Source organism: Streptomyces sp. NPDC054757 (assembly GCF_053612185.1).
This window is the reverse complement of sequence record NZ_JBSHBW010000031.1, coordinates 1-84,080: the sequence shown is the minus strand read 5'-3', so window position 1 is coordinate 84,080 and position 84,080 is coordinate 1. Positions and strand designations below refer to the sequence as shown.

General features: G+C 72.2%; 77 protein-coding genes and 7 tRNA genes. 31 read left to right on the top strand and 53 right to left on the bottom strand.

Going from position 1 to position 84,080, the window contains the following annotated elements; translation table 11 throughout:
- Nucleotides 1-72: 72 nt before the first annotated feature.
- The 3 genes from thrS to ACWGKJ_RS28970 form a co-directional block, all read right to left on the bottom strand.
- Complete coding sequence (gene thrS / locus ACWGKJ_RS28980) at nt 73-2,049, bottom strand: threonine--tRNA ligase (protein WP_385030077.1); 1,977 nt, start codon at nt 2,047-2,049, stop codon at nt 73-75.
- A gap of 84 nt (nt 2,050-2,133) precedes the next feature.
- Nucleotides 2,134-3,405: a hypothetical protein gene (locus tag ACWGKJ_RS28975; protein WP_385030074.1), complete on the bottom strand. Its 1,272-nt coding sequence runs from the start codon at nt 3,403-3,405 to the stop codon at nt 2,134-2,136.
- Nucleotides 3,405-3,971, bottom strand: a complete 567-nt coding sequence (locus tag ACWGKJ_RS28970) for a DUF4365 domain-containing protein (RefSeq protein WP_385030071.1) — start codon at nt 3,969-3,971, stop codon at nt 3,405-3,407. The genes ACWGKJ_RS28975 and ACWGKJ_RS28970 overlap by 1 nt, the downstream gene beginning before the upstream one ends.
- Before the next feature lie 182 nt (nt 3,972-4,153).
- On the opposite strand from ACWGKJ_RS28970, the gene ACWGKJ_RS28965 reads away from it, so the two are divergent.
- Nucleotides 4,154-4,879, top strand: coding sequence for a 3'-5' exonuclease (locus tag ACWGKJ_RS28965; RefSeq protein WP_385030068.1), 726 nt, complete (start codon nt 4,154-4,156; stop codon nt 4,877-4,879).
- 103 nt (nt 4,880-4,982) lie between these two features.
- Here ACWGKJ_RS28965 and ACWGKJ_RS28960 read toward each other — a convergent pair.
- Both ACWGKJ_RS28960 and ACWGKJ_RS28955 read right to left on the bottom strand, forming a co-directional pair.
- A tRNA-Val gene (locus ACWGKJ_RS28960) sits at nt 4,983-5,054 on the bottom strand.
- Between the two features lie 273 nt (nt 5,055-5,327).
- A tRNA-Val gene (locus ACWGKJ_RS28955) sits at nt 5,328-5,399 on the bottom strand.
- Between the two features lie 351 nt (nt 5,400-5,750).
- Between ACWGKJ_RS28955 and ACWGKJ_RS28950 the strand changes: the two genes are divergently transcribed.
- Both ACWGKJ_RS28950 and ACWGKJ_RS28945 read left to right on the top strand, forming a co-directional pair.
- On the top strand, nt 5,751-6,164 hold the full coding sequence (locus tag ACWGKJ_RS28950; RefSeq protein WP_003959770.1) for an SsgA family sporulation/cell division regulator: 414 nt from the start codon (nt 5,751-5,753) through the stop codon (nt 6,162-6,164).
- Nucleotides 6,165-6,358: 194 nt separating this feature from the next.
- On the top strand, nt 6,359-6,916 hold the full coding sequence (locus ACWGKJ_RS28945; protein WP_385030065.1) for a CGNR zinc finger domain-containing protein: 558 nt from the start codon (nt 6,359-6,361) through the stop codon (nt 6,914-6,916).
- Between the two features lie 9 nt (nt 6,917-6,925).
- Here the strand turns inward: ACWGKJ_RS28945 and ACWGKJ_RS28940 are convergent, their stop codons facing one another.
- Nucleotides 6,926-7,084, bottom strand: coding sequence for a hypothetical protein (locus ACWGKJ_RS28940; protein ID WP_385030062.1), 159 nt, complete (start codon nt 7,082-7,084; stop codon nt 6,926-6,928).
- Nucleotides 7,085-7,199: 115 nt separating this feature from the next.
- Nucleotides 7,200-8,213, bottom strand: a complete 1,014-nt coding sequence (locus tag ACWGKJ_RS28935; RefSeq protein WP_385030059.1) for a LacI family DNA-binding transcriptional regulator — start codon at nt 8,211-8,213, stop codon at nt 7,200-7,202.
- A gap of 303 nt (nt 8,214-8,516) precedes the next feature.
- Between ACWGKJ_RS28935 and rhaI the strand changes: the two genes are divergently transcribed.
- Nucleotides 8,517-9,683: an L-rhamnose isomerase gene (rhaI, locus tag ACWGKJ_RS28930; RefSeq protein ID WP_385030056.1), complete on the top strand. Its 1,167-nt coding sequence runs from the start codon at nt 8,517-8,519 to the stop codon at nt 9,681-9,683.
- Between the two features lie 109 nt (nt 9,684-9,792).
- On the opposite strand, the gene ACWGKJ_RS28925 is transcribed toward rhaI, so the two are convergent.
- Entirely contained in the window at nt 9,793-10,269 is a 477-nt protein-coding gene (locus tag ACWGKJ_RS28925) for a hypothetical protein (protein ID WP_385030053.1), read from the bottom strand.
- Nucleotides 10,270-10,424: 155 nt separating this feature from the next.
- Here ACWGKJ_RS28925 and ACWGKJ_RS28920 point away from each other — a divergent pair, with 155 nt between their 5' ends.
- Nucleotides 10,425-10,940: a DsbA family protein gene (locus tag ACWGKJ_RS28920; RefSeq protein ID WP_385030050.1), complete on the top strand. Its 516-nt coding sequence runs from the start codon at nt 10,425-10,427 to the stop codon at nt 10,938-10,940.
- 56 nt (nt 10,941-10,996) lie between these two features.
- On the opposite strand, the gene ACWGKJ_RS28915 is transcribed toward ACWGKJ_RS28920, so the two are convergent.
- From ACWGKJ_RS28915 to ACWGKJ_RS28905, 3 genes are all read right to left on the bottom strand, one after another.
- Nucleotides 10,997-11,836, bottom strand: a complete 840-nt coding sequence (locus ACWGKJ_RS28915; RefSeq protein WP_385030047.1) for a GNAT family N-acetyltransferase — start codon at nt 11,834-11,836, stop codon at nt 10,997-10,999.
- A gap of 79 nt (nt 11,837-11,915) precedes the next feature.
- Complete coding sequence (locus ACWGKJ_RS28910; protein WP_385030044.1) at nt 11,916-12,737, bottom strand: aminotransferase class IV; 822 nt, start codon at nt 12,735-12,737, stop codon at nt 11,916-11,918.
- On the bottom strand, nt 12,734-13,792 hold the full coding sequence (locus ACWGKJ_RS28905; protein ID WP_385030041.1) for a chorismate-binding protein: 1,059 nt from the start codon (nt 13,790-13,792) through the stop codon (nt 12,734-12,736). The genes ACWGKJ_RS28910 and ACWGKJ_RS28905 overlap by 4 nt, the downstream gene beginning before the upstream one ends.
- 146 nt (nt 13,793-13,938) lie before the next feature.
- On the opposite strand from ACWGKJ_RS28905, the gene ACWGKJ_RS28900 reads away from it, so the two are divergent.
- From ACWGKJ_RS28900 to ACWGKJ_RS28880, 5 genes are all read left to right on the top strand, one after another.
- Nucleotides 13,939-14,011: transfer RNA gene (locus tag ACWGKJ_RS28900), tRNA-Gly, on the top strand.
- A 38-nt stretch (nt 14,012-14,049) separates the two neighbouring features.
- A tRNA-Cys gene (locus ACWGKJ_RS28895) sits at nt 14,050-14,123 on the top strand.
- 1 nt (nt 14,124) lies between these two features.
- A tRNA-Val gene (locus ACWGKJ_RS28890) sits at nt 14,125-14,196 on the top strand.
- Between the two features lie 32 nt (nt 14,197-14,228).
- Nucleotides 14,229-14,300, top strand: a tRNA-Val gene (locus ACWGKJ_RS28885).
- Between the two features lie 39 nt (nt 14,301-14,339).
- Nucleotides 14,340-14,411 (top strand) — tRNA-Val (locus ACWGKJ_RS28880).
- Between the two features lie 71 nt (nt 14,412-14,482).
- Here ACWGKJ_RS28880 and ACWGKJ_RS28875 read toward each other — a convergent pair.
- The 3 genes from ACWGKJ_RS28875 to ACWGKJ_RS28865 form a co-directional block, all read right to left on the bottom strand.
- The gene (locus ACWGKJ_RS28875) at nt 14,483-14,773 is read right to left on the bottom strand and encodes a TFIIB-type zinc ribbon-containing protein (protein ID WP_385030038.1); all 291 of its coding nucleotides are present in this window, start codon (nt 14,771-14,773) and stop codon (nt 14,483-14,485) included.
- Nucleotides 14,774-14,811: 38 nt separating this feature from the next.
- Nucleotides 14,812-15,810: a phosphotransferase family protein gene (locus tag ACWGKJ_RS28870; protein ID WP_385030035.1), complete on the bottom strand. Its 999-nt coding sequence runs from the start codon at nt 15,808-15,810 to the stop codon at nt 14,812-14,814.
- Nucleotides 15,811-16,200: 390 nt separating this feature from the next.
- Nucleotides 16,201-16,407, bottom strand: coding sequence for a hypothetical protein (locus tag ACWGKJ_RS28865; RefSeq protein WP_385030032.1), 207 nt, complete (start codon nt 16,405-16,407; stop codon nt 16,201-16,203).
- 698 nt (nt 16,408-17,105) lie between these two features.
- Here ACWGKJ_RS28865 and ACWGKJ_RS28860 point away from each other — a divergent pair.
- The gene (locus tag ACWGKJ_RS28860; protein WP_385030086.1) at nt 17,106-18,344 is read left to right on the top strand and encodes a serine/threonine-protein kinase; all 1,239 of its coding nucleotides are present in this window, start codon (nt 17,106-17,108) and stop codon (nt 18,342-18,344) included.
- Nucleotides 18,345-18,463: 119 nt separating this feature from the next.
- On the opposite strand, the gene ACWGKJ_RS28855 is transcribed toward ACWGKJ_RS28860, so the two are convergent.
- The 8 genes from ACWGKJ_RS28855 to ACWGKJ_RS28820 all read right to left on the bottom strand — a co-directional run bounded on the left by ACWGKJ_RS28855 (nt 18,464) and on the right by ACWGKJ_RS28820 (nt 29,854).
- Nucleotides 18,464-19,282, bottom strand: a complete 819-nt coding sequence (locus tag ACWGKJ_RS28855) for a TrmH family RNA methyltransferase (protein WP_385030029.1) — start codon at nt 19,280-19,282, stop codon at nt 18,464-18,466.
- A gap of 54 nt (nt 19,283-19,336) precedes the next feature.
- A complete protein-coding gene (cobA, locus tag ACWGKJ_RS28850; protein WP_385030026.1) occupies nt 19,337-20,566 on the bottom strand; it encodes a uroporphyrinogen-III C-methyltransferase in 1,230 nt (409 codons plus the stop codon).
- A 175-nt stretch (nt 20,567-20,741) separates the two neighbouring features.
- Nucleotides 20,742-24,614 (bottom strand): nicotinate-nucleotide--dimethylbenzimidazole phosphoribosyltransferase, encoded by a 3,873-nt coding sequence (cobT, locus tag ACWGKJ_RS28845; protein WP_385030023.1) that lies wholly within the window; start codon nt 24,612-24,614, stop codon nt 20,742-20,744.
- A gap of 309 nt (nt 24,615-24,923) precedes the next feature.
- On the bottom strand, nt 24,924-26,102 hold the full coding sequence (cbiE, locus tag ACWGKJ_RS28840) for a precorrin-6y C5,15-methyltransferase (decarboxylating) subunit CbiE (RefSeq protein WP_385030020.1): 1,179 nt from the start codon (nt 26,100-26,102) through the stop codon (nt 24,924-24,926).
- 168 nt (nt 26,103-26,270) lie between these two features.
- The gene (locus ACWGKJ_RS28835) at nt 26,271-26,948 is read right to left on the bottom strand and encodes a GNAT family N-acetyltransferase (RefSeq protein WP_385030017.1); all 678 of its coding nucleotides are present in this window, start codon (nt 26,946-26,948) and stop codon (nt 26,271-26,273) included.
- Between the two features lie 141 nt (nt 26,949-27,089).
- Nucleotides 27,090-27,950 carry a MetQ/NlpA family ABC transporter substrate-binding protein gene (locus ACWGKJ_RS28830; protein WP_385030014.1) on the bottom strand — a complete coding sequence of 287 codons (861 nt, stop codon included), beginning with the start codon at nt 27,948-27,950 and terminating at the stop codon, nt 27,090-27,092.
- Nucleotides 27,951-28,043: 93 nt separating this feature from the next.
- The gene (locus tag ACWGKJ_RS28825) at nt 28,044-28,715 is read right to left on the bottom strand and encodes a methionine ABC transporter permease (protein WP_385030011.1); all 672 of its coding nucleotides are present in this window, start codon (nt 28,713-28,715) and stop codon (nt 28,044-28,046) included.
- A complete protein-coding gene (locus ACWGKJ_RS28820) occupies nt 28,712-29,854 on the bottom strand; it encodes a methionine ABC transporter ATP-binding protein (protein WP_385030008.1) in 1,143 nt (380 codons plus the stop codon). The genes ACWGKJ_RS28825 and ACWGKJ_RS28820 overlap by 4 nt, the downstream gene beginning before the upstream one ends.
- Before the next feature lie 539 nt (nt 29,855-30,393).
- On the opposite strand from ACWGKJ_RS28820, the gene ACWGKJ_RS28815 reads away from it, so the two are divergent.
- Nucleotides 30,394-30,753: a hypothetical protein gene (locus ACWGKJ_RS28815; RefSeq protein WP_164267495.1), complete on the top strand. Its 360-nt coding sequence runs from the start codon at nt 30,394-30,396 to the stop codon at nt 30,751-30,753.
- 2 nt (nt 30,754-30,755) lie between these two features.
- Nucleotides 30,756-31,169: a hypothetical protein gene (locus tag ACWGKJ_RS28810; protein WP_385030004.1), complete on the top strand. Its 414-nt coding sequence runs from the start codon at nt 30,756-30,758 to the stop codon at nt 31,167-31,169.
- A 40-nt stretch (nt 31,170-31,209) separates the two neighbouring features.
- Here the strand turns inward: ACWGKJ_RS28810 and ACWGKJ_RS28805 are convergent, their stop codons facing one another.
- From ACWGKJ_RS28805 to ACWGKJ_RS28795, 3 genes are all read right to left on the bottom strand, one after another.
- Entirely contained in the window at nt 31,210-31,713 is a 504-nt protein-coding gene (locus tag ACWGKJ_RS28805; RefSeq protein ID WP_385030083.1) for a GNAT family N-acetyltransferase, read from the bottom strand.
- Between the two features lie 36 nt (nt 31,714-31,749).
- A complete protein-coding gene (locus tag ACWGKJ_RS28800; RefSeq protein WP_453315856.1) occupies nt 31,750-32,298 on the bottom strand; it encodes a sigma-70 family RNA polymerase sigma factor in 549 nt (182 codons plus the stop codon).
- Nucleotides 32,299-32,399: 101 nt separating this feature from the next.
- Nucleotides 32,400-33,566, bottom strand: a complete 1,167-nt coding sequence (locus ACWGKJ_RS28795) for a glycerophosphodiester phosphodiesterase (RefSeq protein ID WP_385033834.1) — start codon at nt 33,564-33,566, stop codon at nt 32,400-32,402.
- Nucleotides 33,567-33,791: 225 nt separating this feature from the next.
- Here ACWGKJ_RS28795 and ACWGKJ_RS28790 point away from each other — a divergent pair, with 225 nt between their 5' ends.
- Entirely contained in the window at nt 33,792-34,463 is a 672-nt protein-coding gene (locus ACWGKJ_RS28790) for a lysophospholipid acyltransferase family protein (RefSeq protein WP_385033837.1), read from the top strand.
- A gap of 139 nt (nt 34,464-34,602) precedes the next feature.
- Here ACWGKJ_RS28790 and ACWGKJ_RS28785 read toward each other — a convergent pair whose 3' ends face one another.
- Entirely contained in the window at nt 34,603-36,132 is a 1,530-nt protein-coding gene (locus ACWGKJ_RS28785; RefSeq protein ID WP_385033840.1) for an MFS transporter, read from the bottom strand.
- The gene (locus ACWGKJ_RS28780) at nt 36,129-36,680 is read right to left on the bottom strand and encodes a TetR/AcrR family transcriptional regulator (RefSeq protein ID WP_385033843.1); all 552 of its coding nucleotides are present in this window, start codon (nt 36,678-36,680) and stop codon (nt 36,129-36,131) included. The genes ACWGKJ_RS28785 and ACWGKJ_RS28780 overlap by 4 nt, the downstream gene beginning before the upstream one ends.
- A gap of 230 nt (nt 36,681-36,910) precedes the next feature.
- Here ACWGKJ_RS28780 and ACWGKJ_RS28775 point away from each other — a divergent pair, with 230 nt between their 5' ends.
- Nucleotides 36,911-37,855: a ribose-phosphate diphosphokinase gene (locus tag ACWGKJ_RS28775; protein WP_385033846.1), complete on the top strand. Its 945-nt coding sequence runs from the start codon at nt 36,911-36,913 to the stop codon at nt 37,853-37,855.
- A gap of 29 nt (nt 37,856-37,884) precedes the next feature.
- On the opposite strand, the gene ACWGKJ_RS28770 is transcribed toward ACWGKJ_RS28775, so the two are convergent.
- Nucleotides 37,885-38,856, bottom strand: a complete 972-nt coding sequence (locus ACWGKJ_RS28770; protein WP_385033849.1) for an aldo/keto reductase — start codon at nt 38,854-38,856, stop codon at nt 37,885-37,887.
- A gap of 199 nt (nt 38,857-39,055) precedes the next feature.
- Entirely contained in the window at nt 39,056-40,483 is a 1,428-nt protein-coding gene (gene argH, locus ACWGKJ_RS28765; RefSeq protein WP_385029234.1) for an argininosuccinate lyase, read from the bottom strand.
- Between the two features lie 232 nt (nt 40,484-40,715).
- Here argH and ACWGKJ_RS28760 point away from each other — a divergent pair, with 232 nt between their 5' ends.
- From ACWGKJ_RS28760 to ACWGKJ_RS28735, 6 genes are all read left to right on the top strand, one after another.
- Nucleotides 40,716-41,345 (top strand): pyridoxamine 5'-phosphate oxidase family protein, encoded by a 630-nt coding sequence (locus ACWGKJ_RS28760; RefSeq protein ID WP_385029231.1) that lies wholly within the window; start codon nt 40,716-40,718, stop codon nt 41,343-41,345.
- 247 nt (nt 41,346-41,592) lie between these two features.
- Entirely contained in the window at nt 41,593-42,315 is a 723-nt protein-coding gene (locus ACWGKJ_RS28755) for a GntR family transcriptional regulator (RefSeq protein ID WP_385029228.1), read from the top strand.
- The gene (locus ACWGKJ_RS28750) at nt 42,312-43,310 is read left to right on the top strand and encodes an ADP-ribosylglycohydrolase family protein (RefSeq protein WP_385029225.1); all 999 of its coding nucleotides are present in this window, start codon (nt 42,312-42,314) and stop codon (nt 43,308-43,310) included. The genes ACWGKJ_RS28755 and ACWGKJ_RS28750 overlap by 4 nt, the downstream gene beginning before the upstream one ends.
- A 50-nt stretch (nt 43,311-43,360) precedes the next feature.
- Complete coding sequence (locus tag ACWGKJ_RS28745; RefSeq protein ID WP_385029222.1) at nt 43,361-44,824, top strand: purine-cytosine permease family protein; 1,464 nt, start codon at nt 43,361-43,363, stop codon at nt 44,822-44,824.
- Entirely contained in the window at nt 44,821-45,825 is a 1,005-nt protein-coding gene (locus tag ACWGKJ_RS28740) for a PfkB family carbohydrate kinase (RefSeq protein ID WP_385029219.1), read from the top strand. The genes ACWGKJ_RS28745 and ACWGKJ_RS28740 overlap by 4 nt, the downstream gene beginning before the upstream one ends.
- Before the next feature lie 247 nt (nt 45,826-46,072).
- On the top strand, nt 46,073-46,966 hold the full coding sequence (locus ACWGKJ_RS28735; protein WP_385029237.1) for a bile acid:sodium symporter family protein: 894 nt from the start codon (nt 46,073-46,075) through the stop codon (nt 46,964-46,966).
- Between the two features lie 195 nt (nt 46,967-47,161).
- On the opposite strand, the gene ACWGKJ_RS28730 is transcribed toward ACWGKJ_RS28735, so the two are convergent.
- Nucleotides 47,162-47,479 (bottom strand): ArsR/SmtB family transcription factor, encoded by a 318-nt coding sequence (locus tag ACWGKJ_RS28730; RefSeq protein ID WP_385029216.1) that lies wholly within the window; start codon nt 47,477-47,479, stop codon nt 47,162-47,164.
- 77 nt (nt 47,480-47,556) lie between these two features.
- Here ACWGKJ_RS28730 and ACWGKJ_RS28725 point away from each other — a divergent pair, with 77 nt between their 5' ends.
- Both ACWGKJ_RS28725 and ACWGKJ_RS28720 read left to right on the top strand, forming a co-directional pair.
- Nucleotides 47,557-47,838, top strand: coding sequence for a muconolactone Delta-isomerase (locus ACWGKJ_RS28725; protein ID WP_385029213.1), 282 nt, complete (start codon nt 47,557-47,559; stop codon nt 47,836-47,838).
- A gap of 297 nt (nt 47,839-48,135) precedes the next feature.
- Nucleotides 48,136-48,840 carry a L,D-transpeptidase family protein gene (locus ACWGKJ_RS28720; protein WP_385029210.1) on the top strand — a complete coding sequence of 235 codons (705 nt, stop codon included), beginning with the start codon at nt 48,136-48,138 and terminating at the stop codon, nt 48,838-48,840.
- 39 nt (nt 48,841-48,879) lie between these two features.
- Here ACWGKJ_RS28720 and ACWGKJ_RS28715 read toward each other — a convergent pair whose 3' ends face one another.
- From ACWGKJ_RS28715 to argC, 5 genes are all read right to left on the bottom strand, one after another.
- Nucleotides 48,880-49,437 (bottom strand): arginine repressor, encoded by a 558-nt coding sequence (locus ACWGKJ_RS28715; RefSeq protein WP_385029206.1) that lies wholly within the window; start codon nt 49,435-49,437, stop codon nt 48,880-48,882.
- 19 nt (nt 49,438-49,456) lie between these two features.
- Entirely contained in the window at nt 49,457-50,641 is a 1,185-nt protein-coding gene (locus tag ACWGKJ_RS28710) for an acetylornithine transaminase (protein ID WP_385029203.1), read from the bottom strand.
- Nucleotides 50,638-51,597 (bottom strand): acetylglutamate kinase, encoded by a 960-nt coding sequence (argB, locus tag ACWGKJ_RS28705; protein WP_385029200.1) that lies wholly within the window; start codon nt 51,595-51,597, stop codon nt 50,638-50,640. Before argB ends, ACWGKJ_RS28710 begins: the two co-directional genes overlap by 4 nt.
- Nucleotides 51,594-52,745: a bifunctional glutamate N-acetyltransferase/amino-acid acetyltransferase ArgJ gene (argJ, locus tag ACWGKJ_RS28700; RefSeq protein WP_385029197.1), complete on the bottom strand. Its 1,152-nt coding sequence runs from the start codon at nt 52,743-52,745 to the stop codon at nt 51,594-51,596. Before argJ ends, argB begins: the two co-directional genes overlap by 4 nt.
- A 127-nt stretch (nt 52,746-52,872) precedes the next feature.
- Entirely contained in the window at nt 52,873-53,901 is a 1,029-nt protein-coding gene (gene argC / locus ACWGKJ_RS28695; protein WP_385029194.1) for an N-acetyl-gamma-glutamyl-phosphate reductase, read from the bottom strand.
- Between the two features lie 570 nt (nt 53,902-54,471).
- Between argC and ACWGKJ_RS28690 the strand changes: the two genes are divergently transcribed.
- The 3 genes from ACWGKJ_RS28690 (at nt 54,472) to ACWGKJ_RS28680 (ending at nt 58,106) form a co-directional block, all read left to right on the top strand.
- The gene (locus tag ACWGKJ_RS28690) at nt 54,472-55,743 is read left to right on the top strand and encodes a PP2C family protein-serine/threonine phosphatase (RefSeq protein ID WP_385029191.1); all 1,272 of its coding nucleotides are present in this window, start codon (nt 54,472-54,474) and stop codon (nt 55,741-55,743) included.
- Nucleotides 55,740-56,099 carry an STAS domain-containing protein gene (locus tag ACWGKJ_RS28685; RefSeq protein WP_385029188.1) on the top strand — a complete coding sequence of 120 codons (360 nt, stop codon included), beginning with the start codon at nt 55,740-55,742 and terminating at the stop codon, nt 56,097-56,099. Before ACWGKJ_RS28690 ends, ACWGKJ_RS28685 begins: the two co-directional genes overlap by 4 nt.
- Before the next feature lie 210 nt (nt 56,100-56,309).
- Entirely contained in the window at nt 56,310-58,106 is a 1,797-nt protein-coding gene (locus ACWGKJ_RS28680) for a sel1 repeat family protein (protein ID WP_385029185.1), read from the top strand.
- A 201-nt stretch (nt 58,107-58,307) separates the two neighbouring features.
- Here the strand turns inward: ACWGKJ_RS28680 and ACWGKJ_RS28675 are convergent, their stop codons facing one another.
- Together ACWGKJ_RS28675 and ACWGKJ_RS28670 are read right to left on the bottom strand one after the other, a co-directional pair.
- Entirely contained in the window at nt 58,308-60,698 is a 2,391-nt protein-coding gene (locus ACWGKJ_RS28675; RefSeq protein WP_385029182.1) for an ATP-binding cassette domain-containing protein, read from the bottom strand.
- A gap of 78 nt (nt 60,699-60,776) precedes the next feature.
- Nucleotides 60,777-61,160 carry a VOC family protein gene (locus tag ACWGKJ_RS28670; RefSeq protein ID WP_385029179.1) on the bottom strand — a complete coding sequence of 128 codons (384 nt, stop codon included), beginning with the start codon at nt 61,158-61,160 and terminating at the stop codon, nt 60,777-60,779.
- 205 nt (nt 61,161-61,365) lie between these two features.
- Here ACWGKJ_RS28670 and ACWGKJ_RS28665 point away from each other — a divergent pair, with 205 nt between their 5' ends.
- Nucleotides 61,366-61,872: an SRPBCC family protein gene (locus ACWGKJ_RS28665; protein WP_385029176.1), complete on the top strand. Its 507-nt coding sequence runs from the start codon at nt 61,366-61,368 to the stop codon at nt 61,870-61,872.
- Between the two features lie 138 nt (nt 61,873-62,010).
- Here the strand turns inward: ACWGKJ_RS28665 and ACWGKJ_RS28660 are convergent, their stop codons facing one another.
- Both ACWGKJ_RS28660 and ACWGKJ_RS28655 read right to left on the bottom strand, forming a co-directional pair.
- Nucleotides 62,011-62,586: a histidine phosphatase family protein gene (locus ACWGKJ_RS28660; RefSeq protein WP_385029173.1), complete on the bottom strand. Its 576-nt coding sequence runs from the start codon at nt 62,584-62,586 to the stop codon at nt 62,011-62,013.
- Between the two features lie 125 nt (nt 62,587-62,711).
- Nucleotides 62,712-64,148, bottom strand: a complete 1,437-nt coding sequence (locus ACWGKJ_RS28655) for an aminotransferase-like domain-containing protein (RefSeq protein ID WP_385029170.1) — start codon at nt 64,146-64,148, stop codon at nt 62,712-62,714.
- Here ACWGKJ_RS28655 and ACWGKJ_RS28650 point away from each other — a divergent pair.
- Nucleotides 64,147-65,091 (top strand): DMT family transporter, encoded by a 945-nt coding sequence (locus ACWGKJ_RS28650; protein WP_385029167.1) that lies wholly within the window; start codon nt 64,147-64,149, stop codon nt 65,089-65,091. The genes ACWGKJ_RS28655 and ACWGKJ_RS28650 overlap by 2 nt on opposite strands.
- Before the next feature lie 142 nt (nt 65,092-65,233).
- Complete coding sequence (locus tag ACWGKJ_RS28645) at nt 65,234-66,094, top strand: 3-hydroxybutyryl-CoA dehydrogenase (protein WP_385029164.1); 861 nt, start codon at nt 65,234-65,236, stop codon at nt 66,092-66,094.
- 175 nt (nt 66,095-66,269) lie between these two features.
- On the opposite strand, the gene ACWGKJ_RS28640 is transcribed toward ACWGKJ_RS28645, so the two are convergent.
- The 8 genes from ACWGKJ_RS28640 to infC form a co-directional block, all read right to left on the bottom strand.
- Nucleotides 66,270-67,325 (bottom strand): PP2C family protein-serine/threonine phosphatase, encoded by a 1,056-nt coding sequence (locus ACWGKJ_RS28640; protein WP_385029161.1) that lies wholly within the window; start codon nt 67,323-67,325, stop codon nt 66,270-66,272.
- Between the two features lie 323 nt (nt 67,326-67,648).
- Nucleotides 67,649-70,174: a phenylalanine--tRNA ligase subunit beta gene (gene pheT / locus ACWGKJ_RS28635; protein ID WP_385029158.1), complete on the bottom strand. Its 2,526-nt coding sequence runs from the start codon at nt 70,172-70,174 to the stop codon at nt 67,649-67,651.
- Nucleotides 70,174-71,301, bottom strand: a complete 1,128-nt coding sequence (gene pheS, locus ACWGKJ_RS28630; protein WP_385029155.1) for a phenylalanine--tRNA ligase subunit alpha — start codon at nt 71,299-71,301, stop codon at nt 70,174-70,176. Before pheS ends, pheT begins: the two co-directional genes overlap by 1 nt.
- Before the next feature lie 122 nt (nt 71,302-71,423).
- Nucleotides 71,424-72,566 carry an ATP-binding protein gene (locus ACWGKJ_RS28625; protein WP_453315855.1) on the bottom strand — a complete coding sequence of 381 codons (1,143 nt, stop codon included), beginning with the start codon at nt 72,564-72,566 and terminating at the stop codon, nt 71,424-71,426.
- A 54-nt stretch (nt 72,567-72,620) separates the two neighbouring features.
- Nucleotides 72,621-73,478 (bottom strand): TrmH family RNA methyltransferase, encoded by an 858-nt coding sequence (locus tag ACWGKJ_RS28620; protein WP_385029154.1) that lies wholly within the window; start codon nt 73,476-73,478, stop codon nt 72,621-72,623.
- Nucleotides 73,479-73,749: 271 nt separating this feature from the next.
- Nucleotides 73,750-74,136, bottom strand: a complete 387-nt coding sequence (gene rplT / locus ACWGKJ_RS28615) for a 50S ribosomal protein L20 (RefSeq protein ID WP_164266673.1) — start codon at nt 74,134-74,136, stop codon at nt 73,750-73,752.
- A 105-nt stretch (nt 74,137-74,241) separates the two neighbouring features.
- Nucleotides 74,242-74,436 carry a 50S ribosomal protein L35 gene (gene rpmI, locus ACWGKJ_RS28610; RefSeq protein ID WP_164266672.1) on the bottom strand — a complete coding sequence of 65 codons (195 nt, stop codon included), beginning with the start codon at nt 74,434-74,436 and terminating at the stop codon, nt 74,242-74,244.
- Between the two features lie 123 nt (nt 74,437-74,559).
- Nucleotides 74,560-75,231: a translation initiation factor IF-3 gene (gene infC / locus ACWGKJ_RS28605; RefSeq protein WP_385029149.1), complete on the bottom strand. Its 672-nt coding sequence runs from the start codon at nt 75,229-75,231 to the stop codon at nt 74,560-74,562.
- Nucleotides 75,232-75,592: 361 nt separating this feature from the next.
- Here infC and ACWGKJ_RS28600 point away from each other — a divergent pair, with 361 nt between their 5' ends.
- Nucleotides 75,593-75,973: a DUF1844 domain-containing protein gene (locus tag ACWGKJ_RS28600; protein ID WP_385029146.1), complete on the top strand. Its 381-nt coding sequence runs from the start codon at nt 75,593-75,595 to the stop codon at nt 75,971-75,973.
- Between the two features lie 149 nt (nt 75,974-76,122).
- On the opposite strand, the gene ACWGKJ_RS28595 is transcribed toward ACWGKJ_RS28600, so the two are convergent.
- From ACWGKJ_RS28595 to ACWGKJ_RS28580, 4 genes are all read right to left on the bottom strand, one after another.
- Nucleotides 76,123-76,836 (bottom strand): MIP family channel protein, encoded by a 714-nt coding sequence (locus tag ACWGKJ_RS28595; protein ID WP_385033777.1) that lies wholly within the window; start codon nt 76,834-76,836, stop codon nt 76,123-76,125.
- Between the two features lie 88 nt (nt 76,837-76,924).
- The gene (locus tag ACWGKJ_RS28590) at nt 76,925-77,650 is read right to left on the bottom strand and encodes an SseB family protein (protein ID WP_385033774.1); all 726 of its coding nucleotides are present in this window, start codon (nt 77,648-77,650) and stop codon (nt 76,925-76,927) included.
- Between the two features lie 152 nt (nt 77,651-77,802).
- Nucleotides 77,803-79,011: a type VII secretion-associated serine protease mycosin gene (mycP, locus tag ACWGKJ_RS28585; RefSeq protein WP_385033771.1), complete on the bottom strand. Its 1,209-nt coding sequence runs from the start codon at nt 79,009-79,011 to the stop codon at nt 77,803-77,805.
- Between the two features lie 182 nt (nt 79,012-79,193).
- Complete coding sequence (locus ACWGKJ_RS28580; protein WP_385033768.1) at nt 79,194-79,976, bottom strand: hypothetical protein; 783 nt, start codon at nt 79,974-79,976, stop codon at nt 79,194-79,196.
- Between the two features lie 710 nt (nt 79,977-80,686).
- On the opposite strand from ACWGKJ_RS28580, the gene ACWGKJ_RS28575 reads away from it, so the two are divergent.
- Nucleotides 80,687-81,889 carry an amino acid deaminase/aldolase gene (locus tag ACWGKJ_RS28575; protein WP_385033765.1) on the top strand — a complete coding sequence of 401 codons (1,203 nt, stop codon included), beginning with the start codon at nt 80,687-80,689 and terminating at the stop codon, nt 81,887-81,889.
- Nucleotides 81,890-81,975: 86 nt separating this feature from the next.
- Here the strand turns inward: ACWGKJ_RS28575 and ACWGKJ_RS28570 are convergent, their stop codons facing one another.
- On the bottom strand, nt 81,976-83,037 hold the full coding sequence (locus tag ACWGKJ_RS28570; protein WP_453315854.1) for a DUF2510 domain-containing protein: 1,062 nt from the start codon (nt 83,035-83,037) through the stop codon (nt 81,976-81,978).
- Nucleotides 83,038-83,195: 158 nt separating this feature from the next.
- Entirely contained in the window at nt 83,196-83,780 is a 585-nt protein-coding gene (locus ACWGKJ_RS28565) for a cupin domain-containing protein (RefSeq protein ID WP_385033762.1), read from the bottom strand.
- Between the last annotated feature and the right edge of the window lie 300 nt (nt 83,781-84,080).

The following is an 84,080-nucleotide window of genomic DNA, read 5'->3' as shown; positions in this document are numbered from 1 at the left end:
CCGCAGCCCTGAGGGCGCGGGGGCCTCGCCTCGTCGGATGCCGGGCGGGGGCGGAACCGGTCCGCCCGGCGGTCAGACCTGTACGCGGTCCGCGACGGCCTGGGCGATCTTCGCGAGGGCGTCGTCCGCCGGGATGCCATTCTCCTGCGACCCGTCGCGGTAACGGAAGGAGACGGCGCCGTTGGCCATGTCCTCGTCACCCGCGATGATCATGAAGGGCACCTTGGCGCGCTGCTGGTTGCGGATCTTCTTCTGCATCCGGTCCGACGAGGCGTCCACCTCGACCCGCAGTCCCTGCTTGCGGGCCCTGGCGGCGAACTCCTGGAGGTACGGGATGTGCGCGTCGCCGATCGGGATGCCGACCGCCTGGACGGGGGCCAGCCAGACCGGGAACGCACCCGCGTAGTGCTCCAGGAGCACCGCGAAGAAGCGCTCGATGGAACCGAACAGGGCACGGTGGATCATGACCGGGCGCTGCTTGGTGCCGTCGGGGCCCGTGTACTCCAGGTCGAAGCGCTCCGGCAGGTTGAAGTCGAGCTGCACGGTCGACATCTGCCAGGTGCGCCCGATGGCGTCCTTGCACTGGACGGAGATCTTCGGCCCGTAGAACGCGGCGCCGCCCGGGTCCGGGACCAGCGGAAGGCCCTGCTTCTCGGCGACCTGGCGGAGCGTCTCGGTGGCCTCCTCCCATGCCTCGTCCGAGCCGACGAACTTCTCCGGGTCCTTGGTGGACAGCTCCAGATAGAAGTCGGTCAGGCCGTAGTCGCGCAGCAGGTTCAGGACGAAGGTCAGCGTCCTGTCCAGCTCCTCCGCCATCTGCTCCCTGGTGCAGTAGATGTGCGCGTCGTCCTGCGTGAAGCCGCGCGAACGGGTCAGGCCGTGCACCACACCGGACTTCTCGTACCGGTACACCGTGCCGAACTCGAAGAGCCGCAGCGGCAGTTCACGGTAGGAGCGGCCGCGGGCGTCGAAGATCAGGTTGTGCATGGGGCAGTTCATCGGCTTGAGGTAGTAGTCCACCCCGTCGTCGAGCTGCATGGGCGGGTACATGCCGTCCGCGTACCAGTCCAGGTGGCCGGACTTCTCGAAGAGCTTGCCCTTGGTGGCGTGCGGCGAGTAGACGAACTCGTAGCCCTCCTCCTCGTGCCGCTTGCGCGAGTAGTCCTCCATGGCGCGGCGGATGACGCCGCCCTTGGGGTGGAAGACCGCGAGGCCGGGACCGATCTCGTCCGGGAAGGAGAAGAGGTCCAGCTCGTTGCCGAGCTTGCGGTGGTCGCGCTTGGCGGCCTCCTCCAGGAACTCCAGGTGCGCCTTGAGCTCGTCCTTGGTGGGCCAGGCGGTGCCGTAGATGCGCTGGAGCATCGGGTTCTTCTCGCTGCCACGCCAGTACGCGGCGGCGTTCCGCATCAGCTTGAAGGCCGGGATGAACCGGGTGGTGGGCAGGTGCGGACCCCGGCAGAGGTCCTTCCAGCAGAGTTCACCGGTCTTCGCGTCGAGGTTGTCGTAGATGGTCAGCTCGCCGCCGCCCACCTCGACGTCCGCACCGTCCTCCGCGGAGGCGGAGCCCTTGATCCCGATGAGCTCCAGCTTGTACGGCTCGGACGCCAGCTCGGCGCGGGCGTCGTCGTCCGTCACCACACGCCGCGAGAAGCGCTGGCCGCGCTTCTGGATCTCCTGCATCTTCTTCTCGATGGCCTTGAGATCCTCGGGGGTGAACGGCCGCTCGACGTCGAAGTCGTAGTAGAAGCCGTCCTTGACCGGCGGCCCGATGCCGAGCTTCGCGTCGGGGAAGAGCTGCTGCACGGCCTGCGCCATCACATGCGCGGTGGAGTGGCGCAGGATGTCGAGGCCGTCGTCGGACGAGATCAGGACGGGCTCGACCTCGTCGCCGTCGGCCAGGGCGTAGGCCAGGTCCTTCAGCTCACCGGCCACCCGGGCCGCGACGACGGCGCGCTCGCCGGGGAAGAGCTCGGCTGCCGTAGTGCCCGTCGTCACCACGCGCTCTTCCCGCTCGGAATCGCGTTGGATGACCACACGGACGTCTGACACCGGTCTCTCCTGACTCAGGGGGTGCGCCGCCGTAGCGCGGCGCGCCTGAATCGTACCGAGACCGGGGTGTGGTTTGCGAAACGGTTAGGGCCGCCCGCTCCGGCCCCCCTCCGCGGCCTCTCCCCCGTCCGGTGCCCGCTCCCCCGCGCAGGCCTCCTCGAAGAAGTCGAGGTTCTCCTGGAGGGCCTTCATCAGCCGGTCCCGCTCCGCCTCGTCCACCTGCACCGGGGCCACCCCTTCGGCGCCGGTCAGCCTGCGGAAGCCGCCCCGGCTCTCCAGTCTGCCCCGCACCCTGACCGGCAGCCCGACCAGATGGGCGTGGCCCGCGATCCGGTACGCCTCCTCGTCGAGCACCATCCGTACGTACGGGACCTCCGCCCCGGCCAGCACCCGCAGCCGCACCGTGCCGGGGCCGCCGGGCGCCGAGCGGCGCATCCGTACCACCGCGCCCGTGACCCGCACCGGCAGCGAGGGCTCCGACCGCAGATAGCGTGCGCCGGCGGCCCGCAGCGCCGGCAGGTCGCCGGGTGAGAACCCGACCGGTTCCGGCCTGGCCGCGCACCCCTCGGGGACCCCGGCCGCCGGAGCCCAGGCCAGCGCGACCGACACCCCTTCGGTGCCCCGTACGAGTGCGACGACCGACTCGGTCAGCTCGCGGCTCACCCCGGCACGGACTGCCGCGTCGAAGGCGTCCATCCCGCCGGTCGCACGCTGGTAGTCCACCGCCTCCCTGGCGGCGTGCAGCGCGTGGTGCAGCCGGACCACGGCGGGCCTGCCCGGCTCCACGGGGACGAAGGCGGTGAGGCCGTGCCCGTCCGGGGCGGGTCCCGCCAGCACGCCGTCCAGCGCGGCTCCGGCCTGCCTGCGGTGGCGGGCGCCGTGGTAACCGGCGCTCCGGGCCGCGGCGAGCGCCCCCGCGGTGAGCATCTGGCGTGCGGCCGAACGCAGTTGCTCCTGGACGGTCCAGGGGGCCACCCCGGAGAGGCCGTCGGCCGTCTCCCGCGACCAGCGGATCTCGTCGCTCGGCACGGCCAGCGCCACCAGCACCTCGCGGGCCGAGGGCGCGGCGCAGCGGGTGAGGGCGGTCAGCGCCTCGGCGAGCAGATCCTCGCTGTCGGGGAAGGCACGGCTCTCGGGGACGAGGACGCTCGTGCCCCGGGCCGCCGGGCCCGGGGGCGTCCAGCGGGCGTAGCGGCCCGCTGCTCCGCCGCGACGGCACCAGCCGTGCCGGCCGAGGAGCGCGCCCAGTACGGCGGGGTCCACCCGCGCGGGGTCGGGGCCGTCGCCGCCGTCCCTGACCCCCGGGGCTTCGACGGGGTGGGGACGTACGGGTTCGTCGAGCGGTCGGTGCTGCATCAGGGTCTCCCTCCGGCCCCGACGCGGGTCATGATCTCGCAGAGTGCTCGGTCGTCGAATATCCGCGAGGTCGGGATCCGCACGGTGGTCCTGTGCCGGCCCGTCACCGGGTGGCCTGCCAGGTTGGTCCAGTAACAGCAGTGCCGCAGATCGAGCCGGTCGTGACCGGCCCGCAGCCACTCGTCCCGGGTCCGCGGTACCAGCATCACGACGAGGATCCTGTGCACCGAGACCGGCGTCCGGGCGAGTTTCACGAGATGGGCGTTGTCGAGCGTGAAGGAGAAGGCCCCGCCCGGCGGGTCAGGGGCGATCTGGTAGGTGCATTTCAGCTGCACCTTGATCGTCACTTCGTCGTCCACGGTGTGGTCCGGGGCTCCGTGGCTCACATGCCAGTCGATCCCGTTGTCCGGAAAGGGCTGGGACAGCGAACATCCCGAAGCGGCCGCGACCGCGTGCAGATATCCCACCTGAAAGGTCTCCATACAGGCGGTGGTGGCGAGCGAACCGCGCAGCGGCGCGAGCCGCTCGGGCACCAGGGGGCCCCGTTCGGGCTGCGTGAGCGCCATGGCTGTGGTGTGCCTTCCGGACCGCGCCGGTGCCGGGCCGGTCCATTTCCGGCGACGGGCCGTCAAGTTCTGCGGCCGTCACCTGTGTTGTCTCCGGTCGGCGTATGTCGCAAACAGCCGGGTATCACCGAATCGGGCGGATGTCGCACGCCATCTGCCAAGTGAGTGCGAGGAGTTGGGACATGCCGTGCTGGTTCGAAGGACCCCTGGCCGCTTTTGACACCGAGACGACGGGTGTGGACGTCGAGGAGGACCGCATCGTGTCCGCCGCGCTGGTCGTGCAGGACACCGCGGGCGGGCGGCCGCGCACCGTCCGCTGGCTGGTGAATCCGGGCATCCCGGTTCCCGCGGGCGCCACCGAGATCCATGGCCTGACCGATCTCCATCTGCAGCGCAACGGCCGCTGGCCGGCCCCCGTGGTGGCGGAGGTGGCCAAGGCACTGGCCGAGCAGTGCGCGGCGGGCCGTCCGCTGGTGGTCATGAACGCGCCCTTCGATCTGACCCTCCTCGACCGGGAGTTGAGGCGGCACCGCGCCTCGTCGCTCGGCCGGTACCTCGGGGAGTCACCGCTGCGGGTACTGGACCCGCGCGTCCTGGACAAACACCTGGACCGCTACCGCAAGGGCCACCGCACGCTGACGGATCTCTGCGAGCAGTACGAGGTACGGCTGGAGGGCGCCCATGACGCGGCCGCGGACGCGCTGGCCTCGCTGGAGCTCGTACGGGCGATAGGCCGCCGGTTCGCCGGACGGCTGGAGCGGCTGACACCCGGTGAGCTGCACACGCTCCAGACGACCTGGCACGCGGCGCAGGCGCGTGGCCTGCAGGCGTGGTTCACCCGGCAGGGCACACCGGAAGCGGTGGACCCGTCGTGGCCCCTGCGGCCCGAACTGTCCGCCGTGGCCTGACCGTACGGCAGGACGCGGCCGGCGCGGGGCACAAGGGCGCAGGACATGTGGGCACAGGGCATGAGAAAGGCCGGTCCGTGGTGACGGACCGGCCTGCACCCGGTGGGCGATACTGGGTTCGAACCAGTGACCTCTTCGGTGTGAACGAAGCGCTCTCCCACTGAGCTAATCGCCCGGGAACGGACTGAACCATACAGGGCCCGCGGGTGCTGGTCCAAACTCCCGCGGCAGGTACGGGCGCGGACCCGCGGCGGCATCTCACGGCAGCCGGACACCCACCGGCCGCAGTGGATCGCGGGCGCGTCACCGTGCGGTCATGAATCGTTTCATCGTAGGACGGACGGACAGCCGGACCACTGGGGAGCGGAAGGGCCGGCCGCGGGCGCGTCACGGCGGAACGCCGATGGCCCGGAGGCTGGGAAGCCTCCGGGCCATCGGAACCGGACGGTGGGCGATACTGGGTTCGAACCAGTGACCTCTTCGGTGTGAACGAAGCGCTCTCCCACTGAGCTAATCGCCCGGGTGCAGGGAAAACATTACCGCATGCCCCGGGCCGTTCCGGACCACCCCGGGATCGCTCATGGATCTTGCCCGGGAGCCAGGCACCCACCCCGCCGCCCCACCCGGCCCGCGCCCCGCACCGTCACCCTCCGTGAGCACGCACCCCGATCCGGCGGACCGGCGGGAGCCGGGGCCGCCACCCCCGGCGTCACCCATTTGCCGTAACGGTACAAACTCACACTCAGCCGTACAGGGGACATCAAGAGCCACAAATCGGTCAGAGGGGTTTACAACGGCACCGTAGGTGGCATGTCGATTTCGCCGACGTGCGAATCCCCGAGCGCACACTGAGCGAAAGGCCCTGGCGCTTATGAACACCACGGTCAGCTGCGAGCTGCACCTGCGCCTCGTTGTGTCGAGCGAGTCATCCCTGCCTGTTCCCGCGGGCCTGCGGTATGACACGGCCGATCCGTATGCCGTGCATGCCACCTTCCACACCGGAGCCGAGGAGACCGTGGAGTGGGTCTTCGCCCGCGATCTCCTCGCAGAGGGTCTGCACAGGCCCACCGGCACCGGCGACGTCCGAGTCTGGCCGTCGCGCAGTCACGGTCAGGGCGTGGTCTGCATCGCCCTGAGCTCCCCGGAGGGAGAAGCCCTGCTCGAAGCCCCTGCGAGGGCCCTGGAGTCGTTCCTCAAGCGAACCGACGCTGCCGTGCCACCCGGCACGGAGCACCGCCACTTCGACCTCGACACCGAGCTCTCGCACATCCTGGCCGAGAGCTGAGCCAGGACACGAGAGGCCCGGCGCCGTCCGACTCGGGGCGACGGCGCCGCGCAGACAACGACATAGGCCGGAAGCCGGGCGCCGTGCCCGCGGAATCCACCGCGGGGGCGGCGCCCCGGTGTGCAGGGGGCGGGAGCGACTAGAGTCGGCCAGCATCGGCGGGCGCCGGCCCGCCGCAGGCCAGGGAGCGCATCGTGCTGATCCCCCACGACACCCGGATCGCCCTCAACGTGGTGGTCGGTCTGGTGAACACCGCTCCCGAGGGCGCGGCCACCGACCCCCTCGCCGACATCGACGGGCTGTACGCCTTCGTGCGCGACTACGACCTGAGCGGCGTGGGGCGGCTCGACGAGGGCGACCGGCAGGCCGTCATCAGGGTGCGCCGGCAGTTCGCCGATGTCTTCGCGGCCCCCGGCCCCCGTGCTGCGGCCGCGCTGGTCAACCAGCTCGTCGCAGCCGCGGGCACCACTCCGCAGCTCACCGACCACGACGGCTACGACTGGCATGTGCACTACTTCGCACCGGGCGCCTCGGTCGCCGACCACCTGGCGGCCGACTGCGGCATGGCGCTCGCCTTCATCGTCGTCGCGGGCGAACAGGAGCGGCTCCGCCGCTGCGAGGCACCGGACTGCGGACACGCCTTCGTCGATCTCTCACGGAACCGCTCCCGCCGGTACTGCGACAGCCGCACCTGCGGCAACCGCCTCCATGTCGCCGCCTACCGCGCCAGGCGGAAAGCGGCAGCGGACTGACCTCCGCCCTCACAGCAGGAACAGATCGTGCACGGCCGCCATGAACAGCAGACAGCAGATCACCCCGAGGAAGATCATCAGGGGCGGCTGGGAGAGCGCGAAGAGGCAGCCACGCGGCTCGGGGGCAGGGGTGGGGACGGCGGCATCGTCCCGGGAGGTATCCGGCATCTCGGGCCGATGATGACGTAGCGCAGCCGTTTTCGCTGACCAACACGCATATTTCGGCAGCGAGTTCGCTGGATCCCGTGACAGCCCGTCCGGTCGTGTGTGCCCCGGCCGGACGTCAGTGCGGCAGAATGCTCGACGCCCGGACGACCAGCTCGGGCTGGAGCATGACACCGCGGTGCAGATGTTCGCCCTCGCCCGCGTATCCGGCCTCCTCCAGCAGGAGTTCGGCAGCCATCCGCCCCATCAGCACCGCGGGCTGGCGTACCGATGTCAGCGGTACGGCGGCGGCCGCGGCGAACTCGATGTCGTCGTAGCCGACGATGGCCATGTCCTGCGGCACCCTGACGCCCGCCGCGTACAGCGACTGGAGCACGCCGAGCGCCAGCAGGTCGTTCACACAGAAGACGGCCGTCGGCCGCGGCGCCAGACCGACCAGCCGCGCACCCGCGTCCCGGCCCGCCGCCACGTCGAGCCGGCCCGTGGAGATCTCCACCAGGGCCTCCGGCGGGAGCCCCGCCTCGTCGAGCGCGGCCAGCGCACCCTTCCTGCGGTCCTGGATCTGGCGCAGCTCCGGCGGCCCGGTGACGAAGGCGATCGACCGGTGTCCGGCGGCGACGAGGTGGCGTACGGCCAGCGTTCCGCCGTGGACGTCGTCGACCGAGACCGCGCAGGAGGCGCCGCCGGACGCCACCCGGTCGACCAGGACGGAGGGGATGCCGTGCCGGCCGAACTCCTCCAGGCTCCTGCCCGTCGGGTCGGCCGGGGTGACCAGCACGCCCAGCACCCGCTGCTCGGCGAAGAGCGAGAGATAGGCGGCCTCCTCCGCCGCGCTCTGGTCGCTGTTGCAGACCATGACGCCGAGCCCGGCCGCGCGGGCGGCCCGTTCGGCGCCGCGTGCGATGTCCACGAAGAAGGGGTTGCCCATGTCGAGCACGAGGAGCGCCACGATCCTGCTGCTGCCCGCCCTCAGCTGTCTGGCCGACTCACTCCGTACGTAACCGAGTTCGGCGATGGCCGCCTGCACCCGGGCCCGGGTCTCCGGTGAGACGGATGCGGGCCTGTTGATGACGTTGGACACGGTGCCGACCGAGACGCCCGCACGTCTGGCCACGTCCTTGATGCCTGCCACGTCTGTCCCACCTGCTGTACCTGGCTGTGTCCGGGCCCGGCCCGGGTGGTGTCCGGCTGCCCGCACGGAGTGCGCTCATCGTACGGTCGCGCCCCCGCCGCGGCGAGACGGGTGGAGCGCCGGGCTCGGCGGACATGTCCGGCGCCCGCTCCTGGCTGCCGAGAGCCCGTTCCCGGCAGCCGGGCCGACCTTACGGTGAATTGATTCAAACCACCGTAGCCCCGCGATGTGTCAAGGGTTGACGCGGTTGTGCGCCCCCACTAGCTTACCGCTCAATGAATCGATTCATTGAAGGGGTTGGGCATGTCCGGACTCTCGGCCGTGAGGGCCGCGCTGGTTTCGCAGACGATCGAGACCCCGTCCTGGGGGTACGGGAACTCCGGTACCCGGTTCAAGGTCTTCGCCCAGCCCGGCGTGCCCCGTGACCCCTTCGAGAAGCTGGACGACGCCGCGCAGGTCCACGCCTTCACCGGGGTGGCCCCCCGGGTCTCCCTGCACATCCCCTGGGACCGGGTGGACGACTACGCCGCACTCGCCGCGTACGCGAAGGAGCGCGGGCTGACGCTCGGCGCGGTCAACTCCAACGTCTTCCAGGACGACGCCTTCAGGCTGGGATCGGTGACCCACCCCGACGCGGCGGTCCGGCGCAAGGCGGTCGCGCACCTGCTGGAGTGCGTCGGCATCATGGAGGAGACCGGCTCGTCCGATCTGAAGCTGTGGTTCTCGGACGGCACCAACTACCCCGGGCAGGACGATGTGTCCGCCCGCCAGGACCGGCTCGCCGAGGCGCTGGCCACCGTGTACGAGCGGCTGGGTGACGGCCGCCGGATGCTGCTGGAGTACAAGCTCTTCGAGCCCGCCTTCTACGCCACGGATGTCCCCGACTGGGGCACGGCGTACGCCCACTGCCTGAAGCTCGGGCCGAAGGCGAAGGTCGTCGTGGACACCGGGCACCACGCACCGGGCACCAATATCGAGTTCATCGTCGCCGTGCTGCTGCGGGAGGGCAAGCTCGGGGCCTTCGACTTCAACTCACGCTTCTACGCCGACGACGATCTGATGGCGGGGGCCGCCGACCCCTTCCAGCTGTTCCGGATCATGCACGAGGTGGTCAGGAACGGCGGTCTGGAACCGGCCGCCCGGGTCAACTTCATGCTCGACCAGTGCCACAACATCGAGGCCAAGGTCCCGGCCGTCATCCGGTCGGTGATGAACGTCCAGGAGGCCACGGCCAAGGCGCTCACCGTCGACGCCGACGCACTCGGCGCAGCGCAGCGCTCGGGGGACGTGCTCGGCGCGAACGCGGTGCTGATGGATGCGTACAACACCGACGTCAGGCCGCTGCTCGCCGGGATCCGCGAGGAGAACGGGCTGCACCCCGATCCGGTCGCGGCCTATCTGGCATCCGGCCGGCAGGAGCGGATCGCCGCCGAGCGGGTGGGCGGCACCCAGGCCGGGTGGGGGGCCTGAGCGGCCGGACGGGGGCCTGAGCCCGGGGCCCGGGTCCACCGCGCACCGCCCGGGACTCCGTGCGCCGCGCGATCGGCTGCCGTCGCGACTTCGCGGCCACGGCCAGCGGTCAGATGCCGTGCTTCTTGAGGATCGCCTCGATGTCGGAGAAGTCCTCGGTGGGCGCGGGAGCCTTCGGTGCGTCGGCCTTGCCCTGCGGCGCGGGCCGCGCGCCGGTGGTCTGCGGCTGCGCTCCGGTACGGCCCGGCAGCGGGGCAGCGGGAGCCGCGGGGGCCACCGCTTCGGGCTCGGCGGCCCTGGCAGCCGTCTTCCGTTCCTTGCGGGTGCCGCCGGAGCGGCGCTCGACCGTCCTGGTGATCATGAACAGCAGCCAGGCGACCGCGAGCATCCCGAAGCCGAGCCAGACCGACGGATTGAACACGATGTCGGCCACCCAGCCGACGACGCCGGTCAGCACAAGGCCCACCGGGACCAGCGCATACGCGAAAATACGGGTCGCCGACAGGAAGCGTTTGCGGTACGCCGTGATCGCGGCGATGCCCAGCCCCGCCGCGGACACCGCGGAACAGACGGTCTCGGCAATCATCCGGTCTCCTCCAGCCAAAGGTTCGCTTCCCCTCCATCCTGCACCGGAGTGGGGTGCGGGGGCCACGTCCTGGGCGGACCTCAGGGAGAACTCGGGGGAGGATCCTCCTCAGGTCCCGGTTGGGCGGTACCGCGTACGGCTGGGAGACTGGCGCCATGAGTGACTCCTCCGCCTCCCGCCGTGTCGTCCTGGACGTCTGGTGCGAGCTCCAGTGCCCCGACTGCCGCAGCGCCCTGGACGACGTACGCGCGCTGCGCGCCCGCTACGGCGACCGTCTCGACCTGCGGCTGCGCCACTTCCCGCTGGAGAAGCACCGGCACGCCTACGCGGCGGCCCAGGCGGCCGAGGAGGCGTTCGAGCAGGGGCAGGGCTGGCCGTACACCGAGGCCGTACTCGCCCGCACCGAGGAGCTGGCCGCCCGGGGCGAGCCCGTGCTGCTGGAGGCCGCCGGTGAACTCGGCCTGGACGCGGACGAGTTCGACACGGTACTGATCGACGGCCGGCACACACTGACCGTCGACGCCGACCAGGCCGAGGGCAAGGCGATCGGCGTCACCGGCACCCCGACCTATGTCATCGGCGGCGAACGGCTGGACGGCGGCAAGAGCCAGGAAGGTCTGCGCGAGCGGATCGAGGAGATCGCCGACCGGCTGCTCGCCGCCGGGGAGTGAGGCACCTCGGGCCCGGGGACACCGCAGGCCCCGGGTCGCCTCGGCTACGGGAGATCTCAGAGCAGCCGCTTGCCGTAGAAGTGCTCCACCGGCCGGTAGCCGAGTGAGGCGTAGAGCCGTACCGCCGGGGTGTTGGCCGTCAGCACGTTCAGCTTGATCAGCCGCGCCCCGGCCGCCAGCGCCTCGCGCTCGGCGAGCAGCATAAGGGAGCGTCCGTGCCCCCGCCCGCGGTGTTCCTCGGCGACTTCGACGTCGAAGACGAAGGCCCCGCGTCCGCCGGGGCCGAGCTCTGTCCCGGCGATCCAGACGTGCCCGACCACGCGGCCGTCCTCGACCAGGACATCGATGACCGCACCGGGGGTCGCCAGGCCGTCGGGAAGGTTGTCGCGGTGGTCGGCCTCGGACTTGGCGCGTGCACGGGCCTCCGTCAGGCCCCGCTCGACCCAGGTCCGTGCGTAGCCGGCGACCGCGTCGGCCAGCCACACCCGGAACTCGTCCTCGCTCATCCGGCGGCCCTCGACACCCGCGGGCAGTTCCGGCGGCCGCGCGGGGAGTTCCTTCATCAGGTGGCTGTTGTGGAGCGTGTAGCCGAGGGCATCGGCCATCCGCAGGGCGGCCGCGGCGTCGGCGAGCACGGCGATGCGTACCTGTGCGCAGCCCCAGCCGCGCAGCACTTCCTCGGCGGCGAGCGCGGCGACGGTTCCCCGGCCGCGCCCCCGGTCCTGCTCCTCGATCCGCAGCCCGCCGATCACACCGCAGACCGGCCCGTACGTCTGGTCCGTACGGAGGTCGACCGCGCCCACCGGCCGGCTGTTCACGCGGACCTCGTAGGAGCGTGCCTTGGCGCCGTCCGCGCCCTGCTGAAGCGGCCCGGTCGGCCGCAGAGTCGTGGTCACCAGGCGAGTTGTACCCGCCCGGCGGCCGCACGTCATCCGCGCTGCCGTGAAAACGGCTCAGGGTCGCCGCGCGTACGCCTCAGGGGTCCAGCCGCTGCGCCGCGCGCTCGTCCCAGATCCGCATGGCCTTCGCGGTCACCGGGCCGGGTGCGTCGGCCAGTTGGCGCCCGTCGATCCGGTGGACGGCCTGTACGTCGCGGAGCGTCGAGGTCAGGAAGATCTCATCGGCCCGCTCCAGGACGTCCAGCGGCAGTTCGGTCTCCCGCGCTCCGGTCCACTCCACAGCCAGTGCCCGGGTGATACCGGCCAGACAGCCCGATGCGAGCGGCGGGGTGTGCAGTTCGCCCTCGATCACGACGAAGACGTTGGAGCCCGTGCCCTCGCAGAGCGCGCCCGTGGTGTTGGCGAACAGCGCCTCCGTCGCACCCTGTTCGTGCGCCCGCGCGAGCGCGACGACGTTCTCCGCGTACGAGGTGGTCTTCAGCCCGGCCAGCGCGCCGCGCTCGTTGCGCGTCCAGGGGACGGTGACCGCGGCGGTGGTGTCGGGGCGGCGCGTGGTCCCGCCCAGGGCGACGACCAAGGTCGGGCCCGCGTCGCCGCGGTCGGAGCCGAGCGGCGAGAGCCCGCCGGTGTACGTGATCCGCAGCCGGCCGAGCGCCACCGGGTCGGCTTCGAGCACGGCCGTGCAGGCGCGGCGCACCTCGTCCAGGTCGGGGGCGGGCAGGCCGAGACCCCGGGCCGAGCGGGCCAGCCGGTCCAGGTGCCGGGTGAGCGCGAAGGGGCGCCCCCCGGTCGCCTTGACGGTCTCGAAGATGCCGTCGCCCACGGTCAGCCCGTGGTCGAGGACCGAGACCAGCGCGGTGTCCGCGTCCCGCAGCCCGCCGTTGACCCAGATCTTCATGGAGTGGTCCTTCCGGTCGTCTCTTTCGCCCCGGACGCTATCGCGAGGAGGCGGCCGGCCTTGAGTTCCGTCTCGTCCCATTCGCGTGCCGGGTCGGAGCCCCAGGTGATCCCGGCGCCGGTGCCGAAGCGCAGGACCGGCCCGCGGCCGTCGGTGCGGTCGATCCAGAACGTCCGGATACCGACCGCCAGCTCGGCCGTGCCGCGGTCGGCGTCGACCCAGCCGACGGCCCCGCAGTACGGCCCGCGCTCCGCGGTCTCCAGCGCCCCGATGATGCGCAGCGCACTCGACTTGGGCGCCCCGGTCACCGAGCCCGGCGGGAAGGTGTCCGCGAGGAGGCGGCTCCACCCCACTCCATCGGCCAGCTCCCCGCGGACCGTGGAGACGAGGTGGACGAGACCGGGGTGCTGCTCGACCGCGCAGAGCTGCGGCACATCCACCGAGCCGGTGGCACAGACCCGGCCGAGATCGTTGCGGACGAGGTCCACGATCATCACGTTCTCCGCGTGGTCCTTCTCCAGCAGGTCGGCGGCGGTGCGCCCGGTCCCCTTGATCGGGCCGGACTCCACGGTCCGCCCCGAGCGGCGCAGATACAGCTCGGGCGACGCGGTGGCGATCTCGACACCGTGGGCGGGCAGCCGGATCGTCCCGGCGTAGGGTGCCGGGTTGCCACGGGCGAGCAGAGCGGTCAGGGCGTCGATGTCGGCAGCTGCGGAATCGGGCAGCGGGGCTGTGAGGACCCGGCAGAGGTTGGCCTGGTAGACCTCGCCATCGGCGATCCGCGCGCGGATGCGGCGGACCCCGGCCGTGTACGCGTCGCGGTCGAGCGAGGACGTCCAGTCACCGGCGGCCGGCCCCTGCCACCGCCCGGGGAGCGCCGCCGGCACCGGTTCCTCGCGTACGTCTCCGAAGCGGGCGCAGACGATCCCGCCCTCGAAATCCGCGGCCACCGCCCAGAAGCCCGCGGAGTCCAGGGCGGCCGGGTCGCTGGTGACATCGCGCAGGTCACGGGCGACGCGGCCGCCGAAGCGGGCAAGTGGAGTGAGGCGGTGCACACCGGCGAGTCTAGGACGGGCCGCCGGAAAGCCGCTCCGGTGCGAACGCACCGCAGCACGCTGCGCAAACGCGTTTTTGTGCTGGCCCGGGAATCCGCTAGAGTTCAACATGTCGCCGGGGCGCGCAAACGCCCCGGGAATGACAAGCGGACGTAGCTCAGTTGGTAGAGCGCAACCTTGCCAAGGTTGAGGTCGCCAGTTCGAACCTGGTCGTCCGCTCGCAGAACCGGGGGATCTTCCCGAACCCCCGTGCTCCTGGTGGAGTGGCCGAGAGGCGAGGCAACGGCCTGCAAAGCCGTCTACACGGGTTCAAATCCCGTCTCCACCTCCAAGGACGATTAGCTCAGCGGGAGAGCGCTTCCCTGACACGGAAGAGGTCACTGGTTCAATCCCAGTATCGTCCACTGGATCCCTGCTTCGGCCGGGTTTCCGTCCCGCGCGATTAGCTCAGCGGGAGAGCGCTTCCCTGACACGGAAGAGGTCACTGGTTCAATCCCAGTATCGCGCACGCAGTAACGCTGTTCGGAAATGCTGTACGAACGATCCCGCGCGATTAGCTCAGCGGGAGAGCGCTTCCCTGACACGGAAGAGGTCACTGGTTCAATCCCAGTATCGCGCACCGGATGAGAAACCCCCGGCCGTCTCCACGGCCGGGGGTTTTCTGTTGTTCCCGGCTCCTGTCCCCCTTGGTCAGGAGGAGAAGAGCATGTGGCCGAAGCCCCTGTTGTGGTGGCCGTGATGGCCCCCGTGGTGACCGCCGTAGTGGCCGCCGTGCTGCTGCGGGGCGCCCCATACCGGCGCCTGCGGCGGGGCCGGGTACGCCTGTGGCGGCGGCTGCTGGCCCCACTGGGCCTCAAGACTGGTCAGCGACTCCAGCTCCCCGTAGTCGAGGAATATCCCCCGGCAGCCGCTGCACTGCTCGATCTGGACGCCACTGCGGTTGTATGTGTGCATCGGGGCATGGCACTTGGGACACTGCATCGGTACGACTCCTCGCCGTCGGATCAGGACGGCTCACCCTACGACGCCGCTCCGGGCGCCAACTCGGCCGGGACACCGGCGATTCGGGCACACGAGTCGAGCATCATCCGCTCGGCACCGTCCAGCGGTCTGCCTGCGGCCGCCGACTTGGCCAGGGCGAGAGCGGCGGCCTGGACGGTCAGCGTCCTTGCGGGTACGTCCAGTTCGGGCCAGGGGTCGCCGTCGGAGCACACGGCCGGACCGCCGGCCGCCCGGTACGCGGCGAGGAACCGCGCCCAGGTGCCGGGCGCCAGCAGCCCGGCCGCGTACCAGGCGGCGGGACGGGCCAGATCCCAGGCGGGTTCGCCCAGGCCGAGATCGTCCACGTCGATCAGCTGCCAGGGTCCCCCGTCGACCGGATGCCGGACGAGCTGGCCGAGGTGCAGATCGCCGTGGCAGAGGAAGGAGCCCCGGGGTGCGGGCGCCTCGTCGCGGGCCCAGCCCGGCAGACCGTGCCAGGCTCTCAGTACGGGCTCCGCCGCCGGCCCGGGGTCCGCCGCCCGCATCCGGGCCAGCGCACGGGCCGCCTTGGCCGGGCCCCGCATCGGGGGCAGCGGACCGGGCAGCGCGGCGGGCTCCACCGAGTGCAGCCGGGCGAGCAGCGCTGCGGCCTCCTCCCAGGGCGCGGCGTCCGGGGCCTCGGGGTCGACGGGCGCGCCGCGGGGCCACACCGTGAGGACCTCCGGTCCGGCCGTGCCACCTACGGGTCCGCCGAGCGGCGGCAGCAGGACGCCCGCCAGGAGCGGATGGGCGGCGACCCCCACCCGTACCGCGAGCGCCGCCCGGTCCGTGTCGGCCGCGTGCGCCTTGGCCACTGCGGAGCCGTGCCGCACGACGGCGCCGTCCGGGCGGTCGGTGAGGACGGTCGCCGCGCGGCCGCAGTCGGGGCACGGTGCGTGCGTGGGGTGCCCGTCGCGGCTGGGGGGCCGGTCGCCGTTGGGGTGGGCGGCGCGATCGGCGGCGGCGGCGAGCACGCGTATCCGGGCGGTTGCGGTCATGGTCTCCCCGTCGGTGGGCCGGTCGCGGGCCGGTGGTGGGCCCGTGCGGGCGCTTACGACAGGCCAGTAGTGAGGGAAGCAGGCCGGTGGTGGGGCCTGCCGCAGCGGGTGGTGAGGGAAGCAGGCGGGTGGTGGGGCCTGCCGCAGCGGGTGGTGAGGGAAGCAGGCGGGTGGTGGGGCGGCATTCGGCCGGTCTGTGGCGGGAGTGTCTGGGCGGGAGTCCGCGTGATGCCCGGTCCCGGGGTGAACGGCGCGGCCCCGGACAGCGCGATGTCCGGCCAGCTCCCCAGCTGACCGGACAAACGCTGCCGTCCGCCGCACCCCCGTCCCCACGGGGTTGTTGGCCGGATGTCCCTGGCCCGGACCGCTCTCCCGGACCCGGGGCGCCGCTCAGCGCCCCAGCATCACGCCCACGGACGACGCCTGTGTGACCACTGCCTGCCAGCCTCCGAAGACGAACATCAGCAGTGCGGCGAGGGGAAGGACCATGGCGGTCGCCACCAGCGGGTGACGGGTACCGGAGCTGCGGGCGCCGAGCGCGGTGTACGCCCTTCGCCCCTGCGTGCGGAGCACCGTCCGCGCTGCGGTGTCGGCCATGGTCCCGGGTCCCTCTCCTGTCGGTTCGGCAAGCGGCGAGTGCTGACCTCGGGGGACGAGTGCTGCACCCGCCGCTTGACCTCAAATCTAGGGGCGGGAAGGGAGGCGGTCGTCATGCCCGCGTACCGAATACCGGGCCTCCAGGAGGATGAGCCTCCGCGTGTCGGACTACTCCCCTGGGTGGAGAACCCGGCAGTACGCCTGCGGGACTTCCCCGAGGGAGCGCCGCCCGGGGACGACCGGGGAACGGCGCCCCCGCACGCCGGCCGTCCGCGCCCGCGTCCGCCGCCCGGCGAACCGGAGGGCAGCGCTCCGCGATGCCGGGCGGGCCGTGGCCAAGGGGCCCGGGAGGTGCCCGAGCGGGTGACTTCACTCACTTCCGGTGGCCCTCCGCAGGGCCTTGTGACCGCCTGCCGTCCTGGCCCGGCGGCCTCCGCGGACGGGGTGCGGACGGTGTCCGGTGTACCCGTGCCCCGTACCGGCCGACCGCCGGAGAGGGGCCCAATATGCCTTCTGCGGAGGGCCTTTGGGATCCGCTCCGGCCCAAGGTGGCCGGAGGGGCCGGGAGGTGACCGCGCCTCACCACGAGCCGCCGGGGAGGGTAACCGATCCGGGCGAGAGGGCGCGGCCTATGAGCACACCTGCCCGCGGGTACGTAAGCTGTGCCTCGTCAGACGGACCGGGCAGCGGGGATGGACATGACGATGATGCGGCTCCGGCGCGAGGATCCGCGTGTCGTCGGCTCGTTCAGGCTTCACCGGCGGCTGGGCGCGGGCGGCATGGGTGTCGTCTACCTCGGCTCCGACCGGCGGGGGCAGCGGGTGGCGCTCAAGGTGATCCGGCCGGATCTGGCCGAGGACCAGGAGTTCCGGTCGCGGTTCGCCCGTGAGGTGTCGGCGGCCCGGCGGATCAGGGGCGGGTGCACGGCCCGGCTGGTCGCGGCCGATCTGGAGGCCGACCGCCCGTGGTTCGCGACCCAGTACGTACCCGGTCCTTCCTTGCACGACAAGGTGGCCGACGAAGGGCCGCTGTCCGCCGCCGATGTGGCCTCCATCGGGGCCGCGCTCTCCGAGGGGCTCGTGGCGGTCCATGAGGCCGGGGTCGTCCACCGCGACCTGAAGCCGTCGAACATCCTGCTCTCGCCGAAGGGCCCCCGGATCATCGACTTCGGTATCGCCTGGGCGACCGGGGCGAGCACCCTCACCCACGTCGGTACGGCGGTCGGCTCACCGGGGTTCCTGGCGCCCGAGCAGGTACGCGGTGCCACGGTCACCCCGGCGACGGATGTCTTCGCGCTGGGCGCCACTCTCGCCTACGCGGCGACGGCCGACTCGCCGTTCGGACACGGCAGTTCCGAGGTGATGCTCTACCGCGTGGTGCATGAGGAGCCGCATCTGTACGACGTGCACGACGCCCTGGCGCCCCTGGTGCGGGCCTGCCTCGCCAAGGATCCCGAGGACCGCCCCTCCACCCTCCAACTGTCCATGCGGCTCAAGGAGATCGCCGCCCGGGAGGCGCAGGGGCTCTCCGAGGGCCGGACGCCGGCGCAGCGCCGCGAGCAGGAGGCGGACCGGCCCACGGGGCGGATCGCCGCGCCGCCGACCGAGCAGCACGCTCCGCCGCGCCGCGCGGATGGCGCACAGACCCCCAGGCCGCACGGCTCCAGGCCGCAGACGCCGAGACCGCCCGCGCCACGCCCCGGGGCGCCCCGCCCGGCGGGGTCGCACGGTGGCTCCCGGCCGGGGCCGCCGCGTGGCGCCACCCGGTCGGCGGGCCGTACGGGCAGCCGCACCGGGCCGAGGTCGGGCACCGGGCGGCCGACGTCGGCCGGCCGCAGGACCGGGCCCAGCCCGCGGATGATGCGGCAGCGGCTGATCGTCTTCGTCGTGGTGACGCTGATCGTCCTGCTCGGAATCGCGGCAGCGCAGCAGTTCTGAGGGCGGTCCGGTCGGCCGTACTTCACACCGGCCCGGTCGGCCGTACTCCACCGGCCCGGTCCCCCGCGCCCCTGTCCGGCATCACGGCCGGGCGGACCGGGATACGGATACGGGTCGCGTCAGCTCTGCGGGCGGCCCGTCGCCACCGCGTAGAAGGCGACGGCAGCGGCGGCGCCCACGTTCAGCGAGTCCACGCCGTGCGCCATCGGGATCCGTACCCATTCGTCAGCCGCGACGAGCGCCTGGGTCGACAGCCCTTCGCCCTCCGCGCCGAGCATCAGCGCGACCCGGTCGACCCGGTGCGGTGCGGCCTCGTCGATATCCGACGCCTTCGCGTCGGGGGTGAGGGCGAGCAGCTTGAAGCCCGCTTCCCGCACGGTCTCCAGGCCCCTGGGCCAGGATTCGAGACGGGCGTAGGGCACCGAGAAGACCGCGCCCATGGAGACCTTGACGGAGCGCCGGTAGAGCGGGTCGGCGCAGTCCGGCGAGAGCAGTACCGCGTCCATGCCGAGCGCCGCGGCGCTGCGGAAGATCGCGCCGATGTTGGTGTGGTCGTTGACCGACTCCATGACGACGATCTTGCGGGTCCTGGCGAGGAGTTCGTCGGAGCTCGGGAGCGGCTTGCGCTGCATGGAGGCGAGGGCGCCGCGGTGCACGTGGTAGCCGGTGACCTGTTCGGCGAGGTCGGGGCTGACGGCGTACACCGGGGCCGGGACCTCGTCGATGACGTCCCGCATCACGTCGACCCACTTGGCCGACAGCAGCATCGACCGCATCTCGTAACCGGCGAGCCTGGCCCGGCGGATGACCTTCTCACCCTCGGCGATGAAGAGGCCCTCGACGGGTTCGCGCCTGCGCCGGAGTTCGACGTCGGTGAGGCCCGTGTAGTCACGCAGGCGCGGGTCATCGGGGTCATCGACAGTGATGAGATCAGCCACAGGGTGATACTGCCTTGTCCTGGTCGGGGTGCCAACGGCTGGGCACGGAACGGTTCATGGGCGGTCGTACGGCGGCCCGACCCGGACGACCGGGCCGATGACGATGACGGCGGGCGGGCGCACCCCTTCGGACCTGGCCGTCTCCCCCACGCTCGCGAGTGTCGCGTCGACCCGGCGCTGGGCGGTCGTGGTGCCCTCCTGGACGAGCGCCACGGGGGTGTCCGGGCTCTTGCCGTGGGCGATCAGGGCATCGGCGATGGCGCCGATCTTGTCGACCCCCATCAGTACGACGAGGGTGCCGCGCAGCGTGGCGAGGGCGGCCCAGTCGACCAGCGACCTCTCGTCGTCGGGGGCCACATGGCCGCTGACGACCGTGAACTCATGGGCGACACCGCGGTGGGTCACCGGGATCCCGGCGGCTCCCGGGACGCTGATGGAGCTGGAGATTCCCGGTACCACGGTGCACGCGATGCCCGCGGCGGCGAGCGCCTCGGCCTCCTCCATCCCCCGGCCGAAGACGAACGGGTCGCCGCCCTTGAGCCGTACGACGGCCTTTCCGGCCCTGGCGTGCTCGACGAGCGCGTTGTTGATGGCTTCCTGGGCCATGAACCGGCCGTACGGGATCTTCGCGGCGTCGATGACCTCGACGTGCGGGGGCAGTTCGTCGAGCAGGTCGCGCGGGCCGAGCCGGTCGGCGATGACGACGTCCGCCTCGGCGAGGAGACGCCGTCCGCGCACGGTGATCAGGTCGGGGTCGCCGGGACCGCCGCCGACCAGGGCGACGCCGGCGCCGCGGCCGCGCTGGCGCGGCGCGAGCGTTCCGTCCCGCAGGCCCTCCACGACGGCGTCCCGCACGGCTGCCGAACGACGCGGGTCATGGCCGGTGAGAACGGCGACGGTCACGCCTTCGCTGCGCCCGGTGGCGGGTGTCCAGGCGGTGGCAGCGGCGGCGTCGTCGCTCCGTACGCACCAGACGCGGTGCTGCTCTGCCTCGGCCGACGCCGTTTCGTTGGCCGCGGTGTCGCCGGTCGCGATCAGTACGTACCAGGCCCCGGCCAGGTCGCCTTCCGCGTAACGCCGCCGCTCCCAGGTGATCTCGCCCGCCGAGACCATGGCCTCGACCGAGGGGGTGGCGGACGGCGAGACGAGCCGGACGTCGGCGCCGGCCGCGATGAGCGCGGGCAGCCGGCGCTGGGCGACCTGGCCGCCGCCGATGACGACGACGCGCCGGCCGGAGAGACGGAGTCCTACGGGGTAGGCGGGGTGATCGGCGTGCTCGGCCATGGCGTGGCGGGCTCCTCGCGCGGGGAGTGGGGCTGCGTCTTCGTACCGCTGCGACGGCGAAGCGGCTGGTGGGAGTGGGGTCGGCTCCCCGGGACACTGTACGGTCCTGGGCGGCCAGGACGGATCCGAGGGGCCGGGATCAGTGATCCCGGCCCCTCTCCCGCGTACGCCGCGGCTACTTCTCGGTGACACCCGCGGAGTCGAAGGTGGCCACCTCGTGCATGGCACGGGCCGCGCTCTGGACGACGGGCAGCGCGAGCAGCGCGCCCGTGCCCTCGCCGAGGCGGAGGTCCAGGTCGACCAGCGGGCGCAGGCCCAGCTTGTTGAGGGCGGCGACATGGCCGGGCTCCGCGCTGCGGTGGCCCGCGATACAGGCGGCCAGGGCCTCGGGTGCGATGGCGCGGGCGACCAGAGCGGCTGCTCCGGCGCTCACTCCGTCCAGGATCACCGGCGTGCGCAGCGAGGCCCCGCCGAGCAGGAAGCCGGCCAGCGCGGCGTGTTCGAGGCCGCCGACCGCCGCGAGGACGCCGACCGGGTCGGCCGGGTCGGGCTGGTGGAGTTCCAGTCCGCGCCGGACGACGTCGACCTTGCGGGCGTGCATCTCGTCGTTGATGCCGGTGCCGCGGCCGGTGACCTCGCTGGGGTCCTGGCCGGTGTAGACACAGATCAGTGCGGCGGAGACCGTGGTGTTGGCGATGCCCATCTCGCCGGTGAGCAGCACCTTGTTGCCCGCTGCCACCAGATCGCGGGCCGTCTCGATGCCGACCTCGATGGCGGAGAGCACTTCCTCGCGGGTGAGCGCGGCGCCCGTGGTGAAGTCGCCGGTCCCGGCGCGTACCTTGCGCGGCAGCAGGCCCGGGGTGGCCGGGAGTTCACCGGCGACGCCGACGTCCACGACGCAGACCTCGGCGCCCACCTGGTTGGCGAAGGCGTTGCAGACCGCGCCGCCGCCGAGGAAGTTGGCCACCATCTGGCAGGTCACTTCCTGCGGCCACGCGGTGACGCCCTGCGCGTACACCCCGTGGTCCCCGGCGAAGATCGCGACGGCCGCGGGCTCGGGGACCGGCGGCGGGCACATCCGGGAGAGCCCGCTGAGCTGTGCGGAGATGATCTCCAGCATGCCCAGGGCTCCGGCGGGCTTGGTCATCCGCTTCTGGCGGTCCCACGCCTCACCGAGCGCCTTGGCGTCCAGCGGCCGGATGTTGGTGATGGTGTCCTGGAGAAGATCGTGCGGTTCCTCGCCGGGCAGCGCGCGGCGGCCGTACGTCTCCTCGTGCACGACCCAGGAGAGCGGGCGGCGCTTGGACCAGCCCGCCTGCATCAGCTCGGGCTCCTCGGGGAACTCGTCGACGTATCCCACGCAGAGGTAGGCGACGACTTCGAGGTGTTCGGGCAGGCCGAGGGCGCGGACCATCTCGCGCTCGTCGAAGAAGCTGACCCAGCCGACGCCGAGCCCCTCGGCGCGGGCGGCGAGCCAGAGGTTCTCGACGGCGAGGGCCGAGGAATACGGCGCCATCTGCGGCTGGGTGTGCCGGCCGAGGGTGTGGCGGCCACCGCGGGTCGGGTCGGCGGTGACGACGATGTTGACCGGGGTGTCGAGGATCGCCTCGATCTTCAGTTCCTTGAACTGCTTGGCGCGGCCCTTGGGGAGCGACTTGGCGTACGCCTCACGCTGGCGCTGTGCCAGTTCGTGCATGGAGCGCCGGGTCTCGGCCGAGCGGATGACGACGAAGTCCCAGGGCTGGGAGTGGCCGACGCTCGGCGCGGTGTGCGCGGCTTCGAGTACGCGCAGCAGCACCTCGTGCGGGATGGGGTCGCTGCGGAAGCCGTTGCGGATGTCGCGGCGTTCGCGCATGACCCGCAGGACGGCTTCGCGCTCGGCGTCCTCGTAGCCGGGGGCTGCGGCCGTCGCGGGCTCGGCTTCGGCGGGCCGCGGTCCGGGGGCGCCGGTGGACTCGTCGCCCTCTGCGGGCTCGTCGCCCTCTGCGGGCTGCTGTCCAGGGGCGGGCTCGGATCCGGGGTGCTCCTGGAGGGGCTGTCCGGTGACGGTCCGTGCTGCGCCGGTCCGGTCGGTGCTGTTGGTGCCGGTCGGGTCGGTGTCCCCGGTCTGCTGGGGAGCGGTGTCCTCGGTGCGGCGGGTGTGCTCGGGGCCCGTGTGCTCGGTACCCGTCTGCTCTGCTCCGGTCTGTTCTGCTCCGGAGTGCGGGTCGGCGGCGTGCTCTGCGGGCTGCTCGGTGCCGGGCGCCGCCTCGGGCTGTGCGTCCGCGACGGCGTCCGGCGCGGGCGCCGGGTCGGCCACGGGCTGTGCGTCGGCCGGGAGTTCCGGGACGGGCTCGGCGCCGGGCTGCGCGTCGGCGGGGAACGGCTGGGCTTCGGCGGCCGGTACGTGCTCGGCGGCCTGGGCCACCGAAGCCTGTGCGGTCGGGGCCTGAACGGTCGGGGCCTGAGCGGTCGGCTCGGCCGCTTCGGGGGTCGTGCCGGCCACGGCGGCGGACGCGGTCTCGGCGTCAGCTGCCGCCGCGGACTGCGCTGCGGTTACGTCGGCCTCCTCCGGCGCCGCCGCTTCGGCGGGCTCCGCCGCCGGGGCAGGGGCAACCGCGGTGTCGGGCTGCACGACCGGCTCTCCGGCAGCGGCTGCGGGGAGCGCGCCGGCCGCCGGTACGCCGGGCTCAGCGGCCTCGCCCGATGCCTCCGGGGCAGGGTGCGGCTGCGGTCCGGCGGCCGGGGCTGCGGGGTCCGGCTGCGGCTGTGGCTGTGCAGCGTGCTCATCGGCTCCGCCGTGACGCGGGGCGGGCACCGTGGCCACGGCCGGAGCACCGGGGAGCTGCTCCCCGCCCTCTATGGGCACGGCTTCGGCGGCGGGCAGGGGCGCCGGTGCGCTCTCCGGCTCCGGCTCCGGCAGCACACCATCCGTACCGGTCTGCTCCGTTTCCGTACCGGCTGCCTCCGCTTCCGCGGCGGCGGCGACCGGCTCCGGCCGGGCCTGCGGTACGGGCTCAGGGGCGGGTGCTGTCGCGGCCTCGGGCGCCGATTCCACCGCCGGTCCCGGTGCGGGCTGCTCGGCCTCCGGGCCGGGTACGGGCTCCGCCACCGGGGCGGGCGTCCGGCCTGCGGCCGGGTCGGCCACCGGTTCCGCCACCGCCGGAGCCCCGGCGGCCGGTGCCGGTGCGGCGGACTCGGCCGGGAGCGCATCGGCCGGTGCGGCCGGCTCTCCGGCGGCCGGCGCCGCATCGGCCACCGGCTGCTCGGTGTCGGCGGTCCCGGGCGCCGTGGTGCCGGCGGCGGGTGTCGGCGCGAGATGCGGCGCGGAGGGACGCGAGCCCTCGACGGGGACGAACCGCCCCATCGAGTCCGCGGCGGCGACCGGCTCGGGCGGGGCCTCCTGGGCCGTGTCGGCAGCGGACACCGGGAACTCCTGCGGCCGGGGCGTCTGCACGGCGGGCCCGGACTGCGCGGCGGCGGCCGGATCGTACGTCACCTGCTCGGGCTGCGGCGTCCACGGGGCGGCCTGCGGCGGGATCTCCCCCAGCTGCGGTCCGGGCAGGGCCTCCGCCTCGTCGCGCGGGATGTCCAGATACTCGGGGCCGAGCGTCCGGGGGCCGTTGCCGGAGGCCGGGGCGGGCTGCGGGGGCGCTGTGCTCGGGCCGCGGTCGGCCAGCGAACGCACCACGCCGCCCGTGGTGTCGGGCACGGGCGGGCCCATGTGCAGCGGCCTGCGCGGCGGCGGGGCCGGCTGGGCCGCGGCCTGGGCGCGCACGGCGCCCACGTCCACGGAGCCCGAGTCGCGTCCACCGGTCTCGTGCGCACCCGGCTCGGGCAGCTGGGCGGCGGCCTGCGGCTGGGGCTGGAACTGCTGCTGTCCCTGCGGCTGCTGCGGTTCGCTCCACGCGCCCTGCGCGCCGGGCATCAGCAGCAGATCGTCGTCATCGGTGGGGTTCTCCGAGGGGTCGAGGAAGGTGTAGGCACCGGGGGCGGGGAGGCCCTGCTGCTCCACCATGCCTGCGTTCCCCGGCTGTCCCTCGCCCGGGACCTGGCCGGTGTCGGTCATGCGTACCCCTCGCCCATCCATAGTGCTCCTTCAGCCCTTTACCGGGTCGCCCGTACTGAGACAACGAGCGGGCACGCCGTGCGGTACGAAAGGCCTGCGGACACTCAGTATGGTCACGGCCGTTCGACGCCGTGCAGGGGTTCCTGCCACGGTCCGCTGTGGGCTGCGCCACGTCGCGCGTCCCCGGTGCCGCCGTACCACACGGGACCCAAAACGGTTCCTTTTTCCGGACATTGGCGAACGAAGCGCCGAACCCCCAGCTGCGGTACAACAGTCGGCCAGCCTACCCCGCGCCTCCCCGGAGCAGGGTCAGGGGCCACTTTCCGGACGGCGGCCCGAGACCAGGAAGACCACCGAGCGCTCACGCTCGGCCCAGGTGCGGGTGTCCAGGTCGACGGATTGCAGCAGGGCGCATTCCACCAGATAGCCGCCGTCCGCCAGAGCCGCTCCCAGCGCCTCGGCCTCGTCACGGGTCGACGCGTGGGTGACGATCCGTCCGGGCCTGCGGTCGGCGCAGCCGGTGACAACTGCCACTCCCCCGCCGCCGATCCGGACCACGTCGGGCTCCGGCAGCCGCTCCAGTACGTGGGGTGCCTGGCCGTGGACGACCTGGAGCTGTACTCCGAAGCGCTGCGCGGCCGCGTCCGTACGGACACAGCTCTCGCGGTCGGCGTCGACGGCGATGACGGCGGCGCCGAATCTGGCCGCCTCGACGGCCAGCGCCCCGCTGCCCGAGCCGATGTCCCAGACCAGGTCGCCGGTGCGCGGGCCCAGCCTGGCCAGTTGGGCGGCGCGCAGTCCGGCGTCCTCGCCCTCGCTGAGCCCTTCGCCGTACTCGGCGGGCGGCAGCGCCCAGCCGCGTACCGCCGGGGCTTCGGTATGGCCCGCGCCGCCGATGACGATCACGACGTTGGGATCGCGCCAGCTGTGGTCGGCGGCCTTGTCGGAGGTGAGGACGGTGACCTGTTCGCGCTCGGTGCCCAGCTCCTCGCAGATGACGAAGGTGCGGTGGACCCCTTCGAGCAGCAGGGCCAGTTCGGCGGGGCCCGCGCCCGGTGAGGTGAGGACGGCGACCTTGGGGTGCGCACGGCAGACGTTGACCGCGCGCCGCAGGGTCCGCGGGTGGGCGACGACGACCTCGGCGTCGTCCCACGGCATCCCGGCACGGGCGAAGGCGGCGGCGACGGACGAGACGGCGGGAACGACCTCGACCTCCAGGCCGTACTCCGGGGCGCGCAGGGTGCGGACGACCCCGTGGAAGCCGGGGTCGCCGTCGGCGAGCACCACGGCGCTGCCGCGGTGTCCGGCGATCCGTCGGGCGGCGAGGCTCACACTGCCGAGCCGGACCCGCTCGGCGCCCGGCGGCACTTCGGGGAGTACGAGGTGGTGGGCGGCTCCGGCCACCAGCGTGGCCGCGGAGAGGGCGGACCTGGCGGCCGCGGTCAGGGGCGAGCCGTCCCAGCCGATCACCGTGACCCGGTCGGCCATCGTCGTCAGTCTCCTGGTGTTGTCGCGCGGCGGGGGTGTGTGCGTGCTGCCCGTCGTCCGGGCGGTGGTGGTGCCCGGGTGTCCGCAGGGGCGGGGTGAACCGGGCCGTGGAGCGGAACAGCGAGCACCCGCGAGGTTACCCGCTGCGGCCGGTGGCCGACGAGGGGGTCAGTTCCAGTCGTTGTAGGCGCCGTACCCCTCGGCGCCGTACCCGTGGGCGCCGTACCCGTGGGCGTCGGCGAGCTGGTCGGCGACGCCTTCCAGGTCCTCGGGGAGCAGGCTCCACACGATGAGGTCGGTGCGGATGTCGGTCCAGCCGCCGTCCGTGCCGTTCTCGGTGCGGGTGCGGGCTATCCACGCGTTGCGCAGCACGCCCTCGCTGATGCAGCCGATCTTCTGCGCGACCTGCTGCGCGGCGGTGTTGTCCGCCGGGGTGCGCAGCTCGATGCGCTCGAAGCGCTGGTCGCGGAAGAGCCACTGCGCGACGGCGAGCACCGACTCGGTGGCGTATCCCTCGCCGCGCGCCCAGGGGGCGGTGACATAGCGGACTTCGGTGGCCATGGTGCGCCAGTTGGTGGCGCGCAGATGGACGCTGCCGACCAGCCGGTGGGTGAGGAACTCCGTGACGGCGAGGACGATCCCGCGTCCGGCCGTGCGCTCCCCCGGGGCGAACCTGCGTACCCAGCGCTCGCCGTCGATCCGCTGGTAGGGGTGGGGCGCCGTGCTCCAGGCGGTGACCGCCTCGTCGTTCATCATGTCGGCCAGCAGCGGGACGTCTGCGTCCTCGAAGGGGCGCAGCACCAGCCGGTCCGTGCTGATGGAGATGTCCGGGAAGGTGGTCGTCATGCGCTGCTCCATGGCCAGGGACCGACGTAAAGCCACAGCATGCAGCATGGGCGGCGGGCGCCGCACGGCCGGGTGGCCGCGGCGGGCCCCGCGTACCGGGTGAGGGTACGGGGGCCCGCGCGGGCCGTCACCGTACGGGTGTCAGGGCTTGACGGCGCCGAACGCCGGGACGACCGCGCCCTGGTACTTGTCGTCGATGTACTTCTTGACCTGCGGCGAGTTGAGGAGCTTCGCGAGCTTCTCGACGCGGGGGTCCTTCTCGCCGCCCTTCTTGACGACGAGGAGGTTGGCGTACGGGTTGCCGGCCGCCTTCTCCAGGACGAGGGCGTCCTTGGCGGGCTTGAGCTTGGCGTCGATCGCGTAGTTGCCGTTGATGACGGCTGCGTCGACGTCGTCCAGGGCGCGGGGCAGCGTGGCCGCCTCCAGCTCCTTGAACTTCAGGCCCTTGCTGTCCTTGACGTCGGAGAGCGTGGCCTCGCTGCCCACTCCGCTCCTGAGGGTGATCAGCCCGTTGTCGGCGAGCAGCTTGAGCGCGCGGCCCTCGTTGGTGGTGTCGTTGGGTACGGCCACGGTCTGGCCGGACTTGATGTCCTTGAGGGACTTGTCCTTCTTGGAGTACAGGCCCAGCGGCTCCAGGTGCACGCTGACGACGGGGACCAGGTCGGTGTGGTTCTTCTTGTTGAAGTCGTCCAGGTACGGCTTGTGCTGGAAGAAGTTGGCGTCGACCTGGCCGGTCTCGGTGGCCTTGTTGGGCAGGACGTAGTCCGTGAACTCCTTGACCTGGAGCTTGAGTCCGGCCTTGGCCGCCAGATGGGTCTTCACGTAGTTGAGGATGTCGGCGTGCGGGACGGGTGAGGCGGCGACGACGAGCGGCTTGCTCGTGTCGGCCTTCGCGCCCTCGGGCTTGCTCGACGGGTCGGACGAGGTGCCGCACGCGGTCAGGCCGATGGCCAGAGCGGCGACGGCGGCTGCGGATGCGGATATCTTGCGGGAGTTACGCACGAAAAGTGCCTCTTTCCAGTGGTGCGGGATGTCGCCCGGACAAGGAGTGCGGGCTGTGAGCGGAGGAACTTCCCCGGCAGGGAGTTCTGAGTTCTATGCGGTGGTTCGCCCCCGGCGTGCCAGCAGGCGGACGATTCCGTCGCCGATCAGCTGGATGACGGTGACGAGCACGACCAGCACGATCACGGTGGCGATCATGAAGCTGTTCTCGAAGCGCTGGTATCCGTAGGTGATCGCCTTGGAGCCCAGCCCCTCGCCGCCGACCGCCCCGGCCATCGCCGAGTACCCGATGAGCACGATGACGGTGGTGGTGACCGCCGAGACCAGGGACGGCAGGGCCTGCGGCAGCAGCACCTTCCGGACGATGGTCGGCACGCTGCCGCCCATCGACTGGACCGCCTCGACCAGGCCGTGGTCGACCTCGCGGACGGCCGTCTCGACGAGCCGGGCGAAGAACGGGACGGCGCCGATCGCGAGCGGGACGATCATCGCGGTCGGACCGATGAAGGTGCCGACGACGAAGGTGGTGAAGGGGATCAGCGCGATCAGCAGGATGATGAAGGGCAGCGAGCGCCCGATGTTCACGATCACGCCGACGACCTTGTTGACCGGGCGGTTCTGGAGGAGTCCCCCCTTGTCGGTGAGGACAAGGAGCACCCCGAGCGGCAGTCCCACGAGGACCGTCACCAGGGTGGCCCACAGGACCATGTACAGGGTGTCGGTGGTGCCCTGGGAGAGCAGCGGCTGCATCTCGGACCAGCTCACTTGGCGTCCTCCTCGACCGGTGCGGGGTGCTCGGCGCCTGTCACATCGGCGTCGGCCACGTCGGCGTCCGCCGCTTCCGTGCCTGCCACTTCCGTGTCCACCACTTCCGCGCCTGCCACTCCTCTGCCTGCCACTTCGCTGCCTGCCACCTCGATCTGGAGGCCCTGCTCGCGGAGGAATCCGATCGGCACGACGTTCTCCTCGAAGGGGCCGGGCAGTTCGATCCGCATCCGGCCGATCTGATGGCCGCCGACGGTGTCCATCGCGGCGCCCAGGATCGATATGTCGATGTTGTAGGTACGGGAGAGCTGGGAGATCACCGGGCGGCCCGCGCTGTCCCCGTGGAAGGTGATGTCGATGACCGTACGGTCGGTGCCCGGCAGCGGGCCGCCCACCGGGAAGAGTTCGCGGGCCAGTTCGGAGCCGGGCGTCGCCAGGAGTTCGCTGACGGTTCCCGACTCGACGACCCTGCCGCTGCGCATCAGCGCGGCCGAGTCGCAGACGGTCTTGACGACGTCCATCTCGTGCGTGATGAGCAGCACCGTGAGACCGAGCTGCCGGTTGAGGTCGCGCAGCAGCTGGAGGATGGACCGGGTGGTCTCGGGGTCGAGTGCGGAGGTCGCCTCGTCGGAGAGCAGCACCTTGGGGTCGCCGGCCAGGGCGCGGGCGATGCCGACGCGCTGCTTCTGGCCGCCGGAGAGCTGTGCGGGGTAGGACTTCGCGCGGTCGGCGAGACCGACGAGGTCGAGCAGTTCGAGCGCCTTGCGGGCGCGGTCCCTGCCGCTGGTCCCGAGGATCTCCAGGGGCAGTTCGACGTTGTCCTGCACGGTGCGTGAGGACAGCAGGTTGAAGTGCTGGAAGACCATGCCGATCCGGCTGCGGGCCGCGCGCAGCTCCCGGCCGGCGCGGCTGCCGCGGCCGGCGAGCGCGGTGAGGTCGGTGCCGTCGACGGTCACGGTGCCCGATGTGGGGCGTTCGAGGAGGTTGACGCAGCGGATGAGCGAGGACTTCCCGGCGCCGCTCTGGCCGATGACGCCGAACACCTCGCCCTCGCGGACGTGCAGATCGACGCCGTCAAGGGCGGTGACCTCACGGCCGCGCGAGGCATAGACCTTCGTCAGGCCGATGGTGGTGATCACAGAATTTCCGTCACTGTCGAGTGCGCGGCGCGGTGTCCGCCGGCACGGGGCATTCGTCTGGAAGCGCGGCACGGCCGTCACGGAGGTGACCGGAAGGCTTACGTGCGCGTGGCCGGCCGGCTGCCGTGTCCGCGGAAGTGCGGAGGCGGGCGGCCCGGCTCTCGGTCCCGCTTCGGGGCGCGGGCAGGGACCCTCAGAAGGCGCGCATTCGACACATACAACGAGCACCGGGCGTGCTGATCGCCTCGGTCGCAAGGGTGCGGCTGCTCGTCGTGGTCATGCGGCAAGTAAAGCAGAAATGAGAACGGCCCGAGCACGCTTGTCCGTATAACGGACGGTCCCGGACAGACTCCGGCGCCGTCGGCCACTGTCTGCGAACCTGCTCCCACCTGCGGGAACGCCGTACGGAGCGGAGTGCACACGGCCGGGGCGGCCGGGCGGCGGCGGGCCAGAGCTGTGGCCAAGGCCACGACCTTGATCGCGGCCGGGCGCCGGGGCCGCGCGCGGCGGGCCCGGCGCCCCGTAATACCCTCGGCTCCATGCTTGTCGCCCTGACGGTCGCGGTCACTGTGGCCGCGCTCGCCCTCGCCGCCTGGTGCGGTTATGCCGCCTACCGGGACCAGCCCACGAAGGACTGGCACTTCATCGGGATGGCCGTCGTCTCGGTCCTGGCGCTGGCGCAGCTGGTGATCGGCATCGTGCAGCTGGCCCGCGGTGAGCGGCCCGAGCAGGGCAAGGCGATCTTCATCGCCTATCTGATCGGCGCCTTCGCCGCCGTGCCGGCCGCCGGGTTCCTCTCGCTGACCGAGCGGACCCGCTGGGGTTCGGTGACGGTCGCGGCGGGCGCGGTGGTCCTGGCCGTGCTGGAAGTCCGGCTCTACGACATCTGGGGAAACTGACGATGACCACAGCTGAGGAGAAGCCCCGGTACGAGCTGGGCACCGGTCCCGGCCGGGTGCTCGTCTGGTTCTACGGGGTGTTCACGGTGGCGGCGGCCTCCCGTTCGGTCGTCCAGATGATCATGGACTTCGGGAAGGCACCGCTGGCCTACTCGCTCTCCGCCGTGGCGGCCCTGGTGTACGGCTTCATCACCTACTCGCTGGTGCGCGGCGGCGAGAAGGCCCGTCGGGCGGCGCTGGTGTGCTGCGCCGCCGAGCTGGTCTTCGTCCTCGTCGTCGGCACCTGGACACTGGCGTCGCCCGGTTCGTTCCCGGACGCCACGGTCTGGTCGGACTACGGGATGGGCTACCTCTTCATCCCGGTGATCCTTCCGGTCCTTGGGATGCTCTGGCTGCGCAGGGCCGCCAGGAACTGACGGCCCCGCGCCCGGCCTCAGGCGCTCACTTGAGGCGCCCTCAGGCGCTCTTCACATACGCGCGCGCCCCGGCCTCCTTCTCCAGGGTCACCACCGTGACCGCAGAGCTGGTGGGGTCGGTGGAGACCGGCACATATCCATGGCTGCGGTAGAGGCGCAGATTGCCCTCGCTCCGGTGGCCGGTGAACAGCTGGAAGCGCCTGGCGGCCGGGTCGGCGGCGAACTTGGCCTCGATCGCGGTGAGCAGCCGGCCGCCGATGCCGTGCCGCCGCATCCTCGGATGCACGATGAGCTTGGCTATCCGCGCCGTGCCCGCGGCGTCCACCCCACCGCGCACCGAGGCCACGACCTCGTCGCCCAGGCGCGCCACCAGCCCGTGGCCCGCGGCGAGTTCGGCCCGCAGCGCGTCGAGCGTCTGGGTGAGCGGTTCGATGGAGTAGTCGCCGTAGAGCTCGGCCTCGCCCTGGTAGCACAGGTACTGGAGTTTCAGAATCTGCTCGGCGTCCTCCGCGGTCGCCGCTGAGATGGTCACGCTCATGCCCATGTGCGCATGCCTCCCGCTCACCTGTTCACCGGATGTCTAACGCTCCTTTCCCCACGGGCCCCCCGCCGCAACCTCCGCCGTCAGCATTCTCCGCAGACATCCCAGACATCGGGAACGAACCGGCCCCAGACTCCCCTGTGACATACCCAACTCCCCGGCGATCTCCCGGTAGGTGGGGTCGGCCGGTGAGAGCAGCGCGGCCAGCAGCCAGGGGCAGCGCCCGGGTGTCCGCCTCACCGCGGCCCGCACCGCGCGGCGCCGTTCGGCGGCGAGCACGGCGCGCTCGGGGCGCGTATCGGGATCCGCGTACGGCTCGACGGCGTACGGCCCGACCGTGTTCGGCTCGCCCGTGTGCGACTCGAAGGTCTCCACGGCGTACGGCAGTTCGCGCCTGGCCCGCCGCCGCGCCCGGCGGGCCTCGGCCCGTACGGCGGAGCGGACCCAGCGTCCCGGTTCGGCGGGGCTCTGCTCCAGCAGCCTTACCCAGACGGCCTGTTCGAGGTCGGCGGCGTCCACTCCGGCCGCGGCGGCTTCGGCTGCCGCCTCGGCCGCGAGCAGGGGGCTCAGTTCGGTGACGAGATCCATGCCGGGCGGGACGCGGCGGCCGCCGGGCGCGGTTGCCCCGGCGGCCGCCTCTCACTCGTACGGGAAGGACAGCCCGGTACCGGACGGACGGGCGGAACGCGTCAGCCGGCCCGGTGGTCGGCCGCCGCGAGCAGCGCCGTGTCCGCGTTGTCGGAGAACACCCCGTCGATGCCGGTCGCGAAGTACGCCCGGAACGCGCCGAAGGCATCCCCGTAGGCGTTCGGGTCGCTTCCGCGCCGGAAGTCCGCCGGCAGGAAGGTGTTCTCGTTGCGCATCGTGTACGGGTGGAGGACCAGGCCCTGCGCATGGGCGTCCCGTACCAGGGTGGTCGGTTCGGTGAGCCGCCCGTCGTGGTCCTTCGGGATGACCGAGTCGAGCGTGGGCCCGATGCCCCTGGCATAGGAGGCGATCCACTTCAGCCCGGCCGGGGTCTGCAGGTCGGCGACCGTGCGCGGGTCCCCCGACTGTACGAAGTCCCAGGGCCGGCTCGCCGGATCGGAGAGCAGCACGATGCCCGGGGTCCCGGCGAGCCGGGCGAGGCGCTGGATGGAGCCCGGCTCGAAGGACTGGACGAACTGCGGGGAACCGCGGCGGTCCCGGCCGTACTTGCGCAACAGCGCGACGAGGCGCTCCTCAAGACCGAGGCCGAGCCCGCGGAAGTAGGTGGGGTGTTTGGTCTCGGTGTGCAGCCAGACCGGCCTGCCGCGTCTGCGGCCCTCCCGCTCCGCCCAGCGCAGAACCTCTTCGAAGGTGGGGACGGGCCAGCGGCCGTCGTAGAGGGTGTTGTGCTGGCGGGTGGCCGGAATGCGCTCCTTGGCGCGGAGCGTCCTGAGCTCGGCGAGGGTGAAGTCCTCGGTGAACCAGCCGGTGACCGCGGTCCCGTCGACCGACTTCGTGGTCCTGCGGTCCGCGAACGCGGGGTGGGCGGAGACATCGGTGGTGGCGCTGATGTCGTTCTCGTGGCGGCAGACGAGATGCCCGTCGCGGGTCGGCACCACGTCCTGTTCGATGATGTCGGCTCCCAGGTCGAGAGCGTGCTGGTACGAACCGAGCGTGTGCTCGGGGCGGTAGCCGGCCGTACCGCGGTGTCCGATGACCGCGGGCACCGGGAGGTCCCGGTACGAGTCGCCGTGGCCGCCCGGTGCGCCGTGGCCGGAGCCCGGGGCCGCGGCGCTCGCCGTACCGGGGATCCCGAGCGCGGCCGTACCGAGCACCGCCGCGCCGAGCAGTGTGCGCCGTCCGGGTCCTGTCCGTCCGTCTTTCGGCATGGGCACTCCTCGCTGTGATGTCTCGCACCTGTCAACGCTGAAGGGCCCGATGGTAGGGAGTTGGGCCTAACGTGGGGTGGAACCGCGCACAACACGGCTCGAACTCGCGGCAGCGTCCCGTACCAATGGGGTGAACCCGATGTGCGCCGTACCACGGCGCGCGAGTACCGTACCGACCTGCACATACTTCACCGTGGCCGCCCGGCCCCGACTCCGGAGGAACCGTTGTCCCGACTCGCACTCATCAAGGCAGTGCTCGGACCGATCATGCGTCTGATGTTCCGCCCGCGGGTGGAGGGCGCCGAGAACATCCCCGGGACGGGTCCGGTCATCCTCGCCGGCAACCACCTGACGTTCATCGACTCGATGATCATGCCGATCTGCCTCCAGCGGCAGGTCTTCTTCATCGGCAAGGACGAGTACGTCAAGGGCAAGGGGCTGAAGGGCCGTCTGATGGCCTGGTTCTTCACCGGTGTCGGGATGATCCCGGTGGACCGCGACGGCGGACGCGGCGGTGTCGCGGCCCTCATGACCGGCCGCCAGGTGCTGGAGGAGGGCAAGGCGTTCTCCATCTACCCGGAGGGCACCCGCTCCCCCGACGGGCGGCTGTACCGGGGGCGTACGGGGATCGCGCGGCTCACGCTGATGACGGGCGCCCCGGTGGTGCCGTTCGCGATGATCGGCACGGACAAGCTCCAGCCCGACGGCTCCGGCCTGCCGCGGCCCGGGAAGGTCACCGTCCGCTTCGGTGAGCCGATGGAGTTCTCGCGTTACGACGGCATGGACCGCGACCGCTATGTGCTGCGCGCGGTCACCGACTCGGTGATGGCCGAGGTCATGCGCCTCTCCGGTCAGGAGTACGTCGACATCTACGCCACGAAGGCGAAGGCCGCCTGACCCGGCGCCACTGGCATACGGCGGAGGGCCACCCGGATCTTTCCGGGTGGCCCTCCGCCATGTGCGGCCCGGGGCCGGGCGCACCGAGTGTCGCATCCGCCGTGCCGCGGGCGTACCGCATGCCGTGCCCTGTGCCCTGTCACATGTCGAGCTTCTGCCCCCTGAGCAGGAACCACGAGGTGACCGCGGTGGCGAACAGGACGACGGAGCCGACCGCGGCCGCCGCCTGGAAGCCGTGGGTGAAGGCCTCCTGCGCGGAGGAGAGCAGCACGGCGCCCTGGTCGTGCGGGAGGGTCTTCGCCGCCTCGACGGCGCCGCCGAGCGACTCATGGGCCGCGGCGGCCGCCTCGGGCGAGACCCCGTGCGGGATGGAGAAGCCCCGGTAGATCCCGGTGACCACCGAACCGAGCAGGGCGATCCCCAGGGCCGTGCCCAGTTCGTACGCGGTCTCGGAGACCGCGGACGCCGCGCCCGCCTGGTCCTTGGGAACGCTGGAGAGCAGTACGTCGGAGGTGACGGTGAAGGCCAGTCCGGCCCCGAGGCCGCCGAAGAACAGGGCAAGTCCCAGGCCCACCACCCCGGTGGACGCGCTGACCCACACACAGCCCGCGAGGGCCACAGCGACCGCCGCCAGACCGCCGGCCACCGCGCTGCGCACCGATGCCCTGCGCGCCGCCCACCCGGCCAGCAGCCCGGTGGCGACCGCCCCCACGGCGGCCGGGAGTTCGATCAGTCCGGCGGCCAGCGGGGAGCGGCCCTGCACCAGCTGGAGGAACTGCGAGAGGAAGAAGACCAGGCCGGAGAGGCCGAGGATGGTCAGCAGATCGGCGAGGACCGCCCCGGAGAAACCGCGGTGGTGGAAGAGCCGCATGTCGAGGAGCGGCGATTCCAGGGTCAGCTGGCGGCGGGCGAACCAGAACAGGGCCAGCACACCGACGACCGCGGCCGCCAGGTTGTCCCAGTGGAAGCCGTTGGCCGCCGCCTCCTTCACCGCGTACACCACCCCCATCACTCCGACCAGCGAGAGGCCCACGCTGGGCAGGTCCCACGGGCCCGGGTGGGGGTCGCGCGACTCCGGCAGCACCCGGACGCCGACCAGGACGAGCAGCAGCATCACCGGCAGGTTGATGAGGAAGACCGAGCCCCACCAGAAGTTCTCCAGCAGGAACCCGCCGACCACCGGCCCGACCGCCGTACCGGCCGACGCGGCCGCGCCCCAGATCCCGACGGCCAGGCTGCGCTCCTTCGGGTCGTGGAAGATGTTGCGGATCAGCGCGAGGGTGGACGGCATGAGGGTGGCGCCCGCGATACCGAGCAGCGCCCTGGCGGCGATCATCATCTCGGGGCTGTTCGCATAGGCGTTCAGGACGGAGACCCCGCCGAAGGCGACCGCGCCGCTGAGCAGCAGCTTCTTGCGGCCGATGCGGTCGCCGAGGCTCCCCATCGAGACCAGCAGTCCCGCGATGACGAACGAGTAGATGTCGCCGATCCACAGCAGCTGGGTGCCCGAAGGCTTGAGGTCCTCGCTCAGGAAGGGGGTCGCCAGGCCGAGGACCGTCGCGTCGACGGCGACCAGCAGCACGGCGAGGACGAGAACGGCGAGGGCGAGCCAGCGGCGGGGGCTGCGAGCGGCCCCGGATTCGTCCGTCCGCCGGGTGGTACCGGTCATTGCTCCACGCTCCGTTGTGCTCCGCCGAGCAGCAACTCGGCGATCATGTAAGAGAAATCCTTGGCTGCGACCCGGCCGTCCTGTATCGCCCAGGCGCAGGTGCCGATGAGTCCGTACAGCGCCTCGGTCAGCCATGCGGGGGTCAGGTCGATCCGGAACTCCCCGGCCTCCTGGCCGCGCCGGAAGAGAGCCGAGACCCGGGCGTCGAGCCGGTCCCAGCCCTCGTTCACCCCCTCGCCCTCGAAGAGTTCGTTCTCCGTGACGAGGAAGGCGAGCAGCCCGGCGGCCGGCTCGACCTCGGCGATGAGGCGCCGCAGCGCCTCCACGGCCGGTCCCTCGTCGGTCCTGGCCGCGTCGATCGCCGCTTCGAACTCCGCGATCCCGTACTCCTCCAGGGCCCTGACCAGCGCGTCGCGGCCCGCGAAATGCCGGTGGAGGGTGGCCCTGCCGATTCCGGCAGCCCTGGCGACCTCGTCCATGGTGGCGGTCGCCTTGCGGGTGAGCAGGGTGGCGGCGGTGCGCAGCACCTGGTCCCGGTCGACAGTCATGAGACAACCATAACCACAATGAGACAGCAATGTCTCACACGGGGCAGTGACGTAGCACCCAGTAGCATGAGCGCGATATGCCGGTTCGACGGAACCCGGGCGGGGGCCCGACGGAGCTTCGACGGGACTTCGACGGGAACGTCGGCCGTACTTGGACCGGACCGACCGGACCGACCAGACCGACCGGGCCGACCGGACTGACCGGCCTTCGACCGATCAAGGAGCGGTTCGTGCGAGACATCGCTGTGTTCAGCGGGAGCGCCCACCCCGAACTGGCCGAGGAGGTCACCGCGCATCTGGGAGTGCCCCTGAGCCCGGTGCGGGTCAACCGGTTCGCCAACGACTGCCTGGAGGTACAGCTCCAGGCCAACTGCCGCGAACGCGACGTCTTCCTGATCCAGCCCCTGGTCGCCCCGGTGCAGGAGCACCTCGTCGAGCTGCTGCTGATGTGCGACGCGGCCCGCGGCGCCTCGGCCGGCCGGATCACCGTGGTGATGCCGCACTACTCCTACGCCAGGTCCGACAAGAAGGACGCGCCGCGGATCTCCATCGGGGGGCGGCTGGTGGCCGATCTGCTGGTGAACTCCGGGGCGGGCCGGGTGCTGGCGCTGACCCTGCACTCTCCCCAGGTGCACGGGTTCTTCTCCGTCCCGGTCGACCATCTGCACGCGCTGCGCGAACTGGCCGAGCACTTCCGCGGCCACGACCTCTCGCACACCACGGTCGTCTCGCCGGACCTCGGCAACGCCAAGGAGGCCGCGGCCTTCGCCCGGATGCTGGGCGTACAGGTGGCGGCCGGTGCCAAACAGCGCTTCGCCGACGACCGGGTGGCCATCAGCTCCGTCATCGGCGAGGTCGCGGGTCGCGACATCATCGTCCTGGACGACGAGATCGCCAAGGGCAGTACCGTACTGGAACTCCTGGACCGGCTGCGCGAGTTGGGGGCCCGGTCGATCCGGGTGGCCTGTACGCACGGGCTCTTCGCCGCGGGAGCGCTGAAGCGGCTCGCGGCCCAGCCCGACGTGCTGGAGATCGTCTGCACCAACTCCGTGCCGATACCGCCCGGGGAGCGCACCGAGAAGCTCACCGTCCTCTCCATCGCCCCGGCGCTGGCCGAGGCGATGCGGCGGATCCACAACGGCGAGTCGGTGAGCGCGCTCTTCGACCCGTCCTGAGCCTGCACCCGGGGTTCAGGGCCAGAAGGTCAGTGCCAGGGGAGCTTCGCCCGCTGCTGCCAGTACGCGGCGGGCTCCTCCCGCAGTGCGGCAAGACGCTCCAGCTGCTCGTCCCCGAGGTCGGCCACCGCGGCGTGCAGATTGGCCGAGAGCTGTACGGCGGTCGCCGCCCCGGAGAGCACCACGGTCACCCAGGGACGGCGCAGGACCGCGGCCAGCGCGACGGCGTCAGGGGTGGTCCCGGTCTCCTCGGCGATGTCGCGCAGCACCGCCGGAGCGGCGGCGCCGGCGAGCCGGCCGTTGGCCACCGCCTCCTTGACGATCACGGAGACCCCTGCCTCGTGTGCCTCGGCCAGTGCTTCGCCCGCCGAGGGGTCCAGCAGGTTGTAGGTGCTCTGCACCGTACGGAAGAGCCGTTCGCCGTCGACGGTGACCTCCAGCGCGGCCCGGACGGTGTCCGCCTGGCCGGGGCCGCTGGTGGAGAACCCGACGGTCACGCCGTCCGCGGCCAGCTCCGCGAGCCGGGCGTGCAGTCCGGTGTCGGTGAGGGCCGGGCTGTCGGCGGTCAGGGAGTGGATCTGGTAGAGGTCGAGCCGGTCCCCCAGGAGCATCCCGGTCTCGGTGCGCTGCCGGTCGAAGGTGGCGGTGCTGTGGTCCTTGACCTCATGGGTCTCGGCATCGGTGCGCCAGTCCGCGGTGTACGTGTAGCCCCACTTGCTGCCGATCACGACGTCCTGGACGGCGGGCCTGGCGCGCAGCCAGTCGGCGAGGAACGACTCGGCGCGGCCGTAGGAGCGTGCGACGTCGAAGTAGCGCACGCCCTGCGCGTAGGCGGCGTCCAGGAGTTCATGCGTACGGGCGAGCAGGGCTTCCGGGGTGCGGTCGGCCGGCAGGTCCTGGCCGCGGCCGAGGTTGATGTAGCCCGGCCTTCCCACGGCTGCCAGGCCGAGTCCGATATGGGCCGTGGGGGTGGTCGCTGCCGTGAGGCGGGCGAAGGGCATCGGGGGCTCCCTGCGCGGGTCGGGGGATGCGGTCCCTGACACCCTTACCCACGATCGCGTACGACAGCGCCCGGCACCCGGATGGAGGTGCCGGGCGCCGGCGGAGACGAGGGGGCGGGGCGGTGGCGCGGGGGCGGTACCGGTGGTGGCCGCGCGCCACCGGTACCGCCCCCCTCGCCGCGGTCTGCTGCCGCTTCTCCTACTTCTTCGCCGCGGCCCAGGCGTGCTGGATGACCAGATTGGCCTTGACCTCGACGAGCTGGGTGGCGACCGCCGACGGGGCGGTGCCGCCGCGGCCGCTACGGGAGGCCAGGGCGCCGGGAACATCGAGCACCGTACGGACCTCGGGGGTCAGATGCTCGGAGATCTTCGCGAACTGCTCGTCCGTCAGCTGGTCGAGCTCGACGCCGTGCCGCTCGCACTCCTTGACGCACTCACCGGCGACCTCATGGGCGCCCCGGAACGGCACACCCTGCCTGACCAGCCACTCCGCGATGTCGGTCGCGAGCGAGAAGCCCGCGGGGGCCAGCTCCTCAAGACGCTCGCGGTGGACGGTCAGCGTCGCCATCATCCCGGTGAATGCGGGAAGCAGGACCTCCAGCTGGTCGCAGGAGTCGAAGACCGGCTCCTTGTCCTCCTGGAGATCGCGGTTGTACGCGAGGGGAAGGGCCTTGAGGGTGGCCATCAGCCCCGTCAGATTGCCGACCAGACGCCCGGACTTGCCGCGCGCCAGCTCCGCGATGTCCGGGTTCTTCTTCTGCGGCATGATCGACGAGCCGGTCGAGAAGGCGTCGTGGAGGGTGACGAAGGAGAACTCCTTCGTGTTCCAGATGATGATCTCCTCGGCGATCCGCGAGAGGTTGACGCCGATCATCGCCGTGATGAAGGCGAACTCGGCGGCGAAGTCCCGCGACGCGGTGCCGTCGATCGAGTTGCCTGCCGAGCCGCGCTCGAAGCCGAGGTCGGCCGCGACCGCTTCCGGGTCGAGCCCCAGCGAGGAACCGGCCAGCGCCCCCGAACCGTACGGCGAGACCGCGGTGCGCTCGTCCCACTGGCGCAGCCGTTCGGCGTCCCGGGCCAGCGACTGGGCGTGGGCCAGCACATGGTGGGCGAAGAGGACGGGCTGGGCGTGCTGGAGGTGGGTACGGCCGGGCATCGCCACGTCCGGGTGCGCCTCGGCCAGGCCGACCAGCGCGTCCTGGAGGTCCGCGATCAGACCGCCGATGGTCCGCGCGTGGTCCCTGAGGTACATCCGGAAGAGGGTCGCGATCTGGTCGTTACGGGACCGGCCGGCGCGGAGTTTGCCGCCGAGTTCGGGGCCGACCCGCTCCAGGAGTCCGCGCTCCAGCGCGGTGTGGACGTCCTCGTCGGCGACGGTTCCGGTGAACGATCCGTCGGCGACGTCCGCCGCCAGCCGGTCGAGACCGTCCTGCATCCGGGACAGTTCGTCCACCGTGAGCAGCCCGGCGGTGTGCAGCGCGCGGGCGTGGGCGCGGGAGCCCGCGATGTCGTACGGCGCGAGCCGCCAGTCGAAGTGGACGGACGCGGACAGCTGGGCCAGCGCCTCGGCGGGTCCGTCGGCGAAACGTCCGCCCCAGAGCCGGACGTCACCGGTGTTGCTGCTCACTGAGTTGCTCCTCAAGAGGTCGCGCTTGGCCGCGATCTTCGCGGAGAGGCCGAAGATCTCGATGTAACGGTGCGGTCATCGATGGGCATAACTATGCAATGGTCCGTATGTTTTGTCAAAGCGGCAGGTGGCGGCGGTTGCGACCGGTGGTGCCGGGGACGCCCGGGGCGCGGGCCGGCGCGGCCCGTAGAAAGCACTTTCAGCCGCGATGCGCCCGGCCGATAATCACCGCATGGGAAAGACGCACGCGCGTATAGACGGACGACTGAGGACCTTCATCGAGGAACAGCGCATCTTCTTCACCGCCACCGCCCCGCTCGGCGGCGACGGGACCGTCAACCTCTCGCCCAAGGGGATCAGCGGCTCCCTCGCGGTCATCGACGAGCGGACCGTGGCCTATCTGGACTTCGCGGGGAGCAACGCGGAGACCATCGCCCATCTCAGGGAGAACGGCCGCATCACACTGATGTGGTGCGCCTTCCAGGGGCCGCCCGACATCGTGCGGGTGCACGGCCGCGGCGAGCCGGTCTTCCGCGACGACCCGCGGTTCGACACGCTGCTCCGCCATTTCACCGGGACCGACCACGCGCGGCACGGGCTGCGCGCGATCATCGTCGTCACCGCCGAACTGATCAGGGACACCTGCGGGTTCGCGGTGCCCTACATGGCGTACGAGAGCGACCGGACGCTGCACGCCCGGCGCTTCGAGCGCGAGGACGATGACAGCCTCAGCGGGTACTTCGAGAAGAAGGAGCACGTCGCGACCAGCATCGACGGACTGCCGGGACTGCCGCTCCCGCTGCCGCCGCTGACCGGGGCCGAGCGGGAAGGGGCGGCCCCGCCGGGGGCCGACGCCGCCTAGCGGACGCCAACGCCGTAACGGCGGGCCGCGCGGACAGCACGGACGGCACGGACAACACCAGCCGCACGCAGCACGGAGAGCACAGGCATCACCCCATCGGGCCGAGGTCCCCCGCACCGCGGGAGACCCGGCCCGTTGCCATGCCATGTCGCACCATGCCGTGCCACGCCGGGGCCGACGGGGGCCCGGAAAAGTTTTCTGCCCCGGCCCATAGACCGGAAGGGTATGTTCCGCTTAACTTTTAGACATGCCTGGACAGGTTCATAAGCATCATCGCATCTCACACATCCTCGCCGAGGAGATCCGCGCGGGTGTGCACGCGGACGGCAGCAAGCTGCCGGGCGAGCACACCCTGCGGGAGCGCTTCGGGGTCAGCCGGACCACCGTGCGGCAGGCCCTCACCGAGCTGGGCGAGCAGGGGCTGATCGCCACCCACGCCGGAATCGGCTCGTTCGTCACCTTCGACGGGACACCGCTGGACAACCGGCTCGGCTGGACCCAGGCCCTGGCCGACCAGGGCACCGAACTGACCACCGAGGTGCTGCGGTTCGAGACCGTCACCGATCAGCCGCTCGCCGACGCGCTGGGCCTGGCGACAGCCGCCTTCATCGCGCTGGACCGGGTCAGGCGGCTCCCCGACGGCCACGGCATCTCACTGGAGCGCAGCCGCGTACCGGCTGTCGGCGCGCTCGCCGGGCTGCCGGAGCGCGGACTGGAGGACGGTTCGCTGCACAAGGCGCTGGTCGCGGCCGGCCGGATCGCCGACTCGGGCGAGGCCCGGATCTCGGTCTCGGGCATCGACGAGGCCGACGCCGCCACGCTGCGCCGTACGCCCGGTGAGGCGTTCCTCCACCAGTCCCAGGTGTTCCGGGCCGCCGACGGCTCCGTCGTGGAGCAGGTCAGCAGCCTGCTCGACCCGTCCCGGTTCCAGCTGCACATCCGCACCACCGGCCGAGGAGGCCACGCATGACCGACCCGCTTCTGCTCGACCGCGCCCTCGGCGCCTTCTACGGTCTCGCGCTCGGGGACGCCCTGGGGATGCCCACCCAGGTGATGTCCCGCGAGGACGTCGTACGGGTCTACGGCAGCATCACCGGATTCAAGCCCGCGCGGCACGACAACCCGGTCAGTGCCGGGATGCCTGCGGGCTCGGTCACCGACGACACCGACCAGGCGGTCATCGTGGGCCGGCTCCTCGTGGAGGGCGGCGGGCACATCGACCCGCTCCGCTTCGCCGACGCGCTGCTCGCCTGGGAGAAGGAGATGAAGGCCAAGGGCTCCTTCGATCTCCTCGGGCCCTCCACCAAGGCGGCCCTGGACGCCGTCGCGGGCGGCGCGGACATCAAGGAGGCGGGCAGGCACGGCACCACCAACGGCGCCGCCATGCGCGTCACCCCCATCGGCATCGCCTCCGCGGTCGAGCCGCTGCCCCGGTTCCTCGACCGGGTCGTGGAGTCCTGCCAGGTCACGCACGACACCGGCGTGGGCATCGCGGGAGCGGCGGCCGTCGCGGCAGCGGTGAGCACCGGGGTCGCGGGCGGTACGCTGGACGACGCCTTCACGGCGGCGGTCACCGCGGCCCGCGCGGGAGCCGCACGCGGCAACTGGATCGCCGGCGCGGACATCTCCGCCCGGATCGGCTGGGCCCGCGAGCTGGTGAGCGGAGTGGACGAGGCCGAGGCCCTGGACCGTATCGTCGCGCTCATCGGCACCAGTGTGGCCAGCCAGGAGTCCGTCCCCGCGGCCTTCGCGGTCCTCGCGCTGACCGGCGGCGACCCCTGGCGCAGCGCCCTGCTCGCCGCGAATCTCGGCGGCGACAGCGACACCATCGGGGCCATCGCGGGCGCCGTCGCCGGGTCCGTGAGCGGCCTCGCGGGGCTGCCCGCCGACGCCGTACGCACCCTGCGGGAGGTCAACGGCCTCGCGCTGGAACCTCTGACCGAACGGCTGCTCGCGCTCCGCTGAGCGCCGCACCACTCCCCCATCCGTAACGCACCGTGCAAGGAGGTTCCGTCATGGCCGCTTCAACGAAGAACGATCGCGTCGGCACCGTGGAGACCCGGGGGATCGAACCGGTCCCCGACAGTGAACGCCATGGCCACGCGGGCCAGATGTTCTGGACCTGGTTCGCCGCCAATATCTCGCTGCTCGGGCTGCCGCTCGGTGCGACGCTGGTCGCCTTCCGCGGCCTGAACATCTGGCAGGCGGCGCTGGTCGCGGTCATCGGCTCGTTCGGCTCGTTCGCGCTGGTCGGCGCGTTGAGCATCGCCGGCCAGAAGGGCGGCGCCCCCGCGCTCACGCTGTCCAGGGCGGTCTTCGGACAGCGCGGCAACGCGGGTCCGACCCTGATCACCTGGGTGAGCCGGGTGGGCTGGGAGACCATCACGACGACCACCGCCGCGTACGCGCTCCTCGCACTGCTCGGGGTCGCCTTCGGGGTGCACAAGAACACCGTGCTCACCGTGGTCTGTCTGCTGGTCTTCATCGCCTGCACCCTGCTGATCAGCGGTCTCGGCCACGCCACCATCATGTGGATCAACAAGTGGGCCACGGTCCTCTTCGGGGTGCTGAACCTGGTAGTGATGGGCTTCCTGGTGGCCACGGTCGACTGGTCGAAGGTGCTGCACGCGCCGTCCGGGCCCACCAGCGGCGTCATCGCGGGCATCGGTTTCATCGCGGCGGGCACCGGCATCGGCTGGGCCAACGCGGGCGCCGACTACGCCCGCTATCTGCCGCGCTCGGTGCCGGGCTCCCGGCTGATCGGCGCCTCCGCCTTCGGCGCCGGTATCCCGCTGGTGCTCCTGATCTCGCTGGGCTCGCTGCTCACCGCGGGCGACCCGGCCCTGGCCACCGCATCGGACCCGGTCGCCGCCATCAACGCGATGCTGCCGTCCTGGATGGCGATCCCGTATCTGATCGCGGCCTTCGGCGGGCTCCTGATGTCCAACCACCTCTCCACCTACTCGGCCGGTCTCACCATGATCACGCTGGGGCTGAAGGTGCCACGGGCCGCCGCCGTCCTGGTCGACGTCGTCCTGATGTTCCTCGGCGGCATCTACTTCATGCTGATCGCCGGTGATTTCTACGGGCCCTTCTCCACCTTCCTGACCCTGCTGGCGGTGCCGATCTCGGCATGGATCGGAGTGATCGCCGTGGACTCGCTGCGCGGGCGTACCTACGACGACCCGGCGCTGATGGACACCACCCGCACCAGCAGGTACTGGTACACCGGCGGCTTCCGGCTGCCCGCCGTCCTCGCCTGGGTCGCAGCGATCGTGGCCGGGCTGCTCTTCACCGAGGCGTCCACCGGCAAGGACGACGTCTGGTTCTCGGGTCCGCTGGCCGGAAGCTGGTTCGGCACCAACGGTCTCGGCTGGGCCGTCTCCCTCGTGGTCGGTGCCGCCGTCTATCTGCTCTCCGACCGCCGCGGGCCGGTGTCCGCAGCCCCCGAACCCGCCCTTGAGGAGGCCGTCCGATGACCCCACGCCCGCCCGACCCCCGTCTGGTCCTCGCCGGAAACGTCATCGTGGATCTGGTGATCGACATCCCCGCACTGCCCGAGCGCGGCGGCGACGTCATCGGCTCGCGCACCTCACGGACGGCGGGCGGCGGATTCAACACCCTGGTCGCGGCCCGCCGGCTGGGTACGGACGCGGTGTACGCGGGGCTGCACGGTACGGGGCCGCACGGCGATCTCGTACGGGATGCGCTGGCCGCGGAAGGCGTACGGACCGTGCTGCCGGTCCGCGAGGACGGCGACACCGGCTTCTGTGTCGCGCTGGTGGACGCAGGCGGCGAGCGGACGTTCGTGACCAGCTTCGGGGTCGACGCCCGGCTGACCGCGGCGGAACTGGCCGTGGTGACCGGGCGGCTCAGGGACGGCGACACGGTCCAGCTCTCCGGGTACGGCCTGGTCATGGAGGTCAACGGCCCGCTGCTGGCCCGCTTCACCGCCGGGCTGCCGGCCGGGGTCACCGTCTGCTTCGACCCGGGCCCGCTGGTCGCCGACATCCCCGGGGAGATCCTCGGCCCGGTGCTGGCACGGGCCGACTGGCTCAGCTGCAACGCCCGCGAGGGGCGGCTGCTGACCGGGCACGAGGATCCGCGCCTGGCCACCGCCGCGCTGCGCGAGCGGCTGGCCCCCGGCGCCGGGGTGCTGGTGCGCGCCGACAAGGACGGCTGCTGGCTGGCCGCGCCGGGCGCCGGGCCGGTCCATGTGCCGGGCTTCCCGGTCGAGGCGGTCGACAGCAACGGAGCGGGCGACGCCCATGTAGGGGCGTTCCTCGCCCTGCTCGGCCGGGGGCTCGACCCCCTGTCGGCGGCGCGCGGCGCCAACGCGTCCGCGGCCTGCGCGGTGACGAGGCGCGGCCCGGCGACCGCGCCGGACCTCGCGGAGCTGGTGGCGTTCCTGGCGGACGACCCGCTCGCGGAGCGGCTGGCGGCCCTGCCCGCACAGTCGGTGTCCGCGCGGTCGGTGTAAAGACCACATAACGAGACGGGATTGCGGCGGAGTGCGCGAGCAGCGTTCCATCACACAGGTGCAGAACGAACACGTGTCCAAGGAATCCACCGGCCCGGCCGGTACGGCAGACCCGGCGGGCGCCACCGGCCCCGGCGGTACAACAGCGGAATCGGCCGGCGCCACCGACCTCGGCGGTACGACAGACACGGCCGGGGCCACCGACCGTGCGGCCCGTCGTGCGGTCACGGTCTTCCCCGTACTCGTCCTGGTGGCGGGTGCGATAGGTCTCGCGTCTCCGGGCACCTTCGCGGGGTGGAGCGTCTCCGTCCCGTATCTGCTGGGTGTGGTCATGTTCTGCATGGGGCTGACCATGACCAGGGTGGACTTCCAAGGGGTGGCGAAGCGCCCCTGGGCCGTGGGGCTCGGGCTGGTCGCGCACTATGTGATCATGCCGGGTCTCGGCTGGCTGATCGCCCATCTCCTCGGCCTCTCACCGCAGTTGGCGGCGGGCGTCATTCTGGTCGGCTGCGCGCCGAGCGGCACGGCGTCCAATGTGGTCACCTATCTGGCCCGCGGTGACGTCGCCCTCTCGGTCTCGGTGGCCACCGTGTCGACGGTCCTCGCCCCGCTGGTCACACCGCCGCTGACGCTTCTCCTGGCCGGCGCCTATCTGCCGGTCGACGCGGGCTCGATGATGACCGACATCCTGAAGACGGTGCTGCTTCCGGTGCTCGCCGGGCTGCTGGTGCGGTTCCTCGCGGGCCGTTACGTGGACCGGGTGCTGGGCGTGCTGCCCTGGCTCTCCGCGCTCACCGTGGCGGTCATCGTCATGGTCGTGGTCGGCGGCAGCGCCGCGGCCATCAAGTCGGCGGCCGCGCTGGTGCTGCTGGCCGTCGTCCTCCACAACGGTCTCGGGCTGCTGCTCGGCTACGGGGCGGGCAAGGCGGCCGGTCTCGGCAAGCCGGGCAGCCGGGCGATGGCCTTCGAGGTGGGCATGCAGAACTCGGGCCTGGCCGCCTCCCTCGCCACCGCCCACTTCAGCCCGCTGGCCGCCCTGCCCGCGGCGATCTTCTCGGTCTGGCACAACGTGTCCGGGGCCCTGGTCGCCGCCTGGATGTCGTACCGGTCCCGCAAGGCCGGAACGGTCCAGGTGTATTGACCCGCAAGGTTGTTGACGCGGGTGGGAGCAATTCTTGCGGGACGAGTACGCCTTGTCACCGGCACCTGCGCCGAGCCGGGTACGGGGCCGCCCACCGGGCCCCGCGGCGACCGCGCACGTGCCGCCGTTGCCTCGGCCATGGCCCCTCACGCCGGACCCCCAGGCCGGGGACCCACGGGATCACGACCCCACACATCAATGGGTGTGCATGGTGTCGAGGGCCTCAAGGATGCCCGTCAGCGCCGTGGAGAAGCGGTCGAGGGTGTCCTCCCGCAGCGAGACGAAGCAGCGGGTGCCCTCGAAACGGTGGAGGGTCAGACCCGCTTCTCGCAGGATCCGCATGTGGTGGCTCACCGTGGATGGCCCGAGGCTCACGGAAAAATCCTCACGCTGGTGCTCGGCGCGGTCCGCCAGTACGGCGACGATCGCGAGCCGGGCCGGGTCCCCCAGGGCAGAGAGCAGCCTTGCAAGCTGAACGTCCCCGAGATCGGGGTGATGTGGACTCTTCGGCATGGGGGCAAGACTACTATTTCGAAGTTCCACATTGTTCGATGTAGTCTTCCTGGCGGCACATCGATCAAGGAGGTCCCATGGAATTTCTCGTGCAGGTCGACGGTTCCCGCGCCTACACGCTGCCCGCCGACGAACGTGACGATCTCATCCGCCGGGAGCGGGAGCGAGGCCGTCAACTGCTGGACGAGGGAGTGATCCAGCACTTCTGGCGGATCCCGGGCCGGCGCGGCAACGTCGGCATATGGTCAGCCGTCGACGCCGACGCGCTGGAAGAGGCCCTGACCAGCCTGCCGATCTGGCCGTACGCCGACATCGAGGTCACCGCCCTGGCCACGCACCCCATGATCCGGCAACGCTGACCCACCCGCACCGGCCGGGCGTCCGCGTCGACCCGGCGCCGGTCGCTCCCGACGGAGAACGAGCCGGGCGGAGAACGGTCCGGGCGGCTCATCCGGCAGGCCCCTCCGACAAAAGACCTGAAAGCCACCAGGCCGGACTCGAATGATGCGCCGGTCTCCGCTGGATCCGACACCTCGCATCACCACCTCCCCGGACAGAACATCCAGCGCCGGGGTGGTCCCGTACCCGGGCCACCGCTGGGCCGTACGGAGCAGCAGCACGGGCCGTCGGCTCCGCCGCCGCATACGGTCCGGACCATGCGCAGATTCCTGGTGGCAGGTGCCGTACTGCTCGCCGTCGCGGGTTCCCTCGCGGCCCGTCCGGCCGGTGACCCTCCCCTGCCGGAACGGCTCGCCGACACCGGCGGCGGCTCCCAGCTGATCACCGTTGAGGCCCCGTCGCTGCACTCCACCACCACCGGCACCCTGAGCTGGTGGGAGCGGCGCGGCGGCACCTGGCACCGGGCCGGTTCGGCGGCTGCCCGTTTCGGTGCGAAGGGGCTGGCCGACGGCGCGACCCGGAAACAGGGCACGGACACCACCCCCACCGGCATCTACGGCCTGCCGTACGCGTTCGGGATCAGGGCGGCCCCCGCCGGGACCCGTTACCCCTACCGTGCGGTGCGCGACAGCTCCTGGTGGTGCGAGGACAACGCGTCCTCCGCGTACAACCGCTGGGTGGACCCGCTGCCCGCGGACTGCCGGGCCGCCGAGGCGGAGCGGCTGAGCAGCTATCGGACCCAGTACGCCAGGGCGCTGGTCATCGGGTTCAACTACGCGCGGCCGGTGCACGGCAGGGGCGCCGGGATCTTCCTGCATGTCAACGGCGCCGGGGCGACGGCCGGTTGTGTCTCCGTACCGGCGGCCGCGGTCGACCGGATCCTCACCTGGGCCGACCCGGCGCGCCGTCCGCACATCGCGATCGGCACCCGGTCGGGACCGACCGCCCTGACCCGGTACTGACGGAGCCGGGCGGCGTACGGCCGGGGCCGCCTTCGCGGCTCAGCGCGGGTTCTGCGCCAGCCGCAGCAGGTGGTCGGCGAGCGCCTGACCGCCCGCCGGGTCCCGGCTGATCAGCATCAGCGTGTCGTCCCCGGCGATCGTGCCGAGGATGTCGTGCAGTTCGGCCTGGTCGATGGCGGACGCGAGGAACTGGGCGGCGCCCGGAGGGGTGCGCAGCACCACCAGGTTGGCCGATGCCTCCGCCGAGATCAGCAGCTCGGACGAGAGCCTGCGCATCCGCTCCTCCTTGGCGGACTCGCCGAGCGGCGCGTGGGGCGTGCGGTAGCCGCCCTCGCTGGGCACCGCGTAGATCAGCTCACCACCGGTGTTGCGGATCTTCACGGCGCCCAGTTCGTCGAGGTCGCGGGAGAGCGTCGCCTGGGTGACGCTCAGCCCGTCGTCGGCGAGGAGCCTGGCGAGCTGACTCTGCGAGCGCACCGGCTGCCGGTTGAGGATGTCCACGATCCGGCGGTGGCGGGCGGTCCGGGTCTGCGGGACGGACGGCCCGCCGTACTCGGTGTCCTGCGCCTCGTGCTCGGTCTGCTGCGCCTCGGTCATCGTCGCCTCACTCTGCGGATCACTCTTCCCCGTTGGCCTGGTCGAGAACGCCGGGCAGGGCCTGGAGGAACGCGTCCACCTCGCGGTCACCGATGATCAGCGGCGGCATCAGCCGTACGACATCGGGGCCGGTCACGTTCACCAGGAAGCCTGCGTCCTGAGCCGCCCGCTGCACCTGGGGCGCGCGGGACCCGGTGAGCACGATACCCAGCAGCAGTCCGGCACCGCGGACATGGCCGACCAGGGGGTGTCCCAGCGCCTCGATTCCGGTGCGCAGCTTCTCGCCCGTCCGCTTCACCCGGTCGAGGATCCCGTCCGCGTGGATCGTGTCGAGCACGGCGAGTCCCGCGGCGCACGCCACCGGGTTGCCGCCGAAGGTCGAGCCGTGGTGGCCGGCCTGCAGCAGTTCGGCAGCCGCCCCGAAGGCCACCACCGCGCCCAGCGGGAGTCCGCCGCCGAGGCCCTTGGCGAGGGTGACGACATCGGGGTCGACGCCCTCGTGCGCCTGGTGCTCGAACCAGTGGCCGGTGCGCCCGATGCCCGTCTGCACCTCGTCGAGTACCAGCAGGGTGCCGGTGGCGCGGGTGATCTCCCGGGCCTTCCGGAGGTAGTCGGCGGGCGGTACGACGACGCCGTTCTCACCCTGGACGGGTTCGATGATCACGAAGGCGGTGTTCTCGGTGACGACCGCGCGCAGCGCCTCCGCGTCGCCGTACGGGACATGGGTGACCACACCGGGGAGCGGCTCGAAGCCGTTCTGCTTGCCGGGCTGTCCGGTGAGCGAGAGCGCGCCCATGGTCCGGCCGTGGAAGGCGCCCTGGGTGGCGACCATATGGGTGCGGCCGGTGAGCCGGCCGATCTTGAAGGCGGCCTCGTTGGCCTCGGCACCGGAGTTGGCGAAGTACACCCGGCCGTCCCGGCCGAACGCCTGGAGCAGCCGTTCGGCAAGGGCGACCGGCGGTTCGGCGATGAAGAGGTTGGAGACATGGCCGAGCGCGGCGATCTGCCCCGAGACGGCCTCGACGACCGCGGGGTGGGCATGGCCCAGCGCGTTGACCGCGATACCGCCGACGAAGTCGGTGTATGCGGTTCCGTCCGCGTCCCACACGGTGGCGCCCTCGCCGCGCACCAGGGAGAGCTTCGGCGTGCCGTAGTTGTCCATCAGAGCGCCCTGCCAGCGCTGTGCGAGTTCCTGGTTGCTCATGACTCCCCCTCGGTGGCGCCAGTGGTTGCGGTGTGGGTGCCCGGTACGGCGTCCGCGCCCGGCGCGACGTCCGCGTCCGGTACGACCATCGTGCCGATGCCCTCGTCGGTGAAGATCTCCAGCAGGATCGAGTGCTGGGCCCGCCCGTCGATGACGCGGGCGGTGTTGACCCCGTTGCGTACGGCGAAGAGACAGCCCTGCATCTTGGGCACCATGCCGCTGGCCAGCTCCGGGAGGAGCTTCTCCAGCTGCTTCGCGGTGAGCCTGCTGATGACGTCGTCGCTGTTCGGCCAGTCCTCGTAGAGGCCCTCGACATCGGTGAGGACCATCAGGGTCTCGGCGTTCAGCGCTGCGGCCAGGGCGGCGGCCGCGGTGTCGGCGTTGACGTTGAAGACGTGGTGGTCGTCGGCGCTGCGGGCGATGGAGGAGACGACGGGGATACGGCCGTCGTCGAGCAGCGCCTGGAGCGCGCCGATGTCGATGCCGGTGATCTCGCCGACCCGGCCGATGTCGACGGACTCGCCGTCGATCTCCGGGAAGTGCTGGACGGCGGTGATCGTGTTGGCGTCCTCGCCCGTCATACCGACCGCGAACGGGCCGTGCTGGTTGAGCAGTCCGACCAGTTCACGCTGGACCTGGCCGGCGAGGACCATCCGTACGACGTCCATCGCCTCGGGCGTCGTCACCCGCAGTCCGGCCTTGAACTCGCTGACCAGGCCGTGCCGGTCGAGCTGTGCGCTGATCTGCGGGCCGCCGCCGTGCACGACGACGGGCCGAAGGCCCGCGTGCCGCAGGAAGACGACGTCCTGGGCGAAGGCGGCCTTCAGCTCCTCGTCGACCATGGCGTTGCCGCCGAACTTGATCACGACGGTCTTGCCGTGATGGCGCGTCAGCCAGGGCAGGGCCTCGATGAGGGTCTGCGCCTTGGGGAGCGCGGTGTGCTTGCGGGCGCTCATGAGCTGTACGCGCTGTTCTCGTGGACGTAGTCGGCGGTGAGGTCGTTGGCCCAGATCACGGCCGACTCTCCGCCCGCCGCGAGGTCCGCGGTGATGGTGACCTCGCGGTACCGCATGTCGACCAGGTCGCGGTCCTCGCCGACGGAGCCCTTCTTGCAGACCCAGACGCCGTTGATGGCGACATTGAGCTCGTCGGGCTCGAAGGCGGCGGACGTGGTGCCGATCGCGGAGAGCACCCGGCCCCAGTTGGGGTCCTCGCCGTGGATGGCGCACTTCAGCAGGTTGTTACGGGCGATGGAGCGGCCCACCTCGACGGCGTCGTCCTCGCTCGCGGCGTTGACCACCTCGATCCGGATGTCCTTGCTGGCCCCTTCGGCGTCGCCGATCAGCTGGCGGGCCAGGTCGGCGCAGACCGTACGGACGGCCTCGGCGAACTCCGCCTCACCGGGCACCACTTCGGAGGCGCCGGAGGCGAGCAGCAGCACCGTGTCGTTGGTGGACATGCAGCCGTCCGAGTCGACCCGGTCGAAGGTCGTACGGGTGGCGGCGCGCAGCGCCCGGTCCAGGACCGGGCTCTCCAGGTCGGCGTCGGTGGTGAGCACGACGAGCATGGTGGCGAGGCCGGGGGCGAGCATGCCGGCGCCCTTGGCCATCCCGCCGACGGTCCAGCCGTCGCCGCCCGCGACCGCGGTCTTGTGGACGGTGTCGGTGGTCTTGATGGCGATGGCGGCCTTCTCACCGCCGTGCGCGGAGAGCTCGGCCGCGGCCCGCTCGATGCCGGGCAGCAGCTTGTCCATGGGCAGCGGCAGGCCGATGAGCCCGGTCGAGGCGACCGCGACCTCGCCCGCGTTGCCACCGAGGGTCGCGGCCACCTTCTCGGCGGTGGCGTGGGTGTCCTGGAATCCCCTGGGCCCGGTACAGGCGTTGGCACCACCGGAGTTGAGGACCACGGCCCCGACGGTGCCGCCCTTGAGCACCTGCTCGGACCAGAGGACCGGTGCGGCCTTGACGCGGTTGGAGGTGAAGACTCCCGCGGCGGCCAGCCGGGGCCCGGCGTTGGCCACGAGGGCCAGGTCCGGTCCGCCGCTCTCCTTGATCCCAGCGGCGATACCCGCCGCCGTGAATCCCTTCGCTGCCGTGACGCTCACTGCATCTCCTCGTTGGCCCCGCCGCTGTGGCGGCTCGTGTCACTGCCGGCCGCGCTGCGCTGCGCCGCGGCCTCTGTCTGATGGTGCCGTCCGGCGGCTGCCCGGCCCGCCGCCGGGCGCGCGCCGCTCACGGCGCCAGTCCGATGGTGGAAAGCCCCCGGTCCTCGGGGAGTCCGAGTGCGATGTTCATGCTCTGCAGGGCGCCGCCCGCGGTGCCCTTGGTGAGGTTGTCGATGGCGCTGATGGCGACGATCCGGCCGGCGGCGGCGTCGTACGCGACCTGGATCTGTACCGCGTTGGAGCCGTACACGGCGCCGGTCGACGGCCACAGCCCCTCGGGCAGCAGCTCGATGAACGGCTCGTCGGCGAGGGCCTTCGCGTAAGCCGCGCGGACCGCCCCGGCGCTCACCCCCGGCCTGGCCTTCGCGGTGCAGGTGGCGAGGATGCCGCGCGGCATGGGCGCGAGGGTCGGGGTGAACGAGACGGTGACCGGCTCGCCCGCGGCGGCGCTGAGGTTCTGGATCATCTCGGGGGTGTGCCGGTGGCCGCCGCCGACGCCGTACGGGGACATCGAGCCCATCACCTCGGAGCCGAGCAGATGCGGCTTGGCCGCCTTGCCCGCCCCGGACGTACCGGAGGCGGCGACGACCACCGCTTCGGGCTCGGCGAGACCGGCCGCGTAGGCCGGGAAGAGCGCGAGGGAGACCGCTGTCGGATAGCAGCCGGGGACGGCGATCCGCTTCGTCCCGGCGAGCCCGGTACGCCCGCCCGGCAGCTCGGGCAGACCGTACGGCCAGGTCCCGGCGTGCGGGGAGCCGTAGAACCGCTCCCAGTCCGCGGGGTCCTTCAGCCGGAAGTCGGCGCCCATGTCAACGACGAGGACGTCGTCCCCGAGCTGCTCGGCGACGGCGGCGGACTGCCCGTGCGGCAGGGCGAGAAAGACGACGTCGTGACCGGCGAGAACATCCGCGGTGGTCGGCTGGAGCACCCGCCCGGCCAGCGGCCGCAGATGCGGCTGCAGGGCGCCGAGCGCCTGGCCGGCGTTGGAGTTGCCGGTGAGCGCGCCGATCTCCATATCCGGGTGGCCGAGCAGCAGACGGAGAAGCTCCCCGCCGGCGTATCCGCTTGCCCCTGCCACCGCTGCACGTACCGCCACCGAAACCTCCTCGTTGATGGCATGACTATACGCAATGCTGCACTTTTATGCAATGGCGTCCGGGGCGCATCGGCGCGCTGTGCAGCGGTGGGAGTTCTCTCCGCTGCGTCCCCACGGGATGCGGTGCTCTCGCGGGAAGGGGCCGACCCGCGAGGCCTGGCATCGCGTCGGAACGGGCACCGCAGTAGCGGCACCGGAGCCCGGTTCGGGAGGCCCCCGAGTCGCTGTGCGAAGCGAACGTTCTCCGTCCTGCGTCCTGCCGGGCTCGTGGCGGTTCAGCCCCCGGCGATTCGTCCTCCGGACGCGCAGCCGATCCTGATCGAGACGCGACCGCTCCGGAGCGGTCTGCGAGAATGGCCGGCATGGATGTGCGGAGCAGGGACCACCTGACGGTGACCGGGCCGACCGGTGGACCGGGCGGCCCGTCCCGGCTGGTCGGGCGCTGTGGCTCCGGTGACCATGAGTGACCCCGAAGCGGCCGGAGACGGGCTCGGAGCCGGGCACGGCAGGGCACTGCCCCCGGCCGGCGACCCCGGAGGAGACCGCCGCGTTCGCCGGAGCCGCCCGGTGATGTCCACGGCCGACGACAGGAAAGAAGACCAGGACCCCGCCAAGGACCAGGCGCCGGTGGACGATGAGGAGGCCCGGTTCTCCGCGCTGCTGGAGGACAGCGTCGAGGACCTCTACGAACACGCGCCCTGCGGCTATCTCTCCACCCTTCTGGACGGCCGGATCGCGAAGGTCAACGCCACCCTGCTTGGCTGGCTCGGCTACGAGCGCGATGATCTGGTGGGCCACAGGCACTTCTCCGATCTGCTGACCGTGGGCGGACGGATCTACCACGAGACCCACTTCGCACCGCAGCTGCGGATGCAGGGCGAGATCAGCGGCATCGCACTGGAGCTCAAGGCCGCCGACGGCTCCCGTCTGCCGGTCATGATCACCTCGACGGTGAAAACGGGGAGCGACGGACAGCCGCTCCTGATCCGTACCACCGTCTTCGACGCCCGCGACCGCCGCGCCTACGAAACCGAACTGCTCCGCGCCCGCCGGGAAGCCGACGAGGAACGCGACCGCCTGAAGCTCCTGAACACCACCCTGCAGAACACCCTGCTGCCGCCGGCCCTGGCGAACGTGCCCGGCCTGGACGTCGCCGCGCACTACCACATCGCCTCGATCGACGAGGTCGGCGGCGACTTCTACGACCTTTTCCCCTTGGCCGCGGGCACCTGGGGCCTGTTCCTGGGCGATGTGTGCGGAAAGGGCGCCGCCGCGGCGGCCGTGACCTCACTGGCGCGCTACACCCTGCGCGCCGCCGCCGTCTACGACCCGGATCCAGCGGCGGTGCTCGGCAATCTCAACACGGTCCTGAACCACGAGTACAACGGCACGGATCCTCGCTTCTGCACCGTCATCTTCGGCCTGCTCACCCCCGACCCCGACCGGGGAGGCTTCCGTATCACCCTGGCCAGCGGCGGCCACCCGCCGGCCCTGCTGATGCGTATGGACGGGACCGCCGACTTCCTGCCCACCCCTGGCGGGCAGCTCATAGGCGTCCTGCCCGACGCCGACATCGTCACCACCACCGTCCACCTCTCACCCGGCGACACCCTGCTGCTGCACACCGACGGCCTGACCGAGGCACACACCGCCGCCGGTGGCGGGGGCCGCTACGGCGACGACGCCCTCCTCGACTTCGGCCACGCCCTGGCGCCCACCACCGCCTCGGACACGATCGGCGCGATCCGCGACCTGCTCGACACCTTCGGCACCGGCGTGGACGACGACACCGCTGTCCTGGCCGTCCACGTTCCCCGACCTATCAGTGAAGAGCAGCAGTGACCAAGACACTGACCTTCCGAACCCGCGCCACCACCACCGGAGCAGTCATCGAACTCACCGGAGAGCTGGACCACCACACCATGGCCGAGGTCCGTGCGGCGCTTTCCGGGATCACCCTGCGTACGGGCCAGCAACTCGTCCTCGACCTCGAAGCGCTCACGTTCTGCGACTCCAGCGGTATCTCCATGCTCATCGCCGCCCGCAACCACGCCCTGGCGGCCGGCGCGACCATCGCGCTGGCCGCCGTCCCCGCCCGCGTCGCCCGGGTCTTCCGCGTCGTCGGCCTGGCCCAGGTCTTCCCCACTCACCCCACCGCGCAGGACGCCGAGGACGCCTGGCACACCGCCTCGGGCTGACCTGCCGAAACGATTCCTGAAGAAGGCCACTCCAGACCCGCGGCCAAGGAGCAGGGACGTCAGCCGGGCCCGCCCGGCCGTTCGGGGGCCGTCTGAGCGACTCGGCCACACGCACCCGGCGGGGCGGGACAGCGCCGGCGTGCCGGTCCTCGCCGGGCGGCAACGCCCATCGGCCGACCGGCCCTTGGCGCCGCCTGGCACGATGCGGTCATGACGCAGGACATACAGACCCGTGGAGAGGCGCTCGTCACGGCCGCCCTGGCCGGGGACGCCGAGACCGCCCGCCGGCACACCGACTTCTTCGTGCTGCGCGGGTACGTGGACGAAGGCATCCCGTACTGGGAGCGGGCCGTGGCGGCGGGCGACGCCTTCTCGCACTACACCCTGGCCCGGTACCGGAAGATCCGGGGCGACCGGCGGGCGGCGGAAGCGCTCTACCGCGCCGTCGCCGCACGGCACCCCGGGTGCGCCCACGGCCTGGGCACACTGCTCCGCGAGGAGGGTGATCCGGAGGCCGCCGTCTGGTTCCGCCACGGCTGGGAGGAAGGGCGCGACCTCGACTGCAAGATCGAACTCGGCAGGCTCATCGCGGCCGGGGGGCGGCTCGACGAGGCGGCGGAGTTCCTGAGGAGCGGCATCGAACTGGGCGATGTCGCGGTCCTGCGCTGGGTCCGGCTCTTCGAGTCGGTTCGCGAGGACCTCGACCGTGTCGCGGCGGGGCTCGATGCCGCCGAGGCCACCGGGGACGCCGGGGACGCCGGGGCCACCGGGGACGCCGGGGCCACCGGGGCCACCGGGGACGCCGGGGCCACCGGGGCCACCGGGGACGCCGGGGCCACCGGGGCCACCGGGGCCACCGGGGACGCAGAGGAAGGGGACGCCGCCGCCGAGGCGCTGGGCCCGCTCCTCGACATGGAACAGCATTTCCGCGACTACCCGGGGCTGACGGCCGAGGCCGTCGGCTACTACCGCAGGGCTTCCGCGCTCAGCGCCGCCGCCCGCGTGGACCATGCCGTGTTCCTGACGGAGACCGGTGGAGAGGCCTCCTGGCCCGAGGCCCGGGCTCTGTTGCTCCAGGCCCACGAGGACGGCGACGAGGGCGCCGCGTACACGCTCGGTGTCCTGCACGAGCGGCGCGGCGACTTCGCGGACGCCGAGCGCTGGTACGTCGTCGCGGCGGCCCGCGGGCAGCAGCCGGCCCAGTGGAACCTGGGGCTCCTGTGCCGACGGCAGCGGCGGTACGAGGAGGCCGAACACTGGTTCCGGGAGGTCGGCGACGACGACGAGGACGTCGTCGAGCAGCTCGCCGGGATCGCCGCCGTCCGGGCGGGAGGTGACGTCGCCCCCGGCAAGGACCTGCGCCGGCTGCCCGGGCTGCGGGAGCGGGCCGAGGCGGGCGACGTGCACGCCTCGTACGCGTACGGGAAGATCCTCGGCGACTGGGGCGGCGCGGACGAACGCCATCTGGTCCGCTGGATCGAGCCCGCCGCGCTGGCCGGTGATCCCCAGGCCGCGTACGACCTCGCGGAGCTGTACAACACGCTGTACCGGGCCGTGGAGCGCGACCAGTGGTACCGGAAGGCCGCCGACGCCGGCCACCACGACGCGTGCGGTCGGATGGGGTGGCTCTCGGAGTACCACCGGGACCACCAGGAGGCCGAGCGCTGGTATGTGCGCGCGGCCGGTGACGGGTCCACGCTCCACCGCACGCACGCGGGCAGGCTGAAGGCCCAGCGCGGCGCGTACACCGAGGCGGAGCCCTTTCTCCGTACGGCCTGGGAGCAGGGCGGCGACTCCGTGTACAGGACCGAGGCCGCCGGGTACTACGGACTGGTGCTCCACCGGCTGGGCCGCCTCGCGGAGGCCGTCGAGCCGCTGCGGGCCGCCGCCGCACGCTGGGACGAAGATGTGCGCCCCCGCTACAGCCCGGACGACCTGGCCGTACTGTCCCGGACGGTCGACCCGGACGAGGAGTTGGCGAAAGTGGAGGCGGCGCTGACGGCGTGACACCACCGGCGGGCCCGACGGATGGCGCCTGCACGCCCGCCCGCGGGCCGCCGTCCCGACGCCGCCGGAGGGCGAGCCGGGGCGGGCGTCCGCACCCGTACACGGACACGCGGCCGGGGCGGGCCGCCGCACCCATACCCCCGTACCCGCCCACCGGACGCGTACGTCAGGCCCCTACGTCAGATACGTCAGACGCGCACGTCAGACCCGTACGTACGCCGCGAGGTGCTCCCCGGTGAGCGTGGAGCGGTCGGCGACCAGCTCGGACGGGGTGCCTTCGAAGACGACGCGTCCGCCGTCGTGCCCGGCGCCCGGGCCGAGGTCGATGATCCAGTCGGCGTGCGCCATCACCGCCTGGTGGTGCTCGACGACGATGACCGACTTACCGGAGTCCACCAGCCGGTCCAGCAGGCCGAGCAGCTGCTCGACATCGGCGAGATGCAGCCCGGCGGTCGGCTCGTCCAGTACGTAGACACCGCCCCTGTCGGCCATGTGCGTGGCCAGCTTGAGCCGCTGCCGCTCGCCGCCGGAGAGAGTGGTGAGCGGCTGGCCGAGAGTGAGATAGCCGAGCCCGACATCGTCGAGCCGGGTGAGGACGGCGTGTGCGGCCGGGGTCCGCGCCTCGCCCTCGCCGAAGAACCTCTCGGCCTCGGCCACCGACATCGCGAGCACTTCGCTGATGTCACGGCCGCCGAGATGGTGGTCGAGCACCGACGCCTCGAACCGCTTCCCCTCGCACACCTCGCAGACGGTGGCGACGCCCGCCATCATCGCCAGGTCGGTGTAGACCACTCCGGCGCCGTTGCAGTGGGGGCACGCGCCCTCGGAGTTGGCGCTGAAGAGCGCCGGTTTCACGCCGTTGGCCTTGGCGAACGCCTTGCGGATCGGGTCGAGGAGTCCGGTGTACGTGGCCGGGTTGCTCCGCCGTGAACCGCGGATCGGCTCCTGTCCGACCGACACCACCCCCTCGTCGGCGCGGACCGACCCGTGCACGAGGGAGCTCTTGCCGGAGCCTGCGACCCCGGTGACGACGGTGAGGACCCCGAGCGGGATGTCGACATCGACGTCGCGCAGGTTGTGTGCCCTCGCTCCGCGGATCTCCAGTTTCCCGGTGGGGGTCCGCACCTTCTCCTTGAGGGCGGACCGGTCGTCGAAATGGCGGCCGGTGAGGGTGGAGCCGGCCCGCAGTTCCGCGACAGTGCCCTCGAAGCAGACGGTGCCGCCCTCCGTACCCGCGCCGGGGCCGAGGTCGACCACATGGTCGGCGATCGCGATCGTCTCCGGCTTGTGCTCCACGACGAGCACCGTGTTGCCGTTGTCCCGAAGCCGCAGCAGCAGGTCGTTCATCCGCCGGATGTCGTGGGGGTGCAGGCCGATGGTCGGCTCGTCGAAGACGTAGGTCACATCGGTGAGCGAGGAGCCGAGATGGCGGACCAGCTTCACACGCTGCGCCTCACCGCCCGACAGCGAGCCCGACGGCCGGTCGAGCGAGAGATAACCGAGACCGATCTCCACGAACGAGTCGAGGGTCTGCCGCAGTTTCGTGAGGAGCGGCGCGACCGAGGGGTCGTCGACTCCGCGCGCCCACGCGGCCAGGTCGCTGATCTGCATCGCGCACACGTCGGCGATGCTGGTCCCGGCGATTTTCGACGACCGGGCCGCCTCGGCGAGCCTGGTGCCGTCGCACTCGGGGCAGACCGTGAAGGTGACCGCCCGGTCCACGAACGCCCTGATGTGCGGCTGCATCGCCTCCCGGTCCTTGGAGAGCATCGACTTCTGGACCCGGGGGACGAGCCCCTCGTAGGTCATGTTGATGCCCTCGATCTTCATCCTGGTCGGCTCGCGGTGGAGGAAGTCGTGCAGCTCCTTCTTGGTGTACTTGCGGATCGGCTTCTGCGGGTCGTAGAAGCCCGAGCTGCTGTAGAGCCGGTAGTTCCAGCCGCCCGCCTTGTAGCCGGGGACGGTGATGGCGCCGTCGGCGAGCGACTTGGAGTCGTCGAAGAGCTGGGCCAGGTCGATGTCGGTGACCGTGCCGCGGCCTTCGCAGCGCGGGCACATACCGCCGGTGACACTGAAGCTGCGCCGTTCCTTGACGGTCCTTCCGCCGCGCTCCATGGTGACCGCGCCCGCCCCGCTGACCGACGCGACGTTGAAGGAGAAGGCCTGGGGTGAGCCGATGTGCGGCTTGCCGAGCCGGCTGAAGAGGATGCGCAGCATCGCGTTGGCGTCGGTCGCGGTGCCGACGGTGGAGCGCGGGTCCGCACCGAGCCTCTGCTGGTCCACGATGATCGCGGTCGTCAGCCCTTCGAGTACGTCGGCGTCGGGCCGCCCCAGCGTCGGCATGAAGCCCTGCACGAAGGCGCTGTACGTCTCGTTGATCAGCCGCTGGGACTCGGCGGCGACCGTGCCGAACACCAGCGAGCTCTTGCCCGAGCCGGACACTCCGGTGAACACCGTCAGCCGGCGCTTCGGGATCTCGACGCTGACGTCCTTGAGGTTGTTCACCCGCGCACCGTGTACGCGGATCAGACCGTGGCTGTCGGCAACGTGCGGCGCGGGCGGCTGTGCGCCCTTCCCCGTCCTCTGGGCCATGCTTACCGTCTCTCCATCTTTCTCTCCGTCTTTCGTCTCCGTAAGTGCCAGGTCTCCGTAAGTGCCAGGGGGCGCGGCTCACGGGTCCTGGAGCAGCCCCAGCACATTACCGTCGGGGTCGGTGACGGTGGCCACCAGACGGCCCCCGCCGACGTCGTGCGCGGGCTCCTTCACGACGGCGCCCGCTGCGGTCACCTCGGCGAGCTTCGCCTCGATGTCCGGGACGTGCCAGTAGGCCACCGGCGCCGTCATCCCCTGCTGCGCGCCGCCCGGCACCAGCCCGATGTGCTGGCCCGCGACCTCGAAGCCGACGTAGTACGACTCGTCGGCCTGCGGCGGTACGCCGAGGAGGGCGGTGTAGACCGGCTTGGCGGCGGCGAGGTCGGAAACGGGGTGCAGAACGGTCTTGATCCCCTGGGTCGCGGAACCGGCGGAGCCGGCGGAGTCCGCAGAGCTGGTCATGGTCACTCCTGTGGTCGGACTGGTCGTGGACCGCTGTGGTCAGACTGGTCGTGGACCGCGTCCACCCCGGTGCGGGGACGCGATGTCCATGCTGGTCACGCTAGTGCGGGCGACCGAACCGTGCTTCTTGATTCCTGATCGGTTCCGGGTGCTGACACCGTTACTACCGACCGGTAGGGTCGGGGGCCCGAAGAACGGAGCCGCCATGCCCCGCACATTCTCCGTGTCCGGCAGCATCGTCGTCGATGCCCCGCCATCAGTGGTGTACGAGCAGGTCAGCAACCCCGCACGAATGGGACGGTGGAGTCCGGAGAACCTCGGGGCGACGCTGCGCGAGCCGGAGGGCACCGCGTTCACCGGCATGGTCTTCGACGGGCACAACAAACGCGGAGCCTTCCGCTGGACGACCCGCTGCACGGTGACCGCAGCCGACCCCGGCGAACGGTTCGCCTTCCGGGTACACGCCATCGGGATCAGGCGGCCCCGGCTGCGCGGCCCCATCGCCACCTGGGAGTACCGCTTCGAGAGCGCCGCCACGGGCACGAAGGTCACCGAGACCTGGACGGACGACCGGCGCCGCTGGCCGGACCCGGTGGCCAACGCCTTCGACCGGATCGCGACCCGCGGCCAGGTCTTCGCGGTGTTCCAGCAGAAGAACATCCGGACCACGCTGCACAACCTCAAGGCCGCCCTGGAGGCCCCATCGGGCTGAGGGACGGGCGACGCCGGAGCCGGGCCAGGACATCGCCGCAGCTGCCCGACGGACCGGACGGGGGCCGTCCGCGCCGGCCCGTCCGGCTCGGGCCGTATCCGCGAAGGGGCGGGATGCCCGGACCAGCGGACGGCCGGCTCAGCGGACGGCCGTGTCGAGGCGCAGGCTCCAGCGCCCCGGCAGTCCGGTCAGGGTCACCGTGGAGAGCGGCGGCACATCGACGTTCCAGTACGTCGACGGGGGCGCCTTGAGCGCGTAGACCAGGGCGGCACGGACGACGGTCGGCTCGGCGACCGCGACGATGGAGCCGTCGCACGGGGGCCGGGTCTCCAGCCAGTTCCCTATCCGTGAGATGAACCCCAGCAGCGATTCGCCGCCGTGCGGGGCCGAGCGCGGGTCGGAGAGCCAGACGTCGACCGCGGCGGGTTCGCGCGCCGTCACCTCGGCCAGGGTGAGCCCGCGCCAGCGGCCCATGTCGCAGTCGCTCAGGGCGGGTTGGAGCAGCGGCGCGAAGCCGAGCGCGTCGCCGGTGGCCCGGCTGCGTGCGGTGGGTGAGCAGTAGCGCAGCTCGGCCGCGGCCAGCGGGACGAGGGAGCTCGCCGAGAGCTGCACCTGGTGCCAGCCCGCGTGGTCGAGAGGCCGGTCGTCGTCGAAGCGCTCGGCAAGCCGGGAGGAACTGCGTGCGGCGGCGACCAGCGTGACGCGAACGCTCATGGCCGCGATCGTGCGACTGAAACCCCGGTGGGTCAAGAGTCGGCGGCACAACCGGCGCACGCGGGGTGCACGGCACGCGGGATGCACGGCACGCGGGGTGCTCGGTACGCGTGGCCCGCGCGCCCTCAGCCGAGCACCTCGTCGCACGCCGTGCGCAGCCGCCGTACCCCTTCGGCGATCTCGCCCGCCCCGGCCACCCCGGCGAAGCTGAGGCGCAGGTGCGGAGCGGGCGGTTCCGCGGAGAAGTAGGGGCGGCCCGGCGCCACCGCGACGCCGGCGCGCAGGGACGCCGAGACCACCGCTGCCTCGTCCGTGCCGTCGGGCAGCCGCAGCCAGAGGTGGTAGCCGCCGCTGGGGACGTACGGGAGGTCCAGTTCGGGGACGCTGCCGCGGAGCGCCGCCGTGAGGGTGTCCCTGCGGTCCTTCAACTGCCCGGAGACGGAACGGAGATGACGGTTCCAGGCGGGCGAGCCGACCAGTTCGACGGTGGCCTCCTGGAGCGGGCGCGGGACGAAGAAGCTGTCGACGACCTGGATCGAGCGCAGCCGCTCGTACACCGGGCCGCGGGCCGCCAGCACCCCGACCCGCAGGCTGGGCGATGTCGCCTTGGTGAGCGAGCAGACATGGACGACCACTCCGTCGTGGTCGTCGGTGGCCAGCGGTCTCGGCAGGGGCCCCGCGTCCTCGTGGACGAGCCTGCGGACGAAGTCGTCCTCGATGATGAACGCCCCCGCTTCACGGGCGATCCGCAGGACTTCCGGGCGGCGGGCGGTGCTGAGCACCGCCCCGGTCGGGTTCTGGAAGAGCGGCTGGCAGACGAAGACCCGGGAGCCGGTGGCGCGGAACGCGTCGGCGAGCAGCTCCGGGCGTACGCCGTCGGGATCCACCGGCACCGGCACCGGCCGCAGCCCCGCCGCGCGTGCGACGGCCAGCATGCCCGGATAGGTCGGGGACTCGACGAGCACGGAGGCGCCGGGCGGCGCGAGGGCGCGAAGCGCCGTACTGAGCGCGCTCTGGCCGCCCGCCGTGACCAGGACGTCGGCCGCGCCGACGGGGCCGCCGATCCCCCGTGCGAACCACTCGCGCAGCTCGGGGATGCCGTCGACCGGGGGCCTCCCCCAGGCCCCGGGCCTGCGGCCCGCTCTGGCGAGGGCGGCGGCCATGGCCTGCTCCGGCTGGAGCGAGGCGTGCAGATAGCCGCCGTTGAACTCGATGACGCCGGGCGGCGGCGCGGCGAGCGTGACCAGCACCCCGGACGCGTCCACGGCACGGGGCGCGGCGTCGGTCGCACCGTCGGCGCTGAGTGCGATCTCCTGCCAGGAGGTGTCACCGGGCGCCGGGACGTCCCTGCGTGGCCGCGCCCGGAACGCCCCGGCGCCCGGCCGGGTCACCACGAGCCCCTCGGCGGCGAGCTGGGCGAGCGCTCTGGACACCGTCACCGGGCTGACCCGATAGGACTCGACCATCGCCCGGCTCGACGGAAGCTTTCCATCAACCGGATAGCGGTTCAGCTCCGCTTTCAGGGATTTCACGAGTTCTGCCACGCTGCTACGCTCATACATGACACTACAGAATAGCGCTACCGAAGATCCCTCGATAGCAGTGAGCGGCCACGCGGACGGCGCTGCGGGCCGGACCGGCCACACAGCCCGCAGCGGCACCTCGCTCGCCGGGCTCGGCGTCATCGCGTTCTCGCTGACCTTTCCGGCGACCGCCTGGGGACTCGAAGGGTTCGGGCCCTGGTCGCTCGTCTCCGTACGCTGTGTGCTCGCCGCCCTGCTGGCGGGCGGCGCCCTGCTCGCCTCGCGCGCCCCGGTGCCCGAGCGGCGCCACTGGGCCGGTCTCGCGGTGGTGGCCGCCGGGGTGGTCCTGGGCTTCCCGCTGCTGACCACACTGGCGCTGCAGACCTCCACGACCTCGCACGCCGCTGTGGTCGTGGGGCTGCTGCCGCTCACCACGGCCGCCTTCTCCGCCCTGCGGACCGGCGCGCGCCCGTCCCGCGCCTTCTGGGCCGCCGCGCTGGCCGGAGCGGGCGTCGTGATCGCCTTCACCGTGCAGCAGTCCGGCGGGGCGGTGTCCCCGGGTGACATGTATCTCTTCGGCGCGCTGCTGATCTGTGCCGCCGGCTACACCGAGGGCGGCCGGCTGGCGCGCGAGATGCCGGGCTGGCGGGTGATCGGCTGGGCGCTGGTGCTCTGCCTGCCCCTGGCCGTGGCGGGGAGCGCGGTGGCGCTGACGCTGGAGCCCGTCCACCTCACCGCCCACAGCGTCGCCGGGGTGCTCTGGGTGGCGGCGGGCTCCCAGTTCCTGGGGCTTGTGGTCTGGTACCGCGGTATGGCGGAGATCGGTGTGGCCAGGGCCAGCCAGCTCCAGCTCGCCCAGCCGCTGCTGACTCTGGTCTGGTCGGTCCTGCTGCTGGGCGAGCATCTGCCGGTGGCCGCTCCCGTCGCGGCGGTCGCGGTGCTCGTCTGTATCGCGGTCACTCAGCGTTCCAGGACGAGATAGTCATGAATGCCCCTGTTTGCGCAGTGAGCGTTGGTTAACCCGGAGGCCCGGCCGCCCGCAGGTCAGGAGTAACGTCTGGGGGCCGGGCGGGCGCCGGAACCATACGGGGTACTCGCCCGCGACGATCTGCGAAAGGCTGGATGTGACCGACATCGAACGCGTCGGAGTGGTGGGCTGTGGCCAGATGGGCGCGGGAATCGCCGAGGTCTGTGCTCGCAGCGGCCTTGAGGTGATGGTCGCCGAGACCACCGGCGAGGCTCTGGAGATCGGCCGCACCAGGCTCCACAACTCCCTCTCGAAGGCCGCGGAGCGCGGCAAGATCACCGAGGAGGAGCGCGACGCGACGCTCGGCCGGCTGAGCTTCACGACCGACCTCGGGGAGTTCGCCGACCGCGACCTCGTCATCGAGGCCGTCGTGGAGAACGAGCAGGTGAAAACGGAGATCTTCCAGGTGCTCGACCAGGTGGTGACCCGGCAGGACGCGATCCTGGCCTCCAACACCTCCTCGATCCCGCTGGTGAAGCTGGCCGTCGCGACCTCCCGGCCCGACCAGGTGATGGGGATCCACTTCTTCAACCCCGCGCCCGTCCAGCAGCTCGTCGAACTGATCCCGGCGCTGACCACGTCCGAGGAGACGGTCACGCGCTCCGAGGCGCTGGTCCAGGGCATACTCGGCAAGCACGCGATCCGCGCCCAGGACCGCTCGGGCTTCGTGGTGAACGCCCTGCTCATCCCGTACCTGCTCTCCGCGATCCGGATGTTCGAGTCCGGCATCGCGAGCCGTGAGGACATCGACAACGGCATGGAGATGGGCTGCGCCCACCCGATGGGCCCGCTGAAGCTCGCGGACCTGATCGGTCTCGACACCGTCGCGTCCGTCGCCGACTCGATGTACGCCGAGTTCAAGGAGCCGCTGTACGCCGCTCCCCCGCTGCTGCAGCGCATGGTCGACGCGGGACGGCTCGGCCGCAAGACCGGCTCGGGCTTCTACCCGTACACCTGATCCGGCCGTACATCTGATCCGGACCGTCGGACCAGCGAGAAGTGAGGGGCGGGGCGCCACTGGCGCCCCGCCCTCGCCCCACCCCTCACTCGCTGCCGGGCCCCTTCCCGGCGGTGCGGTACCAGAGCCGCCGCGCCGACCGGCCTGGTGCCGCCCCGGATGACCGGTGACGGTCTCAGAGCGCCGACCGCGCGGTACGGACCGGGTCCGGCCTGCCGAGCGTCCTGCTGCGGTCGTTACGCAGGACGAGCAGCGCCACATCGTCGGTGACACGGCCGCCGGTGTGCCGGAGCAGCGCCCGGTGCACCCGCTGGATCACCCGGGCGGGCGCGGGGACCCCGTCGGCCGCCGCGTCGCGGAGCACGTCATCGAGGCGGAAGAACCGGCCGCCCGGGTCCCGCGCGTCGGTGGCACCGTCGGTGTGCAGGAGGAGCGCGTCACCGGGGAGCAGCCGGCCGCACCGCCAGGACTCGACGGCCGCGGGCAGCGGGAACGTCCCCAGCGGAGGCAGCGGCTCTCCCCCGCGGACCCGTCCGGCCGCCTTCCCCAGCCGGTAGGGCCACGGATGCCCGCAGTTGACGGCGGTCATCCGGCCGTCCGGGTCGATCTCCAGGAGCAGTACGGTCACGAACTCCTCGGCCGACGGATGGCCGGGCTCGGCCCCGCCCGCCGCCGGGTGCTCCTGCCGGGAGCGCTCCCGCAGATGCCGTTCCAGTGCCCGCTCCAACCGCCTTGCCACGCCCGGCAGTCCGGGCTCGTCGTGCGCGGCCTCCCGGAAGCTGCCCAGGACCGCGGCCACCGCGCCGATCGCCGCGAGCCCGTGACCCCGTACGTCACCGATCACCAGCCGCACCCCGTGCACCGTGGCCAGCGCCTCGTAGAGGTCCCCGCCCACCACCGCGCCCCGGGAGGCGGAGAGCTGGCTCGCGGCGACGGTGAGACCGTCGATCCGGGCGGGCAGCGGCCTGAGCAGCACCCGCTGGGTGGCGCACGCGACGGCGCGCGCCTGCTTCAACTCCCTTACGGGGCCCAGCCGGACACCCGCGAGGACATAGCCGGCCAGCGAGAGCAGTGCGGCGCTGAGGGCGAGCCGGACCGTGATGCTGTCGTCGCCGGCCGGCGAGCGGACCAGCTCCCAGCCGACCACGGCGGCCAGCCCGAGCGCGGGAAGGCCGAAGACGACCGCTCCGCGCCACCCCCTGGTACGGATCATGACCCTGGTACGGATCATGCCGCCGGCCCCTTCACCCCGGGCCGTCCGGCGGTCGAGGGGGCGGGGTCGCGGGGTGTGGCGCACGGGTTCGGGGCGTTGTCGTCGGCCACCATGGCTCTTCTCCCACTCCCCAGGTGCCGGTCGTTCTTATGATCGGGCGGGTCGATTCTGTCGGCGGCGCGGCCCGTTGGCGTAGATCCGCAGCGCTTCTCACCCGAACGAGTGAGGGGCGCGCCCGGAGATCCGGACACGCCCCTCAGTGGTTCCCTTACGCCATGGGTTCCCGTGCGCCAGTGTTCCTGTACGCCCGTGGTTCCCGTGCGCGGAACGGCAGTTGGCGGTCAAGCGCCGCGCAGCACCGCCCCGGTCCGCTCCGCTGCGAGCGCCACGGCGGCGTCACGCGCGGCGGTGGCCTCGTCGACGGTCAGCGTGCGGTCGGCCGCGCGGAAGCGCAGCGCGTACGCCAGGGACTTGCGGCCCTCACCGATCTGCTCACCGGTGAAGACGTCGAACAGCCGCAGCGTTTCGAGGAGTTCACCGGCGCCCTCGTGCAGCGCCGCCTCGACGTCCACGGCCGGCACCCCGGCGGGAACGACGAGCGCGACATCCTGGGTCGCCACCGGGAAGGAGGAGATCCGGGGCGCGACGAGTGCGGTGGCCGCCCGCTCCAGCACATCGAGCTCCAGCTCCATGGCGCAGCTGCGCTCAGGGAGGTGGAACGCCTTGACGACGCGCGGATGCAGCTCGCCCGCGTGCCCGGCGAGGACTTCGGCCCCGTCGACGACGGCATACAGCGCGGCGCACCGGCCCGGGTGCCACGGCTCGTACCGGTCGCCCCGGACGATCAGCTCGACCCCGGCCTCGCGGGCGACGGTACGGGCCGCCTCGACGGCATCCGCCCAGTCGGCCGGACGGCCCTTGCCCCACCAGCCGGCCTGCTCACGGGCGCCGGCCAGGACGGCCGCGACGTGGCGCGGCTGACACGGCAGCACAGCGGTGATTCCGGCGATTTCCTCGTCGGTGGGCCTGCGGTCGACGGGCAGCCGCTCCGGCACCCGCTCGTCGCCGGTCGGCCGGAAGACCAGACCGGTCTCGAAGAGCGCGAGGTCCTGGGAGCCGCGCCCGGTGTTGCGCCGCAGCGCGCCGAGCAGCCCCGGCAGCAGCGTGGTGCGCAGCGCGGGCTCCTCGTCGGAGAGCGGGTTGACCAGCTTGACCGTGGTGCGGCGGGGGTCGTCGGCGGCCAGCCCGAGCTGGTCGAAGGCGGCGTCACCGGTGAACGGGTAGTTCAGCGCCTCGACGAAGCCGGCCCCGGCCAGCGCGCGGCCGACCCTGCGGTGCAGCCGCTGCCGCTCGGTGAGCCCCCGGCCGGCCGGCGGCCTCGGCAGCGTCGACGGGAGGTTCTCGTACCCCTCAAGACGGATGACCTCTTCGGCCAGGTCGTTGGGGTAGGCGAGGTCGGGGCGCCAGGACGGCACGGTGACGACGAGCTCGTCCTGCCCGTACACGTCGCAGCCGACCTGCTGGAGGCGGCGTACGACGGTCTCCCTGCCGTACGCCACGCCCGCCACCTTGTCCGGGTGGTCGGCCGGCATCTGGAGGGTGCGCGGCGCCGAGGGCGCGACGATCTCGGTGACCCCGGTCTCGGCGGTGCCGCCCGCGAGCAGCACCAGGAGGTCGACGGTCCGCTGGGCGGCGGCCGATGCCGCCTCCGGGTCGACGCCCCGCTCGAAGCGCTTGGACGCCTCGGACGGCAGCTTGTGGCGGCGTGCGGTGCGCGAGATGGAGAGCGCGTCGAAGTGCGCGGCCTCGATGATGACGTCGGTGGTGCCGCTGAGCCGGCCCGTCTCCGGGTCGGCGGTGACGTCGGCGATCTCGGTGTTGGCCCCGCCCATCACACCCGCGAGGCCGATGGGGCCGCGGTCGTCGGTGATGACCAGGTCCCCGGCGTCGAGGACCCGGGCGGTGCCGTCGAGCGTGGTGAACTTCTCGCCCGCCACAGCCCTGCGCACACCGATCGGACCCTCGATCCTGGCCCGGTCGTAGGCGTGCAGCGGCTGGCCGAGCTCCAGCATCACGTAGTTGGTGATGTCGACGGCGAGCGAGACCGGCCGCATTCCGGCCTTCTGGAGGCGGCGCTGGAGCCAGATCGGCGTGCGGGCCTCCAGGTCGAGGCCGGTGACGGTACGGGCGGTGAAGCGGTCGCAGCCGCGCGGGTCGGCGATCTTCACCGGGTAGCCGAACGCGTTGGGCGGCGCCACGTCGAGCAGCGCCGGGTCGCTCAGCGGCAGCCCGTAGGCGGTCGCGGTCTCGCGTGCGACGCCGCGGATCGACAGGGCGTAGCCGCGGTCGGGGGTGACGGCGATGTCGAGCACCTCGTCGACCAGCTGGAGCAGCGCGATGGCGTCGGTGCCGGGCTCGTGGCCGGGCGGCAGCACGATGATGCCGTGGCTGCCGTCATCCCCCATGCCCAGCTCGTCGCCCGAGCAGATCATGCCGTGCGAGGTCTTGCCGTACGTCTTGCGCGCGGCGATGGCGAAGTCGCCGGGCAGCACGGCGCCGGGCAGGACCACGACGACCTTGTCGCCGACGGAGAAGTTCCGGGCGCCGCAGACGATCTCCTGCGGTGCGCCGGTTCCGTTGGCGCTGCCGACGTCGACGGTGCAGAAGCGGATGGGCTTCTTGAACCCCTCCAGTTCCTCGATGGTCAGGACTTCGCCGACGACCAGCGGACCCTTGAGGCCCGCGCCGGTCTGCTCGACGGTCTCGACCTCCAGGCCGACGCCGACCAGCTTGGCCTGTACGTCACGGCCGGTCTCGGTGGCGGGGAGATCGACGTACTCCCGCAGCCAGGAAAGCGGGACCCGCATCAGATCTCCATCCCGAACGGCCGGGTGAACCGGATGTCACCCTCGACCATGTCTCGCATGTCTTCGACGTTGTGGCGGAACATCAGCATCCGTTCGATGCCGAACCCGAAGGCGAATCCGCTGTACTTCCGGGGGTCCACACCGCAGGCGGTGAGCACCTTGGGGTTGACCATCCCGCAGCCGCCCAGCTCGATCCAGCCCTCGCTGGAGCAGGTGCGGCACGGGCGGTCGGGGTTGCCGACCGAAGCGCCGCGGCAGACGTAGCACTCCATGTCCATCTCGGCGGACGGCTCGGTGAACGGGAAGTAGTTCGGGCGCAGCCGGGTCGTCATGTCCTGGCCGAAGAGCGCCTGCACCATGTGGTCCAGGGTGCCCTTGAGGTCGGCCATGGTGAGGCCCTCGTCCACGGCGAGCAGCTCGATCTGGTGGAAGACCGGTGTGTGCGTGGCGTCCAGCTCGTCGGTGCGGTAGACCCGCCCAGGGCAGACGACGTAGACGGGCGGCTCACGGTCGAGCAGAGTGCGGGCCTGGACGGGCGAGGTGTGCGTCCGCAGGACGACTCCGGACTCGTCGCCCTCGGTGCCCTCGGGGCCCTGGACGAAGAAGGTGTCCTGCATCTGCCGGGCCGGGTGGTCGGGCGTGAAGTTGAGGGCGTCGAAGTTGAACCACTCCGCCTCGACCTCGGGTCCTTCGGCGATCTCGTAGCCCATGGCCACGAAGATGTCGGAGACCCGCTCCATGAAGGTGGTCAGCGGGTGGCGGGCGCCGGCGGGCGTGCGGTCGTAGGGGAGTGTGACGTCCACCGCCTCCTCGACCAGGACCCGCTCGTCGCGCTCGGTCTCCAGCTCCGCCTGGCGGGCCGCGAGAGCCTTGTTCACGGCGCCGCGCGCCATGCCCACGCGCTTGCCCGCGTCGGCCTTGGCCTGCGGCGGCAGCGCGCCGATCTCGCGGTTGGCCAGGGCCAGCGGCGAGGTGCCGCCGGTGTGGGCCGTCTTGGCGTGTGCGAGCGCGTCGAGATCACCGGCGGCGGCGAAGGCGGCGAGCGCCTCGTCCCGCATCCGCTCGATCTCTTCCGGTTTCAGTGCCTCGACCTCAACAGGGTCGTACGACTTGTTCGGTGCCGACATCTCTTCCCGTACTTCCGATTGCTGGCTGAGGCGACCTGCTCGCCGACAGCGACGTCAAGGACGCAAACGTGCCAAAGGTCGATTCTAGAGGCCGCCAGGGGGCGGAGTGGCCCGCAGGTCCTCTAGGCCAGATAGGCCGGAGCCCCTACGGGCAGAATAAATCGGAACTCCGCACCGCCACCCGCCCCGCGGCCGACGGTGATCGTCCCGCCGTGCGCCTCGACGATGCCCTTGACGATGTACAGGCCGAGCCCGGTGCCACCGCGCTTGCTGCCCCGCCAGAAGCGGGTGAAGACGCGGCTCATCGACTCCTCGGGGATACCGGGGCCCTCGTCGGTCACTGTGACGCCCGTCCCCTTCTCGTCGTTCTTCGCGGCGGCTTCCGCCACCTCGATAGTGACGGTTCCCTCACCGTGGCGCACCGCGTTTTCCAGCAGGTTGCCGAGGATCTGGTCGATCTTGTCCGGGTCGGCCCAGAGATCGGGCAGCGGCTGCCGGATCCGGACCAGGAACCGGTCGGGGTCCTGGCCGGACGCGGTGTGGGCCTGGATGTGCCGGCTGACGGCGGCGCCGATGTCGACGGGCTGGCGGCGCAGCTCCAGGCGGCCCGAGTCGATGCGCGAGATGTCGAGCAGCTCGGCGATGAGCCGGGTGACGCGGTTGGCATCGGCGTCGACGGTCTCCAGCATGAGCCGCTTCTGTGCGTCGGTGAAGCGCTCCCACTTCGCGAGCAGCGTCGCCGTGAACCCTTTGACAGAGGTCAGCGGGGAGCGCAGTTCGTGCGCGACGGTGGCTATCAGCTCGGCGTGGCTGCGCTCGGTGCGGCGCCGCGCCTCGGTGCCCCGCAGCGAGACGACCACCCGCCGGACGGGCCCGGTGGGGTGCTCCCGTATGTAGCGCGCGGAGACCAGCACCTCGCGCCCGCCGGGCAGCAGCAGATTGCGCTCGGGCTGCCCGTAGCGGATGGCGAGCCCGCCGTACGGATCGGTCAGGGCCCACCAGCGGCGGCCCTTGAGGTCCTCCAGGGGCAGCGCCTGCTCCAGCGGGCGGCCCAGCGCCTCGGAGCGCGGTACGGCGGTGATCCGTGCGGCGGCGGTGTTGAAGCAGACGATCCGGCCGTGCTCGTCGGCGACGACCAGGCCGTCGGGGAGTTCGTCGGGGTCGACCCCGGCTCCGGTATGGCCGTCCGGGCCGCCGGACGCGCCGGTTCCGTACGGCAGTGGTCCATTGCCGTGCGACGACTCACTGCCCGATGAGACAGCCATCCCCGTATCCCACCTCTCCGAATAGCGCAGTGGGCCCCCGAGTGCGTCACCCTACTAGCTGGAGGTGACGGAGCGGCACCCTCCGGAAGCGCGCTGCGCACGGGCGGACGCGTAGAGGCAGACGGCGGCGGCCGTGGCGAGATTGAGACTCTCGGCCCGGCCGTGGATGGGGACGCGGACGACGGCGTCGGCAAGGGCCCTGGTCTCCTCGGGGAGCCCCCACGCCTCGTTGCCGAACACCCAGGCGCTCGGGCCGCCCATGGTGCCGGCGTCGAGCTCGGCGTCGAGGTCGTCGTCGCCCGCGCCGTCGGCGGCGAGGATCCGCACCCCGGCGGCCTTGAGCCCGGCGACGGCCCGCTCGACCGGGACACCGACCGCCACGGGCAGATGGAAGTGCGAACCGACCGACGCCCGCACGGACTTGGGGTTGTACAGATCGACGGATGCGTCGGTCAGGACGACGGCGTCGGCGCCCGCCGCGTCGGCGCAGCGCAGCACCGTACCGGCGTTGCCCGGGTCGCGTACATGGGCGAGTACGGCCACCAGCCGGGGGCGGGCCGCGAGGATCTCGTCGAAGGGCGAGTCCAGGAAGCGGCAGACACCGACAAGGCCCTGCGGGGTGATGGTCTGGGAGAGTTCGGCGAGTACGTCGTCGCCGGCCAGGTGGACACGCGCCCCGGCGTCGTGCGCCGCGGCGACGATGGATGCGTACCGCTCGGCGGCCTCCGCCGTGGTGAACAGTTCGAGGAGTGTCGGCTCGCCGCCGACCCGGTGGTGCACGGCCTCGCGCACGGCCTGCGGCCCCTCGGCGATGAACCGGCGTTCCTTGGTACGGAAGTTGCGCCGGGCGAGCCGCCTGGCGGCGGCGACGCGCGGGGAACGCGGGGAGATCAGCTCGGCGGGGGTGCCCATGGTCGGCGTTTCACCTTACTCACGTATCGACGTACGGAACTGCGGCCGTCCGGCTGCTGGGGCCGGGGCCGGGCGTCGGTCTGCGTCGGCCTGCGTCGGTCCGGTCCGCGCGGGTCGGTATCGGTCCGCGCGGGCCCGTGTCCGTCCCCGCCGGTCCGCGGTGCGACCCGCGGGGAGGGAGGCACGATCGGCCCGCCGAACACAGCGGACCCGCAGGCGGATTCCGCCTGCGGGTCCTGCCGGCCGGGCTCCGGCTGAAGTGCTTGCCTGATCAGGCAGCGGTCTTCGGCGCGTTGACGTCGCTCGGGAGCGCCTTCTGCGCGACCTCGACCAGCGCGGCGAACGCGTTGGTGTCGTTGACGGCCAGCTCGGCGAGGATCTTGCGGTCCACCTCGATGTTGGCGGCCTTCAGACCCTGGATGAGGCGGTTGTACGTCATGCCGTTCTCGCGGGCAGCGGCGTTGATGCGCTGGATCCACAGCTGACGGAAGTCGCCCTTGCGCTTCTTGCGGTCGTTGTAGTTGTAGACCAGGGAGTGGGTGACCTGCTCCTTGGCCTTGCGGTACAGGCGCGAGCGCTGACCGCGGTAGCCCTTGGCCGCTTCGAGAACTGCCCGGCGCTTCTTGTGGGCGTTGACTGCCCGCTTGACGCGTGCCACTTGTTGACTCCTTGTAGCGGGGCCGTGGGTGAACTCACACGGCCCGGAAACGAATTGGTCCCGGTCCCGACATCGCGCCCCCGGGGGTCACCGGGGGCGGCGACGTCACTTGCCGAGAAGCTTCTTGATCTTCTTGGCGTCGGCCGGGGCCACCACGACGGTGCCGGTCAGCGAACGCGTCTTCTTGGACGACTTGTGCTCCAGCAGGTGGCGCTTGCCGGCGCGCTCACGGAGCACCTTGCCGGAGCCGGTGATCTTGAAGCGCTTGCTGGAGCCGCTGTGCGTCTTGTTCTTCGGCATCGCGCCGTACTCTCCTCGTCAGTGGCACTCCCCCGGTGCAGGGCACCGGAGACCGGGAGCGTCAGATCGTTGGTATGTGTTCCGGGCGGAACCCCGGGGCCGCCTGGCTGGAGGCCCGTCCGGTCACGCTTCGGAGGTGGTCTCGGCCGGAGTGTCGGCCTCTGCCTCGGCCGGAGCCTCGGCGACCTCGTCCGCGGACCCCTGACGCTCCGCCTTACGGGCGGCCTGGGCCTCACGCGCCTCGGCCATGGCCTCGGTCTTCTTCTTGTGCGGGCCAAGCACCATGATCATGTTTCGGCCGTCCTGCTTCGGGTTCGACTCGATGAACCCGAGGTCCTCGACGTCCGAAGCGAGACGCTGGAGCAGCCGGAAGCCCAGTTCGGGGCGGGACTGCTCGCGACCGCGGAACATGATCGTGATCTTGACCTTGTCGCCCTGCTTGAGGAAGCGCACGACGTGACCCTTTTTGGTGTCGTAGTCATGCGGGTCGATCTTCGGCCGGAGCTTCATCTCCTTGATGACCGTGTGCGCCTGGTTCTTGCGCGCCTCACGGGCCTTCATGGCCGACTCGTACTTGAACTTCCCGTAATCCATGAGCTTGCACACGGGCGGACGGGCGGTCGCCGCGACCTCGACCAGGTCGAGGTCGTACTCCTGTGCCAGCTCCAGGGCCTTGGCGAGCGGGACAATGCCCACCTGCTCGCCGCTGGGTCCGACAAGTCGCACCTCGGGAACGCGAATCCGGTCGTTGATGCGGGGCTCGGCGCTGATGGATCCTCCTCGGTAGCACCACACGGCTCTCTGGCAGACAGCCGCGTAACGTCTGTTTAGACAGACCAACCGCACCTGGAACTGAAAAACGCCCCGGACGGGACACAGGCGGGAGCTCCTCACATACCGGAGCACCGCCGCGTCTGCCGCGGGGCGCACATCGGGTGGCTTCCATCGTCCGTACGGAACGATGGGCGCCGCCTGACCGGTGACCCGCCGTCCCGGAGGACAGTCAGGTGGGAGATCGGAGCCTCCACTTGTGGGCCGGGCACATAGATGTCCGGCCGGTCGTTACACAAGGTTAGCACCCCGGACCCGGTGCTGCGAACCGGTGCGCTGCGGCCTCCGCGCGGGGGCGCCGGGGCCACGGCATATCGTGTGCCTCATGAGCGACGCGACCCCCTCCCCCGCCCCCGAAGAACCTGCCGAGGCCCCCGGCTTCGACTCCATGACCCGTGACATCGCGGACGTCCCCGCGGTCGAGGTGATCACGACGGTCGCGGTGCATCTGATGAGCTCGGCCGCCGTCAACCTGGGCCTGGCCGAGGACGGCGAGAAGCACAAGGACCTCGACGAGGCCAGGAAGCTGATCCAGGCGCTGGCCGGACTGATCACGGCGAGCGCCACGGAGATCAGCTCCTTCCACGCGGCTCCGCTGCGCGACGGCCTGAAATCGCTCCAGCTTGCCTTCCGCGAGGCGTCCGCCGTGCCCGACGAGCCGGGTGAGGGTCCGGGCGAGAAGTACACGGGGCCGGTCTACGGCTGAGTCAGGGGCCTTGGTCGGGTACCGGTACCCGACCAAGGCCCGGCCCGGTCCGGACGCCGGAACACCGGCGGCCGGTCCGGGCCGGGAAGCGGGACGGAGAGCTTTCAGACCTGGAGCTGTCGGACCTCGAACCGTCAGACCTTGAGCCGTCAGACCTCGACGTCCGCGTGCGCGAGCCCCACGGGGTGGGTGAACCGGTGCGCGTACGCCGCGAGCGCCCCGCCGATCAGCGGCGCCACGATGAACAGCCACAGCTGGGAGAGTGCGGCGCCGCCCGCGAAGAGGGCCGGGCCGAGGCTCCGTGCCGGGTTGACCCCGGTGCCGGTGAGCGGGATGCCGATCAGATGGACCCCGGCGAGCGCCAGGCCCATGGGCAGCCCGTCGAAGCCCACGACGGCCACCTTGTGGGTCACGGCCAGGACGACGAAGACGTAGACGAAGGTCAGTGCCAGTTCCGCCAGGAAGGCGCCGCCCAGATTGATGTGGACGGCCGAGCGGCTGTCGAACCCGTTGCTGCCGAACAGGCCGTCCGTCTTGATGCCCGGCACCTGCTTGGCGAGCAGGAAGAGCAGCGCGGAGCCGACGATGGCGCCGAGGAACTGCGCGATCCAGTACTCCACCGCCCTGCGTACGTCGATGCGCCCGGCGAGCAGCATGCCCATCGTCACGGCCGGATTGATGTGGCAGCCGGAGATCGAACCGAGCGAGTAGGCGAGCGCCAGCATGGTGAAGCCGAAGGTGAGCGCGATGCCGAAGGCACCGATGTACTCGCTGGCGAGCACCACGGATCCCACCGCGATGAACACCAGCAGCAGAGTCCCCAGGAACTCCGCGGCTATCCTCCGCGTCTCCGTCGTCTCCATAGCTCACACCTCACGAAGATTGTCGGATTTCTCCGCAATTATTCGTCGGAAGAGCCCGGACTGCCTCCCGGGGACTCCGCGGGCCGGGTCAGCGTGCGAAGAGCGGGGTGTTGGGAGCGGGCGCCGCGGCGGGCAGCAGGGCCAGGTCGAGCCCCCGTACCAGCCGGGCCCTGAGCACCTCGTGGGCGGCCAGCCCGGCGGCGATGTCGGTGGCCGCGGACCGGTCGGCGCCGGGCGCCAGGACCAGCGCGAGGGTGCCGTCCGCGTTCCCCGGGCCGAGATGGGCGCGGAGCACATCCGGGTGGGCGGCGACGACGTCGCGTACCGCCTCCACCACGGCCGGGTCGTCCAGCGGATCCGTGCTGGTGCGCCCCTCGGCCAGCGCGAGCAGCGCGGCGCCCTTCAGCTCGTACGGGACCGGGCCCGCCAGATCGAGTACGAGGGTGTCGGCACGCTCATGGGCGGCGGCCTGGAGCGCCTGGTGGAGCGGTACGGCGACCGGGCGGGCCTGCGGGTCCCAGCGGGCCAGCGACGCGGTCGACGTGAAGGCCGGGAGCGCCCTGCGGTCACCGGCCTGGAGCGTCGGGACCGCCATGTCGCTGGACTTCTCGCGGCGCAGTCCGTCCTCGCCGGTCTCGGCCTCCCCCAGGATCGCGACGACCGGCACCAGCAGCCGGGCGTCCTTCAGCGCTTCGAGCACCATCGGCTCGGCCGCCCTCTCCTGCGACCAGGCGGCGAGTGCCGCGGTCAGCCGGGGGTCGGCGGTGCCGTCGTCGTCGGAGAATCCGGGGTCCGGGATGTTCTTGAGCGCCACGCCCTGAGCCTAGTACCCCGGCGGAACCGCTCCACCGCGCACCCGGCTGGGGGGCTCCGGCCATACCGGCGGGGATCGCGGTCACGGGGTGGAGGTGCGGCGGCGCGGGAAAGAAGACGGCGGCGCGAAGGGGGCGGTGGTGCCGGCCGCCGTCACAGCGGCCGGCGGAACCCGCCGGGACCGGCGCCGCGCGGACGCCTGGGCGCGCCTCCCCGCCACAGCACCAGAGCCCCGGCCAGCAGCAGCACCCCCGCGCCGCCCGCGAGCGGGACCGCCCAGGCACCGGCCCCTCCGCCGCCGGGCTCGGTGTCCGGGCCCGGCCCGAAGTACCTCTTCCCGTATCCGGCGGCCTCCGTACGGAGTTGCGCCGGGGCGAGCTTCGCCGCCGCCGCGAGCGCCGCCGCCGGGTCGACCATGCCGTATCCGCGGGAGTCGTCGCGGCCCCCCTGCGGGGCGTCGCGGGCGGTGTCCATCAGCAGCTTCTTGATCTGCGCGGGGGTGAGGTCCGGGTACTTGGCCCGGACCAGTGCCACCGCGCCCGAGACGAAGGCGGATGCCGCGCTGGTGCCCCAGCCCTCGTAGTACTTACGGTCGGGGTCGGCGATCACGACGTCGACGCCGGGGGCGCTGACGGTGGCGTACCAGCGGCGGGTGGAGAAGGAGGCGTGGGTGCCGTAACGGTCGACGGCGGTCACCGCGATGACCCCGGGGTAGGCGGCCGGGTAGGAGATGTGGTCGCCGTCCTCGCCGCCGTTGCCCGCCGACGCGACGACGACGGCGCCCTTGGACAGCGCGTACTGGACAGCCGCGTCCTGCCCCGGCTCCGGGCGGGCGGACGCGCTGTCGTCCCCGAGCGAGAGGTTGATGACATCGGCGTGGTGGTCGGCGGCCCAGCGGATCCCGGTGGCGAGGGCGCCGCCGCGCGACGCACGGGCCTTCTTGATCTCCGGGTCGCTGCCTTCGAGGATCACCCGGACCGGCAGGATGTGCGCCTCGGGTGCGATGCCGAGTACACCGTCCGCCTGGCCGGGCCCATGGCCGTGACCGGCGATGATGCCGGCCATGGCGGTGCCGTGCCGGGCCCAGGACCGGTCGCCCTGCTTCGCGCCGAAGCCGATCAGGTCCCTGCCGGGGAGCACCTGTCCCGCGAGGTCGGGGTTGGCGCTGTCGACCCCGGTGTCGAGCACGGCGACGGTGACGCCCCGGCCCTTGCTCGTACGCCATGCCTGCTGGGTGTGCATGGCGGCCAGCTCCCACTGCTGGGCGCGGATGGAGTCGGCGCGGGCGGGCACGGCGGGCAGCACGGTGAAGGCCGCGGCGCTGAGCACGGCGGTGAGTACGGTCGGTACCCGGCGTCTCATCGGTGCTCCTCCGTGCGGTTCTCGGGGTAATTCTGCGGGTGGTTCCCCATGTGGTCCGTGCGGTTCCCCATGTGGTTCTCCGTGCGGTTCAGGGCTTCTCCGTGCCGTGCGGGCGGGCGGGTGGGGCGGTGGTTCGGCGGTCAGTGGCGCGGGTGCGCGGTAGTGCGGGTGCGCCGTGGTGCTCAGGGCTTCGTGGTGGCGGCGACGTTCTTGCGCAGGGCCCGTTCGACACGCTCCTCGATGCCCTTGGCCTCGTGGCCGAGTCCCGCCTGGGCCGCGTCGGTGGTCTGCGACTGCTCCATGGCCACGGCGGCGGGCTGTGGATCGGTGACCGGGCGTCCGTCGGCGAACCCCGATACCGCGTACACGACGACCGGCGCGTCCGTCAGGACGCTCACCGTCCAGCTCGCCCGCTGCCGGTCGCCGAAGGAAGCGGCAGGTGTGGACTTCACCGGGTAAGTGCCGGGCATCAGATCGGTGCGCCGGCCGAGCCCCTCGTCGGTGAACCGGCGGTGCAGAGCGGTCATCGCCTCCGGATCCGCCTCGGTGAAGACCATCCCGACCGTGGTCACACTGCTGCTGGTGGCATCGGTGTACGTCGCACGCACCAGCCTGTCGCAGCCCACCGGCTGGAGCGCCCGCAGCAGCATGGGGTCGAGCCGTCCTGTGCAGGTGCTGTCCGGGGCGACGCCCACCCTGGTCCACGTGCGGTCGGCGCCGCCGGGGCCCGCTCCGGTGCCCTTGAGCGTCGGCGGGAAGAGGGTGTCGACGGGGGTGCTGTGCCACAGGGCACGGGCTGCGCTGAACCCGTCGCCGGGACCGGCCGCCGCGCTGTCGCCGCTGAGCGCGCTCCCGGCCGCCGCGCCCCCGATCAGCCCGAGCCCCAGGACCACGGCGGCCGCTGCGGCGGCGGCCCTGGCGGGGTGCCGGGCCGGGACCGGCCGCAGCCGGGTGGTGGTCCCCACAGGCGTCTCGGCCGTGGCCGCAGGCGGCTGCGGGTGCGCGGCCGGGGGCCCCGCGCCGGGCCGCGGGGTGAGATCGACAGCGCCGACCGGTCTGCGACGGACGGCCGGGGGCACGGCGGGCCGGGGCGGGACGGCAGGCGGCGCGGCGGCGGGCCGTGACGGGAGCACTGGGGGCGCCGTGGTGGGCCGGGGCGGGAACGCGGGCGGTGGGGCGGTCGGCCGCGGCGGGACGCCGGCAGGCGGAACAGGCGGGGCTCCGGCAGGTAGAACAGGCGGGACGGCCGGTGCGGCGGCAGGCGGGAGAGGCGGCGCGGGGGCGGAAGCCGCGATCGGCCCGGCCGGAGATCCAGCGGGCGCCCCGCCGGGCTGCGAAGAGGCAGCAGGAGCAGGGGACTCGGCGGACTCGGGTGCGGCGGCGACGGGCCGCAGCCGGGTGGTCGTCTCGGTCGGAGCCTCGGACGGGGGCTTCCCCGGGCCGGGCCGCGCGGGCGGCGGCTCCTTCGGGTGGGCCGGGAAGGACGGGAAGGGGGCACGTCGCGCTCCGGTACTCATCCGCCCCCCTGTGCGTCCGCCCGAATTCGCCTTCCCGGCGGGTCCGTCGGTCACTCTACGGGCTGGCAGGCGGCCTGCGGGACCCGGACGGTGCGCACGCGGCATCTGCCCAGAACATCCCCCTACCCTCCGGTAATCATGTCTGGCAGGCTTCCGCCATGACGCCCCGTGCTGCTGACCGGACCCGGTACGACCGGGCCACCGCCGCTCTCGATGCCCCGCTGGCCATCGTCGACCTCGAAGCCTTCGACGCGAACGCCGACGACCTGGTCCGCCGCGCGGCCGGCAAACCGATCCGGGTGGCCAGCAAGTCCGTACGCTGCCGGGCACTGCTGGAACGGGTGCTGGCACGGGACGGGTTCGCCGGGCTGATGTCCTTCACCCTGGCGGAGTCGCTGTGGCTGGCCCGGTCCGGCTTCGACGACGTGCTGCTCGCCTACCCGTCGGCCGACCGCGCGGGCTACGCGGAGCTCGCGGGCGACCCCAAGCTCGCCGCCGCCGTGACCGTGATGGTCGACGACCCGGCCCAGCTGGAGCTGATCGACGGCGCCAGGGACGGCGGCCGCGAGGAGATCCAGGTCTGTCTGGAACTGGACACCTCACTGCGGATGCTCGGCGGGCGGGTACGGATCGGGGCGCTCAGGTCGCCGCTGCGCGACCCGGCCCAACTGGCCGAGCTGGCCCGGTCGGTGGCGCGCCGTCCGGGGTTCCGGCTGGTGGGTCTCATGGCGTACGAGGGGCATGTCGCGGGGGTGGGCGACTCCGTCGCCGGACGCCCGCTGCGCTCCCGGGCGGTGCGGCTGATGCAGTCGGCGGCCCGCAGGGAGCTGGCGGTCCGGCGGGCCGCCGTGGTGCGCGCGGTGCGGGCGGTGGCGCCGGATCTGGAGTTCGTCAACGGCGGTGGGACCGGCAGTGTCCAGCACACGGCGGCCGAGGACGCGGTGACCGAGATCGCGGCGGGTTCCGGCCTCTATGTGCCGCGGCTCTTCGACAACTACACCTCCTTCAGCGGGCGTCCGGCGGCCCTCTTCGCCCTGCCGGTGGTGCGCAGGCCGGGTGTGGGTGTGGTGACCGTGCTCGGCGGCGGCTACCCGGCGTCGGGGGCGGCGGGCCCGGACCGGCTGCCGGTTCCGTACCTTCCCGAGGGCCTCCGGTACGACCCGCAGGAGGGGCCGGGTGAGGTCCAGACGCCACTGCTGGGCTCGCCCGCCGACGATCTGCTGATCGGGGACAAGGTGTGGTTCCGGCATGCCAAGGCGGGTGAGCTGTGCGAGCGGTTCGACGCACTCCAGCTGGTCGAGGGCGACCGGGTGACCGGCACGGCGCCGACGTACCGCGGTGAGGGGCACACCTTCCTGTAGGGGGCCTGCCCGGCTCCTGCCCGGCTTCCTGTAGGGCTGCCCGGCCGGTCAGTGGCCGATGTGCTGCGTAGGGCCTGCCGCGCCGGTCAGTGGCCGATGCTGCTGCCCACGCCACCGCCGGTGGCGTCACCGATGGGGCGGATCCCGCGGGTGACGGTGTCCATGAGGCCGAGCGGCGGCCCTGCGGATCCGGCGTCGAAGGCGAACCGCACCACCACCATCGACTCGGAGCCGACGGGCGAGGGAAAGGCGACGGTCTGGACGTAACCGCCGGGCCCCGCACCGGTCCTGACCCGCCAGAGGACCAGATAGCCGGTGCGGCCGGCGACGGTCACGGACCGGGACTTGAGCCGGGTGTGCGAGGTGATGCCGTCGTAGTTGAGGTCGCCCACGAGATCCCGGTCGTACGCGCTGTCGGCGGCGTCCTCGATGTCGGCCTTGGCCACGGCCTCCGCGGAGGGCAGATCGGTCCGGTCGGCGGTACGTGAGGTGACGGTGCCGTGGTAGCAGAACGAGGCCGGGTCGCCCGGACAGTCGTAGGCGTGGCCGGTCCGCATGGTCGTCACGTCGTCGACCGTGCTCGTCGGCTTCTCCCAGCCGTCGGGGACGGGCAGGGTGACGCCGTTCAGTTCGTCCACGAGCAGCGAGGGGTCGGCGGCCGACGGCGTGCTGGCCCCCGGGCTGTGCGATCCGGCGGCCGTGGCAGGGGCGGATACGGGTGTGCGGGCGCCGGCCGGGGAGTGGGCCGTGCTGCCGTGTCCGCCCCTGTCCGCCACCGTGACCGCCACGGTCACGGCCACCGCGACGGCGACCACCGCGGCCGCGGCGACCGGCACCGCACGCGGCAGACGGCCGGGGCCACGCCGGCCCGCCCGCCCGGGGCCGGGCCCGGGTGGCGGGCCGAAACCCTGCGGCGCGGCCTGGTGCGCCGCAGGCCGGGGCGGACCGGAACCGGCGTGCGGCTGCTGCGGGCCGACACCCCCGGGCTGCGCGCCGAGTCCTTCAGCCTCCGGCCGCATGGGTCCGGGCTGCCGCGGAACGGCCTCGTGCGGACGGGTGTGCACGGTCCAGTCGGCGCCGTCCCACCACCGCTCGGTGGCGGGCCGTCCGGTGTCCGGGTACCAGCCGGGCGGGGTGGTGTGGGTCATCCGGACACTTTAGAGTCCGGCGGCGGAGGCCGGGCCGGACTCGGGTGACGACGGTAGGCGGGCGGGCAGGCGGCCAACGGGTCGGCAGCCGGAGCAACGGGCCGGCTGGGGCGCAGCAGGGCAGCACTCCGGCGGCCGCCCCCGTCGCATCGCCCGCGTCAGTGCTCCGGGCGCCGCGGGTCGGCGGTCGCGTCCACGTGTTCGGCGACCGCGACGACCAGGATCCGGGTCTCTGGCACCGTGGCACGCCAGCGGTGCGGCACTCCCCCGGAGAGGAACAGGCTGTCGCCACGGCCCAGCCGGTACGCCCGGCCCTCGGCCTCCACCTCGGCCGCGCCCTCGGCGATGTACAGCACCTCGTCGTTGCGGTGCTGGAACTCGCGCCCGGTCTCCTGCTCGCCCGTGAACTCCATGGCGTGCAGCTGGTGGTGTCCGCGCACCAGGTCCCGGATCTGCGGCTCGGGCTCCTGGGCCGCCCCCGCGGCGGGGTCGGCGCGGACCACGTCGACCGTGCGCCCCGTGTCGGACACGGCCAGCAGCTCCACGGCCGTGGTCTCCAGCGCGTCGGCGACCCGCTGGAGCGAGCGTTCGCTCGGCCGGGCCCGCTCGTTCTCGATCTGGCTGAGGAAGGGCACGGAGAGCCCGCTGCGCGCGGAGACCTTGGCGAGGGTGAGTCCCAGCGTGCGGCGGCGCCTGCGGACGGCGGCACCCACGCGGAACGCCTCCTTCTCGTTGGCGTCCATTCCTGGTTCCCCTCCCCTAGGGCCTTTCGCCGTTCGTGTCTGCAAGCACCTTACGCAGCTTCGGGCCATGGGAGGGACCTCCTGTCACACCCGCGTCGTACGACCTTTCCACCGTACGGCCACGCGTCCGCCGGGCCCGCTGCCCTCACCTGCGTACCACGGGCGCGAAGTTGACCGGCCGCAGCCGGGAACGCCGCGCCGAGCTGGCACAGCACCCCGATCGTGCTGAGCGTGACCCGGTGTATCAGGAGGTAGGAGGGAGGGAGGTTCAGCTGCCTGCCGAGCTGGTGGGCGGGGGAG

Excerpts from the sequence above, each read along its gene's own strand:
- ACWGKJ_RS28975 (WP_385030074.1), bottom strand. The coding sequence starts at position 3,405 with ATGCAGCACCGACCGCTCGACGAACCCGTACGTCCCCACCCCGTCGAA.
- ACWGKJ_RS28970 (WP_385030071.1), bottom strand. The coding sequence starts at position 3,971 with ATGGCGCTCACGCAGCCCGAACGGGGCCCCCTGGTGCCCGAGCGGCTC.
- ACWGKJ_RS28965 (WP_385030068.1), top strand. The coding sequence starts at position 4,154 with ATGCCGTGCTGGTTCGAAGGACCCCTGGCCGCTTTTGACACCGAGACG.
- ACWGKJ_RS28950 (WP_003959770.1), top strand. The coding sequence starts at position 5,751 with ATGAACACCACGGTCAGCTGCGAGCTGCACCTGCGCCTCGTTGTGTCG.
- ACWGKJ_RS28940 (WP_385030062.1), bottom strand. The coding sequence starts at position 7,084 with ATGCCGGATACCTCCCGGGACGATGCCGCCGTCCCCACCCCTGCCCCC.
- rhaI (WP_385030056.1), top strand. The coding sequence starts at position 8,517 with ATGTCCGGACTCTCGGCCGTGAGGGCCGCGCTGGTTTCGCAGACGATC.
- ACWGKJ_RS28925 (WP_385030053.1), bottom strand. The coding sequence starts at position 10,269 with ATGATTGCCGAGACCGTCTGTTCCGCGGTGTCCGCGGCGGGGCTGGGC.
- ACWGKJ_RS28920 (WP_385030050.1), top strand. The coding sequence starts at position 10,425 with ATGAGTGACTCCTCCGCCTCCCGCCGTGTCGTCCTGGACGTCTGGTGC.
- ACWGKJ_RS28910 (WP_385030044.1), bottom strand. The coding sequence starts at position 12,737 with ATGAAGATCTGGGTCAACGGCGGGCTGCGGGACGCGGACACCGCGCTG.
- ACWGKJ_RS28875 (WP_385030038.1), bottom strand. The coding sequence starts at position 14,773 with ATGCAGTGTCCCAAGTGCCATGCCCCGATGCACACATACAACCGCAGT.
- ACWGKJ_RS28870 (WP_385030035.1), bottom strand. The coding sequence starts at position 15,810 with ATGACCGCAACCGCCCGGATACGCGTGCTCGCCGCCGCCGCCGATCGC.
- ACWGKJ_RS28865 (WP_385030032.1), bottom strand. The coding sequence starts at position 16,407 with ATGGCCGACACCGCAGCGCGGACGGTGCTCCGCACGCAGGGGCGAAGG.
- ACWGKJ_RS28860 (WP_385030086.1), top strand. The coding sequence starts at position 17,106 with ATGACGATGATGCGGCTCCGGCGCGAGGATCCGCGTGTCGTCGGCTCG.
- cobA (WP_385030026.1), bottom strand. The coding sequence starts at position 20,566 with ATGGCCGAGCACGCCGATCACCCCGCCTACCCCGTAGGACTCCGTCTC.
- cobT (WP_385030023.1), bottom strand. The coding sequence starts at position 24,614 with ATGACCGACACCGGCCAGGTCCCGGGCGAGGGACAGCCGGGGAACGCA.
- cbiE (WP_385030020.1), bottom strand. The coding sequence starts at position 26,102 with ATGGCCGACCGGGTCACGGTGATCGGCTGGGACGGCTCGCCCCTGACC.
- ACWGKJ_RS28835 (WP_385030017.1), bottom strand. The coding sequence starts at position 26,948 with ATGACGACCACCTTCCCGGACATCTCCATCAGCACGGACCGGCTGGTG.
- ACWGKJ_RS28815 (WP_164267495.1), top strand. The coding sequence starts at position 30,394 with ATGCTTGTCGCCCTGACGGTCGCGGTCACTGTGGCCGCGCTCGCCCTC.
- ACWGKJ_RS28810 (WP_385030004.1), top strand. The coding sequence starts at position 30,756 with ATGACCACAGCTGAGGAGAAGCCCCGGTACGAGCTGGGCACCGGTCCC.
- ACWGKJ_RS28805 (WP_385030083.1), bottom strand. The coding sequence starts at position 31,713 with ATGGGCATGAGCGTGACCATCTCAGCGGCGACCGCGGAGGACGCCGAG.
- ACWGKJ_RS28800 (WP_453315856.1), bottom strand. The coding sequence starts at position 32,298 with ATGGATCTCGTCACCGAACTGAGCCCCCTGCTCGCGGCCGAGGCGGCA.
- ACWGKJ_RS28795 (WP_385033834.1), bottom strand. The coding sequence starts at position 33,566 with ATGCCGAAAGACGGACGGACAGGACCCGGACGGCGCACACTGCTCGGC.
- ACWGKJ_RS28785 (WP_385033840.1), bottom strand. The coding sequence starts at position 36,132 with ATGACCGGTACCACCCGGCGGACGGACGAATCCGGGGCCGCTCGCAGC.
- ACWGKJ_RS28780 (WP_385033843.1), bottom strand. The coding sequence starts at position 36,680 with ATGACTGTCGACCGGGACCAGGTGCTGCGCACCGCCGCCACCCTGCTC.
- ACWGKJ_RS28770 (WP_385033849.1), bottom strand. The coding sequence starts at position 38,856 with ATGCCCTTCGCCCGCCTCACGGCAGCGACCACCCCCACGGCCCATATC.
- ACWGKJ_RS28760 (WP_385029231.1), top strand. The coding sequence starts at position 40,716 with ATGGGAAAGACGCACGCGCGTATAGACGGACGACTGAGGACCTTCATC.
- ACWGKJ_RS28755 (WP_385029228.1), top strand. The coding sequence starts at position 41,593 with ATGCCTGGACAGGTTCATAAGCATCATCGCATCTCACACATCCTCGCC.
- ACWGKJ_RS28750 (WP_385029225.1), top strand. The coding sequence starts at position 42,312 with ATGACCGACCCGCTTCTGCTCGACCGCGCCCTCGGCGCCTTCTACGGT.
- ACWGKJ_RS28745 (WP_385029222.1), top strand. The coding sequence starts at position 43,361 with ATGGCCGCTTCAACGAAGAACGATCGCGTCGGCACCGTGGAGACCCGG.
- ACWGKJ_RS28740 (WP_385029219.1), top strand. The coding sequence starts at position 44,821 with ATGACCCCACGCCCGCCCGACCCCCGTCTGGTCCTCGCCGGAAACGTC.
- ACWGKJ_RS28730 (WP_385029216.1), bottom strand. The coding sequence starts at position 47,479 with ATGCCGAAGAGTCCACATCACCCCGATCTCGGGGACGTTCAGCTTGCA.
- ACWGKJ_RS28725 (WP_385029213.1), top strand. The coding sequence starts at position 47,557 with ATGGAATTTCTCGTGCAGGTCGACGGTTCCCGCGCCTACACGCTGCCC.
- ACWGKJ_RS28720 (WP_385029210.1), top strand. The coding sequence starts at position 48,136 with ATGCGCAGATTCCTGGTGGCAGGTGCCGTACTGCTCGCCGTCGCGGGT.
- ACWGKJ_RS28715 (WP_385029206.1), bottom strand. The coding sequence starts at position 49,437 with ATGACCGAGGCGCAGCAGACCGAGCACGAGGCGCAGGACACCGAGTAC.
- ACWGKJ_RS28710 (WP_385029203.1), bottom strand. The coding sequence starts at position 50,641 with ATGAGCAACCAGGAACTCGCACAGCGCTGGCAGGGCGCTCTGATGGAC.
- argB (WP_385029200.1), bottom strand. The coding sequence starts at position 51,597 with ATGAGCGCCCGCAAGCACACCGCGCTCCCCAAGGCGCAGACCCTCATC.
- ACWGKJ_RS28690 (WP_385029191.1), top strand. The coding sequence starts at position 54,472 with ATGTCCACGGCCGACGACAGGAAAGAAGACCAGGACCCCGCCAAGGAC.
- ACWGKJ_RS28680 (WP_385029185.1), top strand. The coding sequence starts at position 56,310 with ATGACGCAGGACATACAGACCCGTGGAGAGGCGCTCGTCACGGCCGCC.
- ACWGKJ_RS28675 (WP_385029182.1), bottom strand. The coding sequence starts at position 60,698 with ATGGCCCAGAGGACGGGGAAGGGCGCACAGCCGCCCGCGCCGCACGTT.
- ACWGKJ_RS28670 (WP_385029179.1), bottom strand. The coding sequence starts at position 61,160 with ATGACCAGCTCTGCGGACTCCGCCGGCTCCGCCGGTTCCGCGACCCAG.
- ACWGKJ_RS28665 (WP_385029176.1), top strand. The coding sequence starts at position 61,366 with ATGCCCCGCACATTCTCCGTGTCCGGCAGCATCGTCGTCGATGCCCCG.
- ACWGKJ_RS28660 (WP_385029173.1), bottom strand. The coding sequence starts at position 62,586 with ATGAGCGTTCGCGTCACGCTGGTCGCCGCCGCACGCAGTTCCTCCCGG.
- ACWGKJ_RS28650 (WP_385029167.1), top strand. The coding sequence starts at position 64,147 with ATGACACTACAGAATAGCGCTACCGAAGATCCCTCGATAGCAGTGAGC.
- ACWGKJ_RS28655 (WP_385029170.1), bottom strand. The coding sequence starts at position 64,148 with ATGTATGAGCGTAGCAGCGTGGCAGAACTCGTGAAATCCCTGAAAGCG.
- ACWGKJ_RS28640 (WP_385029161.1), bottom strand. The coding sequence starts at position 67,325 with ATGATCCGTACCAGGGTCATGATCCGTACCAGGGGGTGGCGCGGAGCG.
- pheT (WP_385029158.1), bottom strand. The coding sequence starts at position 70,174 with ATGCGGGTCCCGCTTTCCTGGCTGCGGGAGTACGTCGATCTCCCCGCC.
- pheS (WP_385029155.1), bottom strand. The coding sequence starts at position 71,301 with ATGTCGGCACCGAACAAGTCGTACGACCCTGTTGAGGTCGAGGCACTG.
- ACWGKJ_RS28625 (WP_453315855.1), bottom strand. The coding sequence starts at position 72,566 with ATGGCTGTCTCATCGGGCAGTGAGTCGTCGCACGGCAATGGACCACTG.
- ACWGKJ_RS28620 (WP_385029154.1), bottom strand. The coding sequence starts at position 73,478 with ATGGGCACCCCCGCCGAGCTGATCTCCCCGCGTTCCCCGCGCGTCGCC.
- rpmI (WP_164266672.1), bottom strand. The coding sequence starts at position 74,436 with ATGCCGAAGAACAAGACGCACAGCGGCTCCAGCAAGCGCTTCAAGATC.
- ACWGKJ_RS28600 (WP_385029146.1), top strand. The coding sequence starts at position 75,593 with ATGAGCGACGCGACCCCCTCCCCCGCCCCCGAAGAACCTGCCGAGGCC.
- ACWGKJ_RS28595 (WP_385033777.1), bottom strand. The coding sequence starts at position 76,836 with ATGGAGACGACGGAGACGCGGAGGATAGCCGCGGAGTTCCTGGGGACT.
- mycP (WP_385033771.1), bottom strand. The coding sequence starts at position 79,011 with ATGAGACGCCGGGTACCGACCGTACTCACCGCCGTGCTCAGCGCCGCG.
- ACWGKJ_RS28575 (WP_385033765.1), top strand. The coding sequence starts at position 80,687 with ATGACGCCCCGTGCTGCTGACCGGACCCGGTACGACCGGGCCACCGCC.
- ACWGKJ_RS28570 (WP_453315854.1), bottom strand. The coding sequence starts at position 83,037 with ATGACCCACACCACCCCGCCCGGCTGGTACCCGGACACCGGACGGCCC.
- ACWGKJ_RS28565 (WP_385033762.1), bottom strand. The coding sequence starts at position 83,780 with ATGGACGCCAACGAGAAGGAGGCGTTCCGCGTGGGTGCCGCCGTCCGC.